A 115,343-nucleotide genomic window follows, 5' to 3' on the forward strand; every position below is an offset into this window, starting at 1 on the left:
TCTACAAATACGTCCTGCACTACATCCTCTGCTTCTTCTTCTCCTACCAGGCGGGTGGCATAGAAAATCAGGCTGGGGTAGTACCGGCGGAATAGTGCTTTATAGGTTATATCGAAGTTTTCGTTCATTCTCTCAGTTGGTTGTTCAGGTTTGGCTTATGGGTTATTTTCTTTGGATATAACTCCGATAGTTTTAGGTGTATTACTCATTTCAAATTCGACAGTCGCTCCACTCATGATTTGCTCGTGAGTAAGATACGTTTTGTCATACGGCTTTCCATCTATTTTGATGGATTGGATATAGATATTTTCTTTGTTCACTTTGGGGGCCAGTACGGTGAAAGTCTTTCCATTCGCCAGATGTAATTGCATTTCCGGGAATAGGGGAGTACCTATCTCGTATTTTCCACTGACGGGGTTAACAGGATAGAATCCCATCGCACTGAATACATACCATGCTGACATCTGCCCGCAATCTTCGTTGCCACAAAGACCGGCAGGCTCGTTCTTGTAGAGCTCGTTCATCACTTTGGCTACATATTCTTGTGTACGGCTTTCCTGTCCTATAGCATTGAACAGATAAATAACATGATGGCTCGGTTCATTGCCATGTGCATATTGTCCTATCATGCCCGTGCTGAAGATAGGCAGTTCGTCATCTGCTGCCGGATGATAGGTGAACATACTGTCCAGTTTTTCGGCAAAGCGGTTTTTACCTCCTGTGAGGTCGATCAATCCGTTGATGTCATGCTGAACAGACCAAAAGTATTGCCATCCGTTGCTTTCGCAGATGTGTGGCGTATAGTCATCGGCTTTGAAGTCCTTGATAAAGGTGCCTTTATCGTCACGTGGCTGCATGAAAGAAGTGGCGGGGTTATATACATTCTTGTAGTTTTGAGAGCGTTTGTAAAATTCGTCCGCAATGTCTTGTTTGCCCATCTTCTTCGCCATTTCGGCAATGCAGTAATCATCGAAAGCGTATTCCAGTGTTTTGGATAACGACCAGTTTTCTGCGTTGTAGTGGTCTGTTACGTTGTAAGGTATGTATCCTAATTCTTTATAGAGTCCAATGCCACGATAATTATCCAGATTAGCCGTTGCTATGCAAGCATCAAGGGCTTTTTTTGCGTCGAAGTCGCCGATTCCTTTCAGATAGGCGTCTACAATAACAGGGACAGCATGATAACCGATCATCATGTCTGTTTCACTTCCGTAGAAATTCCATACAGGTAAGCGGCCATTTTGTTCGTAGAAGGCGATGAAGGATTTCACCATGTCGTTGACACGCTCAGGTTCGGTATAAGTAAAGAGAGGGTGGGCAGCACGGTACGTATCCCATAGAGAGAAGGTGCTATAATTAACCCAGCCGTCAGCCTGGTGTACTTTCTTGTCGGGCCCATAGTAAGCTCCGTCTATATCACTGTAAATAGTAGGAGCAATCATCGAGTGATAGAGAGCAGTGTAGAAGTTTACTTTATCGTTCTCATTATCACTTTTTATTTCAATCTTTCCGAGCTGGCGGTTCCAGTTTGCTTTTGTTTCCGCCAAATATTTGTCGAAGTCATTTTCGGGGACTTCTGCTTGCAAGTTTTTAGCAGCTCCTTCCATGCTGACACCGGAAATGGCGGTGTTAACTAATATCTGTTCATCCTTTTGAGTATTGAAGTCGAAGCGGGCAATAACAGCTGTGCCGATACGTTTATTGTCTTTGATGATGGCAGTTGTGTCCAGTTTCATTTTCTCAAAAGGCTTGGAGAAGCGGGTGCGGAAATAGATGTGTTGATCGCGTGCCCAACCATCGGAGAAACGGTAACCTTGAATGGTGACGGAGTCTACGATTTCGATATGAGAATCGTTGGTAAAATCCCAGTTCATGGCTTTCTTCAGATTTAAGAAGATAGCAGATTGGGCTTCCGGAAAGGTATAACGTTGGATTCCACAACGCTCCGTGGCAGTCAGTTCGACGTTGATGTTGTAATCAGTCAGGCGTACTTGATAATAACCGGCATGAGCACTTTCATCCTTGTGGGAAAATTTAGAGTGGATGCCAAGTGGTGCTTCCGCTTCTTTGTAGGGAAGAGTGACAGGCATGAAAGAAATGTCATACAAATCTCCCGCTCCAGTGCCGGAAAGATGTGTGTGGCTGAAACCGGCAATCGTACTGTCCGGATAGAAATAACCGGAGATACGGTCCCATCCGGGGAGTCCGTTGTCCGGGCTAAGTTGCACCATGCCGAAAGGAGCTTGGGCACCAGGATAAGTGTTTCCAGTGAAGTCTGTTCCGATAAATGGATTTACATAAGATGTGTAATCTATTTCGTGTTTTTCTTGCGTAGGGGTACAAGAAATGAGCATGCAGGTTAACAGCAGGCATAGATAAGCAGGTGTTCTCATCATTCTTTAGGTATTAGTGATTACTTATTTTATTTATTTGAAGGATAAGAAAAATAATTAATCTGGTCACAAAGGTAGAAAAAAACTGTGACAAGCCTAAATTATAAGCTAATATTTTTAGAAAGAGACAAATAGACTTCTATTTCTTACCGGGTTTGTTTGGTTTTGGGGGAGGGTCGGAAGTATCCTTCCCCGATGCTTTTATAGGGGATTCAAAAGGGGATTCAAGCCGAAATTGTTGTTGGTGAATTCCCTTCTGTAAAATAGTGACGCTATCCGATGCAAATAGTGACGCTATATGCTAGCGATACCGTCACTATCCTGTGCATATACCGTCACTATTTTTTTCTACATTAATAGGGAGTTTCTTATGTATTTATTCAGACGCGTCTAATTTTAAGTCTTTACGTAAAAGGGGATGTCTATAAGTCTCTTTTTAACGATTTCACCCCTATCAGAACAAACTCTGACAGGGGTGATTTCTTTTTTTTCGGGGCTTGTTAGACAGCCTTTTTTATTTATTCTTAGATTCCTGCCAGCTCCAGTACTTTTTCAACTGCTGCCGGTAGCCCATCAGCATTTTTACCTCCTGCAGTAGCGAAGTGAGGTTGGCCACCGCCGCCACCTTGAATCAGTTTGGCAGCCTCTTTTACCAGATTACCAGCTTTCAGACCACCTGCAACCAAATTATCGCTAAGCATTACTGTCAGCATCGGTTTGCCATTGTCTGTACTTCCGGCTACGAAGAACAAGTTTTCTGTGATTTCACCCCGAAGTTGGAAAGCGATATTCTTCACTACTTCTGCCGGTAGTGGAGCACAGAACTTGATTACTTTGATACCGTGGATTTCTTGTACATTTTTCAGTAATCTTTCCTTCAGAGCTGCTTCTTTCTCTTTCATGAAGTCTTCCACCTGCTTTTTCAATCCTGCGTTTTCATCCAGATATTTACGGATTGCAATTCTTAAGTCAGGAGCATTGTTGAAGAGAGCCTTTAAGTCGCTGAGTGTATCTTGTATTGTATCCAGCATTTCTTCCACGCGTGCTCCGGTGTAAGCTTCAATACGGCGAACACCGGCAGCAACAGAACTTTCGGAGATGATTTTTACCATACCGATATTTCCGGTTGCAGCTACGTGTGTACCACCGCAGAACTCGATAGAAGTACCGAACTGGATCACACGAACTCTGTCGCCATACTTTTCACCAAAGAGAGCGATAGCTCCCAACTCCTTAGCTTCCTCGATAGGAATATTGCGATATTCTTTCAACGGAATATTAGCGCGGATTCTTGCATTGACGATATGTTCAACTTTACGGATTTCTTCATCGGTCACTTTCTGGAAATGAGAGAAGTCGAAACGCAATGAATCCGGTGTGACCAATGAACCTTTCTGTTCGATGTGTTCACCCAACACTTCACGCAAAGCAGCATCCAGCAAGTGAGTCGCTGAGTGATTAGCTGCGCAGGCAGCACGTTTGTCGGTATCCACACAAGCCATCATCGGAGCTTCCGGATGTTCGGGTAACTTTTTGGTAATATGTATCGGAAGATTATTTTCTTTCTTTGTATCGACCACTTCGATTGTCTCGAATTCGCTAACCAATACACCCGTATCACCTACCTGACCACCACTTTCCGCATAGAACGGAGTATAGTCAAGTACAATCTGATACAATGTCTGGTTCTTTTGTTTGATCTGACGATAGCGAAGGATAGAAGCTTCGTATTCAGTGTAATCATAACCAACAAACTCAGTAGTCCCTTCTTTAAGTACAATCCAGTCACCAGTTTCGATGGCGGCAGCATTACGTGCACGCTGTTTCTGTTGCTGCATTTCTTCATTGAACTCTTCAATGTTGACAGTCATTCCGTTTTCACGAAGAATCAACTCTGTCAAGTCGAGCGGGAAACCGAATGTATCATATAAAGTAAAGGCATCTTTACCGCTGATTTCTGTTTTTCCATTGGCTTTGGTATCTTCCATTGTCTTATCCAATAGACGGATACCTGTTTCCAAAGTGCGGAGGAATGATTCTTCTTCTTCCTTGATAACTTTTTCAATCAGTGTCTTTTGCGCAACCAGTTCAGGATAAGCCTCTCCCATATTATCAATCAATACAGGAAGCAACTTGTACATAAATGCCTGTTTCTGTCCGAGGAAAGTATATCCGTAACGAACAGCACGGCGAAGGATACGGCGGATCACGTAGCCAGCTTTAGCATTAGAAGGCAACTGACCATCTGTGATTGAGAATGCAATGGTGCGGATATGGTCGGCAATCACACGCATAGCGATATCTTGTTGTTTGTCTTTTCCGTATTCTGTACCCGACATTGCTGCAATAGCTTTCAGCATTGGCTGGAATACGTCTGTGTCGTAGTTGGATGTTTTGCCTTGCAAAGCCATACAAAGACGTTCGAATCCCATACCGGTGTCAATAACCTTGGCAGGAAGCGGCTCAAGACTGCCGTCTGCTTTGCGGTTGTATTGCATGAACACGAGGTTCCAGATTTCAATCACCTGTGGGTGATCGTGGTTCACGAGGTCGCGACCGGAGATCTTGGCACGTTCCTCAGCAGGACGAAGGTCGATATGGATTTCGGAACAAGGTCCGCAAGGTCCTGTATCACCCATTTCCCAGAAGTTATCGTGTTTGTTACCGTTGATAATATGATCTTTCGGAAGGAACTGTTCCCAATAGGAAGCAGCTTCGTCGTCACGGCTCAATCCTTCTTCAGGACTTCCTTCAAATACGGTTGCATAGAGATGTTCCGGATTCAGTTTCAAGACTTCTACCAGATATTCCCACGCCCAGTTGATGGCTTCTTTCTTGAAGTAATCGCCGAACGACCAGTTACCAAGCATTTCAAACATGGTGTGGTGGTACGTATCGTGCCCTACTTCTTCCAAGTCATTATGCTTTCCACTTACACGCAAACATTTTTGCGAGTCCGCGACTCTTTGGTATTTCGCTGGGTGGTTACCCAAAATAATATCTTTAAACTGGTTCATACCCGCGTTCGTAAACATCAGGGTAGGGTCATCTTTAATCACCATCGGAGCCGAGGGAACGATGTGGTGTCCTTTCGACTCAAAGAAATTCTTGAATGAATCTCTGATCTCTTTTGCAGTCAACATATAATGAAGAATTATGATTTATGAATTATGAATTATGGGCTGTGGGATATGAGAGAGGGGAGGAATCCCCAATAAATCATAAATCACAACTCATAAATTCGTAAAAACTGTGCAAAGATAGCTTGTTTTTATTACTTTTGCCGTATTAACAAGCGAAATATTTCCAAAAAGATGCGCAAAGTATACTACATCTATAATCCACAGACCCAGACTTATGATCGAATTTACCCTACCGTACGGCAGCGTGCGCTTAGTATCTTGCGTCGGCTTTTCTATGGAATGGGGTTGGGAGCTGGTTGCTTTATTGTATTGCTTTTGATTTTTGGCTCTCCGTCGGAGAAAGAATTAAGAATTGAAAACAGCCGTCTTTTGGCACAGTACAATGTGCTTTCCCGGCGTTTGGACGACGCCATGGGAGTGCTTCAGGATATCCAGCAACGTGACGATAATCTGTATCGGGTGATTTTGCAGGCAGATCCTGTTTCCCCGGCTATCCGTCAGGCAGGTTATGGCGGGACGAACCGTTACGAAGAACTAATGGATTTGGCAAATGCCAAGCTGGTGGTGAATACGACTCAAAAGTTGGACGTGCTTTCCAAAAGGCTTTATATCCAGTCGAAATCTTTCGATGATGTGATTGATATGTGCAAGAACCACGATGAGATGCTGAAATGTATTCCGGCTATCCAGCCAATTTCGAATAAAGATCTTCGTCAGACTGCATCCGGTTATGGTACACGTATCGACCCTATTTATGGTACGACAAAGTTCCATGCAGGTATGGACTTTTCTGCTCATCCGGGAACAGATGTTTATGCTACCGGAAACGGAACAGTGGTGAAAGTGGGATGGGAAACCGGATACGGTAATACTATCGAGATAGATCATGGTTTCGGGTATCTCACTCGGTATGCTCACTTGCAGGGATTTAATACGAAAGTCGGAAAGAAAGTGGTACGTGGTGAGATTATCGGAAAAGTGGGTAGTACAGGAAAAAGTACCGGTCCGCATCTGCATTATGAAGTGCATGTGAAAGGACAGGTAGTGAATCCGGTTAATTATTATTTCATGGATTTGAGTGCCGAAGATTATGAGAAGATGATTCAGCTGGCAGCCAATCATGGTAAAGTTTTCGATTAAAAATCTTAAAACAGGAGTGTTATGCTTAATACAGACAAAGAGTTGAAGCTATATTATTCAATAGGAGAGGTTGCCGACATGTTCGGAGTCAATCCGTCATTACTCCGTTTTTGGGAAAAGGAGTTTCCGCAAATATCTCCTAAGACAGCGGGAAGAGGAATACGTCAGTATCGCAAAGAAGACGTAGAAACGATTGGACTTATCTACCATTTGGTAAAAGAGAAAGGCATGACACTTCCCGGTGCCCGGCAACGTTTAAAGGATAATAAAGAAGCTACGGTTCGTAATTATGAGATCGTAAATAAGCTGAAAGCGATAAAAGAAGAGCTTTTGGCTATTAAGCGCGAATTGGATGGACGGGAGTAGAATAACGTTGACCGATAACGAATGTGTCGATCAACGTTATTCTTCTACGCGGCTCACCTGTTTGATATTCTGTATTTTCTTCAGATTGTTACAGATGGTTCTCACATCATCCACATCATGTACCCATAACTGAATTTTTCCCTCAAAGATACCATCTTCGGTTTCGATGGTCAGCTTACGGATATTTACATTGAGCTGTCTGGAGATAACTTGGGTGACTTCATTCAAAAGTCCCATGCTGTCTATACCTTTTATATATATATATACCAGGAAAGATAATTCTTTGTGTGTATCCCATTCTGTCGCTAATATACGGTTGCCATAACTGCTCTTCAGTTTGGCGGCAACAGGACATTGGCGTTTGTGAATAATGATCCGGTCGTTTTCATCCACATATCCCAATACGTCATCGCCGGGAATAGGATGGCAACATTCCGCCATGATATATTTTTTCTGCAAACTTTCTTCCGTCAGTTTGAGCACTTGCTTCGGATTGATCTTTTCTTTTTCTTGTGGCTCTTTTTCTTCCTGCTTCTCTTTGCTGTTGCCGAAAGAAAAAGTCAGATATTTCTTCCAGTTACTGGTTTGCTTTTCTCTCAATTCATTCTTATCCGCTTCTCCCAAGACGATTGCCTTACTGCCAATAGCAGCCAGTAGTTCTTCTTCATTCTTGGCATTATGCAGTTTGCGCAGCTTCTCAATAATTGCTTCTTCCGGACGGATTTCCTCTTTTTTCAGAAACTCATTAAGGATTTCTTCACCTATCTTCTGGTTTGCTTTGCGTTCTTTGCGGAGAATGGCTGCTATCTTGGCACGGGCACGGGCAGTAGTTGCAAAAACTTCCCATTGCGGTTGTACACGTTGCGATTTTGAAGTCAGAATTTCAACTTGGTCACCACTTTGCAATTTATGGCTCAATGGCACAAGTTTGTGGTTGACTTTGGCACCAATACAATGACTGCCAATATCCGTATGCAAAGAAAATGCGAAGTCGAGAGCCGTAGAATTCTGCGGCATAGTCTTCAACTCACCTTTGGGAGTGAACACGAATATTTCAGAAGCAAATAAATTAAGTTTGATGGTATCCAGAAAGTCAATGGCATCCGGTTGCGGATCATCCAATATCTCCTTAATGGTTTTCAACCATTTTTCCAACTCTCCTTCATCTTCGCTGCCTCCTCCTTCTTTGTATTTCCAGTGAGCGGCGAAACCTTGTTCGGCAACGTCATTCATTCGTTCACTACGAATCTGGACTTCAATCCATTGTCCGTTATTACCCATCAGGGTGACATGCAATGCCTGATAACCATTTGCTTTAGGATGGCTTACCCAGTCGCGCAGACGGTCCGGATGAGGCTTGTATATTTTGGAGATGGAAACGTAGATGTCGAAACAGTCGTTGAGTTCTTCTTCCTCATTGCGTGGTTCGAAAATGATTCGGACAGCCAGCAAGTCAAATATTTCTTCGAAAGGAACATGCTTGGTCTGCATCTTGTTCCAGATGGAATAGATTGATTTTACGCGGGCAAGTATCCGGTATTTCAGCCCCATCTTATCCAGCTGTGTACGGATAGGAGCAGTGAAGTCGTTGAAAACCTTGTCGCGTTCGGCGGCTGTGGCATTCAATTTCTCTTCTATTTCTGCATATTCTTCGGGGTGTTCATATTTAAAGCTTAGATTCTCAAGCTCTGTTTTTATCTTATAGAGTCCCAAACGGTTGGCGAGTGGAGCATAGATGTAGAGCGTTTCGCCTGCAATCTTGTATTGTTTGTTGGGTAACATAGAGCCGAGGGTACGCATGTTGTGCAAACGGTCGGCTATCTTGATAAGGATTACCCGGATGTCGTTCGACATGGTGAGCAGCAACTTCTTGAAGTTCTCTGCCTGTGCTGAAGCACGGTCGCCGAAGATTCCACCGGATATTTTGGTCAGTCCGTCCACAATCTGGGCAATCTTCGGACCAAAGATATTCTCAATGTCTTCCACTGTGTAATCAGTGTCTTCTACTACATCGTGCAGCAAGGCCGCACAGATAGAAGTCGAACCGAGGCCGATCTCATTACATACAATACTGGCAACAGCAATCGGGTGCATAATATAAGGTTCGCCCGAACGGCGTTTGATACCTTTATGCGCCTGATTGGCGAAGTTGAAAGCTTTCGTAATGATTTCAACTTTCTTGCGATGTTTAGTGTTGAGATAATCATTCAGTAGTTCGTGGAACGCCTGATTGATCATCTCTTCGTCACTTATTTCTTTGGGGGGTAGATTATCCATAATTGTTATCCTTTCACTTGCTTAGTTCTGCAAAAATAAGCAAATTTCCGAACGATGCAAGCAGGAAGCTGTTTATTTGTATATTTTCAATCGTTTTCCTGCTGCAATTTTGGTGTTGGACATTCCATTCCACCTTTGTATATCCTTAATCGTGACGCCATACTTTCCGGCGATGGTTGACAAAGTGTCTCCACTTTTTATTGTGTAGTAGGTCAGTTTGCCTTTACCGGCAACGGCTGTTGCCGTTTTGCGGGTTGAGGGTGTAATTTCCTTTACTGCAACGGTTTTCCGGTTGCGGAACAATTCGTCGGCACGATGTGCATAAATTGTATCTTGCTTATCTATAAAAGTACTGATAGCATCGATGGGGAGTCTTAAAGTATAAGGCTTGCTGTCACCCGGGATCATTTGCTTCTTATATTGAGGATTCAAACTCTTGATTTGATCCAAAGGTACATTGCAAAGATCAGCAATCTGTTCGAAGTGCAGATTCTTGTTCACTTGTACTGTGTCGGTACTTGCCGGAATATTTGTTTCCATCGGACAAATATTATGGTCGCAGTAGTAAGTCATCACATAGTTGGCGGCGATAAAAGCAGGCACATAGCCACGTGTCTCTTTAGGCAGGTAATTATAGATTTTCCAGTAATCCGTTTCGCCATTGGCACGGCGGATTGCCTTGTTGATAGTACCGGGGCCACAGTTATAAGCAGCAATCACAAGATTCCAGTCTCCATAGATATCGTACATTTCTTTGAGATAACGTGCGGCAGCCCAAGTAGCTTTAATCGGGTCGCGACGTTCATCCACCAGGCTGTTTGATTCCAAACCATAGATCTTACCTGTGCCAATCATGAATTGCCACAGACCGGAAGCACCTGCGCGTGACACGGCAGAGGGGTTCAATGCAGATTCGATAATCGGGAGATATCTAAGTTCCAGTGGAAGCCCATATGCATCCAATGCTTCTTCAAAAATCGGCATATAGAAGTTGCAGGCACTTAACATGAAAGAAACCTGATTGCGCAAGCGTCCTGCATACATATCGATGAATTTGCGGATAATATCATTATAAGGCATTTCCATGATAGCCGGAATGCGTGATAAGCGGTCGATATAGACAGAGTCGCTGAATAAAGGGTTGATTTCAGCCGTGCTGCAATCTTTGCCTAAGTCAATATAATTTTTGGCTTTCCAGTCGTTCAACAGACTGTCAAGTGGATATGTCATACTTTTAGGCAGGTCGATGCTTTCTTTGCGTTCAGTTCCATTTTCACGAATCACTACATCTACACTTTGCGCTTTTACCTGAGACGTTGCCACTAGTAAAAGAAAAATAATCGAACAATAGTTAACTAATTTCTTCATGCTTCAATAATAAGATCAATCTAAATTGTGTTTTTAAAATCGTAATACGCATTGCAGACCAACCGACTTGCTTTTTAAACTGTTGGAGCGGAACTGATTGTTATTGTCGATAACAGCCGGTTCTACTTTCATGCTCAAGTCGGGGGTTATATCGAAGTTGGACAACTCTGCATCAACATAAGCGTCGATGATAGAGATCAGATAAACTCCGATAAAAGCAAATATACTAAGGTCCCGATAACGACGGAACATATCTTTTCTTCGTTTTAGTGTGTTTTTCAACTGCTCCTCATTGTAAGTGGAGTTCGGGGGCAGCAAATCTTCGTAACTTTTCGTATTCGGATTGCTGTCCATAATATCCAGATAGGCTTGCGAATAGTCTTTGTACATCTTGCCGTTCCAGCTTAAGGCGTAAGCACAACCTGCAAACCCTCCATATATAATAGGTAACTTCCAGTATTTACGGTTGTAAATCTGTCCTCCACCGGGGAATACGACTGCCAGCCACGTTGCTTTGGTCGGATTCGGGATGAATATTTTCTTGTTTATATCTTGAGTAGGTGGCGGCACAGTGTCAGTCTTTACAACAATGGATGCCGGCTGCTCTATCTTTTTCAGCTCTTTCTTGTTGACCGCATCCAAGCTGTCCGCTATCTGTATTTTAGCAGCTGACAAACTGTCGATGGCCGGAAGCTCTTTGGATGGTGTTATCCGGATAGAATCTTTTTTTACAGAGTCCTGTGCGGCTGGTTCACGATGTCTTCGTGCACGGGCTTTCGGTGCTTCGCGCTGTATGATTGTTGTATCTTTCCGTACCGGAGTAACAGTGGATTGTGCATACACATCAATCCCTGCCACCTGTAAAAAACAGAGAAGCAGGGCGCTGACTAGTAACTGATATTTCTTACTTTTTCTTGTCATTTACTTCTTTAGCGTATCGAAGATTTCCATGATACGTTCCAGTTCCTCCTCGTTACCGAAAGGAATACTTATCTTTCCTTTTCCCTTTTCAGAGCAGGTGAGTTGTACCTTGGTGTTGAAAAAGCCGGAGAGTTGTTGCTTCAATAAGTTGAATTCTTCAGGAAGTTTACCACGTTTGGGTGTTATTTTCCGTGTGCCGCTTTTCACAGCTTCTCCTTCGCTTAATGATTTAACAATTTCTTCTACTTTGCGGACTGAATATCCGTGCTCTTGTATTTCTTCGAATATTTTAACTTGTAATTTAGGGTCGCCTAATGAAATCAGTGCACGGGCATGTCCCATGTCCAACTGCTTGTTTTGCAGGGCCATCTGTATAGGAGCCGGCAATTTCAGCAAGCGCAGGTAGTTGGCGATCGTCGTTCTTTTCTTTCCGATGCGTTCGCTAAGACGTTCCTGTGTCAGTTCGTATTGATCGAGCAGATGCTGGTAGGCAAGTGCGATTTCTACGGCATTCAGGTCTTCACGCTGGATATTTTCAATCAGCGCCATTTCCATCATGTTTTCGTCGTCGGCTGTGCGTATATAAGCAGGGATTGTTTTCAGTCCTGCTTTTTGTGACGCACGATAACGACGTTCTCCCGCGATGATCTGATACTCATCGTCCGAGAGTTTGCGTAAGGTAATAGGTTGGATGATACCGATTTCCGCAATGGAATCAGCCAGTTCCTGCAATGCTGTTTCGTCAAACTCACGGCGGGGCTGGTTAGGATTGACAGTAATCTTTGCCAGCTCTATTTCATTAATGGAAGAAGACCCTTCGGTTTTCACATCATCCATTGAGAGCAAGGCGTCTAGACCGCGTCCTAATGCATTCCTTTTTTGTGTTGCCATATCTTCTTCTTTATATTTATTTATTTCGGTTGATAATTTCTTTAGCAAGAGCCAGGTGGTTTTTGGCACCGGTAGATTCCGCATCGTATAGGATAGTCGGGACACCGTAGCTGGGAGCCTCGCTTAATTTCACATTTCGTTGAATAACGGTGTTGAATACCAGTTCTTGGAAATGACGTTTCACTTCGTCGTAAATCTGATTGGCCTGACGCAGACGAGAGTCATACATTGTCAGCAAGAAACCTTCGATTTCTAAGGCCGGATTCAGTTTTGACTTGATAATTTTGATGGTATTCAACAATTTGCTGATACCTTCAAGAGCAAAATATTCAGCTTGAACGGGGATAATCACAGAGTCGGCTGCCGTCAAAGCATTGATCGTGATTAGACCTAATGAAGGAGAGCAGTCTATCAGAATATAGTCATATTCTTTCTTCAAAGGTGTGAGTACTTCTTTTAGTATCTTTTCTCGGTTTGGGAGGTTTAGCATTTCAATCTCTGCCCCTACAAGATTGATATGCGAAGAGATCACTTTCAAAGAATCAATCTCCGTGTCAAGGATAGCGTCCTGTACGTTGGCTCTGTCAATAATACATTCATAGATAGTGCATTCCGACTGCTTGATGTCTACTCCCAGACCGGAAGAGGCATTAGCTTGCGGGTCGGCATCTACCACGAGTACCTTTTTTTCCAGTGTAGCAAGTGAAGCTGCGAGATTAATCGTAGTCGTTGTTTTCCCTACACCGCCTTTTTGATTGGCCAAAGCAATAATTTTTCCCATATTCTCTAAATTTATTGGCAGCGAAATAAGTGATAAATCCTTAGAGCGCCTACGAAAAAAGAGAAACTTTGCAATTTCTGTTGATAAGTCGCCTGTTTTGTTAATAACTGTCGGACGAAACGGTTACAAAACTTCGACAGGTTCATCATCTACTTTCTCTTTATGAGCTTGCAAATATACATATTTATATTGGATATTTATTTCTTTTTTTGCTCGCTTGCAGAAGATTAAGATTTGTAAACGGGTAGGAGTGGGGATGAAAGAGACTTTTCGATCTGATGTGGGGAGGTGTTTGGCGGTACGGCTTCTTTTTGTTACTTTTGTGCGAATATAAAAAAGGAAAGGATTGAATATATGGAAAAAGAGAAGCCGTTGATACTTGTTTCGAATGACGATGGCGTGATGGCTAAAGGTATTAATGAACTGGTGAAGTTTCTTCGCCCTTTGGGAGATATCATAGTGATGGCACCTGATGCCCCGCGTTCCGGTAGTGGTTGTGCGCTGACGGTGACGCAGCCGGTTCATTACCAGTTAGTAAAGAAAGAAGTGGGTTTGACTGTTTATAAATGTTCGGGAACACCGACTGATTGCATCAAATTGGCACGAAATACAGTGCTCGACCGGACTCCGGACCTGGTAGTCGGCGGTATCAATCATGGAGATAACTCTGCCACTAACGTACATTATTCCGGTACGATGGGAGTGGTGTTTGAGGGGTGTTTGAATGGAATTCCTTCTATTGGCTTCTCCTTGTGCAATCATGCACCCGATGCTGATTTTGAAGCTGCCGGACCTTATGTCCGCAGTATCGCTTCCATGGTCTTGGAAAAAGGACTTCCTCCTTTGACTTGTCTGAATGTAAACTTTCCCGATACAGCTGATATAAAAGGAGTGAAAATCTGTGAACAGGCGAAAGGAGGTTGGACGAATGAATGGGCAGCCTGTCCTCGTCTGAATGATCCCAACTATTTCTGGCTGACCGGTGAATTTACCGATCACGAACCTGAAAACGAGAAGAATGATCATTGGGCTTTGGCAAATGGCTATGTTGCTATCACCCCGACCACGGTTGACGTAACGGCTTATCACTTTATAGACGAACTTAATCAATGGTTTAATTAGTTGATAACTGTCAGTTATCAACTATCAGCTATCAACTATTATGAAGTATTATCTGATTGTCGGCGAAGCTTCCGGCGACTTGCACGCTTCCCATCTGATGGCTGCCTTAAAGGCAGAAGACCCGCAGGCTAATTTCCGTTTTTTCGGAGGTGACTTGATGGCGGCAGTCGGAGGAACGATGGTGAAGCATTATAAGGAGTTGGCATACATGGGATTTATCCCTGTATTACTTCATCTGCACACTATCTTTGCAAATATGAAGCGTTGCAAAGAAGACATTGTTTCTTGGAAGCCGGACGTTGTTATTCTGGTAGATTATCCGGGATTCAATCTTGATATTGCTAAGTTTGTCCATGCAAAGACACAGATACCGGTTTACTATTATATTTCTCCGAAGATATGGGCGTGGAAAGAATACCGTATCAAGAATATAAAACGAGATGTAGATGAGCTTTTCTCCATTCTTCCTTTTGAAGTGGAATTCTTCGAAGGAAAGCATCAATATCCTATTCACTATGTAGGGAACCCTACCGTGGATGAGGTGGCAGCTTATCAGGCGGCTCATCCGAAAAATAAGGAGCAGTTTATTGTCGAGAATCAATTGGAAGATAAGCCGATTATCGCTCTTCTTGCCGGTAGCCGGAAACAGGAAATCAAAGATAATCTGCCGGATATGTTGAAGGCTGCTTCCGCTTTTTCTGACTATCAGCTTGTCTTGGCCGGTGCGCCTGCCATTGCTCCCGAGTATTATAAACAATATGTAGGAGAAGCGAAAGTGAAAATCATTTTCGATCAGACTTATTGCCTGTTGCAGCATGCGGATGTAGCATTAGTTACTTCGGGGACAGCTACGCTTGAGACGGCATTGTTTCGTGTTCCTCAAGTGGTTTGTTATCACACACCGATCGGAAAAGTGGTTTCTTTCTTGCGGCGTCATATCCTGACAGTGAAATTTATTTCGTTGGTAAATTTGATTGCCGACCGTGAGGTGGTAAAGGAACTCGTTGCGGATACGATGACCGTGAAGAATATGCAGAGCGAATTGAAAAATATCATTGAAAATGAAGCATATAGAAATGAGATGCTTTTGGGGTATGAGTATGTAGCCAAGCGGTTGGGACCTGCCGGTGCTCCCCGTCATGCAGCGCGTGAAATGCTGCAATTGTTGAAAAAATAACTTTCTTTTTCTGAATAAACGTAAAGCCGATGCAGTAAATGCACGGCTTTTTTATTTATAAAGCAGAAGACTAAAATAAAGAAAGGAAAAAGATATGAAAAAATTTAAGTGGCTTTTAGGAATCTTATTATTGGCATTAGTACCAATGTTGCAATCATGTGATGATGATGGCTATTCTATTGGAGATTTCAGTTGGGACTGGGCGACCGTTCATACAACCGGTGGAGGAGGTTATTATTTGGAAGGTGACAGATGGGGAGTGATTGATCCGGTTGCTACTTCTATTCCTTGGTTTAAACCGGTGGACGGTGAGCGTGTTGTGGCTTTTTTCAATCCTTTGTATGATATGGAAGGAGGAAAAGGAGTTCAGGTGAAGATGGAAGGGATACAGGAGCTGTTGACAAAAGAAGTGGAAGATATGTCGACAGAGGAAGAAGCGGAAGAATTCGGAAATGATCCTATTTTGATTTATCAGGGTGATATGTGGTTGGGAGGAAGGTTTCTGAACATAATTTTCCGCCAGGAGTTGCCTCGTTCGGAGAAACATCGTATCAGTCTTGTACAAAATAAGATGGAACCGGGAGAGCCGGGCGAACCGTCAGAGCCGGGAACATTGAATGTGGATGAAGATGGTTACATACATTTGGAACTGCGTTATAATACGTATAAGGATGTGACTGACTACTGGGGATGGGGGCGAGTTTCTTATAACTTAGAAAAATTCTTCCCGACAGAGAAAGAGGCCGAATCAACAATAAAAGGTTTTAAAGTAACAATAAACTCAAGAGAACATGGAGAAGGAAGAGTGATCGTTCTTGATTTGAAGCACCCGGTCGGTGTACCGGAAGCAGCAAAGGATGTTCATTCCACTTCTTCGATCCGATAACCTAACTGTGATTTACTGTGTGTGAAAAAGGTCGGGATACTTTCGTATAAGTTCCCGACCTTTTGTATTTTGTTTCAGTTCTAATCGATTGAGAAAGAATCCCCCGTCAGAACCATGTTAATGCATATAGATAAACGACGGCTGCCGGTATAGCCATCAGAGAACTGTCAAAGCGATCGAGCATCCCACCGTGTCCCGGAAGAATGGTTCCCGAATCCTTAACGTGCAACTGGCGTTTCAATAACGACTCCGTCAGGTCGCCCCATGTGCCGAATATAACAACCACCAGTGCCAATCCTGCCCACTCAATCATTGACATAAGTGGGAAGTAGTGGGCGAGAATAAAAGATACTCCGATTGCTACCACTCCGCCACCGATGGAACCTTCCCACGATTTCTTGGGAGAAATACGTTCAAACAACCGGTGTTTGCCGATCAATGAACCGATGCAATAGGCTCCCGTGTCATTTAACCAAAGGAAAATAAAGATAGATAACGGTAGGATAGGATTGTAACTTACGCTACTGTATTCCGGATCGTTATGGAATGCCAATACATTCAGCAAAGCAAAAGGCAGACCGATATAAAGTTGGCTAAGCATAGAATAAGCCCAGTTAAGTACCGGGTTCTCCTTTTTCAGATACAACTCGCTAATCATCATGTAAAGCAATAAAAGCACATACGGGATGAATATCTTCGAATCGGCCGCATTAATGCAGAATCCCATGACTGCAAGGAATAAGTAAGCCCCGCCGAGCATATTAATGGTCTTGTTTATCTTCACTCCTTCTGCGCGCATATTTACCAGCTGTCCGAACTCATAAATGGTCAGTGCGCTGATAGCGGTGAACAGAATGCCAAAGCTGAATGCGTCATAAAGGATGCACCCCACCAAGATGGCAACGAAGAGTACACCCGTAATAGCTCGTTTTATGAAATTGTTAATCAAAATCTATTCGTTTTAATTAGTTGGACCCGTTAGCTTGTTCTTCTCCATTAGACTTACCCTCTACGGAAACTTTACCCTCCACAGTAACCTTTTTACCTTCTGCGGCAACTTTGGTGTCTATGGATGCTTGTTCTTCCTTTGCGGTATTTTCAGCTTCCTCTTCTTTGATCTCTCTTTCTTCTTCCTTCAACTTTTGGGCAAGTTCTCTTTCTGCTCTTGCGGCATCCTGGCTTTCTTTAGCGGCCATGATTTCTTCCGAGCGGGAAGCCCAAGGGCGTTTACCGAAGATACGTTCAACGTCTTCTGCGAAGATTACTTCTTTGTCAATCAGTAATTGCGTCAGTTCGTTGTGTCCTTCTTTATTCTCTGACAGAATTCTTTTGGCGCGGTCATACTGCTCGTTCACCATTCTCTTGACTTCTTCGTCAATCAATTCGGCTGTCTTTTCGCTGTATGGGCGGTTGAAAGAATATTCATCGTTGTTGTAATAGCATAAGTTCGGCAGTTTGTCGCTCATACCTAAATAGGCAATCATACCATATGCCTGCTTAGTCACCCTTTCCAAGTCGTTCATGGCGCCTGTCGAGATGCGGCCGAGGAATAAATCTTCAGCGGCGCGTCCTCCCAAAGTAGCACACATTTCGTCCAACATCTGCTCTTTGGTAGTGATTTGACGTTCTTCCGGCAGATACCAGGCAGCTCCCAATGCACGTCCGCGAGGAACGATAGTCACTTTAATCAGTGGGTTGGCATATTCCAGTAACCAAGAGATAGAAGCGTGTCCTGCTTCATGTAAAGCGATGGAACGTCTTTCAGCTTCTGTTGTAATTTTGGTTTTCTTTTCCAGACCACCGATGATACGGTCTACCGCATCCAAGAAGTCCTGCTTACCTACGAATTTCTTTCCGTGGCGGGCAGCGATCAGTGCAGCTTCGTTGCAGACATTGGCAATATCCGCACCCGAGAATCCCGGAGTCTGGCGTGCCAGCAAGTCTACATCTACACTATCGTCTATTTTAATCGGGCGCAAATGCACACCAAATACTTCTTTACGTTCGTTCAAGTCGGGCAGATCTACGTGTATCTGACGGTCAAAACGTCCTGCACGAAGCAATGCCTTGTCGAGTACGTCTACACGGTTGGTAGCAGCAAGGATAATCACACCACTGTTGGAACCGAAACCGTCCATTTCTGTCAATAACTGATTCAAAGTGTTTTCGCGTTCATCATTTCCTCCCATTGCAGGGTTCTTGCCACGAGCACGTCCTACGGCATCAATCTCATCAATAAAGACGATACAAGGAGCTTTCTCTTTAGCCTGTTTAAACAAGTCGCGAACACGGGACGCACCTACACCCACAAACATCTCCACGAAATCGGAACCTGCCAATGAGAAGAAAGGCACATTCGCTTCGCCGGCCACAGCTTTGGCAAGCAATGTTTTACCGGTTCCCGGAGGGCCTACCAGTAATGCTCCCTTGGGTATCTTACCTCCCAAATCCGTATATTTCTGCGGTTCCTTCAAGAACTCAACAATTTCCTCCACTTCTTGTTTCGCTTCAGCCAGGCCCGCTACATCCTTAAATGTAATCTTGATGGCTCCGCCTTTTTCAAAAAGCTGGGCTTTTGATTTTCCTACATTAAATACGCCACCGGGGCCACCACTGCCGCCTCCGCTCATACGGCGCATGAAGAATATCCATAACGCAACCAGCAACACAAGCGGGAGTATCTGAATCAGAATTGCGGGGAAAATATCCGATTTGGGCGGATAATCAGATGAACCGTCAAAATGACCGGCTTCCTTTTCTGCCTGCAAAAACTCTTCCAGTTTATCGGTAGATGGCGTTCTACTTGTAATGACAGGGTTGCGTCCCACTTTGGTAGAGTCGGCTCCAAAAACAGCCCCTACGGCGGTCGGTTTAAGGAAAGCTTCGATTGATTTATCTTCATAACCCAATACTTTGCTGACATAACCCTTTTTTACATAGTCCTGAAACTCGCTGTAAGTTACAGCTTTGCTTCCTGCTCCCTTTGAATCACTGCCCCACCAGAGGCCGAGAAGCATAAGGGCAATAATCATATACATCCAGTTCAGGTTGAACTTGGGCATATTAACCTTATTGCTAGGTTTATTGCTATTGTTATTATTACTATTATTATTGTCCATAATCATTAATTAGTCTAGATCGGGGATTTGAGTAAGTTTGGCATCTGCCCAGAGGTGCTCAAGATTATAAAAAGCTCTTGTCTCCGGCAAAAAGACGTGTACCAGTACATCGGCATAGTCCATTGCTACCCATTCTGCATTCCGGAGTCCGTCGATTGCATAAGGCTTGCTGTCCGCACCTTTGCGTGTAAATTCCTTGATTGAATCTACTATTGCACTCACTTGACTGGGAGAATTTCCCTGACAGATAACGAAATATTTACAGATGGTATCTTCTATGCTGGTTAAATCGGCAACGATTATCTTTTTACCTTTTTTTTCTTGAATTCCTTCTTTTATTTTTTCAATTAATACTTTAGTATCGTTCATTCCTGTAATTGGGATTAATAATTCATGTTCTCTATTTGTTTATAACAAAAAAAGGTGATCCTTTGTTTCTGATAATAAACGTGATATTTTTGACAAATATACGCTGATTTATTGGATACAAGAAAGTTATCCCTCAATTTTTGTGTTTTTTAGTGGAGATGCTTTTGTTTGGAAAGCTTATTTGGACATTTTTGCAAAAAAAATATCAGATTTGTTTTGAATTCCCAAAATATTTGTATCTTTGCACCCGCAAACGAAAATCATTGGGCTATGGTGTAATGGTAACACTACAGATTCTGGTCCTGTCATTCCTGGTTCGAATCCAGGTAGCCCAACAAAACACCAGCTTTTTACTGACAAAAACCCGCTAAAATTGCAATTTTAGCGGGTTTTTTGTGCTTTGACAAATGCCATTTGAAAAAAGTTGACGCTAATTCGGTGGCAAATTCGGTGACACGAATGCACGTTGATAGTCAAGAAAATACGAGTCTTATGTAAAAAGAAGCCGTGAGGCTGATTAATAAAGAATAAATCCTTAAACAGGTTATTGTCTTGTTTAGTAGAAATAAAAAACAGGTTTTATGGCTCAAGTGAGCATAAAACCTGTTTTTTATTTCTCTCAATTGGGCAGAAATCTTATTCTTCTGCTTTTATTGATTCATCGATTACTTTGATCTTTTGTAACACCAGTTCCAAGTCTGCTTTCAGTTTATCTACCTTGCGGTTCAATTCAGTCAGCAGGCTACTACCTTTCTTGGAAGTAGAAGTGAGGAAGCCCAAGTTGTTCTCATAAGTCTGAAGCTCATTCTTCATATTCTCATAAGTACGTACCAGTTTTTCGCGTTCTCTGTACAGAGATTGAGTGCCGCCTCCCTGGATATTGCTGATATTCGAACGGAAGTTGCTTAACTTCTTGTTGGAAGCATTGATGTTAAAGCGGTCGAATAGCTGATCGATAATTCCGTGATACTGCTTGTATAACTTATCTTTTTCTTTGAATGGCACATGACCGATAGAGTTCCACTCTTTCATTAAATCCCGAACCAAGGTATTTGCTTCTTCGGCATCCATGTTCTCATCAATTGCGGATAACTTCTCGATTAACGCTTTCTTCTTTTCCATATTCTCTGTTTCTACAGAGCGTTGTGAAGAAGTAGCTTTGTTCTTTTGTTCGAAGAAGTAGTCGCAAGCTGTGATGAACCGTTTCCAGATAGCATCCGAGTGTTTCTTAGCAACCGGTCCGATGGTCTTCCATTCTTTTTGAAGTTTGGTCAGCGTATCGGCAGTTACTTTCCAGTCTGTGCTGTCTTTCAAAGCTTCTGCTTTTTCACAGAGCGCTTTCTTCTTTTCCAGATTCTCGTTCATTCCTTCTTTCAGGCTTTTGAAGAATTCTCCTTTTTTCTTGAAGAAATCATCGCAGGCATGGCGGAAGCGTTCGAAGATCTTCACATTCATCTTCTGGGGAGCAAAACCGATGGTTTTCCATTTGTTTTGCAGGGCAATCACTTCCTGTGTCTTGTTTTCCCAGGCAGAGAATGTTTTCAGTTCATCATACTCAATCGCTTCAACGATTTCGCAGATTACGGTCTTTTGATCTAAATTATGCTGTTCAGCTTCTTTCAGCGATTCGAAATGCTGCTGATGGCGGCGGTTGACAGCGGTAGAAGCAGTTTTGAACCGGTTCCAGATCTCATCGCGCAGCTCTTTGGTTACCGGACCTGTATCTCGGAACTCCTGATGCAACTTTTGAAGTTGGTGGAAAGCGGAAACAACATCTTCTTCGTCAGCCAATTTTTCGGCCGCTTCGCAGAGATGCGTTTTGATTTCCAGATTCTTTTTGAAGTCATATTCGCGGAATTCATTGTTCAGTTTCAATAAATCGTAGAACTTCTCTACATATAATTGATAGTTTTTCCAAAGTTCATTCACTTTACCTTGCGGCACCAGTTTCGTCTCATTCCATTGCTGTTGCAGCTTCTTGAACTCCGTATAAGATTTGTTGGCGTCATCTCCGGATTCCACCAATTCTTTCAGCTCTTCAATAATGGAAAGTTTCACTTGCAGGTTTTCTTCTTTCTGGCGTTCCAGTTCGGCAATCTGTTTGCCACGTTTTTCCTTGATAACTCCCATCAGACGTTTGAATTCTTCTTCTGTCGGGTCCTCTTCGGCAACAAAATCTTCAATGTTTCCACCGTTGTCTGTAAACTGTACCTTAGCAGCTTCCAACTCGGCATTATGTAACTTGTAGAATGATTGTTTCAGATTGTCAATTTCCTGCTTGTTCGCATTCTCAGCGTCTTGCGCAAGCTCTTTTAGCTGGTTTAGTACATCTTCCTTAGTGGCAGGTTTAGGAGCTGCTTCAGGTTGAACTTCGGCAGTAACATCTTCAGTCGGAGTCTCTGTAATAGCTTCAGAAACCTCGACTGTTTTCTTTTCTTCTTCTAATTCCCCTTGGTTCAAGGGTTGATTAGTGTCTCGAGCGTCCATCATTGTATATTAGTTTTGGGTCACAAATTAATGAAATAAAACGATTACTTCATACTATTTTGCTTATTTTTTTTTATTTATCGTGTTTTTATGACAATAAAACGGTTATTCCCATGTACAACATCATTCCAATGATGTCATTTGTAATGGCTATAAACGGACCTGTTGCAATGGCTGGATCGATTTTGAACTTTTCCAGCGTCATCGGTACCAATGTTCCGAAAATAGAAGCGAACATTACCACGGCAAACAGGCTGATGGATACGGAATAAGTGACCGTAGCCGTTGCGCCAAACCGGATAAAGTTGTAGGTGTATACTAATAAGGAGATAATAGTGGCATTAATTAAAGCTACTACTGATTCCTTGGTTATCTGCTTGAACGTGTTCTTCGCATCCAGCGAACTGTTTGCCAAACCCTGTACGATGATTGCCGAGGATTGTGTTCCGACATTTCCTCCTGTACCACCGATCAGCGGAATGTATAGTGCCATTTCGGGATGAGCGGCAAAGGTAGCGTCGAAATTTCCCAATATCATAGAGTTGCCGATTCCGCCGATCATTCCGATTAATAACCAAGGAAGGCGGGCAGTGGTTTGTTTCAATACATTGTCGTCCGTTTCTACGTCCTGCGAAAGACCGGATGCCAACTGATAGTCACGTTCCGACTGTTCACGAACTTCATCCATGACGTCGTCGACGGTGATTTGCCCTACAAGTCGGCCGATACTGTCGATAACGGGGATAGCCACCAAGTCATACTTTTCAATCGCCTGTACCACCTCATCGATGGGAGTATCTACGTGCACCGAAATCGGATCTTTCTGCATCACGTGTTTCACTTTGGATACAGAAGGGGAAGTAATCATCTTCTTGAGCGGGAAGATACCTCGCAGACGTTCGTCGTCATCGATGACATATACGTAATAGATTTCGTCCAGCTCTTCCGCCTGTTGCCGCATCTCTTTCAGACATTCGGGCATACTCCAGTTTTCGTTGACGAGTACCATTTCCGTACCCATCAAACCACCGGCGGTATTTTCGTCATATTTCAACAAGTCGACGATGTCTCCTGCCTGTTCGATATCCTCGATGTGCGAAAGAACCTCTTCTTGCTTGTCTTCATCGAGTTCACGCATCAGGTCTACGGCATCATCCGTATCCATGTAGTCAACGAAGCGTTTGGCGATTGTTTCCGAAGGAAGCATTTCGAGCAGCTCTTTACGAGCATCTTCGTCCATTTCGACAAGCACGTCGGCAGCAATTTCGTTATCGAGCAGGCGATAGACGAACTTAGCCTCTTTCGAATTCAGGTCATTGCACAATTCGGCGATGTCGGCCGGATGGAGGTCGATGAGAAGACCTTTTACCTTGTCGGCGTCTTTTTGCTCAATAAGGTGTTTAACGTTGTCAATGTATTCCTCGTTCATCGTTGTCAATTACAAATTACGAATTACAAAATCCAGTTCTCTGCTCACTGTTGCCCGCCAACTATTGGGCGTTGTCGGCCGTCTTTAGTGCTTCTTCCACTTTATTGGTCAGATCGATAAATTCTGCTACCGATAGTTGTTCCGGGCGTTTATTAAATAATATGTCCTCTGTGAGTGGACAATCTTTACCTAAAATAGGTTTGATAGAGTTGCGCAATGTTTTGCGTCGTTGGTTGAAAGTCGTTTTCACTACTTGTTTGAACAATTTTTCGTCACATCCCAACTCTTTTGTCTCGTTGCGTGTCATGCGGATAACAGCGCTTTTCACTTTGGGAGGCGGATTGAACACGTGTTCGCTGACAGTGAATAAATATTCCACTTTATACCATGCCTGTATCAATACGCTGAGGATACCATAAGTCTTGCTGCCCGGTCCGGCTGCAATACGTTCGGCTACCTCTTTTTGAATCATTCCCGTGCAACAGGGGACGATATCTTTGTTGTCCAGCATCTTGAAAAAGATTTGGCTGGAAATATTATACGGGTAATTACCAGTCAGCACGAAAGGTTTCCCGTCGAACAACCGGTGAAGATTCATTTTCAAAAAGTCATCCTCGATGATGTGGTCTTCCAATGAAGGATAAGCTTCACGAAGATAAGCAACCGACTCATAGTCAACTTCTACGACCTTTACCAACCGGTCTTTCTTTACCAGAAACTGGGTCAATACTCCCATACCCGGCCCCACCTCCAAAATAGGCAGTTCGGGGAAGGTGTCGACAGTATCGGCAATATCTTGCGCAACTTTCAGATCTTTCAGAAAGTGTTGTCCGAGAAACTTTTTAGGCTTTACTAATTTCATTTACCAACTAAATAATTACTTTTGCAGCCGACAAAGGTAATTCTTTTAAATGAAGAACGTACCACTATCTATTAAAAAATAAATGATGTGTCAGCGAAGCTAACGAAGAATTAAGGATGAAGGAACTATTAAAAAAGACGCTGAAACTGATATTACCGGTTGTTTTAGGCGGCTTTATCTTATTCTGGGTATATCGCGACTTTGATTTTACAAAAGCGGGCGATGTGTTATTACACGGTACAAATTGGTGGTGGATGCTCTTCTCATTATTGTTTGGAGTATTTGCGCAAGTCTTTCGTGGTTGGCGGTGGAGGCAGACATTGGAGCCGTTGGACGCTTTCCCGAAAAAGAGCGATTGCGTGAATGCTATCTTCATTTCTTATGCTGCCAGTCTAGTGGTTCCCCGGATCGGGGAGGTGAGTCGTTGCGGAGTGTTGGCGAAGTATGATAATGTCTCGTTTGCCAAGTCGTTGGGAACAGTCGTTACGGAGCGGTTGGTTGATACGTTGACTATCCTTCTCATCACAGGCATCACTGTATTGCTCCAATTACCGATATTCGTCACTTTTCTTCAGCAGACCGGGACGAAAATCCCTTCGTTAGTCCACCTTCTGACTTCAGTATGGTTTTATATCATTCTGTTTTGTTTTATTGGCGTGGTGATACTTCTTTATTATTTAAGAAAAACGTTGTTCTTCTATGAACGGGTGAAAGGATTTGTATTGAATATATGGGAAGGGATTATGTCTTTAAAAGGCGTACGCAACATTCCTCTCTTTATTTTTTATACATTGGCCATTTGGGCTTGTTACTTTTTCCATTTCTATTTTACATTCTACTGTTTTGCCTTTACGGCACATTTGGGTATCCTTGCAGCATTGGTCATGTTTGTTGGCGGTACGTTTGCTGTGATTGTGCCTACTCCTAACGGGGCGGGACCCTGGCATTTTGCTATAATTTCTATGATGATGCTTTATGGAGTAAATGTGACGGACGCCGGAATATTTGCCCTGATTGTACACGGTATTCAAACCTTTTTAGTTGTTTTATTGGGTGTATATGGCTTGGCTGCTCTACCGTTTGCCAATAGACATCGAGCATAATTTTTCAGCTAAAAGAGTGTATTCTTAAATGTTCTTGCTAACCTCCTTTGTCATCTGAAAACTTTTCCATAACTTGGCACTGTTTAATTATCAGATTTAAAATAGTTTTAAAATATTTATTATGAGTACTATTCTTTCTTTAGCTCCACAAAATGTGTGGAAGCATTTTTATTCGTTGACACAGATTCCCCGTCCGTCAGGACACATGGAAAAGATTACAGCATTTCTTTTAGGTTTCGGAAAAGAGCTGGGGTTGGAGTCTTTTGTAGACGAAGCTGGTAATGTGATTATCCGTAAACCCGCCACTCCGGGTATGGAAAACCGGAAAGGTGTGATTCTTCAGGCGCACATGGATATGGTTCCGCAGAAGAACAACGATACTGTACACGATTTTGAAAAAGATCCGATTGAAACTTATATAGACGGTGACTGGGTAAAAGCAAAAGGCACTACTTTGGGCGCAGATAACGGACTGGGTGTAGCAGCTATTATGGCAGTGTTGGAATCGAAAGAGTTGAAACACGGTCCTTTGGAAGCTCTTATCACGAAAGATGAAGAAACCGGTATGTACGGTGCATTCGGCTTGAAACCGGGTACAGTGAACGGAGAGATTCTTTTGAATTTGGATTCTGAAGATGAAGGTGAGTTGTATATCGGTTGTGCCGGCGGTATGGATGTAACTGCAACTTTGGAATATAAAGAAGTAGCTCCTGAAGAAGGAGATGTGGCAGTGAAAGTTACATTGAAAGGATTGCGTGGCGGACATTCGGGGTTGGAAATCAATGAAGGACGTGCCAATGCTAATAAGTTGCTGGTTCGTTTTATCCGTGAAGCTGTTGCCAGTTATGAAGCCCGTCTGGCTAGCTGGGAAGGTGGTAATATGCGTAATGCCATTCCACGTGAGGCACATGCGGTAATTACGATTCCAGCTGAAAATGAAGAAGAACTGATGGGCTTGGTAAAATACTGCGAGGAGTTGTTCAATGAAGAATATTCGGCAATTGAAACACCGATCAGCTTTACGGCTGAACGTGTGGAACTTCCTGTAGGTGAAGTGCCTGAAGAGATTCAGGACAATCTGATTGATGCAATCTTTGCTTGTCAGAACGGCGTGACCCGTATGATTCCTACTGTTCCGGATACGGTAGAGACTTCTTCCAATCTTGCTATTATTACGATTGGTGGAGGAAAAGCTGCCATTAAGATTCTGGCTCGCAGCTCGAGCGATAGCATGAAGGAATATCTGACTACCAGCTTGGAGTCTTGTTTCTCTATGGCAGGTATGAAGGTGGAAATGACTGGGGGATATTCCGGTTGGCAGCCTGATGTTAATTCTCCGATTTTGCATGCGATGAAGGCATCTTATAAACAGCAGTTTGGGGTTGAACCTGCGGTGAAAGTAATTCATGCAGGTTTGGAATGTGGTATTATCGGTGCTATTATTCCGGGATTGGATATGATTTCTTTTGGCCCGACTTTGCGTTCGCCGCACTCACCAGACGAAAGAGCATTGATTCCTACTGTGCAGAAGTTCTATGACTTCCTGGTGGCTACTTTGGAACAAACTCCACTGAAATAAGCGTATTCTCTTTACGTAAATATTCTCCTATTTATATATAAATAGGTATTTATATTAAAGGCACGGATGAAATGTCATCCGTGCCTTTTTGCCATATTTGTTGCAGCATATATTGTTATTTTTTGTCTTATAACAAATAAATTAATTGATGCAAGTCAATAAATATGCTATAAAACACAGAAATCTTCTTTTTTAGGTGTAATGTATAAACAAAGGCAGTATTTTTGTGTTATAAAACATGTAATTAGGAGGATAACAAAATGAAAAGTTTAAAAAGATTGTTTAGAAAGATCGGCGAAGCCGATGTGCATGTTTGGGGATATTCAACAATTAATGCTAAACCAAACAAGTAAGTTTTATTTTTAGTTTTCAGGAATTAGTAATTTAAAAGTTTAAAGATTATGGCAAAGAAAATGGGTTCTTTAGTTAGAAAAATCCTTAGTGAAATCGGTCGTAATGAAATGCTTTCATGGGGGTACAGAATTGAGAAATGAGTACAAGTACATTAACTAGGTTTAGAGTGGGGATACGTTATTAAAGACGATATCCCCACTTTTCTATATATATAGAACTATATGGTGTGGGGCTGGGTATAAAGTGTATGGATTGGACTTAAATACTACATAGTGAAAAAAAAGATCTATCATACTTATACTGTGTTTATTTTAGTGTCGTATTAGATGGAAATATCCATTTAAGGGCATGAAGATGGATGTTTTATGGGATAATAACCTGTATTTGACAGCTTAATAATCTATTGGGAGCGGTAGTCTTTTTATAGTGCACATGTGCAGGCTGTACAGCCCACACCTGTAAACCATGTAGCCTACACATGCGGGCTATACAGCACACGTATGTGGGCTATAAATTTATCGCTGTTAAAATTGGATTATTGAGCCATGATAATCGGATTTATGCGGATTCATTGTAACAAAAACAAGTCATCTTATATTTATAGGACCTTTGTTTGGTTATTTATGTCAATGATAGATAACTTGTTTTTGCTGGTAAAAGTATGATAGATACACTTTTATAAAGTTATCTATCATGATTATTATATTGATAATGAGAAGACTATTAAAATGAATGATAGTATGATAGATGTTTTTTTCATTATGTAGAATTTAATTCAAAACCCAGACAAAATGAACTGTCCAACTAAATAACAAATCGAGTGATCGCTTTTTATCTTATTCTAGAGCGTATTTGTTAATGGGCTACTGTCTATAGGATACGGTACAGAGCTGATAGCTTGATAAAAGTTTTTTTTAAGCTAAAAAGTACAAATCTTTAAACTTTATTTCTTTACTTTGTTATTTATAGAGTGAGACGTATAGCGAACTTAAACTAGAAAGATTATGAAAGTAAAGCAGATTTGTATGATGGTGCTACTATGGTTGGGAGTGATTCCGGCGGCGCAGGCACAGACTTTCGACAAATTATGGAAAGAAGTGGAGCAAGCGGAGAAAAAGAGCTTGCCGAAGACAGTGATAAAACTGACTGATGAGATTTATCAGAAAGGGGAAAAAGAGAAAAACTCTCCGCAGATGCTCAAAGCATATACGTGGCGGATGAAATACCGGGAAATGTTGAATTCAGATAGTCTTTATGCCGGTCTGAACGGGCTGGAGCAGTGGGTGAAACAGGCCGACCAACCAAAGGATCGTGCTATTTTGCACTCTCTGATAGCCGAAATTTATGCAAATTATGCTGCCGACAATCAATGGCAACTTCGCCAACGGACAGAAATCGTAGGCCAAACGCCTTCCACGGATATACGCGAGTGGACTGCCAATATGTTTGTAGAGAAAGTGCGGACAAATGTAAAAGAAGCCTTGGCTGACTCTGTGTTACTGCTTAAAACTTCTTCAAGCGACTATATCCCTTTCGTAGAACTGGGGAAAACGAGTGAATATTATCACCATGATCTCTATCATTTATTAGCTTCCCGTGGCATTGACGCTCTATTACAAGTGGAAAGACTAAGTAGTGGGCATGCTGAAACGAACGCTGTAAATCCCGTGAAACAGGATATAATAGCTATTTATGGAAATATGCTTTCTGCTTATAAAGCAGCCGGATTGAAAGAGGGTTATGTATTGACTGCACTTAACTATTTGGAATGGCGACGGGGAGCGGAACGATATATCCGACCTCTCCAAGCAAAGGGAGAGTCTTCGGTATTGACGGATGACAATTACCTGAAAGCATTGAATACATTGAAAAGTGAATATGCTTCGGAACCGATATGTGCTGAAGTGTACTTGGTGCAAGCTCGTTATGCTATTGAAAGGCAACAGCAGGTTGATGCATTGCAGCTTTGCGATGAGGCGATTCGTCTTTATCCGGGGTATGACAGAATCAATGCTTTGAAAAATCTTCGGGAAGAGATATTGGCTCCTTATTTGAATGTTTATGCGGCAGATCAGGCTTTCCCGAATGAAGAGATAGAACTAAGAGCCTCACATAAAAATCTGGATGGTTTCACCGTCCGGATTTATCAGGCGAAGAAACTGATAAAAGAACAACATTACTCTGTAATTCGCCCGGAAGATTACCGGACACGGGACACGGTGTATACATTCAAAGTTCCCGAACTTGGAGCTTACGTAATGCGTATCATACCGGATATTCGTGCGAAGAGAGACAGTGAAAGCAAGTTTGATGTAACACGTTTCAAAGTGTTGACTTGTCGTTTGCCGGAAAAACAATATCAAGTGGTGACGCTGGACGGACAGACAGGACATCCTATTTCGAATGCGAAAGTTACGATGTATAGTAACGATGAAAAAGTATTGCAGGAGTTTACGACAGATAAAGATGGTAAGGTTGTCTTTCCCTGGAAATCTGAATACCGCTATCTGAAAGCTTCCAAGGGTACGGATACGGCGATGCCGAAGCAAGGTGTCTATGCAGGAAGTTACGGATACTACGGTGACGAAGATAAGGTGGCTGAAAATATGACTTTATTGACTGACCGTTCTTTGTATCGTCCCGGACAGACGGTGTATGTAAAGGGAATTGCATATTCTCAAAAATCAGACACGGCGAATGTGCTCCCGAACAAGGAATATACGGTGACTTTATTGGATGCGAATAATCAGGAAGTAGGGCAGAAGTCGGTACGCACCAACGAGTTCGGCTCGTTTGCCACTGATTTTGCGTTGCCTTCGGCTTGCCTGAACGGAATGTTCTCTTTGAAGGCAGGAAGAGGCCGTACAAGTATACGTGTGGAAGATTATAAGCGTCCGACATTTGACATCACTTTTGAAAAGCAACAGGGAAGTTACAAGTTGGGAGATGAAGTGCAGGTGAAAGGTAAGATAGAATCTTATAGCGGTGTATTGCTTCAGGATCTTCCGGTGAAATATAAGGTGACACGTTCTACATACAGCCTTTGGCGGTTTGCGGAATCGGTACAGATTGCTTCCGGTGAAGTGACGGCCAATGAGAACGGAGAATTTATGATACCGGTTCGCTTGCAGGAAAGTGACTCTTATAAGAATGATGATAAAGTGTATTACCGCTATTCCGTTGAAGCTACTGTTACCAATGTGGCGGGCGAAACACAATCTTCTACGGATGTGATTTCGGCTGGCAACCGTTCGTTGGTTTTGCAGGTGGAATTGCATGATAAGACTTGTAAGGATAAGCCATTCGACACGATGTTTAACGTGCGGAACCTGAATGGACAACCTGTGGAGGTGAAAGGAAATTATTACTTATATCCTGCCAAAGACAAGGATTTCAAACAACTGGAAGAGAAACCGGTTGCAACGGGAACTTTTACTTCTAACGAAAATATGACGCTCGACTGGAAGAATCTTCCGTCGGGACCTTATGTATTGAAAGCATCGGTGAAAGATAATCAGGGCAAGGAAGTGACTGTTGATACTAACACAATTCTTTTCTCTATTGAGGATAAGCGTCCGCCTGTAGAAACGATGGTATGGTTCTATGGAGAAAATATGGAATTTGATGCTGCCCATCCGGCTGTATTCTGTTTTGGTACGTCGAAAAAGGATGCTTATGTGATGATGAATGTATTCTCTGGTGATAAATTACTGGAAAGTAAGACGTTGAACCTATCTGATACGATTGTTCGCTTCGAATATCCATATCAGGAGAGTTATGGTGACGGGGTGTTTGTGAATTTCTGTATGGTGAGAGATGGGCAGGTTTATCAGGAACACGCACGACTGATCAGACGCGTGCCGGATAAGACATTGGCAATGAAGTGGGAAGTGTTCCGCGATAAGTTGCGTCCCGGACAGAAGGAAGAATGGAAACTGACGATTAAAACGCCACAGGGACAAGCCGCCAATGCGGAAATGCTGGCAACGATGTATGATGCTTCACTGGATAAGATATGGAACCGTCAGCCGAATTTCCAAATCTTCTATAGTCAGATTGTCCCGTATTCTAATTGGATGAGCGGATATTCCGGCAATAATTCATTTAATTACTGGTGGAATACGAAGAGTCTCAAAGTGCCGGGATTGGAATATGATCATTTTGTGATGCAGCCGAGGTATGGTGTCGGAATTGCTTTAGAAGGAAAACTGGCTGGAGTGATGGTGAGAGGATATGGATCGACAAGAAAGGCGACACTGACAGGCAGTGTTGCAACTTTGGGCAGTGCGCCGAAGATGAAATCGGCTATGGCTGCTGATGCCGTGAATAATGTAGAGTTTCAATCGGAATTAGTATTGACGGAAGGAAAAGCGGATGAATTGTCTGACGACGAAATGCTCCCCGAAGCTTCTGCTGACTTGCGTACGAATCTTGCAGAAACGGCCTTCTTCTACCCGCAACTTCGTACCAATGAACAGGGAGAAATCTCGTTCTCCTTCACAATGCCCGAAAGTCTGACACGTTGGAATTTCCGTGGATATTCTCATACGAAGGGGATGCTGATGGGAACACTGGACGGTGAAGCTACCACGAACAAAGAATTTATGCTGACTCCTAATCTTCCCCGTTTTGTACGTGTGGGAGATAAGACTTCTCTTGCAGCTTCTATCTCTAATATGACTGGTAAGCCACAAGCCGGAACGGTAAGTCTGATTCTTTTTGATCCGATGACGGAGAAAGTGATCAGTACACAAAAACAGAAATTCAGTCTTGCTGCCGGAAAGACGGTTGGCGTGAACTTTCAGTTTACCGTCGGTGATAAATACGAAATATTGGGATGCCGGATGATAGCCGACAGTGGTACTTTCAGCGATGGAGAACAACAGTTGCTTCCGGTGCTTAGTAATAAAGAGCATTTGGTAGAGACACTTCCAATGCCTGTACGTGGAGAAGAAACCCGTACTTTCTCGCTCGACCGCCTGTTCAACCAACAAAGTAAAACGGCAACTGACCGTAAACTGACTGTCGAGTTTACAGGAAATCCGGCTTGGTATGCTATTCAGGCATTGCCTTCCTTGAGTCTTCCTACAAGTAATAATGCAATCTCTTGGGCCACTGCATACTATGCAAATACCTTGGCTTCGTTCATTATGAACAGTCAGCCGAAGATTAAAGCGGTATTTGAAAGTTGGAAATTGCAAGGAGGTACGAAGGAAACCTTCTTGAGCAATCTGCAAAAGAATCAGGAAGTGAAGAATATTATTCTGTCCGAATCTCCTTGGGTGCTCGAAGCACAGACGGAAGAGCAACAGAAAGAACGTATCGCCACTTTGTTTGACTTGAATAATATCCGTAGCAATAATATTGCGGCCTTGACCCGGTTGCAGGAGTTGCAGAACTCAAACGGTGCATGGTCTTGGTATAAAGGAATGAACGGCAGCCGATTTGTTACTACCTATATCACCGAACTGAATGCCCGTCTGGCAATGTTGACAGGTGAGAAATTAACAGGTACTGCTCTCTCCTTGCAGCAGAATGCTTTCACTTACCTTCACCAATCGGCTTTAGACGAATATAAGGAAATCTTGAAAGCACAGAAAGAAGGAGCGAAGTTTACCGGTGTTTCGGGCAGTATTCTGCAATATTTGTATCTCATCGCTATTTCCGGAGAGCAGGTGCCCGCGACCAATAAAGCTGCTTATACCTATTACCTTTCTAAGGTAGGAGAGTTACTTTCTTCTTCTTCGATGGATACGAAAGCGATTGCCGCTATTGTACTTGATAAAGCCGGACGCAAGAAAGAAGCACTGGAATTTGTCGCTTCTCTGAAAGAATTCTTGACCAAGACGGATGAACAGGGAATGTTTTTTGCTTTCAACGAGAATCCGTATACATGGGGCGGAATGCAGATGCAGGCTCACGTAGATGTGATGGAAGCATTGGAGGCGATAGGTGGTAATAACGATACCGTGGAAGAAATGAAACTTTGGTTGTTGAAGCAAAAGCAAACACAACAATGGAATTCTCCGGTAGCTACTGCCGACGCAGTATTTGCGTTGCTGATGAAAGGTGTTAACTTGCTTGACAATCAGGGGGATGTACGGATTGTGATTGCTAATGAAGTGCTGGAAACGGTTGCTCCAAGTAAAACGACTGTTCCCGGACTGGGATATATCAAGCGTACTTTCACACAGAAGAATGTGGTGGATGCCCGTAAGATTGAAGTGGAAAAGAGAAATTCGGGTATCGCCTGGGGAGCTGTGTATGCAGAATTTGAATCCCCCATCAGTGGTGTGAAACAGCAGGGTGGTGAGTTGAATGTAGAGAAACAATTGTATGTGGAACGTATGGTAAATAACGTCCCTCAATTGCAGCCTATAACAGCGAAGACTGTTCTTCAGGTAGGTGACAAAGTTGTTTCCCGTTTGAGTATCCGTGCAGACCGTCCGATGGACTTTGTACAGTTGAAAGATCAGCGGGGAGCTTGCTTCGAACCGATCGGCAGCATTTCCGGTTATCGTTGGAATAGCGGACTTGGCTATTACGTAGACATCAAAGATGCGTCGACCAATTTCTTCTTCGATCATTTAGGAAAAGGAGTATATGTATTGGAATATAGTTACCGTGTCAGCCGTGCAGGAACTTACGAAACTGGCTTGGCAACTATGCAATGCGCTTATGCACCGGAGTATGCTTCACATTCAGCTTCGATGACGGTAGACGTTAAAGAGTAACGCAAGACATTTGTAAGAGAAATATTCAGGCACGGATTATGCCGATTTCACGGTGCATCAGATAAACTGAAACCGTAAAATAGGTGTAATTCGTGCCTGAATCTATTTGATACCTCTTGATGGAGAGAATAATCCTCTTTCGTCAATCTGTGTTAATCTGTGTAATCTGTGATGAAAAACTCATCTAAAACCCCTACATTTGTGCACCAAAATAAAAAATATCGCATGAAACGTAGTTTGCTATCTATATTATCTTTGCTTACTGTCGCTTTGGCAGCCGTTGCCCAACCTCGTATCTCTTCAAATAAAGAGACACATAACTTCGGACAAATTGAGTGGAAACGTCCGGTGACAGTGGAATATACCATCACCAACACAGGAAACCAGCCATTGGTACTGACCAATGTCACTACCTCTTGTGCCTGTGCCGTGGCCGACTGGACCAAAGAACCGATTGCCCCGGGAGGAAAAGGAGTCGTGAAAGCTTCTTTTGACGCAAAGGCATTAGGACATTTTGAAAAGTCGGTAGGAATATATAGCAATGCCAGTCCGAGTCTGGTGTATCTGAAGTTTACCGGTGAGGTAGTGGAGGAAATTAAAGATTATACAAAGATACTTCCTTATACAATCGGAAATATTCGTTTAGATCGTGACGAGTTTGCTTTCCCCGATGTTTATCGCGGACAGCAGCCTTCATTGACTTTCAATATCGCCAATCTTTCCGATCGTCCTTACGAACCGGTGTTGATGCATCTGCCTCCCTATCTGAAAATGGAAGCGGAGCCCAAGGTCTTGTTGAAAGGCAAGAAGGGAACTATCAAACTGACTCTGGATGCGAGCCAGCTAAAAGATTATGGATTGACGCAGACTTCTGTCTACCTTTCCCGTTTTTCGGGTGATAAGGTGAGCGAAGATAATGAAATACCGGTTTCGGCTATTCTTCTTCCCGACTTCTCACGTATGACGGAAAAAGATTCTTTGAATGCCCCTGCCATACATATTTCAGAAACGAATATAGATCTTAGTATACCGTTGATAAAGAAGAGCAAGGTAAGCCATGATATATTGATTGCTAATTCTGGAAAGACTCCGTTAGTCATCAGTAAGTTGCAGGTATTCAATTCGTCGGTAGGGGTGAGCCTGAAGAAGACGGTCCTTCCTCCGGATGGAATGACGAAGCTCAAAGTAACTATTCGTAAGCGTGACGTAGGTAATAAGAAGCATCATTTACGTATCCTGATGATAACGAATGATCCGTTACGCCCGAAAGTCGAAATCAATATCAAACGCTAATCCTGTGATTATGGAACATCCTGAAAATAGTGAAGAATATAAGGGGCTTGTTGTCAATAAAGGTATTGAACAACCCTCATCTGTGAATCCCTACTTAAAGCGGAAACCTAAGAAACGCCAACTTTCAGTAGCAGAGTTTGTAGAAGGTATCGTAAAAGGTGATGTCACTATATTGAGTCAGGCTGTGACATTGGTGGAAAGTGTAAAGCCTGAACATCAGGCTGTCTCACAGGAAATCATTGAGAAGTGTCTGCCATTTTCCGGTAATTCGATCCGGGTTGGTATCAGCGGCGTTCCCGGTGCAGGAAAGAGCACATCCATAGATGTATTCGGTCTGCACGTGCTCGAAAAGGGGGGCAAACTGGCGGTATTGGCCATCGACCCTAGCAGTGAGCGTAGTAAAGGCAGTATATTGGGGGATAAAACCCGTATGGAGCAGCTTTCCGTACATCCAAAATCATTCATCCGCCCTAGCCCGTCAGCTGGTTCTTTGGGAGGAGTGGCACGCAAAACACGTGAAACAATTATTCTTTGTGAAGCTGCCGGATTCGATAAGATTTTTGTGGAAACAGTAGGAGTAGGACAGAGCGAAACGGCTGTTCACTCGATGGTTGATTTCTTCCTGTTGATTCAGCTATCCGGTACGGGTGATGAACTGCAGGGGATTAAGCGTGGTATTATGGAGATGGCGGATGGTATTGTTATCAATAAGGCCGATGGAGATAATCTGGAACGTGCCAAGTTGGCTGCCACTCAATTCCGTAATGCATTGCATCTGTTTCCTGCGCCTGAATCCGGATGGATTCCCAAAGTGTTGACTTACTCCGGTTTTTATAACCTCGGGGTCAAGGAGGTATGGGATATGATTTATGAATATATTGACTTTGTCAAGGGTAACGGTTATTTTGAATATCGCCGTAACGAACAAAGTAAATATTGGATGTATGAAAGCATCAATGAACAACTTCGTGATAGTTTCTATCATAATCCAAAGATTGAAGCGATGCTTTTAGAAAAAGAACAGCAGGTATTGAAAGGCAACCTGACTTCATTTATAGCTGCAAGAAGTTTGCTCGATACTTATTTTGAAGATTTGAAATAAGACTTTAAATGATAATAAAATTTTGATTCTTAAAGAATACATTTAGTATAAGCGGGTAGAAAATGTTCAGTCTTTCTACCCGCTTATACTATTAATGAGGCTTTTCTGCTTTTTCAAGATCAGCTCTCGATTTACTTTGAGTCACAATATATACTCCCAGGAATACGAGTGCGACAGCAATTCCTTTTTCCCAGCCAAAGCTTCCGATACCCATCGCAATTGCCGCAATCGTAGCCACGATCGGTTGCATATAATTGTACATACTGACTACCGTAGGACGAAGCAGTCTCTGCGCAGTCATAATGCAGAGATACGCAAGGAAACTACCTCCTAATACGACATACAAAACCTGTATGATAGCAATTGTGGAAACAGAAGTCCATTGAATTGTAGAGATATCATAATAGGAGAACGGAATATAGCACATTGAAGCATATATGAACATCCATTTATTAATCGTTACTGCCGAATATCGTTGAGACAATCTCTTGAATACAGTCAGGTATATGGAAAAGCTGATTTGCGCAACGAGACAAAGCAAGTCGCCAATCAGGCTTCCGTTTCCGTTGCTTCCTGCCTGGCTACTCACAATGAGGATGAGCGCTCCCATAGCACCTACAAAAATTCCCAGTACTTTCTTATTGGTAATAGGTTCTTTCAAGTAAATGGCTGCTACAACCATTGTTACAATCGGTAGAGTGGTAGTTACGATAGAAGCGTCAATAGGAGAAGTCATAGAAAGCCCGAAAATAAACACTCCTTGATTGAACACTAGCGCAAACAGTGAAGCAAAGAAGATTTTCAGCATATCCTGATGATCCACATGTTCCTGTTTGCAAAACATGGAAAGTATCCAGAAAGCTGCTGCTGCCCCCACCATACGGAACGTGGTAACTGAAATTGCGGAAAACTCTTGAAGAGCTGACTTACCTATGGGAGACATCAATCCCCACATGATGTTTGCTGTAAGTGCAAAAAGATGACCATTCAGGTTCTTACTTTTGTTCATGTTGATATTAATTAATCTATTATCTTCTTATGTGAATAACAGTCAAACGAAGAAAACGGTTGCAAAGGTAGTCTTTTATTTTTATATTTTTCCAATCTGCAGGTAATGTGGATAAAATCTGAATCCACATTACCTGCGTCATTCTTTTTATTTGTTACCTTTATTGAAAACTGTTATGAACGTGATTCATTTATCGTATGATTTGTTTATATTTGCCTTGATTAAACTTGAATATTATGGAACAACAAGCTAATTATATCCGTCGTATCGAGATACACGGACTATGGGAACGCTTTAACATAGGATGGGACTTGCGTCCCGATGTGAACATCCTCTCCGGCATCAATGGAGTGGGGAAGACTACTATTCTGAACCGTTCGGTGGGATACCTCGAAGAACTTTCCGGTGAAATGAAAAGTGATGAGAAGAACGGAGTGCGTCTCTTTTTCGACAATCCTCAGGCAACCTATATTCCTTATGATGTAATCCGGAGCTACGACCGTCCTCTGATTATGGGTGACTTCACAGCCCGCATGGCAGACAAGAATGTAAAGTCTGAACTGGACTGGCAACTCTATTTGTTGCAACGCCGTTACCTCGATTATCAGGTCAACATTGGTAATAAGATGATTGAAATGCTTTCCAGCATTGATGAAGAAGAGCGTCGTAAGGCAGCTACATTGTCTGTAGCCAAACGTCGTTTTCAGGATATGATTGACGAACTGTTCAGCTATACACGTAAAAAGATAGACAGGAAACGGAACGATATCGCTTTCTATCAGGATGGTGAACTATTATTTCCTTATAAACTGTCGTCCGGTGAAAAGCAAATGCTGGTTATTCTGTTGACCGTACTCGTGCAGGACAACAGCCATTGTGTATTGTTTATGGATGAGCCGGAAGCCTCGCTTCATATAGAATGGCAGCAGAAACTGATTGCTATGATACGTGAACTGAATCCGAATGTGCAGATCATCCTGACTACCCATTCGCCTGCCGTCATTATGGAAGGCTGGCTGGATGCCGTGACAGAAGTAAGCGATATATCTACCACCGTAGGGTACAAGCTCGACAAGGATTCTTCCAACTGTAATTTGTAAATCGTAATCTGTAATAAAAACAAATGGCAACTTCACTACGAGATAATCTGACTTCTTCTTATTTCAATGCTGCCCATAAGCTTTATCCGAAGAAAGCCCGCCGCCGTATCATCGCTTACGTAGAAAGCTATGACGACATCGCTTTCTGGCGCACATTGCTTGAAGAGTTTGAAGACGACGAACACTATTTCCAGGTGATGCTTCCTTCGGCCACTTCTCTGGCAAAAGGAAAAAAGATGGTACTCATGAACACGCTGAATACTGCTGAATTGGGGAGAAGTCTGATTGCCTGTGTTGACAGTGACTATGATTTCCTGTTGCAGGGAGCTACCAATACCTCCCGTAAAATCAACCGGAACAGGTATATTTTTCAGACTTATACCTATGCCATTGAGAACTATCATTGTTTTGCCGAAAGCCTTCACGAAGTATGTGTGCAGGCTACGCTGAATGACCGTTCCATTTTAGATTTCAACTTCTACCTGAAGAAGTACTCCGAAATTGTATATCCGCTTTTTCTCTGGAACGTATGGTTTTATCGCCAACGGGATACTTACACCTTCCCCATGTACGATTTCCATACCTATACTTCTTTGCGCGAGATTAATCTCCGACATCCGGAAAAGAGTTTGGGATCCCTTCAACAACGGGTTAATCAGAAGTTGGCAGAGTTGGAAAAGAAATTCCCCCATAACATCAATCAGGTGAATGGATTGCGGACTGAATTTAAGGAGCTGGGCTTGGTGCCGGAAACTACTTACTTGTATATGCAGGGACACCATGTGATGGATAATGTGGTAATGAAATTACTGATTCCGGTCTGCACCGTGCTGCGCCGTGAGCGGGAACAGGAAATCAAGCGACTGGCCGAACACAATGAGCAATTCAGAAACGAACTGACTTGTTATCAGAATAGTCAGGTGAACGTAGAAATCATGCTCAAGAAGAATGTAGCCTACAAACGACTCTTCCATTATGATTGGCTACGGCAGGATATCAGTGAATATTTGGAAGAAGGAAAGAATAAAGAAGAAAAGAAACAGAGATCATAAATAAAGGAAAAACTAAAAAAGAGAGAGACGATTGCTTATGAAAGAAGTAAAAGAAGTGGTTGATACAGTGAGTGTTGCATTGGCAAACGGGCAACCGGAAGAGGCAGGTAATGTAGTGATGCAAGAAGTGAATCATGCTTTGCTCTCGATGGGAGTGGATGAAGCTATGGCTGATAAGATTGATAACTTTATCATCTTATTGTTTATTATTGGAATAGCATTACTGGCCAATCTGATTTGCCGCAAGATTATTCTGCGTACCGTAGCCAAATTGGTGAGACAGACAAAAGCTACTTGGGATGATATTGTATTTAATGATAAAGTAATGGTGAACATCAGCAGGATGGTGGCACCTATATTGATTTATATATCTATTCCTATTGCCTTCCCCGAACATGCAGACTCTGCTTTGCTTGATTTTCTTCGAAGACTTTGTATGATTTATATCCTTGCAGTCTTTCTTCGCTTCGTCAGTGCTTTGTTTACGGCTGTGTATCTGGTATATAGCGCGCGCGAGCAATATAAAGACAAACCATTGAAGGGACTTTTACAGACAGCGCAAGTCATTCTTTTCTTTATTGGGGCTATCGTCATTATCAGTATTCTGATAAAGCAAAGTCCGGTGGTGTTGCTGACCGGATTGGGAGCTTCCGCTGCGGTTCTGATGTTGGTTTTCAAGGACAGTATCATGGGATTTGTCTCCGGCATCCAACTTTCCGCCAATAATATGCTGAAGGTGGGCGATTGGATCACGATGCCGAAATATGGTGCGGACGGTACAGTGATAGAAGTAACATTGAATACCGTTAAAGTACGTAACTTCGATAATACCATCACCACCATTCCTCCTTATCTATTGATTAGTGATTCTTTCCAAAACTGGCAGGGAATGCAGGAATCCGGCGGACGTCGTGTGAAACGCTCTATCAATATAGATATGACTAGTGTGCATTTCTGTACGCCGGAAATGTTGGCAAAATACCGGAAGATACAACTGTTGAAAGACTATGTAGATGAAACGGAAAAGGTAGTGGAAGAGTATAATAAGGAACATCATATCGACAACTCCGTGTTAGTGAATGGACGCCGGCAAACAAACCTGGGAATTTTCCGGGCCTATCTGACTAATTATCTGAAGAATCTGCCTACCGTCAATCAAGACCTGACCTGCATGGTACGTCAGCTTCAGCCCACCGAAACAGGTATCCCGTTGGAACTTTACTTCTTTTCTGCCAATAAAGTGTGGGTTGCCTACGAAGGTATACAGGCAGATGTTTTCGATCATGTGCTTGCCATTATTCCCGAATTTGACTTGCGTGTCTTCCAAAACCCGTCGGGGGCAGACCTGCATCGGATAGGGGTAAAGATAGAAAACTAATCAAACGATAAAACGCTTATAAATTGCTATTACTATGACTACACCGTTATCCAACCAGATTATCCGTGAAATCACTCCTTTATCAGATAAGGATTGCTTTTACATTGCGGAGCGTTATAAAACGGAATTCACTTATCCTATACACAATCACTCCGAGTTTGAATTGAATTTTACCGAAAAAGCTGCCGGAGTGAGGCGGATTGTGGGAGATTCTTCCGAAGTGATAGGTGATTATGATTTGGTGTTGATAACAGGAAAAGACTTGGAGCACGTTTGGGAACAGAACGACTGCCATTCGAAAGAGATACGGGAGATTACGATTCAGTTTTCTTCCGACCTTTTCTTCAAGAGTTTTATCAATAAGAATCAGTTTGACTCTATCCGCCGAATGCTGGATAAAGCACAAAAAGGGCTTTGTTTCCCGATGTCTGCCATACTCAAAATATATCCGTTACTGGATACGCTTGCTTCCGAGAAACAAGGATTTTATGCGGTCATTAAGTTTATGACGATACTGTATGAACTTTCTCTCTTTGAAGAAGAAGCACGTACCTTGTCCAGCTCGTCTTTTGCCAAGATAGATATCCATTCGGACAGCCGGCGTGTGCAGAAAGTGCAGGAGTATATCAATACACATTATCAAGAAGAAATACGTCTGGGGCAGTTGGCCGATATGGTGGGGATGACGGATGTGTCATTCAGCCGCTTCTTCAAACTGCGTACCGGAAAGAACCTTTCTGATTATATCATTGATATTCGGCTGGGCTTTGCTTCCCGGTTACTGGTAGATTCTACGATGTCCATCGCCGAGATTTGTTATGAGTGCGGCTTTAATAACCTTTCCAATTTCAACCGGATCTTTAAGAAGAAAAAGAGTTGTTCACCTAAAGAATTCCGTGAAAACTACCGTAAAAAAAAGAAACTGATTTAGCGCATTCTTCCTGATGAACTAATTCATCGGATGCGGAGAATTAGGTTTCGTTATGCATGAAATTAATCGTAATGAGAGATAAATGTACGAAGTTGCGATTTTAAATCTGCCTGTAAAACGGGTTGTCCATATACTGTAACTGATTGATAATACGTTTGTAACATCTTGTCATCATCTTGCAATGACTCTTTCAATAGATTGTATTTTTTTCGTCTTACGGTTGTAATGCCCGCCCTCTATCTTTGCCAGCGTAATTAAAACGTAGAGCAAAGTTAGATGAAAAAACTATTTCTTATCCGATTTTCAGTGGCAGTCTTCTTTTGTCTGTTGTGTGTACTTCCCGCATTAGCTGCCAATATCAAGATTAAAGGAGCTGTAAAAGACAAACTATCCAAGGAACCTTTGATAGGAGCTACGATACGTTTGCTCGGAACTCAAGCGGGAGCAGTGACCGATATGGAGGGTAATTTCGAATTGAACAGCATGGGCGTTCTGGAAGGTATGTATGATATTGAGATTAAATATGTAGGCTACAAAACAGAAGTGCGCCGTAAAGTGCGTGTGGAGAATGGAAAACTGGTGATACTGAATTTGGAGCTGGAAACCGATGCGCAGGAACTTGCCGATGTGGTGGTTGTAGCTAAGAAGAATAGGGAAAATGAGAATATGCTGTTGCTCGAACAGCAAAAAGCAGTAATTGCCGTACAATCTGTTGGTGTCAGGGAGCTTTCCCGCAAGGGCGTTTCGGATGCAGAAGGTGCTGTGACGAAAGTTGCCGGAGTGTCTAAACAAGACGGAGTGAAAAATGTTTTTGTCCGTGGATTGGGAGACCGGTACAATGCAACTACTTTTAATGGATTTGCTCTTCCTTCCGAAGACCCGGAATATAAGAATATCTCTCTTGATTTTTTCGGTACAGACATTATTCAGTCTGTAGGTGTAAATAAAGCATTCAATGCGGGAGGCAGTAGCGATGTCGGAGGGGCAACTATTGATATCGTATCCAAAGAACTAATTGGCAGCGGTAACTTGGGATTCGGCATTTCCGGTGGTTTAAATACACAAACGGTAGCAGCCGATTTTCTGAAACAGGATGGAGTGAACTTCATGGGCTTTGCCAATCGCACCGAACCTGCCGATGAAAACTCATGGAACTTCCGAAATAAGTTAGATCCTTCCGCTCAACATTTTCAAATCAACCGGAGTTACAGTATTTCCGGAGGTAAACGATTCTATGTCGGAAAAGACAAAAATCCGCTTTCTTTCTTCCTGACCGCCGGACATACGACGGACTATCAGTATACGGATGAAATCATACGTAATACAACTACCAGTGGTACGGTCTACAAAGATATGAATGGTAAGAAGTATGCGGAGAATATCAGTCAACTGGCACTTGCCAATGTGGATTATGATATGCAGAACCGTCATCACATCAGTTATAATTTTATGATGATTCATGCCAATACTCAGTCGGTAGGTGATTACAATGGTAAGAACTCGATTTTTAGTGACGACTATGAAAACCTCGGATTCACCCGTCGTCAACAAACGAATGATAATATGCTGATCGTTAACCAACTGATGACTAACTGGGGATTGAGCAAATCATTAAGTCTCGATGCAGGTGCTTCCTATAATATGGTGAAAGGGTATGAACCGGATCGTCGTATCAATAACCTGACTAAAGCGGAAGATGGCTATACGTTGCTAAGGGGTAACTCACAACAGCGCTACTTCTCAACTTTAGATGAAGACGACTTGAATGTAAAAGCAGGTTTAGTCTATCGTCTGAAAGATAATATAGAAGAGATTTCGAATGTCCGTTTCGGATATACAGGCAGGTTCGTAGATGATAACTTCAAAGCTACGGAGTATAACCTGACTGTAGGACATGTTTCTACCATCCCTTCTTTGGATGACTTCTCGCTTGACGATTATTATAATCAGGAAAACTTTGCTTCCGACTGGTTCAAGATACAGAAGAATATAGATGAATATACCGTAAAAAAGAATATCCATTCTGCTTATGTCGAGGCTACCTACCAGTTTGCTCCCCGTTGGATTGTGAATCTGGGAATGAAATACGACAAGGTAGATATTGAAGTGGATTATAATGTGAATCGTGGAGGTTCTAAAGGGAACAATACCATTCAAAAAGATTATTTCCTGCCCAGCTTGAATCTCAAATACAATCTGAATGATAAAAACTCGCTTCGCTTGGGAGCTAGTAAAACATATACGCTTCCGCAGGCAAAGGAAATATCTCCTTATCGTTATGTCGGTGTGAACTTCAACAGTCAGGGTAACCCTAATCTGAAACCTTCGGATAATTATAACCTTGATCTGAAATGGGACTTTAATCCCACTCCGACCGAGTTGATTTCTCTCACGGCTTTCTATAAACTTACCAAGAATCCAATATCCCGCATAGAAGTGGCAAGCGCCGGAGGTTATCTTTCTTATGAGAATATAGCGGATAAGGCAACTGTAGCCGGAGTGGAAGTGGAAATACGTAAGAATCTGTTTGTCCGTCCGGTGAGTAATGCTGCGCACGGAATGAATAAACTCTCTTTGGGATTGAATGGCTCTTATATCTACACGAATGCAAAAATGCCTTTGGCAACGGTTACTACCGGTTCGCAACTGGAAGGAGCTGCACCGTGGATTGTCAATTTCGACCTCTCGCATAACTTCATGAAAGGAGAACGTAGTTTTGTCAATACATTGGTACTTAATTATGTGAGTGATAAGATATATACCATTGGTACACAGGGTTATCAGGATATGATGGAACAGGGAATCCTGACATTGGATTTTGTGTCTCAAGCCAAACTGAACAAGCATCTTTCACTTAACCTGAAAGCTCGTAACTTGTTGAATCCCTCTTATAAGTTAAGCCGCAAAGCGAACGAAAACGGAGAAAAGGTGATACTGAATGATTATAAGAAAGGAATAAATATAAGCCTGGGAGTGTCGTGTACATTCTAAGCCGGGTGATGAAATAAGATTATTAACTAATAATGAAAGCAAAATGAAAAGATTGTTTGTGAACTTTATGACGTTTGCCGTTATGGCAACAACACTTACATTGACTGCATGTAGCAGTGATAGTGACGGAGACGGTGATGGTAACGGAGATGGTGGAAACAACGGTGGGACCGGTAGCTCTATTGTTGTGGGTGAAAATATCCTGTCCGGCACGCTGACCGGAGAACAGACACTGGAAGCTAAGGAATATATTCTGAACGGAACGGTAGTAATTGAAAATGGAGGGCGTTTGAATATCCCTGCCGGAACAACGATTAAGGCTCGCGAAGGTTTCAGCAGTTATCTGCTGGTAGCACAAGGCGGTAAACTTTATGCTGACGGTACAGCTGATAAACCGATTGTTTTCACAGCCAATTCAACAACTCCTACATCCGGTTATTGGGGAGGAATTATTATCAATGGTAAAGCTCCGATTTCCGGTTCGAACGCTAATAAGAGTGATATAGGTCTGACGGAAATCGACAATAACTATAAATACGGTGGTAGTGTCGATAATGACAATTCCGGTTCACTGACTTATGTGAAAATCTGCTATGCCGGTGCCCGCTCTACTGCTGATATCGAACACAACGGATTGACACTGAATGGCGTTGGAAATGGTACCAGGATTGAGAATATCTACATTCTTGAGAGTGCGGATGATGCCATCGAATTCTTTGGCGGTACGGTGAATGTAACCAATCTGTTGGCTGTGAACCCGGATGATGATATGTTCGACTTCACTCAAGGATATTCCGGTAAATTGAAAAACTGCTATGGTGTTTGGGAAAGCGGTTATACCAGTACAGAAGCAGATCCACGCGGCATTGAAGCAGACGGTAACTTGGATGGCATTTATCCGGATCATTTACGCCAGTCGGACTTTACGGTTGAAAATATGACGATCGTAAATAATGCTGCAAATACAACGGATAATGTAGACCGTATGCAAGATGTGATTAAGATTCGTCGTGGAGCAAAGGCTACTATCACCAATGCCCTTGTCAAAGGTTCAGGTGGTACAATCGATTTGATTGATATGAGTGACAGTAAAGGTGCAGGAAATGCAGCTTCCAGCGTCAGTATCACCCACACGTTGAGTTTTAAGAATAAGCTGAACGGTATATTAAATACATTTACCGAGCCAACTACGAATACTGGTGCAGATGTATCCCTGTTCACTTGGAGCGGATATAATTTCTCTTCCTTATAAGCAAGATATAGAGTAGCAAAGTGTATCTTTTTCAATTAGGAGATATGGGAGAATTTGTAATAAACAGATTCTCCCATATTCTATTTATTTATTTACGTAATCTTCTTTTAGCTTTTTTATTTGCTCCTTTATGGTATGAGTGATTGCCTTTTTTGTATATTTGTCGACCTATTATCTTACAATGATACAAAATATGCAAACAGACAACGAACGATACAAAAAAATGGCTTCTCTTGCACAAATCGGGTGGTGGGAAGTAGATTTAACGGCAGGATATTATTTATGTTCCGATTATCTTTGTGACCTTTTGGGGTTGGATGGTAACACTATCTCTGTTTCGGATTTTTCGAATTTGATACGTGAAGATTACCGAAAACAGATTGCCAGGGAATTCCGGGCAAATACTTCTATTCATAAGGACTTTTACGAACAAACTTTCCCTATTCATTCAAAATATGGCGAGGTCTGGTTACATACCCGTCTGGCTTTTCGTGAGAAAGGTATAGGAGTTAATGGAGGTGATAAGTCTTTTGGAATAATCCAGCGTGTTGAGGCTCCTAAGGAAGAAGATCAAAGGGATGCATTGAGACGTGTGAATGACTTGCTTCGCCGTCAGAATTTTGTTTCACAGTCGTTGCTTCGTTTTCTCCGCGATGAAGAAGTTGATTCCTGTATAGCAGATATTTTAAAGGAAATTCTGAATCTTTATAATAGAAAAGGTCGTGTTTATATTTTTGAATATGATGAAAGTCATACTCATCATAGCTGCACTTATGAGGTTGTTTCCGAAGGAGTATCAGCAGAAAAAGAGACTCTGCAAGGCATACCTACCAGTCAATCGAGATGGTGGAGCGAACAGATATTAGCCGGCAAACCTATTGTCCTGGATACATTGGAACAGTTGCCTGAAGAAGCAGTCGATGAGTATCAGATACTTGCTGTCCAAGGGATTCGATCTTTGATGGTTACTCCTTTGATGGCAGGTGCCCATGTTTGGGGATATATGGGTATTGATTTAGTGAAAAATTACCATGACTGGACTAATGAAGATTTTCAATGGTTCTCCTCATTGGGAAATATCATAAGCATTTGTATTGAGTTGCGTAAGGCTAAAGACAAGGTAGTTCGTGAACAGACTTTCCTGAATAATCTGTTTCATTTTATGCCGATGGGATATATACGTATATCCATTATCCGTGACGGGAATAATGAACCTTGTGATTATCGGGTGACGGACGCGAATGAGGTTAGTTCAACCTTCTTTGGTCATCCTTTAGAATCCTACATTGGTGCTTTGGCATCTGAAAATCATCCTGACTATCTCCAAAAAGTTGATTTCCTGAAAGAAATTTTGGGAAGTAACTCTTATAGGGAGAAAGATGAGTATTTTTCTAGAACGGAACGATATACGCATTGGGTTATTTACTCTCCCGGAAAGGATGAAATAGTTGGTTTGTTCCTCGATTCTACGGGATCGGTGCAGGCTAACCGGGCATTGGACCGTAGCGAAAAGCTCTTTAAGAATATCTTTGCTAATATCCCGGCAGGGGTAGAAATCTACGATAAGGACGGCTATTTGATGGATCTGAATAATAAAGATCTGGAGATATTTGGTGTGGTGAATAAATCGGATGTGATAGGGGTTAATTTTTTTGAGAATCCGAATGTACCACAGAGCATCCGTGATCGTGTACGGAATGAAGATTTGGTAGATTTCAGGCTTAATTATTCTTTTGAACAGACGGAAGGGTATTATGAAACAAACCGTTCTAATGTGATAGAACTATATTCGAAGGTTAGTAAGTTATATGATAATGAGGGTAACTTCAGCGGATATATTTTAATAAGCATTGATAATACAGAACGGATTGATGCAATGAATCGTATCCGTGATTTTGAGAATTTCTTCCTGATGATATCCGATTATGCAAAAGTAGGTTATGCCAAGTTGAATCTTTTGAATCGTAAAGGGTATGCCATAAAACAATGGTATAAAAATCTAGGTGAGGAGGAAGATGCACTTTTGGATGAGGTTGTGGGTGTTTATACCAATATGCATCCTGAAGACCGTCAACGTTTCCTCGATTTTTATGATGAGGTCAGAGATGGAAAAAGAAGGCATTTTCAGGGTGAGATGCGTATCCGTCGTCCTGGAACAAAGAATGAATGGAATTGGGTGAGTAGTAATGTGATGGTCACTAACTATAAACCGGAGGAAAACGAAATAGAAATCATCGGTATCAACTATGACATTACAGAATTGAAAGAAACCGAAGCTGAACTGATTCAGGCACGCGATAAAGCGGAGATGATGGATCGCTTGAAAAGTGCTTTCCTTGCAAATATGAGTCATGAAATCCGTACACCGCTAAATGCTATTGTTGGCTTCTCCGACTTGCTGGTGGAAACTGCAGACCTGGCAGAACGTCAGGAGTATGTTAAGATTGTACGTGAGAATAATGATCTCTTGCTGCAACTTATTTCAGATATACTTGATTTATCAAAGATTGAAGCTGGTACGTTTGAATTTACCAATGGGGATGTAGATGTAAACTTGTTGTGTGAGGATATTGTCCGCTCTATGCGCATGAAAGCGAAAGAGGAGGTGGAGCTGGTATTTGATGATCATCTTCCGGTTTGTCATGTCATTAGTGACCGTAACCGTATACATCAAGTAATCTCTAACTTTGTTAATAATGCAATGAAATTTACCTCCGAAGGGAGTATTCATGTTGGATATAAACTAAAAGAAGGAGAACTGGAGTTTTATGTCGAAGATACGGGTATTGGTATTGATAAAGAGCAGTTACCGCATATTTTTGAACGCTTCGTGAAGCTTAATTCTTTTGTACACGGCACTGGATTGGGACTCTCTATCTGTCAGAGCATAGTTGAACAATTGGGAGGATGTATTGGCGTTGACTCTGAAAAAGGAAAAGGATCACGGTTCTGGTTTACTATTCCCGGAGTAATTGTGGTGGAAGAGATGTGTTGTGCCCAGTAAAGAAACTTTTATATAAAAGAAGCGGTCTTGGTTTTATGTCAGTCGACATCTAAACCAAGACCGTTTCTTTTATATAAAGGTAGTTCGTTTAAATTCCGAACGACAGTTTATCAATAGACTGATATACGATACTTGCGATACCTAGTCCGATAATACCCAGCGTGCAAAGTGCCAGTCCCCATTTTGTGCAACGGTCGCTGCGGAAAGTAGGAATCGGGTTGTCGGAAGGAGTGATATACATTGCTTTTACAATCAGCAGATAGTAATACAACGAAATCACTGTATTTACCAATGCGATGAATACCAGCAAGTGGAAACCTGCATCGAAAGCAGCCATGAAGATAAAGAACTTAGAGAAGAATCCGGCAAATGGAGGAATACCTGCCAATGAGAACAGAGACAAGGTCATCAGGAAAGCGATTTTCGGATTTGTTTTATAAAGTCCTGCGTAATCTTCAAGCGTGAATTTCTGACTGCGTAATGCCACGATGGTAATTACGGCAAATACTCCGAGGTTGGCAGCAGCGTACACTAGTACGTAATATACCAAAGCTGTCATGCCCTGTGCTGTACCTCCGATAACGCCCAACATAATGTATCCCGCTTGCGAAATACTGGAGAACGCCATCAAGCGTTTCAGATTTTGCTGACGGATAGCAAATATATTGGCAATAGTGATAGAAGCGATGGTTACCCAGTAAAGTACTTCCTGCCAGTCATTGATCATTGGAGCGAATACTTTGATAAGGACAGCCAATAATACAAATGCTGCCGATCCTTTTGATATAACACTCAAATAAGCGGTAACTGCACTCGGAGCGCCTTCGTAAACGTCTGCTGTCCATAAGTGGAACGGAACCAGTGATAACTTGAATGCCATTCCTGTGAAGAAGAATACAAATGCCATGATCTGTAACGGATTTCCGTCGATATGGGCAGGGAGGTCATCGAAATAAAGAGTTCCGGCAGAACCATAGAGCATTGACAGGCCAAACAACAGCAATGCACTGGAGAAAAGAGCTGTCAGAATGTATTTGGCACCTGCTTCGGCAGAGTTATGACGGTATTTATCGAAGGCTATTAATGCTGCCATTGGAATAGAAGCTGTTTCGAGTCCGATGAAGAACATCAGGAAATGTCCGGCGGAAATCATGAGGTACATACCAAACAAGGTAGAGAGTGTAAGTACATAGAATTCTCCTTGTTTGAATGAAGTATCTTCTCGTTTCATCCACTCGTGCGCCATCAGAAAAACAATCAGTGTACCGACGTTCAGGATTGATTTAACAACTGTGTGCATCGGTACATAGTGATACATACCGCCGAAGGCATCGGCAGCAGTCCCCGGGATCAAGTTGATAGCCGTATGGATAGCCATCAGAATAACGGGCAACATTGTGTTCAGGCGTGCTTTCCCACTATTTTTGTGTGCATCCGGACTCATGAAGAGGTCAGCTAGAAATAGCAGCAGTAAAACAGCTATGAGCGACAGCTCTTCTCGCATATATAGAAATTGTGAATAATCCATCTTGTTTATTTATGAATTAAGAATTATGATTTATGAGTTAGGGGATTAGTTGTGAGACAACTGGTAATACGCTTTCACCAATCATGTGGCTAACCCAGAATGGAGCCATACCTAGTCCGGCAACACAAACGATGAGGCAGATAACGGCTACACGTTCGTCCCAAGTTGCATCAGTCAGTTCGAGATGATGTTTGTTGGTGCAGGTTCCGTATAGAATCTTACCTACCAGACGCAGGATGTAGACTGCGGTAATCACAATCGAAGAACAGGCGATGATAGTCAGTACGCGGTGGAACTGGTCGTTATTTTGGAAAGAGCCGACGAAGATGGTCATTTCGGCAATGAAACCACTTAATCCTGGCAGACCGAGGTTGGCAAGACCGGCAATCACATAACATACACTAAGGAACGGCATGATTTTCATTAAACCGGCAAGTTCGCGAACGTCACGTGTGTGTGTACGTCCATATATCATACCGATCAGAGCAAAGAACAAGGCTGTCATCAATCCGTGTGAAAGCATCTGAAGAATTGCTCCTGTTGCTGCTGTCTGGTTCAGCATCAGAATGGCGAAAAGAACCAGTCCGCAGTGAGATACGGATGAATAAGCATTGATATATTTCAAGTCGGTCTGTACACAAGCGGAGAATGCACCGTAAACTACAGAGATACCTGTCAATATCAGGAATATCCATGAAAGTTCGTTGGCTGCTTCCGGCATCAGATACATGGCGATACGGAAACATCCGTAACCTCCCAGTTTCATCAATACTCCGGCATGAAGCATAGATACGGCAGTCGGGGCGGAAGCGTGACCGTCAGGACTCCATGTGTGGAACGGGAAAAGCGCGCCCAATACACCGAAGCCGAGGAAAGTCAGCGGGAACCAAATGCATTGCTGTGCAAAAGGTATGTTGTGCAACTGTGCAATTTCAAGAAGGTTCATGGTGGTTGCCCCCGAGCCGAAATAGATTCCGAGAATACCGATCAACAGGAAAGCGGAACCGCCCATCAACATAAGGGTCAGTTTCATCGCTGCATATTCTTTACGTCCTGATCCCCATACACCAATCAACAGGTACATCGGTATCAACGCAATTTCGTAGAACATGAACATGGTGAACAAATCAATGGATATAAAGAATCCGAATACTCCCATAGACAACAGGGTGAACCAGAGGAAATATTCTTTCGTCAGCGGTTGCAGACGCCAGGAAGCGAATGTACCGGTGAATACGATGACAGCAGACAATAACAACATGGCTACCGAAATTCCGTCAACACCTACTGAATAAGATATGTGAAGCGGGGCATACCAAAGCGTATCTGCACGGAAAAGCATTTCTGCCGTGTTTCCGGCGCTACGCTCTCCCAGATACAGGAATGTAAGTACGACGGAGGCAATCAGAAGTGCCGATGCGCCAGTAACCATAACCCCCCGGATGGCTTTGATTCCTCGTGCTGCCCAGAGTCCGGCCAGCATCAATAAGGGGATAAGTACGAATATTGATAAGAAATTCATATCGTTCTGTGCTTTATAAGATTAATAGTAGGATAAGTGCCAGTGCACCGCAAAGGAACACATACGCATATTGTTGTACCTGACCACTCTGCAAACCACGGATCTCGTCGCTTGTTGTGTTGGTGGCCCATGCCAGGAAGTCAAAGAATCCATCCACTACATGACGGTCGAACCATGCGATAGGAGTAGAGATGCAGCGGAAGATAATCTTATGCGTAATAAACTGGTAGATATCATCAATATAGAAGCGATTGTAGGCTGCGTTGTGTAGACCTTTGAATCGTTTTGCCAATGAATCGGCAACAGGCTGTTTCGCATTCCTGTACATCCATGTAGCGATCGCAATCGAAATAACCGCAATAACAACACTTGTAATAGCTACTGACAGATCAAGATGGATAGAGTAAGATTCACCATTCGAACTAATGAAATGTCCGAAAGGAATAAATCCTGCTCCACAAGTTACTACTGCCAGGAACATTAATGGGAAAGTCATAGCCAGCGGACTTTCATGTGGTGTGTGATGTGCATGGAGTTCTTTGTTTTCTTTTCCCCAAAAAATACCGTAGTAAAGACGGAACATATAGAAAGCAGTCATTGCAGCGATGACTGTCATCACCCATCCCATTACAGGGCTGTATTGGAAGCAAGCAGCCAGAATTTCATCTTTCGAGAAGAAGCCCGAGAATGGAGGAATACCGGCAATAGCAAGACAAGCAATCAGGAATGTCCAGTGGGTGATCGGCATATATTTGCGTAAACCTCCCATAGCGGACATTTCATTAGAATGTACGGCATGAATAATGCTACCTGCGCCGAGGAAGAGCAATGCCTTAAACATGGCATGTGTGAAAAGGTGGAACATGGAAGCCATGTAGCCCAAACCTCCTTCGTGCGGATTCATAGAAGTACAAACACCCAGGGCTACCATCATGAAACCAATCTGTGAAATGGTAGAGAAAGCCAGTACACGTTTGATGTCTGATTGTACGCAAGCCACACTTGCTGCATAAAATGCTGTAAATGCACCTACCCAGGCAACCATATGCAGCGTATTCGGTGCATATGCAATGAAAAGTGGGAACATACGTGCCACCAGATATACACCGGCAACTACCATGGTAGCCGCATGAATCAATGCGCTGACCGGAGTAGGACCTTCCATGGCATCCGGTAACCAGATATGCAATGGGAACATGGCACTTTTACCGGCACCGCCGACAAACATCAATCCGAGAGCCAGCGGAAGCATGGAAGCTCCACCGCTAATCAAGGATACCGTATCCGGGGTGAATCCGAATGTGCCGCCATAATATCCGTAAATCAGGATACCGATCAGGAAGCCCAAGTCAGCAAAGCGAGTAACAATAAACGCTTTTTTGGAAGCAGCGATGGCAGCCGGTTTTGTATAATAAAAACCGATTAACAGGTAAGAACTTACACCCACCAGCTCCCAGAAAAGGTACATCTGGAAGATGTTGGTTGCGACGACCAATCCCAGCATAGACATGGTAAACAGGGATAGGAAAGCGTAATAGCGTTGAAAACCGACTTCTCCTTTCATGTAACCGAAAGAGTAGATATGTACCATCAGTGACACTGTAGAGATGACGATCAACATCATTACTGATATAGGATCGAGCAAGATGCCCAAATCGAAGTGTAAGGTCTCTGTAAAAGGAAGCCACGTGAAGTTGTAAGGTATCAGTGTGGCGAATGTTCCGTCTTCCAGTCGTGGAGCGGAGAAATATTGGATAGCTGTAACGTAGGATAGTACTGCTACTGCTCCCAGTATCAGCGTACCGATTGTACCCGCTGTCCGGTGGGACATCCATTTACCTCCAATTCCCAATATGAGAAAGGAGAAGAAAGGAAGAAGGAGTATTAGAATTGTTAGTTCCATACAGTTTTATTTTTATTACTTGATTTATTATTATTTGCTCTTGGTCCCGTAATATTTCATTGCTATACTCGGACCATACGTTTTGTTTCCCGGTGTGGAACACCTTGTTCCAAGGCATGAAACAAATCACCACTTCAGCTCGTCCAAGTTGCGTACCTGGATGCTTCGGAGGTTACGATAAATGTTAATCATGATGGCAATGGCTACTGCTGTTTCCGCAGCCGAGATGGCGATGGAAAAGAGTGCAAAGAAGTAGCCTTCCATTCCTTCCGGAAAGAGAAAACGGTTGAACACGGCGAAGTTGATGTCCGTGGCATTCAGCATTAACTCTACAGAAATCAGGATGGCCAGCGTGTTGCGGCGGGTAAAGAATCCATAGATTCCTGCAAACATCATGATGGTAGAAACTACCAGATAATATTCCATGTGTATCATATTCGAACTCTATTTTGATAGTTAATACTTATTTATCTTTTACGTGCAATGATGATACCACCGATGATACAAGCCAGCAACAAGATACTGACAGCTTCAAAAGGCAATACATAGCCGTATTTGTCACTGCTAAGCAGGGCGTTCCCGATAGCATGAATGTTAATCTCATGCGGGGCAAGATTAGCTGTCTGCATGAAATTATGCTTCAACGTGATAAACAGGATAATTGCTAAACCGGCAATCATTGTGATGAGCCCGGACAGGAACTTACTTCGTTTCACTTTCTCGGCTCGGTCACCTTCTCCGCTGGTCAACAGGATGGAGAATACATAAAGAACGACGATACCACCGGCATAAACCATTATCTGAACGGAACCCAGAAAGGTGTAACCCAGCAAAAAATAGATGCCAGCCGTGCCGAAGAGCACGAAGAGCAGGTAGGTAGCCGAGCGTACGATACGTTGGGTAGTCACCGTCATGATGGACATAGCAATAATAAATGCTGCCAAAAAGTAGAATACTACTGTTTCAAGTGTTGATCCCATATCTAAACTTCTTTTTTCTTTTCTATTACTTTACTACCGTCGTGATTCAACTTCAGGACAAGTTTCGTCCGGTCGAAGACTGCATGCTCGAAGTTCTGATCGAACGTGATGGCATCGTGCGGACAAGCATTGACACAGAGCTGGCAGAACATACAGGCACCCAGATCATATTCATAGGTTGCCAGGATTTTCTTTTTCTTTCCATCTTCTGTTTCGACGGTTTCGCTGGTCACTTTGATTGTATCGTTCGGACAAGCCATTTGGCACAGTCCGCAAGCTACACAGCGATGTTCATTATTCTCATTGTGGGGCATATTCAGCGTACCACGGAAACGGTCGAACATTTTCAGCTCTTTCCGGTTTTCGGGATATTGCTCGGTCACTTTCTTACGGAAGTATACCTTGATGCTGGTTTTCATACCCGTTGCCAGTGTACTGATGCCATGCACCAGACCACCTAAGTACGTATATTTTTTATCTTTATATTCCATAATTTTCATTTATCAAAAGTGGAAGCCGAAAGCTACGCAGCATGCCATTAATAATAGATTTACCATAGAAATTGGGACCAGATATTTCCATTCCAGATTCAAGATCTGGTCGATACGCAAACGTGGGAAAGTCCATTTGAACCACATCAAAAGGAATACCACAAAGAATGCTTTGGCGAAGAACCAGATAAAGCCCGGAATATAATCCATTACAGTGTTAAATCCATCCAAACCAACGATGTGCAGCGGCATCCATCCTCCCAGGAAGATAGTGGTGGCAACACTGGCTACGATAAACAGATTCAAGTATTCTGCCAGATAGAAGAAACCGAAACCCATACCGGAGTATTCAGTATGATATCCGGCTGTCAGTTCACTTTCCGCTTCAGGAAGGTCGAACGGTCCGCGGTTACATTCTGCATTTCCGGCAATCAGATAGATGATGAAAGCAATGACTGCAGGAATATGTCCCTTGAAGATAAACCAGCCATCGGCTTGTCCTTCTACGATTTCAGAAAATTGCATTGTTCCCATCAGCACTACCATCGTCATGATACTCATGCCAACAGAAAGTTCGTAACTGATAATCTGTGCACCGCTTCGCATGGCACCGATCAAAGAGAATTTGTTGTTACTACCCCAACCGGCCAACAAAATACCGACAACTCCAATGCTGGAAGCTGCCAACAGGAAGAACACGCCCACATTAAAGTCCAGAATCGCCGCACCTTTATTAAAAGGAATACAAGCGAATGTCAGGAATGAAGCGATAATCACCATGAATGGAGCAAGATTGTAGAGGAAATGGTCGGCACCTTTCGGCATGAAAATTTCTTTGGTCATCATTTTGAGTACGTCGCAGACCACTTGGATAGAACCCCATTTACCAACACGGTTCGGGCCAAGACGACACTGGAAGAAACCGCAGACCTTACGCTCCATGTAGATCAATATGATAGCCAGGATGGCATACAGTGCTACGAGGCACACGCCGACAGCTACACATTCTATAAAGATGGCTAATCCCTCCGGCATAATGGAGAGCAGTAGCTCATGTATCCAGTTTGTTACTATACTAAAGTCGAACATATATTCTTAATAATTAAGTATTGGTTTTTTTAGTATTAAATATTAATTCCATGCGAAAAATGATCTCTTGCGTCATATTGTCGGTTACTACTTAATACTTGTTACTTAATACTTGTTTTTAATATTTGTTTTTTATCTATCAATATCCGGAACGACATAATCTATTGTTCCGCCAATAGCAATTAAGTCGGCAATCTTCGTTCCCCGGCAGATGGTGTCAATTGCAGCAACAAGCGGCAATCCCGTAGCACGGTAGTGCAGGCGGTAAGGCGTTTTGTCACCTTGACTTTCCAGGAAGACACCAAATTCACCACGACTTCCTTCTACTGCAGCATAGTAACTGCCTTCCGGAACACGGATGATAGGTTTCATCTTCTCCTGATAAGGTCCCTCGGGAATATTGTCTATTAATTGCTCGATGATGTTCAGACTTTCCATGATTTCATCCATACGCACCAGGTAACGGGCAAAGCAGTCACCTTCCGTATAAACGATTTCTTTGAAATCGACTTTGTCATATACACCGTATGGCATCCGTTTACGTACGTCACACGCCCATCCTGATGCACGGCCTGTACCTCCGGTACAACCGAAAGAGATGGCATCTTCACGGCTTAACACACCGACGCCTTTCATACGGCTCTGTGCGATGATATTACCTGTGAATATATCGTGATATTCGTGGATGATTCCTCTCATGTAAGGAATGAATTCTTTTACTCGTTTGACGAAGTTAGGGTGAAGATCAGCCTGTACACCGCCAATCGTATTGTAGTTCATGATCAGGCGTCCGCCGCAAGTTTCTTCAAAGATATCGAGAATCTTCTCACGGTCACGGAATCCATAGAAGAATGCTGTCAATGCTCCTAAGTCCATAGCAAGACAAGAGTAGAACAGCAAGTGAGAGTCGATACGTTGCAACTCATCCATAATGGTACGGATGTACTGCACACGTTCGCTGACCTCAACGCCCATGGCTTTTTCAATACACATACACAATGCGTGACGATTCTGATGTGCACCCAAATAGTCCAGACGGTCTGTTAATGCTAATGTTTGAGGATAAGTGAGGCTTTCATTCATTTTTTCGATACCCCGGTGGATATAACCGCAGTTTGCATCAATTTTACGAATGATTTCACCTTCCAGAGAAACACGGAAGCGCATTACACCATGAGTAGCCGGGTGTTGCGGACCGATGTTGACTACATATTCTTCTTCACCGAACAGCTTCATCTCTTTGTTCTTGATGGTTCCGTCCGGGTTCAGTTCTATTTCTTGAGTCGTGTCAAACGTCTCTTCATTGGTCATGCACAGTGGGTTATCCTTTTCCGGATCGTTATCCTTACGCATTGGATAACCTATCCAGTCGTTACGCAGATACAGCCGGCGCATGTCAGGATGACCAACAAAGGTGATACCATAATAATCGAAAACTTCACGTTCGTAGAAGTCGGCTATCTTCCAGATGTCGCTGACAGATGGAATTTCCGGTAGCTCGCGGTTGGTTGTCGCTGTTTTTAGTGCTATCCGTTCGCCTGTAATGGTAGATTCCAGATGGTAGACTACGCCTAAGCCGCGGAGTTTTTCCGGAGCGTCTTTCTCATCGGCTACTCCCCAGTCCATACCGGTGAGGCTTTCGAGAAAGTCCATCTGTTTTTCATTTCGCAAGCGCAGCATCTCGTCGTGTAACGCTGCAGGAGCTATAAATTGTATTTCTTGCATAAATCCTTTAAATTACAGAATGTAGAATCATTCTTCATTTTTTAAATAATCCGGTTTCTTCTCTTTTCTGTTTACTCCACCAAAGAACTTTTCTATTTTCACTTTGCGTTGCAATTGCATCATGCCATAATAGAATGCTTCAGGACGTGGCGGGCATCCGGGAATATATACATCTACCGGAAGAATCTTGTCCACTCCGTTTACTACGTGATAGGACTTCTTGAAAGGACCTCCGCTGACAGCGCATCCGCCTACGGCAACCACATACTTCGGGTCGGGCATCTGGTCATAGAGTCGTTTCAGTACCGGAGCCATTTTATTGGTGATTGTTCCGCATACCATAATCATATCAGCCTGGCGCGGACTGGCACGTGCTACTTCAAACCCAAAGCGGGCCATGTCATAACGCGCGGCACCCAGTGCCATAAATTCGATACCGCAGCAACTGGTTGCAAAGGTAAGCGGCCACAGTGAATTGCTGCGTCCCCAGTTGATAAAGTCGTCAAGTACTCCGAGGGCAACATTGGCTCCTCCTGCATTAAGTTCCTTGACCAACTTTTCCAATGATTCATTGTCGATAAACTCATCATACGGAATAGATTTTATTTTTGGCTTTTTGGTTATTTCCATTCCAAAGCTCCTTTCCTCCAGGCATAAGCAAGACCCAGAACTAAAATGATAAAGAAGAAGAGAACACTAATAAGTCCCTGTGGTCCCATGTCGCGCATAACTACCGCCCACGGAAACAGAAAAGCTGTTTCGACATCGAACATAAGGAATAGGATGGCAAACAAGTAGTAGCCTACACGGAACTGCATCCATGATTTGCCACGTGTCGGTATACCACATTCATAAGCCTCAAACTTTTGCAGATTGTATGAACGGGGAGAGATAGCACGCGAAAGGGCTATTACTACACCGACAAAAGCAAGCGCTGTCAGTAAAACAACAACTAAAAACGTAAAATTCATAATTCAATAGCTGTTTAGATTGAATATTATATAGAAATAAACAATTAGTCTATTCGTCCTATGGAGAATAAAACCAACTGTAATAGATGACGAGTAAAAGAGTCTACTGTACTGTAGGCTAAATAACAATTTTTCTCAACCCATATATATAATAGGAGATAGGATCGTAATAGTATGTAAGAGAATGGGACGAGACAGGGTGAGGCGGGCTTTGACGTTTGTAATGGTCGCAGAAATAAGCGATTAACAAAAGCATACTTTTATCTGTTGGAACATGTGCAACATCTGTATGGCTCATATCGCAGGATTGGGTCGTATAAAGATTGTAAAGACGTTCTAAAGCATTTTGAACCGGACGATCCTGCGATACATAGCATCTCTCCTGCCGATAAGTCGGGGAGGCAACTTTGCACATATCTTCCATTGTTCCGTTAGTTGCACAATGGATGAGCAAAGCCAATATTAACAGTAGTCCGAATTTTAAGCTTTGTTTCATCTTTCTCTTTTAACGGCTGCAAATATAGAACTAATATTTATACTTTTTGCAAAGTCCGTATGGCAAAAAAGCTTTTTTTAACTCCGCTTCTTTTAGATGCGTTTTTTAGCCCGCATAGTTTCACAGATATAGTTTTGGAATAAGGTAATCTTTTTACCATCATTTGTTAAAAGATGCAATAAAAAAGATGATTTACGTTCTTTTTTATGAATTACACAAAGAAAATACATTTTTTTGCAGATTAAGAAAGAATACACTATTATGAAACGCACACTTTGGTTTACATTTTTCCTTCTAAACTCTTTGTTTTATCTCTATGCAGATAGTGAGAATGATTCTTTGTTGAAGGTATTGGACAAAGTGATTTCTGAACGTTTGATATATACCCAGAAAAAAGAAGCGACCATAAAAGAATTAAAGAAAAAGAAGGTTGGCCTTGATTCGTTGGAGGATATATATAATTTAAATAAAGAGATTATCCACCAATATGAGACCTTTGTCTGCGATTCGGCAGAACAATATATTCATGAGAATATTGATATAGCAAAAACAATCGGTAATAAAGAATATCTTTTGGAAGAGCAACTCCGGTTGGCTTTTGTCTATTCCTTATCCGGTTTGTTTATTCAAGCTAATGATATTTTTAAGTCGATAAAATGTCCGGATTTACCCGATCATTTAAAAGCTTTGTATTGCTGGAATCGTATACGTTATTATGAAAATCTCATTAAATACACGGATGATGTACGATTTTCAAACGAGTATATATCGGAAAAAGAAGCTTATCGGGATACGGTGATGAGCATCTTATTTGACCAGTCGGATGAATATAGAAAAGAAAAAGCGGTGAAACTTCAAGATAAAGGGAGTACAAAAGAAGCTCTTCTGATTTTGACAGAGATATATGATAAGCAGGAGCCGTCCTCTCATGGATATGCTATGATGGCTATGGGACTTGCCAGGGCTTATCGGTTGATCGGAAATTATGCATTGGAAGAAAAGTTTTTAATGCTGGCTGCTATGACAGATACAAAACTGGCTGTAAAAGAGAATGAGGCATTATTGACATTGGCAGTTAATTTGTATCATAAAGGAGATATAGACAGGGCTTATAATTATATTAAGGTAGCGTTGGATGATGCCATCTTCTATAATTCCCGTTTTAAGAATACAGTAATTGCCCGTATCCATCCGATTATTGAAAATACGTACTTGATCCGGTTGGAAAAACAAAAGCAGAACCTTCGTTTTTATATATTTCTGACTAGCTTGTTTGTGGTAGCTCTTGCTATCACCCTGTATTTTACATATAAACAAACAAAAATTGTATCCCGGGCTAAGCGGCATCTGAAAGCTATGAATGAGGAATTGGTCGGGTTGAATAAGAATCTCGACGAAGCTAATTTGATTAAAGAAAAGTATGTGGGGTATTTTATGAATCAATGTGCTGTTTATATTAATAAACTCGATGAGTACAGGAAGAATGTGAACAGGAAAATCAAGACCGGACAGATTGATGATTTGTATAAATCATCTTCTCGTCCTTTTGAAAAGGAACTTGAAGGGCTTTATCAGAACTTTGATAAAGCGTTCCTTAAATTGTATCCTAACTTTGTGGAAGAGTTCAATTCTTTGTTGAAACCGGAGGAACGCTATAAATTGGAAAAAGACCAACTGAATACAGAATTACGCATATTTGCATTGATTCGATTAGGAATTACCGATGTTGGACAGATCGCTGTATTTTTACATTATTCTGTGCAGACAATTTATAATTATAAGAGTAAAGTGAAGAGAATGTCCACTCTTGATAGTAATATCTTTGAAGAAGAGGTAAAAAAACTTGGTTCTTTGTCTCAAAAATGATTCTATCCGGTTTACCAAAACTAAAAAATGGTATTGATTTAAAATGTTGATTATTAAATGTATATGTGAATAATAGTCTTTAAAATGTTTACTTTCCCGCCTACTTCCATTAAGAAGTAGGCTTTTTTCATCTCTATATTTGCATCACAAGATTTTTGATAACTGAATACTAATCTAAAGAAACACACAACTATGAGTTTTTCTGAATTGTATCTTATTTATTATCCCAAACTAGTTCGGTTTGCAAAAGAATTTGTGATGTCGGAAGAGGATGCTGAGAACATAACGCAAGATGTGTTTACAGACTTATGGGAAAAGAGAGAGTCAATGAATCATATTGAGAATATGAATGCTTATCTTTTCAGACTTGTGAGAAACAAATGTTTGGATTATTTAAAGCATAAAGTATTCGAGCAAAAGTATGTCGAGAATGTGAAGGCTTCTTTTGAAATTGAGTTGAATCTGAAATTGCAATCTTTGGATCGTTTTGATGTATATGATATATCAGAAAGAAATCAGATGGAGAACCTGATACGGGATGCTATCAATAGTTTGCCTAAAAGATGCCGTGACATATTTTTGTTAAGTCGCATGGAAGGATTGAAGTATAGGGAAATATCCGAACGTTTGGGCATTTCGGTAAATACAGTGGAATGTCAGATGGGAATAGCACTGAAAAAGTTGAGAGCAAAACTCAATGTAACATTGGCTGCATAACTTTTTAATGATTTTATCGGTATTTTTTAGGGGTATTTATTGAGATAATCGTTCTTTGATAAAAAAGGACTGTGTATATGGAGAATTGTCTGAATAAATATTTTGCGGATGAATTTACTTCTGATGAAAAAACAGAGTTTCTCATAGAAGTGGAAAACAACGAAAGGCTGAAGGAAGAATTTATAGAAAATCAGAATTTGCTGGCACTCGTTGATTGGATATCTCCGGAATATGAAAATAATAAAGAAGTTGTCCAACATAAATTATATGAATTTATGTGTAGAATGGAGCAACACAAAGATAAATAGGTTTAGGATACCATGAATAAAATTTATATCATATTACTGACTGTTTTCTTTTATGCAAATGTTTATTCTCAACAAGCTTATTTTGTTGATGGGTATCATGGCGGGATATATGGCCATTATCCGGTAAAGTGGAAAACTCAATTCATTGTGGATCAGCTGGCTATGCATCCGGACTGGCGGATTTGTATGGAGATAGAGCCTGAAACATGGGATACAGTCAGAGTGCAGACTCCGGAGGCTTATTTGCGTTTTAAAGAGATGGCTACTAGTAATCAGGTAGAGTTTACGAATCCTACTTATGCACAGCCTTATTGCTATAATATCTCGGGAGAGAGTATAATAAGACAGTTTCAATATGGTATTGCTAAAATAAACAAACATTTTCCGGGGGTGGATTTTGTAACCTATTCGGTAGAAGAACCTTGCTTCACAAGCTGCTTGCCACAAATCCTTAAACAATTCGGCTTTAAATATGCTGTATTAAAATGTCCCAACACCTGTTGGGGAGGGTATACTGCTGCTTATGGCGGAGAATTGGTTAATTGGGTGGGACCGGACGGGACTGCAATATTGACTGTTCCCAGATATGCTTGTGAAAAACTGGAGCCGGGATCAACTTGGCAGACAACTGCTTGGGGAAATTCGGATGCTTATTTAAAAGATTGCCGTAACGCAGGTATCAAACACCCTGTTGGTATGTGTTTTCAGGATGCGGGATGGAAGAACGGCCCATGGCTGGGAAGTGGAAAGAACACAAAAAATAACTCTATATATATGACATGGAGAGATTACATTGAGAATGTCTCCATCGGAAAAACGGATGATAACTGGAATTTTTCACAGGAAGATATACATGTGAATCTTATGTGGGGAAGTCAGGTTTTGCAAAAAATAGCGCAAGAAGTACGCGCTTCAGAAAATAGAATTGTCATGGCAGAGAAAATGTCTGTAATGGCTTATCTGGAGAATCAATATATTTGTCGACAGGCAGATATGGATGAGGCTTGGCGTACGCTGATGCTGGCACAACATCATGATTCGTGGATTGTGCCTTATAATGGACTGAATAGAAAAGGAACATGGGCTGATCAGATTAAGCGATGGACAGATAGTACCAATCATATTGCAGATGGAATTATTGAGGCATCTATGCGGAGCTTTAATGAAAAGTTTATTCCGCAAAATAATGCTCGACAGCAATATATACGTGTTTTTAATACATTAGGAATGAGAAGAAAGGAAATCGTAAGGGTTCTTCTGCCTACGGAATCTGAAAATGCGGATTTAAGTGTTTGTGACTGGAAAGGTAAAGATATAGGTTGTTTTGTAGAAAATGAAGGTAAAGAGATAAGATTATTTTTTGAGGCAGAGATTCCTCCCTTTGGTTATTCCACGTATTGTATAAAAAAGAAAGAAGCTGGTAAGAAAGAGGCTTCGGAGAGTAGATTCGTTTCGGAAAATAATAAGGTGAATAAACAGGAATACGTGGTTGAAAATGATATGTATAAAATTGTTTTTGACTTATCAAAGGGAGGAACCATAAAAAGCCTGATAGCTAAAAAAGAAGGGAATAAGGATTTTGCAGGTAAAATGGAGAAATATGCTTTAGGGGAGTTGCGAGGCTTTTTTTATGAAGAAGGCAAATTTCGTTCTTCTAGAGAAACTCCGGCTCGGCTGACAGTAGTGAGGGATAATGTATATGAGCAAAAAGTAAAGATAGAGGGTGAGATTGCTTCCCATCCGTTTACACAGGTAATCACTCTCACTAAAGGAACGAGACGAATTGATTTTGATTTGACAGTTGACTGGAAAAATAATGTAGGTATTGGTGAATATAAAGAGGAGCGTTGGCGTGATAATCGTCGGGCTTATTGTGACGATCGGTTTAAACTAAGTGTATTATTCCCGACTGATTTACATTCTCCCCGTGTTTATAAAAATGCACCGTTTGACGTATGCGAAAGCAAACTGACTGATACTTTCTTTGGTTCTTGGGATCAAATCAAACATAATATTATACTTCATTGGGTTGACTTGGCTGAACAAGAAGGTGACTATGCTTTGGCTTTATTATCAGACCATACTACTTCTTATTCTTATGGAGAGGACTATCCGCTAGGACTGACTGCTCAATATTCGGGTGGAGGACTTTGGGGACCTGATTATAAAATAACACACCCTTTGAGAATGAAGTATGCAATTATACCTCATCGTGGCAAATGGGACAAAGCATCAATCGCAGATGATAGCGATTGTTGGAATGAACCATTGTTGTATTCTTGCTATCCAGTGGCAAAACCGGAATCGAAATCATTTATTGATTTACAGAATACCGGTTATCAAGTGAGCGCTCTTCAAATGAAAGATGGAAAGGTACTATTGCGCCTGTTCAATTCCGAAGGGGACGAAAGATTACAAAAGGTTACTATTGATATGCCATTATCCGGTGTAGAGGAAGTTGATTTGAATGGACAATGTATCGAAAGAAAGAAGATAAAAACACGTGCCGGCAAATCGGAAATAGTGATTTCAATGCCTCGTTTTGGTATTAAGACTTTCATTCTTAGTTTGATTAAAAATAATTAGATTATTATTATGTATAAAGCGACTGCTAATCTTTTAATTGTTTGCTTTTTGGGTTGGATGACAGGGTGCTCATCAACCAATACTGTATCGGAAGATTTAGTTCCGACTGATTATGTAAACCCGTTTATTGGTGCCAGTACTAGTGTAGGGGCTGCCGGAGTTTACCATGGATTAGGTAAAACTTTTCCCGGAGCCACAACTCCTTATGGTATGGTACAGGTTAGTCCTAATACAATAACGGGAGGCGATAATGGTTCCGGATACAGTGATGAACATAAGACAATCGAAGGATTTGCCTTTACTCAGATGAGTGGTGTGGGATGGTTTGGTGATTTGGGGAATTTTCTTGTGATGCCTACAACTGGTGAATTATATAAAGTCGCAGGTAAAGAGAATAATGATAGTATAAAAGGATATCGTTCGGCTTATAACAAAGCTACAGAAACGGCTAAGGCAGGATATTATTCGGTAGAATTGACTGATTATCATATAAAAGTAGAAAGTAGCGCGACACCGCATTGTGGAATTTTACATTTTACTTATCCTTCTAGTGATCAATCGCGTATTCAGATTGATTTAGCCCGTAGAGTAGGGGGAACATCTACTTCCCAGTATATTAAAGTTGTAGATGATTACACCATTCAAGGATGGATGAAGTGTACGCCCGATGGCGGTGGATGGGGTAATGGTGAAGGTAAAGCCGATTATACCGTTTATTATTATGCACAATTTAGTAAACCTTTGACAGACTATGGTTTTTGGAGTGCAGATATTCCCGAACATTGGATTCGGAAACGTGATGAAGTAGTGAGTATTCCTTATTTGACTCATGTATCACAAGCTCCGGTTATAAAAGACAAGAAAGAACTGACGGGTAAACATCTGGGCTTTTTTACAGAATTTCCAACGAAGGAGGGAGAGACTGTAGAGATGAAAGTTGGTATCTCTTTTGTTGATATGGAGGGTGCCGCAAATAACTTTGAACAAGAAATAGCCTCTAAAAGCTTTGAACAAGTAAAACAGGAAGCCACTGAATTGTGGAATAAAGAACTTAGTCGTATCCGGATATCCGGTGGTACAGATGATGAAAAAACGATATTCTACACTGCCATGTATCATACGATGATTGATCCTCGTATCTATACAGATGTCGACGGGCGTTATGTCGGTGGTGATTATAAAATACATACGGCTGACAGCACCTTTACAAAACGTACTATATTCAGTGGATGGGATGTATTTCGTAGTCAGTTTCCTTTGCAGGTTATAATTAATCCGCGTTTAGTAAGTGATGAACTGAACTCATTGATTACTATGGCAGATCAGAGTGGGCGCGAATACTATGAGCGTTGGGAATTGCTGAATTCCTATTCCGGTTGTATGTTGGGAAATCCTGCTTTGTCTGTTTTGGCAGATGCTTATATCAAAGGGATTCGTACGTATGATGCAGAGAAAGCATATCGTTATGCCGTTAACACATCACGTCGTTTTGGTAATGATTCATTGGGGTATGCTCCGGAACCATTGAGTATTTCAACAACTTTGGAGTATGCTTATACTGATTGGTGTGTATCTCAATTAGCGAAGGCTATGGGAAAAGAAGACGATGCCAAATGTTTCTATGAAAAGGGACAGGCATATCATCATATTTTTGATAAAGAAAAGGGGTGGTTCCGTCCTCGCAAAGCAGATGGTACATGGGTAGAATGGCCGGAGAATGCACGTCTTAAAGAATGGTATGGGTGTATAGAAGCAAACTCTTATCAGCAAGGTTGGTTCGTGCCTCATGATGTTCCGGGAATGGTGGATTTGATGGGTGGCAAGGAGAGAGTTATTGAGGATTTAACAGATTTCTTTAATAAAACTCCTTCTAATATGTTGTGGAATGAATATTATAACCATGCGAATGAACCAGTACACTTCGTTCCTTTTTTGTTCAATCAACTTTCAGTTCCCTGGTATACTCAAAAATGGACACGCTATACCTGTGAAAAGGCTTATGCAAATAAAGTAGAGGGGATCGTTGGCAATGAAGATGTAGGCCAAATGTCGGCATGGTATGTGTTGGCAGCTTCCGGCATTCATCCTTCCTGCCCGGGGAATACACGTATGGAGATTACAAGCCCGGTCTTTGATAAAGTAGAGTTCAATCTCGATCCTAACTATTATACAGGGAAGAAATTCACGGTGATAGCTCATAATAATAGTATAAATAACGTCTATATACAAAAGGCCTTGTTGAACGGTCAGGAATACAATAAATGTTATCTTGATTTTGTGGACATTGCAGCCGGAGGTACATTGGAGTTGTTTATGGGTGATAAACCTAATATTGAGTGGGGAATTTGATTGAATAACATACTCTAAAACAAATTGTTACTTTAAAATCTTGATAGTATGATGAATAAACTTGGGCTTATCATTGTATCGGTTATATTTGCTCTAATCCAGACAGGGTGTGTAGAGCAGAGTACGTGGATGTCTTTGAACAGCTCTAATCCTCGGATTATCTGGGAAGTGAAACCCCAGGCAGATTTAGAGAACATAACCGGAGAGCAGATTTCTACTCTGGGATTTAAAATGTCTGATTACGTTAAAGGTGTGGTTCCTGGAACAGTTTTTACTGCTTATGTTGAAGCAGGAATCGTTCCTGATCCTAATTATGCCGATAATATTTATAAAGTAGACGAAACGTTTTATAACCGCCCGTTTTGGTATCGTACAGAATTCGAACTCCCGTCTTCTTATTCGAAGGGGAAGCGGGTATGGCTTCATTTCGACAATACGAACCGCTTTGCCGATTTTTATTTTAATGGCGAGAAGATATCAGGAACAAAAACATCGACTAAAGATGTAAGCGGTCACATGTTACGTTCGAAGTTTGATGTGACCAATCTGATAAAGAAATCCGGTAAGAATGTGATTGCTGTTCTGATTACCGATCCCGACCAGAAAAAGACCCGTAAGGCTAAAGATCCGTATGGAGTTGCATGTAGTCCCAGTTATCTGGCTGGTGCGGGATGGGACTGGATGCCATACGTACCGGGGCGTCTGGCTGGTATCACAGGGAATGCTTATCTTGTGGTAACAGGAGATGTAGTGATGGAAGATCCTTGGGTACGTTCAGAGTTACCGACCTTGCAGAAAGCAGAGCTCTCTGTCTCAACGGATATTAAGAATGTTTCTTCTTCCCCCAAAGAAGTCGTTGTGTCTGGAGTGATTCAACCGGGGAACATATCTTTCTCTAAAGACATTCGGGTAGAAGGAGGAACAACAGCCAAATTATCTATAAACAAAGATGACATAGCGCAATTGGTCGTTGACCATCCGAAACTTTGGTGGCCGAATGGTTATGGTGATCCCAATCTTTATACTTGTAAGCTGACTTGTTCTGTAGATGGAAAAGTGTCAGATGTAAAAGATCTGACATTCGGTATCAAGAAGTATGAGTATAAAATGGTAGATAATGTAGTGGGATATCCTGTTCTTACATTCTTTATCAACGGACAGAAAATTTATCTGAAAGGTGGTAACTGGGGAATGAGCGAGTATCTGCTTCGTTGTCAGGGTAAGGAGTATGAAACGAAAATCAGACTTCATAAGGAGATGAATTATAATATGATCCGTCTATGGACAGGTTGTGTTACTGATGATGAGTTTTATGATTATTGTGATAAATATGGAATTATGGTATGGAATGATTTCTGGTTATATGTAGCATACAATGACGTGGCGCAACCGGAAGCATTTAAGGCGAATGCCCTTGATAAAGTCAGACGCCTCAGAAACCATCCTTCCATTGCTATTTGGTGTGGAGCTAATGAAACGCATCCGGCACCTGATTTGGATAATTACCTGCGTGAAATGATTGCGAAGGAGGACAATAATGACCGTATGTATAAATCTTGCTCCAATCAGGATGGATTGTCCGGAAGTGGTTGGTGGGGAAATCAACCTCCAAGACATCATTTTGAAACTTCAGGCAGTAATCTGGCATTTAATACACCGGCTTATCCATACGGCATTGATCACGGTTACGGTATGCGTACAGAAATAGGAACTGCCACTTTCCCGACATTTGAAAGCATCAAAGAGTTTATTCCAGAAAAAGACTGGTGGCCTCTGCCTACTGATGAGCAGTTGAAAAATGATGATGATAATGTATGGAACAAACATTTCTTCGGTAAGGAAGCATCTAATGCCAACCCGGTTAATTACAAGAATTCAGTGAACACACAGTACGGAGAATCATCCGGACTGGAAGAATTTTGCGAAAAAGCGCAAATGTTGAATCTTGAAGTGATGAAAGGTATGTATGAGGCTTGGAACGATAAGATGTGGAATGATGCTGCCGGACTTCTGATCTGGATGAGTCATCCTGCTTATCCTTCGTTTGTATGGCAAACTTATGACTATTATTACGATCCTACAGGCGCTTATTGGGGAGCAAAAAAGGCTTGTGAACCTTTACATATCCAATGGAATGCTTCCAATAACAACATAAAAGTAATAAATACTACAGCAAAGGACTTGAAGGGTGCAATAGCTAATGCTACAATTTACGACTTGAATGGAAAAGAAATATCGGCCTACGGACAGACAAAGCAGGTCGATGTGGCAGCCAGCAACATTGCAGAAGCATTCTCTTTGAACTTTAACCCTTTCAATCTGGCTTATGGAAAGAAGGCCGTAGCTTCTTCTTCAACGGGTGCCTCTAAAAGTGCTTCAATGATTACTGATGGGGGAGCGGGAAGTCGTTGGGAAAGTGCATACAGTGATCCTCAATGGATATACATAGATCTTGGTAAAGAAGAAAAGATAGAAAAGGTTATTTTGAAATGGGAGGCAGCTTGTGCTAAGAAATACGAACTGCAAGTATCGAATGATGCGCAAGAGTGGAAAACCGTTTATGCCAACAAAGATGGAAGAGGTGGTACTGAACAGATTGAATTGGAACCAGTTACAGCACGTTATGTGAAACTGGAAGGCATCAGTCGTGCTACACAGTTCGGATATTCATTGTTCGAATTCGAAATTTATGGTGAGAAATCAAAAGAGATAGAAGAACTGACTCCGCTTCATTTTATCAAACTGGAACTGACAGATGCCAAAGGTAATCTAATCTCTGAAAACTTTTATTGGCGGAATGGTGTGAGAGATCTTGACTATACATTACTGAATACACTTCCGGAAGCCGCTTTATCTTGCCGATTGGTGGATAAATCGATGTCTGATGGGACGATGAAGATAGCTGTAAAGAATAATTCCGGGACTGTGGCTTTTGCTAATCGGGTGAGGCTTGTTAATAAGGCTACGCAGAAAAGAATACTTCCAATTATTATGTCCGATAATTATGTGACATTGATGCCGGGCGAAGAAAAGGTTATCACTATGGAGGCGGCTCCCGAACTGTTGAAAGGAGGCGTAAGTGTATTGGTGAAACAGTATGGAAAAGCAGAGAAGAATAAGCTGGATATAGCAGATTGATTGTTGTACGGTTATCTTTATGGTTTGATTAAAAGAATTAAGAAAATGGCTAATAGACTAAAAATGAGGATACTCTTGTTGTTATCTTTAGTTTGTATAAATTGTGATTGCTTACAGGCACAAACAACAATACCCCGGTTTGAGGAAGGGGAACGTGTGGTATTTGTAGGAAACAGCATTACTCACGGCGGACATTATCATTCATTTATCTGGTTGTATTACATGACTCGTTTTCCGGATAAACCGATTACTATCATGAATGCCGGAATTGGTGGAGAGAGTGCGTGGGATATGAAGGATCGCTTGGACTATGATGTTTTCAACAGGAAACCAACTTATGTGACTCTGACTTTCGGTATGAATGATACCGGTTATGATATTTACATGAAAGACAATGCAAAAGAACTGTCGGAACAACGGATTGCAAAGTCATTGGAAAGCTATCGGGAAATAGAAGAACGCTTACTGGCTAAAAATAAAATAAAGAAAGTATTGATTGGTAGTTCTCCTTATGATGAGACTTCCAAGTTTAATAATTTTATATTGCGTAATAAGAATGACGCCATTTTAAAAATAATAGATGCCCAACGTACATCGGCTAAAAAGAATGACTGGGGTTTTGTTGATTTTAACCAACCGATGCGTGAGATAAGCAGAAAAGAGCAGGAGGCAGATTCTACATTTACTTTCTGCAGGATAGATAGAATTCATCCGGATAATGACGGACAGATGGTCATGGCCTATTTGTTTCTGAAAGCACAGGGACTGGCTGGGGATGAAGTGTCATCAGTATCTATTGATGCATATCATTCATCTGTAATAACCCATAAGAACTGTAAGATTTCAAAACTAAAAAAGAGCGGAGCTGATCTGACTTTTGATTATCTGGCGTATGCTCTTCCTTATCCGCTGGACTCTATTTCTAGAAGTGGCTGGGGAAATAAAAGGTCACAACGTGATGCAATGCAGTTGGTTCCATTTATGGAAGAGTTTAATCAGGAATGTTTTCAGGTAACAAATTTAGAGAAAGGAATGTATCGGTTAACTATAGACAATCAGTTTATAGACAATCTCTCATCCGAAAAGTTGGCGAATGGAGTGAATTTGGCAGATTACCCGAATACTCCCCAATATCAACAAGCTGCGAAAATCATGTATCTGAATGAAGAACGGTTTGAAGTGGAGAAACGTTTTAGAGAATACTTGTGGACCGAATATTCATTCCTGAAAAAAGAAGGATTGCTGTTTGCTGATGATCAGAAGGCTATCGATAAGCTAAAAGAATATTTACCTAAAGACGGGTTTCTTAGGATGAGCTACGACTGGTATATAAAAGCGATGAATCCCGAAATACGGGAGGTTTGGAGCAATTATATGAAGAGTCTCGTTGAAACAATTTATAAAATCAATAAACCTGTCACTCATAAAGTGAGGCTGACAAGAGTTGAATAATAATAGAAGATGAATAGAATGAAACGATTGTTATGTTTAGGTTTGATTTGTTATTTCTGTTGTCTGTCGATGATAGTATATGGAAATGAGAATTTCTATTTGGCGGAATTAAAATGTGAGAATCTTATTGATCCTTTGGGGATTGATAATGTGACTCCTCACTTCAGTTGGAAGTTAAAGGGGGACGGCTGGAAAGGCGGGCAAACTTATTATGAAATACAGGTAGCTTCGGATAGTATTCTGTTGGTGCAGGATAAAGCTGATTTATGGAATACCGGAAAATTGAAATCCAAAACTTCGGTTATGGTACCTTATCAAGGGAAGACTTTAACTTCTCGTTCTTTGTGTTATTGGCGGGTACGTGTTTGGGATGTTAAAAAACAAGCTTCATCATGGAGTCCTGTTGCCCGTTTTGGAGTTGGCATCTTGGATCAGTCACAGATGAAAGGAGAATATATAGGGGCTTCTGTTGAAGGTGGTAAGATTTGTGCTCCTATTCTTCGCAAAAAAGTGAAATTGACTCAGGGCGAGACTTCTTTCCTACATGTAAATACGTTAGGTTATCACGAAATTTATGTCAATGGAAAAAAGGTGGGGGAAGATGTTCTGACCCCTGCTGTATCACATTTATCTAAACGTTCACTAATTGTTACTTATGATATTACTCCTTATTTAAGAGAAGGAGAAAATGATTTGCTTATCTGGCTAGGACAAGGTTGGTATAAAACGACGACTTTCGGAGCAGCTTATGAAGGTCCGCTGGTAAAAGCAGAATTGGATGTGTTGAAAAATGGTAAATGGGAAGTGGGAACGAAGACAGACGGATCATGGAACGGGCGTGAAAGTGGCTATTCGGATACAGGTACTTGGCGTGCTTTGCAGTTTGGAGGTGAGAGGGTGGATGGAAGGATTCTTCCGCGAGATCTTTCAACACAGGCTTTAGATAAAATGAAATGGACTCCTGTTGTGAAAGTGAATGTTCCCGATCATATCACTTCCCCTCAAATGTGTGAGGTAAACAAGATACATCAGATTTTGCAGGCTGTTTCTGTAAAGAAGCTAGGTGAAAGTCTCTGGCTGGTAGATATGGGGAAGGTTCAGACCGGATGGTTTGAGATGCAAATGCCTATATTGCCGGCAGGTCATGAAGTTATTATGGAATATAGTGATAATTTGACGAAAGACGGTGAATTTGACAAGCAAGGTGAAAGTGATATTTATATATCTGGTGGTAAGCAAGGAGAATACTTCAGAAATAAATTCAATCATCACGCTTTTCGATATGTGCGCATCTCCAATCTTCCTCAGAAACCGGAAACAGGTGCTATGAAATCTCTGCAGATTTATGGAGATTATAAACAGACCGCAACTTTTGAATGTTCGGATGCCGACTTGAATGCTATTCATCAAATGATTCAGTATACGATGAAATGTCTGACTTTTAGTGGATATATGGTAGACTGTCCGCATTTGGAACGTGCTGGATATGGTGGTGATGGAAACTCCTCAACGATGTCTTTGCAAACGATGTACGATGTAGCTCCTACTTTTGAAAACTGGGTACAAACATGGGGAGACTCTATGCGTGAAGGAGGAAGTTTGCCGCATGTTGGTCCTAATCCGGGTGCCGGTGGCGGCGGTCCGTATTGGTGCGGATTCTTTGTACAAGCTCCATGGAGAACGTATGTCAACTATAGTGATCCCCGACTGATTAAGAAATATTATTCTCAGATGAAAGAGTGGTTTAAGTATGTTGATAAATATACAGTAGATGGTTTGCTGAAACGTTGGCCCGATACCAAATACCGTGACTGGTATTTGGGTGATTGGCTGGCACCCATGGGAGTAGATGCAGGTAATCAGGCTTCAGTGGATTTGGTAAGTAACTGTTTTATCAGCGAATGCTTGAGCACTATGTATAAGACAGCCTTAACATTAGGAAACAAAGAAGAGGCGGAAGAGTTTGCTATTCGTAGAGAAAAACTCAACAAGTTGATTCATCAGACGTTCTACCGTGCGGATGAAGGAATCTATTCTACCGGTTCACAATTGGATATGTGCTATCCTATGTTGGTAGGTGTTGTACCTGATTCTTTGTACAATAAAGTGAAAGAGAATGTCGTTACGATGACCGAAGAAAAATATAAAGGACATATTGCTGTTGGTCTGGTTGGAGTGCCTATTTTGACTGAATGGGCTGTTCGGAATAAACAAGTGGATTTCTTCTATCAAATGATGAAGAAACGTGATTATCCCGGTTATCTGTATATGATTGATCATGGTGCGACAGCGACTTGGGAATATTGGAGCGGAGAACGAAGTCGTGTGCACAATTGTTACAATGGAATTGGTACTTGGTTTTATCAGGCTGTAGGAGGAATACGTCTTGACGAGGCTGAACCTGGATATCGTCACTTCTATGTCGATCCTCAAATACCAAACGGTGTGACCTGGGCAAAAGTAACGAAAGAATCACCTTATGGCACAATTGCTGTTAATTGGAAGTTGAAAGATGATAATCAGTTGAATCTTCAATTGACAGTTCCTGCCGGAACAACGGCTACAGTTTGCATCCCCAATAATGCTGTCTCATATAAAATGAATGAAAAGAAAGTGAGTGTTAAAAAGCAGACTGTTGATGTAGAAGCAGGGCATTATGATTTTCTATTTAATTTGAAATAGATACGCGCCCCCTACTAGAGTGTATTTATGATTTTCATTTCTCATATTCTCATTCATTAATCATAAATGGCAGAAAACTAATAGGATAGACTATGAGAAATGATTTATAAGACGGCATTTCTCATAGTTTTTCCGTTAAATACCCCATATTTTACCTTGTTTCTCATACTTGTTGGATTCATTTCTCATAGTGTTTTTCCAATCAACCTATACAAGAATAAAGAAGCAACTAGTCAACGATTATCAGGGAAGTACATATTCTTCTTGTCCCATATATTGTGGGAAGGTATTCCCTATTAACAGGGAAAAGATTCTCTTATTTTGTGGGAATAAATTCTCATAATATTAGGGAACATTTTCCCATAATATATGGGACAATCGGAACTACAGTTTATCTTCAACCAGAAAAAAAGGAGAAGTATAGTATTTAACTATGAGAAATACTCTGAAATGCTATGAGAATAAGGTGAATTTTAAGCTAAAATAGAAGGTGTATTATGAGAAATGCCGTCTTAGAAAGTATTTCTCATAAGCTATTTATTTGATTATTTGCTGTTTATCAGTCACCTATGAGAATATGAGAAATGAAAATGAAAAATCTTCTCTAGAGGCGGCTGAATTTTTTATTGATACATTTAAAAACGGGGTTGTGTCAAAATGCTGGCACAACCTTTTTTTATACGCAAAGCCCAGACTTTCTCAAGCCCGGGCTTTGTTATTACCCAAAGTTTTAGTATCTTTAGGCATAAGTTTTCGTTATGGCAAAGTTACATTTTCGTCCTTACATTCCCAACCAAACAGTTCTTTTTCCTCAAAGAATTGATGAAAATATTGCGGCGAACGATCCGGTCCGCATAGTCAACACTGTCGTTGATAATCTCAATCTTGATACCTTCAAGAAGCTGTATAAGGACAACGGGCGTTGTCCTTATCATCCTAAGATGATGCTTAAGGTGATTATCTATGCCTACATGAACAATATCTATTCTTGCCGTAAAATAGAGAAGCTTCTTCTTCGTGACATTCATTATATTTGGCTTTCCGGTAATGAGCATCCGGATTTTATCACGATCAACCGTTTTCGTAACCGTGTAAAGGAGGAGATAAATCATGTATTCACCCAGTTGGTTCTTGTTCTTGCCGACAAAGGTTTCATCAGTCTTGACGTGGAGTATATCGACGGCACTAAGATTGAGTCCAAAGCCAACAAATATACTTTTGTCTGGCGCAAGAGTGTTGAAAAGCACCGTGCGAAGTTGCTGGACAAGATTCGCATCCTTTTGAAACAGGTGGATGAAACTATCGCACAAGAGAACTCGGTAAAAGACACCTCAGTTGAATTTACTCCCGCCATGCTCTCTGATATAGTGAATGAACTTAAAGAAGTCCTGGAACGCCAGCCTGCAACAAAGGATAAGGAGCAGAAGAAAGCCCTTCGTGAAAAGAAGAAACAACTCAGGGAACTTGAAGGGTATCGTGACAAGCTTATGGAATACGACAGCCACCTTGATACCCTTGGAGAACGTAACTCCTATTCCAAGACCGATCCTGATGCCACATTCATGCGCATGAAAGAAGACGCCATGAAGAACGGGCAGACCAAGCCCGGATATAATTTGCAAATAGGTACTGAAAACCAATTTATTATAGACTTCAGCCTGTTTCCTAACCCTACCGATACACTGACCCTCATCCCTTTCTTCCACTCCTTCCAAAATCGCTATAACCGCTTGCCCAACATCGGTGTGGCAGACTCCGGTTACGGTTCGGAAGAAAATTACCGGTTCATGCAGGAGAACGGGATAGAAGCTTTTGTTAAGTACAACTTCTTCCATAAAGAACAGCGTCCCCGTTATACTCCCAACCCGTTCCATGCGGAAAGTCTCTATTACAATGCAGAAGAGGATTATTACGTTTGCCCTATGGGGCAGCATATGAACCGTATAGGGACCAAACATGACAAAACGGCAAGCGGATACATCACCGAAAGCGGCCGGTATAAAGCACAAAGATGTCAAGGATGTCCTTTGCGCGGTAGTTGCTTTAAAGCACGGGGGAATCGTATTATAGAAGTCAACTACAGATTAAACCAATATAAACAGCAGGCACGGGAAAGATTGCTCTCAGAAGAAGGTCTCAAGCATAGAGGCAGGAGGTGCATAGAGCCCGAAGCTGTGTTTGGACAAATGAAATACAACATGGCATACCGCCGGTTCCGGCATATTGGAGAAGAAATGGTTACGATGGACTTTGCATTCTTTGCTATAGCTTTTAATATCAAAAAGATGTGTGCTAAACTGATAAAAGAAGGAAAGCGGCTCATCAAAGCTGTTAAATTTATGTTTATTGGGCTATTTGTAACAAAGGACAATTGGAATATAGCAACTTGTTACCAAATGAATCAAAAAAACGCGGCATAGAAAAAAGAGAATATACCAGGACTATAAAATATGAAAAAGAGGGTGTGTCAGCATTTTGACACAACCTCAGAAACAAAATTAACTTTAGGAAAATTGTCCTGTGAATGGACTTAAAGTTAATCGCTTTGATTATTATTTTTATATGATTCTTTTTAAATTTCTCTTTAGTGGTTTCTCAAATTTCAAGCGTTCATAGTATAAAGTTCAATAGATATAGGTAAAAAGTTAGGATTGGTGTTTGAAATTCCACAATATTCCTCCGGTCTGTTTATTCTTCTTTTATGAGTGACCGGAGGAGTTGCTGGAAATCCTGTTTGACCAGAATGAAAATATGATATCATGAGGACTGTTTTCCAAGCTTTTGATAATGAAATTGCCTGACTAAAATCCGTTGGTGGAACTAATAACTAAAATAATATTTAAATGAGAAAAAGAATATCGTTATTGCAAATGGCTGTTTTCTTCTTTACGGCTCAGGTAGCTTGGGCAGGTAATATAAAAACAGAAAAAGTAACACTGGTAGGAAATGGAATTGTAGAATTTATCCCCGTAGGGTATGATGTTTCCCGTACGCCTTCATTAATTCTCTCCCATGAACCGGAAAAGAAAGGTGAAGTACCGGAAAACTGGAAATTAGTTCCTCAATTTACGATGACTGATGGCAAGGCAAATGCCTCATTGGATGTTCCAGCCGGAACAAGTCTGTATGGAGGTGGTGAAGTGACCGGTCCGTTGCTGCGTAATGGGCAAAAGATTAAAATGTGGAATACGGATAATGGTATGTATCGGGTTGATGGTGGCTCACGTCTGTATCAAACGCATCCGTGGGTGTTAGGTGTTCGTTCGGACGGGACAGCGTTTGGCGTATTGTTTGATAGTTTTTGGAAGGCTGAATTGATTACTAATTCAGATAAAATTGAATTTAATACTGAAGGAGCACCTTTTCGTACTTATATCATAGATCGTGAATCTCCGCAAGCTGTATTAAAAGGACTTGCCGAATTGACCGGTACTATAAGTATGCCTCCTAGATGGGCAATCGGTTATCATCAGTCTCGTTTTTCTTACGTGCCGGAAGCTAGAGTGAAAGAAGTTGCCAATACTTTTCGTGAAAAGAAGATACCGTGCGATGTAATATGGTTTGATATCAACTATATGGATGAATTCCGTGTATTCACGATCAATAACAGGGATTTTCCCGATCCGAAGCGCATGAATAAGTATCTGCATGATAATGGATTCCATTCCGTGTATATGATAGATCCGGGTGTAAAAGTGGATGATAACTATTTTGTGTATAAAACCGGAAAAGAGCAGAATGCTTTTGTTTGTGATATCTATCGTAATGAGTTTCACGGGAAAGTATGGCCGGGTGCTTGCGCATTTCCTGACTTTACCCGTCCGGAGACGCGCACTTGGTGGTCCGGACTTTATAAAGACTTTATGGCTAATGGAATAGATGGCATTTGGAATGATATGAATGAACCGTCTGTATTTGATGGTCCTGGGGGAACGATGCCGGAGAACAATATTCATTTAGGAGGAGGCAACTTACCTATTGGTAGCCATTTAATGTATCATAACGCTTATGGTCGTCTGATGGTCGAAGCTTCTTATAATGGCATGATGGCTGCTAATCCAGGCAAACGTCCATTTCTTCTTTCCCGCTCCAATATTATTGGCGGACAGCGTTATGCAGCCATGTGGACGGGCGATAACGAAGCTACTTATGAACAGATGAAACTTTCTGTACCGATGTCTATTACATTGGGGTTGTCCGGTCAGCCTTTCAATGGTCCGGATATAGGTGGATTTGCTGGGAATACGACTCCCGATTTGTGGGGAAACTGGTTAGGCTTCGGTGCATTTTTCCCTTTTTCCAGAGGACATGCTTCCTGTGATACAAATAACAAGGAACCGTGGGCATTTACTAAAGATATAGAAAAGGAATCACGCATGGCATTAGAACGTCGTTACCGTTTGCTGCCTTATCTTTACACTGCTTTTCATGTGGCTCATAAAGATGGACAGCCTGTGATGGCTCCGGTTTTCTTTGCCGATCCGAAAGATGAAAGTTTGCGTGCTGAAGAGCAAGCTTTCATGTTGGGGACAGACCTGTTGATAATTCCTGCATTTGCAAAGAATCCTTCTCTACCCAGAGGAATTTGGGAAAATTTATCTTTGGTTAAAGGAGATACAAAAGGTAAATATCAGGCTAAATTAAAAGTGAGAGGTGGCTCTATTATTCCAGTAGGCAAAATAATTCAGAATGTGAATGAAAATTCATTCGACCCATTGACTTTAGTTGTTTGCCCGGATGAGGATGGCAGAGCGGAAGGCTCTCTGTATTGGGACAAAGGAGATGGATGGGGATTTCAGAAAGGAGATTATAAACAGCTAACTTTTAAAGCAGAGTTAGTAGACGGGCATCATCTTATTGTAAAAGTGACAGACGATAAAGGGGAAGACCAAATTGATTTTGGAATGATAAAGGTAGAAGTATTGCATGCTGGTCATACTTATAAATCTTCTGGTGATATAGCTATAGCTAAAGGCATTACAGTGAAATTGTAAAGGAGAATACAATAAATGAGGAGTTCGTTTATTTAATCATCTTCTTTTTGTACTGTTTAGAACTAAACTTCATCCTTATAATCTAAATGTGATTACTAAAAATAGCTTCCAGTCAAAAACATCAGTAAAAAAGGTTGTTGACTGAAAGCGAACCGAAAGCAAAAAAGAGAGATGAGTTCGGTCTCTTTTTTAGAGCCTCTATATTCGTTCAATAGAGCCTCTGTTTAAGTGAAATGCAGGCTTCGTATCACTTAAACAGAGGCTCTGTTTTATTCACCTGACGCGTTCTTTGACTTGTTGTAAACGAAAACCATTCATAAATAATGTGTTAGGGATTGAAGGGAAAAGTGTACCTTTGCCCATCGTTTAACCGGAGAAGACAAGATGACCAAAATAACAGTATTGACTACAGACATCAATGTAGTGTCTATTAATAACGAAGATTATATCTGCATTACTGACATGCTAAAAGCCAAAGATGGCGATTTCTTCATACCAGACTGGCTGAGAAACAGGAATACACTGGAATACCTCGGTATATGGGAGCGGTTGTATAACCCAGGATTTAATTATGGCGAATTCGCCACAATTAGAAATCAGTCGGGGTTGAACAGTTTCAAAATCAGCGTGAAAGAATACGTGGAGAAGACCCATGCTATCGGTATTTAAGCGAAAGCCGGAAGATATGGAGGCACCTATGCATACAAGGACATCGCATTTGAATTTGGAATGTGGATTAGTGCTGAATTTAAAATCTATTTAGTCCGCGAGTTCCAGCGCCTTAAGGAGCAGGAACTCGCGCAACTGGGCTGGAGTGCCAAGCGAGAACTGTCGAAAATAAATTACCGCATCCACACCGATGCTATCAAACAAAACCTTATCCCGGCAGAAGTCACACCACAACAAGCCTCCCGCATCTACGCCAGCGAAGCCGATGTGCTGAACGTTGCCATGTTCGGCCCACTGCCCTCGAATGGCGCGATGCGCATCCCGACCTGAAAGGAAACGTCCGCGACTATGCCACGGTGAACGAATTGATTTGCCTCTCGAACATGGAGAATCTGAATGCCGTATTCATAGGAGAAGGACTTCCTCAGCACGAAAGGCTTGTCCGACTGAACCGGATAGCTATCCAGCAGATGCAGATACTGGAAGATGTAAACAAGAAGTACCTCAAGTAGCTGCTTTTACCAGAATGAACCGATAGATTTTTAGCACGGCAACTATAATAGTTTTCGTCCCGCCCCGCACACCGACTTGTGTGTGGAGTGGGACGTTTTCGTTTACGGCAAGCCATGTACCCCTACATGTACGGATTCGGCTTCCTACCAAATAACAATGCTTGATTTACAATGTGTTATCAATGAAAAAAGGGATGCATCTATGAAGACGCATCCCTTTTTTCATTAATACTACTATGAGTATTTATCAGTTTATTAGAATGTAAGTTGTACTCCTAAGTTAAACACGCGCTGGTTCATGTATGCATCACCGGCGGAGTTGGACTTGATTTCCGGGTCTTGTTGATACTTATCAAAACTTGTCCATGTAAACATGTTGTAAGCATTGAGATAGACACGGAGGTTTGTAAGCCATGAAGGCAACACTTTTGTGGGCACTTGATAGGAGACGTCGATGGTTTTCAAGCGGATGTACCAAGCATCAATCAACCAAAAGTCGGACATATACGCTGCTGCGCTGTTTACAGTTGACGGATTGCTTGTTAAGCGCGGAAATTCGATGGCTTCACCGTTCAGGTAGCGTTCCAATGTCCAGCGTTTCTGGTGTAGAGGTTGGAATTGACTCTTGAAAGGTTCGATACCTGTGCCGTTTACCGAGAAACTGTAGTTGAACGAACCTTGGAAGAGTACGCTCACTGACAATCCTTTCCACGAACCACCGATTGTCCATCCCAGTGTGGTGTTGGGTAAGTTTGGCTTACCAATAGCTCCCTTGTCGAAGTCGTTGATAACACCGTCTCCGTTCAAATCTTTGTATTTCAAGTCGCCGGCTTGGATAGGCACGTCGGTATTGGGCACAGCCGGTGCATTTGCGGCTCCTGCATGAATCAAGTCCACTTCTTCAGGTGTATAATAACCTATCCAAGTGTAACCGAATGGTTGGCCGATAGGACGACCTGTTGCCGACAACCAATCGTATCTTTGTTGTGCTTCGGCATTAAATTCTACCTTATTCTTAGCATACGAGAATACGAAGTTGGTATTGAAGTTGAACTCACCGAAACGGTCTTGATAACCAATCTGTCCGTCGAAACCCATATTGCTGGTGCGTGCCACGTTGATAGGTGAAGTACCCACACCTAAGATCTGCGGTATGTCATTGCGTTTCACAAGCTGATTATATCGTCTATCGTAGAACCAGTCGAAAGTGAATGAGAAGCGATCGAATGCATTGAAGTCGAGACCTATGTCAAACTTCTTGGCTTCTTCCCATGTCACACTGCTATTACCAAGGTCACCTTCCGTAATAGCAGTGGAAGTGACATCGCTTTGTCCGAAATTATAAGCATTATCAGTTGCTGTATATATCTGGTTGTAAAGGTAGCGGTTACCCATAGCTACGTCCGAACCAACAATACCATACGAAGCTCTGATTTTCAATAGTTGGATGAAAGAAATGTTATCCTTGAAGAACGATTCTTCGGAGATACGCCAACCCACGCCAATAGCAGGGAATATTCCGTAGCGGTGTCCTTCGGCGAAACGGTCGGTACCGTTGTATGCAACATTGAAGTCGACCAGATATTTATCTTTATATTTGTAACCTACGGTAGCGGTAAGGCCCTGAAAGTTTTCGGGAATCTTTTCTCCTGTATCGTTTGGATTTTTTTCTACGGTACGGCTTTGGCGGCTATACAGTAACGTGGCACTAACGTCGTGTATTCCATTGAATACGCGTGCATAGTTGATGGAGGCCTGAACATCCAGATTTTTCACAGCCTGGTTGGTTCCGGCCGTCAGAGCATACTGTGAATAAGCATATTGACGGTTGGGATTGATGTTGTACTGATCCGTAGTAGGATCGTAGTGGTAGGTAGGGTACGCATCTTTTCCCCGGTTCACCTTGCGGAAGACTTCGTCGATAGTAGAATAAGCTATGCGTGCATTGGCCGACAATCCTTTGGTGAGCCAATCCATCTTCCAGTTCACACCGTAGAGAATGTTGTTATCGTTACGGCGTGTACGCGTGTAACCTTCGTTAGCCAAACGTGCATTCAATGTAGGTCCGTAACCGTCCACATCTGAAAGGTAAGCATACGATCCGTCCGGATTGAGTACCGGTGCCGAGTAGGGGTGCATAGCGGTGAAATTGTAAATCTCGCCTGTAGCATTCAGACTACTCGGTTCGTTGATATTCATGAAGCGTGAACTGAAGTCCAGGCGCATAGTCAGATTATCAGTAACTGTAAAGTCCAAGTTGGTACGGTAGTCAAAACGGCGGTAAAAATAGCCGGTATTCACATCGTCATCCGCTTTAGCAAAGTTACGAACCAAACCACCTTGTGAGAAATAACCGCCGGAAACAAAGTATTTCAAACGTTTGGTACCGCCCGATACGTCGACATTGATGTTCGACTGCATAGCCGATTTTTTGAACACTTCATCGTACCAGTTTACATTAGGATGCCCGTATGGGTCGGAACCGTCTTTAAACAGTTCCAAATCATGTTGTGTAAACATTTTAGTCAAACCATCGTTAGTACGTGCCTCGTTGACTAACAGGGCGGTGTTGTATGAGTCTAAGAAGTTGGGTTTACGGACAGGTATCTGACCGCCGGCTTCTGCACGCACATGGATCACTGGTTTTCCTTCTTCACCGCGACGTGTCTTGACTACCAACACACCGTTAGCGCCCTTGATACCATAAATAGCAGTAGTGGATGCATCTTTCAATATAGATATGCTTTCAATCTCATTGACATTGATTTGCGACAGCTGTTCGTAACTGTATTCCACATCATCAACCATAATAAGCGGTTTGTTACCGTCCTCATTCAAGGAGCTGACACCACGGATGAAGAAATCGGAAGCATCTTTTCCCGGCTGACCGGAACGTTGCTGACTGAAGAAGCCGGGCAGTTTACCCGATAATGTATTCTGCAAGCTACTTGTAGGAACTCTACGCAATTCGTTGGCTTGAATACCGCTCACGGCACCGGTCAGAGTGATACGTTTCGCGCTACCGCGACCTGTGATAACAACTTCGTTCAGGTTGTTGGCTTCGGAAACCCTCAATGCGATATTCAGTGTGCGCTGATTCGTTATTGCGACTTCCTGATTTTGATAGCCTACAAACGAAAATACCAATGTTTCGCCGCGTTTCACTTCCAGCGAATATTTTCCATCTATATCGGTGATGGTACCCCTTCCGGCTCCCTTTACCAGAATACCCGCCCCGATAAGCGGTTCGTTGCTTTCCCCATCAATAATGGTACCGCTTATCGTAAACGATTGGGAGTATGCCTGTACAATGCAGAGGAGGCACAAGAATGTTATAATTACTCTTTTCATAAGATATTACCAATTAGGGTTTTGAACCATATTCTTATTTTTTATTACTTCCGAATAAGGAATCGGATAGAAATAACGTTTATTGTCCCATTGTACATTGAGCACAGCTTGCGGAACGTAGGTCGTGGAAGTCTGTGATTTAGTGATGTACATTCCTTGAATAGGCTGTGCATAGACCTGTTCGGCAAGTCGCCAACGACGAATGTCCCAATAGCGATGCTCTTCAAAAGCCAATTCAATGCGGCGTTCATTCTGAATCACTTTGCGCATTTCGGCTTGCGTCAAATTATGTGTCAGCCCATTGGTTGTTAGTCCATACAAATTCTTTTCACCAGGTTCGATACCTGCACGTCGACGCAGGGCGATGATAGCATCATATACTGCTTGTGAAGGAGTAGACAAATATTCGTTTTCGGCTTCGGCAAAATTCAGAAGTATTTCGGCGTAACGGAACATCACCCAGTTGTGTTGTGTGTCTTGATATTCGTTGGCTGCTTCGAAATCACCCATAAACTTACGCATGTAATAACTCGTGAGCGAGTATGACGAACCAAGAGGATTATTGGCTCCACCCTGCCATGTTTCCATCGTAGAGTTCACCCATGACGAACCATTGTGTATAATGGTATATTCCAAACGTGGATCACGTTGTGCGTAAGGAAGCTGTTCATCGTACTTATATTTACCTTCTTTGATGAAGTGACCGTCTTTCATAAGGAACGCATCGACTAAATTCTGTGTGGGATTGGTGCGGCCGTTTCCTTGTTTGGCACCGCTAAGTCCCAACGGACCGTTAGCTGTTTCCACCGTCTTATCCATTGCGTTTTCACGGAAGAAGATAACTTCTTTATGTTCGTTTGAATACCAATTGGTAAATACATTCTTGAAATTATCGTCAAGTCCCATGATAGCTCCGTCACCTGTTCCGTACGTGTTAATAAAGTTGCGGGCGGCATCGGCGGCTATTTTCCAACGTTCGCGATCATAAGAGGCATATCCTATCAACTCATTACCAGATTCAATGGGCTTTTCGTTGAATAACGGACTTGCTGCATAGAGCAATACACGAATCTTCAGTGCCTGGGCAGCCTGTGTGTTTACTACGTGTGCGCTAGCGGCGGCGTCAGGTAGTGGCAGCGAACGAAGGTCATCTTTGATATCGTCAAGCTCACTTACAATATACTTGATACATTGCTCGAACGTGCTACGTGGCAATTCGATGTTTTCGTTCAATTCGTACACTTTATCACCGATAATGGGCACTCCACCGTAGCGCTTTACCAATTCAAAATAGAAGTAAGCACGCAGGAACCGGGCTTCGGCTTTCATAGAATCATTGAGCCTGCGTGTATTACCGAGTGCATCAGTGTAAGTAGTGTTGAAAGGTACTACGTCAATGCCACTCAACAGAATGTTTACGCGGCGAATCACCAAATAAGGGTCGCTCCAAATCATATCCGAGTTAATAAGATTGGAGGCACTGTAACGTCCGATGGCCAGTTTGTATACATCAGACTCGGACGAATAGACAGAGAGCGCATCATCGGAAGCGGCATCCAGATAGTCACCATTTACACCGTTGTGTCCATTGCGCATGTAATAGTAAATGCGGTTGAGATACTTACGTACGACAGTTCCGTTGGAGTCGGTCCTCGAGAAGAGGTAATCTTCTGTAAACATATCTACAGGCGTACTCTCATAACTGTCTGTACATGCGGCAGCACTCAATAACAGCATAAATGCTCCTACTGCCCATGTGCCATATTTATTTTGTTTCATATCCATCGTTTTTTATTAGAAGTTAAGATTGATTCCAGTCGTAATGGTGCGCTGTAACGGATAGCTGGTGAAGGTAACTTCAGGGTCTTGCAAGCGGGTACGTGACCATGTGAGTAAATTTTGTCCCTGTACAAATATCTTCACGCGCAGTCCGCCTAAGTAATTACGGCAGAAGTTTTCGGGTAGTTTGTACGATACGGTAGCGTTCTTGAGACGAATATAGTTGCCGTTCTGTACAAAGAGTGAAGAGTTCCAGTTGTTTCCGTAGTTGTACATATTGCCTCCGGCAGTCAGTCTCGGATACGTAGCTGTTTCAGCTGTTTCGGGTGTCCAACGATTCAGAAGATTGGTGTAAGCTTGTCCGTAGCTTTGTCCGATCACTTGGAATCCTTCGAGCAACGTGCGGTCGCTATTATATAAGTCGCGGTTGTAAGCACCTTGGATAAGTGCTGTAACTTCCAACCCTTTCCATTCAAAGCCTAAATCAATACCAAAATAGCAAGTCGGTTTGTCGCCACCAATCACAGTACGGTCGAATTCGTTGATTTCGCCGTCACCGTTCATGTCTTTGTATTTCACGTCACCCGCTTGAATATTGTTGAAGCCGTTCATTACGGGATATCCATCGGCTATATCTTTAGCTGTGAGGAATCCGGTAGCTACCAATCCGTAGATGGCACCGGTGGGTTGACCTGTCATTTTCAGATAGTCGTAAGGTACATATTGCTCGTCCATGAACAACCGTTTGTTCTGTTCCATACTCCAGTTGGCTGATACATAATAGTTCACCTTACCGATGTGATCTTGCCAGCTAAGTTGTGTTTCCAATCCGTAGTAACGTGTTTTTCCGATATTTTCTGTCGGATAAGCAATACCTAATAATTGGATGCTCTTACCACGTGATTGCAATATATCGTAGTAGTAGTCATTGTAATAGTCAGCCGAGAAAGTCAACCGGTTCTTTAATAAGGTTAAATCTAAACCTACATTGACTTTCCTTCCTTTTTCCCATGTCAGGAGGGTATTTGCCAATGGGGATATTTCCGACACTGAACCTCCGTTGCTCATGGATGTACCGTTGCTATACCAGAATCCGCCATCTTCATTGTATCTCTTTAAGTAGCTGAAGTATCCGGCATTGTCGATTCCGTTTCCTGTATGACCGTAGGTGGCACGTAACTTGAGTTGGTCTATCTTTGATGCTTCCATAAACTTCTCTTTGCTGATATCCCAACCCAGACCTACTGCCCAGAATGTTCCCCAGCGACGTCCATTGTCATAGCGGTTGTAATAGCTTTCCGTTACGGCTGCTTGCGCGAAGTATTTGTTATCGTAATTGTATTCAACTTTCTGTCCGATGTTCGACGGAATCATAGGCAGGTCGTAGTTGTTGAGTATGGTACGTGTATCGCCCCAAAGTGAAGCTTTCACACCATGCATACCGAATTGGCGTTCCCAGTCTACATACATTTTGCCATACATATATTGGTACGTTGATACTGAACGGTAACTATTGGTTTGTGAACTTACATCTCCATACTTGTCATAAGCCTCGTTGCCTTGTTGGGTTATGCTGTATTGAAATACTTGTGCCTGTTTGGTACGAACGATAGCGTTGCGCACTTGCGATGAGATGTTTCCCGTTGCACCAACTGAAAGTCCTCTCACCAATTTGTCGAAGTCATATTTCAAATTAATGGTTCCTACGACGTCGCGGGTATTGCTTGAGATATATCCCGAACCAGTGGTCTGTGCATAGAGGTTTTGGGTATACGAAGCGTTACCACCATACGTACCGTTGGGATTTAAGACGGGATAAGCATTGTTGGGAGTCTGCCATACGTTGCTCAAAAGGTCGCTGTATCCTGTCCCCGAAATACCTCCAGGTTGGTTTCCTTCTTCTATACGTCCCATTAAGGACATGCTTACCTTAAATTCATCTGTCACGTTGATGTTAACCTTCGATGTGATGAGATACCGGTTGTACTTGAAATTGGTGTTGTAGCTATTAGCATCGCTCGTCTTGAACAATCCGTTTTCGCTGTAATATCCCAAACTTACAAAGTATTGAGCCACCCGTCCGCCACCTGTTACATTCAGGTTATAGGCTTGCGACGTAGTAGAATTATTCATAATAGCATCTTTCCAATTTACGTCGGGATGCAGATAAGGGGAAGTTCCATTGCGATAGGCTTCGAAATCATCATACGTATAGAGTGGTGATTTGCCATCATTGAGCAATGCTTCGTTGAGCAGATAAGCATATTGATAAGCCGAAAGTGGATTTGGGCCGGATTTCAATGCACTGGATATACCAAACTTTCCGGTGAGTGAGAGATGGAAACCACCTTTTGCATCAGGATTTTTGGTAGTAATAATCAATGCACCACGTGAACTGCGCATTCCTAAAAACATATTGGAAAGGGCATCCTTTTGAATGGTAACCGATTCAATGGCTTCGGGATCTATGGAATACAGGTCACGTTCTACACCGTCGACAATGGCTACAGGCGATTGTCCGCGTGCTGAAATGAGAAACTCCGAATTATCTCCGTAGATACCTCCACCTACATTAGGAATAGCTCCCACTATATCGGATTTAGTATTGGCATCAGTCCGTAACAGTTGCATGCCACGGAAAGGTGATACATTAAGACCTTTCAATCGTCCTTGCAATCCGGTAAGGATGGTAGCTGACTGATATTTTATCAAGTCGTTGGTATAAACCGTCGAAGATGCTCCTAGGGTATTACTTTTAGTGTGATCCACACTGTCTATCGGTGCATCTTGTGCCTTTAGTGCGACGGCAGCTATACATAGTAGTCCCGTCGTTATCATTTTATACATATTCTGTTTCATTATCAGTAGAATATAAGGTTATCACTCGCAATAGAACGTATATATGAATGGTTCCTTCTGCGGAGGAAGAGGTATATTTAACATTACGAAGTCATCATCAGACTGTGTAACGGAGATAGATCCATCGGCATTAGTGAAGGCATATTCAATACTTACAAGCTCTGTTCCTTCAGGTACATTGAAGAACCCTTCCGGCCAGAATGTGATATTGTATGTTTTGGTATACTGATTCTCTCGTTTCATCAGGGTCTTGTCACTCTTCTCATTTACGGTATAACGGTGTCCGTCGCTAGCTACCGCCGTTCCTTCAAAATAGATCTTATCGGCCTTGACAAGTGCATTATCCTCGTCCATGCCTCCTATAAAGCTAAAGGTAACAAAGTCGTTTTGCAATGATGTCAATGGAGTGGTTTTGTTGAAGTGTTCGCTACAGAAGTCAGTAACAAGTCCTTCACCTTCTACTACCTCAAAACATCCGGCTTCCTCACATTTCTTTGCATCCGCGCTTGTACTGAAGTTATCGTCAGTACTGTTAATAAAGAATGATGGTTTGAAACGCAGATTTTTGTTTCCTACCGGTACACGGACATAGATTGTAAAATGAATCTCCCCTGCAACGCCGTTATAGGGTTTTGTCCAATAGGCTGCCCATTCCATATCTTCCAGAATATTGGTACCGACACCGTATTCTTGCATGAGAGCAGCCGACCATGATAATCCTGGTTTATTGCTAGGTTGTTCGGTCGATGGGATAAGCGTCATGTTTTGCTCACCTATATTCGGATCAAATGTATCCTCTGTGTATGAAACTCTGGCATTTTGTGCCAAATTCCAACTCTTAGGAGCCAAAAAACCGAAAACAAGTCGTTTGTCATTGCGCGGGTCTCCTTCAACCTTAATATGTCCATGCATTTTGAAAGTAGCAGTCATCCCGGCCTTTGCATAGTTTACGGCTTTTCCGTCTATCATTTGGGTTATATCGACAGAATCGATAAAGAGGCAACTCATAACGACGAAAGTCATAAGTATAGTTGATAACGCTACGATGTGCCGTTTGCGTTGAAGCAAGCTGATTAATTTCTTTTTCATAAAGCGTTATGATTTTTAGTTTTCTGATATTTTCTTGAATACATAAGTGTAGGTATTCGAACCACACCCGGGGCTATGAGTAATCACGATGTTACGTTCGCCATTGGTAATGGGGAATAGGATATCGGTACTGGCCTGCTCTGTGGCTCCATCCTCTGTGAAATAGAGGCGAAAAGGATAATAGATATCGTCAACTTTCCACGTGCCATTGTGGCGTACCACAAAAGGTAAATAGTTTTCAATTGTGTACTTACCATCTTTCTTCAGGTCAATTTGGAACTGGCTGAAGTCCATGGTTTCGGTAATATCATTACTGTTGCGGCTCACTGTGGTGAGTTGCCACGTGCCTGATATGTCTTTGACCTGCTCCGTGTTTTTGTCAGGATCAGCAGGAGCAGAGAACGTATCACACGATGTCACAAGCAGAGTAGTCAGCAAGGCTATTGCCGCCAAATGTATGCTATGTTTCATATTTTGGGTATTTTATTAATTATAATAGGGATTCTGTAGCAAATCTTTCGACTTCACCGTCTCATTGTAAGGAATTGGGAAAAAGTACATAGCCGGACGCCATACATGCGTGCGTACATCAAATTCTTTCCAAGTCTTTGTTCCGTCAGTGGCGCGAGTGATTTCAATGCCATGCATGGTTTTGCTTTCGGTTTGCGGAGCAATCATCCATCGGCGTACATCAAAGAAGCGATGCCCTTCAAAAGCAAATTCAAGGCGGCGCTCTTCCTGAATGGCTTGGCGCATCTGTTTTTGTGTCATATCCTTTTCAAGTCCGTACATACCATCTGCACCGGGCTCGATGCCGGCACGCTTGCGAATGAGTTTTAATATGGGATAACAACCGAGTTGTTGTCCGCCTAGCGTTTCTTCGAAATCGGGACCATGATATTCATTGGCTGCTTCAGCATACATCAGTAAGATGTCGGCGTAACGTATCAGTGGATCGTTGTGACGGCTTGGATTCCATGTACTACCTTTACATAAGCGATCACATCCCTTGCGTACATAGAAACCGGTGGCAGTGCCTTGGTATACGGCATCGCTTGTCTGCCCTACGCCAATCCATGTGTTAACAACTGTGGTAGCACTGTAAGTATCGTCGGCAGGGACCAACGCACCATCATAAATCACAGTGTTGTTGAAACGGGGATCGCGACTTTTGGCGGGATTCAAAGGATCGAATGTGTATTGGCTATTGTTAATAGGTTTACCGTCAATCATAGGGAAAGCATCTGCCAATTCTTTGTATATGTATCCGCCGTGGCGTGTTCCGGAGTGACTGCCACTAGGTGGATAGTAAGCAGCCTCATGTCCGGACTCACGTTGATACTTACGGTCGAGGATATTGCCGGCAAAGGCTCCGTTATTGTTTTTACCATCATCATCGGTCAAATTGGCATTTCGTGTATCGCCAGCTTGGAATATGACGTAGAATCCGAAACCTGGTTCGGCTTTGCCGTTCAAATCTTTACTTCTAATAAAGAGATTATAGGTTCCTAGATTGATTACCGCACGGGCAGCATCCATTGCCGTTTTCCAACGTTCTTTATCATAAGAGGGATAGCCTACTAATTCTTTGGTATCGGTAGGAGCGAAATCACTTCCATTGAATAATGGACTAGCTGCATAGAGGCAGACACGGGCTTTAAGACCCAGGGCGGCTGCCGATGAGGCACGGCCGTTTTCTTGTCCTGTTCGTCTTATGGGAAGTACATTGAGTTGGACGATAGAGTCACATTGATGGGTCACATACTCTACACATTCCGCCCATGTATTACGTGAGGTTTTCATAGTCGAAGTAGCATCATATACATTATTCCCAATAATTGGTACACCACCGTAGTGTTTCATCAGAATGAAGTAGTACCAGGCACGCAAGAAAAGTGCTTCGGATATGTATTGAGCTTTTCGGCTCTGTACCATCGGTGATCGGTCTATGTTGGCGAGGAATACGTTGCATCGACGAATGTTGGTGTAGCATTTCGACCATGCGTCATCACTTACCGTAACCGGATTAACTGTACCGGTAGCAAACATCATGTTTGTCCAGATGGTAGACGAAGGATAAAATTCAGCTTCGTCACAAGCGCTTTGCAGCCCACCACCATTAGCCAAAAGGTACGTCCATCGGTTGTAGTTGATATCAAACCCGATATCGGTATAAATTCCGGTCAGGAAGTTGGCGGTATACGTACTATCTGCAAAAACGGTCTCACGATTTAAATCCGAAGTTTGGGTTTGATCGAGGAAACTGTCATTACAGGACGCAACTGTTCCTAAAAATAGGAGTAGCATTAATGATTTCATGTACAATTTCATAGTAAAACTTATAAAATTAAAATTAAACAATTTAAAGCCAATAAGCCGAGACTAATTCACGACTTGAATTTGTATTAAGACGATTGACAAGATATACACCACTAAACACAATATTTTTTTTCACGTATTATTATTCAATAAAAAGGTCATTGTATTATTCGAGCAATGATAGTAGATCAAATACATCTAAAGAAAGAGTTATCCGAATTAGTGGTTTTTCATTCCTGAATCGTCTTTACCCTAAATTCTAATAGTGTAACATTATGAGACGCATCTTTTTGTCAACCTTTATGGCTTGTATTATCGGCTTTACAGGTGCAGAAACAAATTAAATAATCTTAAATATCTTATTAAACATGAAACCAATTCATCTTATCCTAAGTATCGCACTCCTCGCTGGAGGAGCATGTGGTGACCAGCAAGAACCTTATTACGGCAATTCAGAAGTGAAGATGCCTCAAATTGATTCCGAATGGAATCTCGAACTAATGCCAAATCGATCAGGACAATATTGGAAAGTGTTCGTCTACAAAGACTTGAAATACAATACCCTTTTCACTCGGTCGTTGGGCTGGAATGGAGGAGACGGTGTGTTCACCACTGGTTTGCCTGACGGGAATATATTTTGGTCGTTCAATGATAGCTTCTATGGCGTAATCAATGAAAATCGTTCACGAGGTAATTGTAGTTTCCCGCGTAATAGTATTATGGTACAAACACCTGGTGAGAAGGATGAAAATCTTGTTTGGTTAGCTGATTACGTACAAACCAACGATCCTAATGCGGATAGATACTATCAGGTACGCACTCACATTCGTCATCCGAAAGCTACACTCTCGGAAGAAAAAATACAAGCTGGAGAAATCGATCAGGATTATCTTTATTGGGCAGGAGATGCTACGATATATAACAATCAGATGCAAATGTTGTGGGGAGCCGTTGATAATACCGATCCGAACAACCTGATGCGCCGCTTCGGTACTTGCTTGGCTACTTATAGCTTGGAAGGAAAGCCGGGCGATGCTACTTACATGAAACTTATCAGTCGTAATGATAACTTTAACGACCACACTTTAGGTTATGGCGACACTATGTGGGAAGACGAAGACGGACATATCTATCTTTACACAACTTCCAATTATAAGGTGGCTGTGGCACGTACCGCTACACGCGACCTTGGCAGCCAGTGGGAATATTATGTGGCCGATCCGCAAGGACATTTCTCGTGGACAACGCAGTACCCCTCAATCCAAGATGCTGAAAACTCTACAATTATCCCTTTGGAAAGTGCGTGCTCTATGCCTTGGGTATTTAAAAAAGGTGATACCTATTACATGATTGGACAATCCATGTGGTTCGGGAGAGACGTGCTGATGTTCCGTAGTAAGCATCCTTATGGGCCGTTTGTTGATCAAAAGACTCTCTTTACATTACCCGAATTTCTTGATAAGATTGGTGAGCAACGTTATCAACATGTTTATATGGTAAATATTCATCCGGCTTTATCACGTACCGGTGAATTGGTGATCTCTACCAATACAGACTGTTCCAACTTTTGGGATAATTTCAATGCACCGGGTAGTGCCGACTTTTATCGTCCTTATTTCTACCGTGTATTTAATTGGGAATCATTGTACGATAACGATGCTCCACTTGAGTAAAAGGATTTACTATCTCTGGCGTTGATTATAAGTTTCACTGGGCTGATGCTGTGATTGATGGTAATTCCATCGTCGTCTCATCTCCTGAAGTTGCTTTCCCAATAGCAGTGCGTTATGCTTGGGCAGATAATCCAATTTGTAATTTATACAATGGAGTTAACCTTCCGGCATCCCCTTTCCGTACGGATGGCTGGCAGGGTATTACTTATGGTAATAAATAAATATAGTTGTTTCGATTTGCCAAGTGAAATAGATGTAACACATAAAAAAAGAACCATGAACAAACTCATTTATTTAGTAATCTTCTCTTTTTTTTCAACAGGTATCTATGCCCAAATGAAAGACCTTGTGCAATATGTCAATACACTGCAAGGTACCGACTCTCATTTCGGATTAAGTTATGGAAATACATATCCTACTACCGGTATGCCTTATGCCATGCATACGTGGTCTGCCCAAACAGGGAAAAATGGAGAAGGCTGGAAATATCAATATGCGGTAGATAATATCAGAGGATTCTGCCAGTCTCACCAATGTAGTCCGTGGATGAGTGATTATGCTGTGTATTCTTTTATGCCGATGGTGGGGAAATTAGTTGTTAATCAGGAGATGCGGGCAACAAAGTTCAGCCACGACAATGAAATAGCCAAGCCGCATTATTATAAAGTGACACTGGATAATGGTATTACTACCGAGATGGCTCCAACTACCCGTGGTGTACATTTGCGCTTTTCTTATCCCTCCACCGAGGACGCCTATCTGGTGATTGACGGATATACGGATATGAGTGAAATCAAGATTGATCCGGCAAAGAGACAAATCTCCGGTTGGGTGAATAACCAACGTTTTGTAAACAACTCTAAGACATTCCGTAGCTACTTTGTGGTGCAGTTCGACAAAGCATTTGAAGATTACGGTATGTGGGAAAATCAGAAAGATGAGATTTTTCCTAAAAAGTTGGAAGGAGAAGGCAAAGGCTATGGCGCTTATATCAAATTTAAAAAAGGAACGAAAGTACAGGCAAAGGCTGCCTCTTCTTACATCAGCGCAGAGCAGGCTGTGATTACACTAAATGACGAACTAGGTAAAGATAAGAATTTGGAGGCCACTAAAATACGCGGACAGAAAACATGGAATGAATTATTGAACAGAATCCAGGTAGAAGGCGGAACGGACGAGCAAATGAAAACTTTCTACTCCTGCCTGTTCCGTGCCAATCTCTTCTCACGCAAATTCTATGAACGTAAAGCTAACGGAGAACCTTATTACTATAGTCCCTATGACGGCAAAGTGTATGACGGGTATATGTATACGGATAATGGTTTCTGGGACACCTTCCGTTCTCAATTTCCACTGACCAACATTCTTCATCCTACCATGCAGGGACGTTATATGAATGCCTTGCTTGCCGCACAAGAACAATGCGGATGGTTACCTTCCTGGTCAGCTCCCGGAGAAACAGGAGGAATGTTAGGTAATCATTCTATTTCGTTGCTGGCAGATGCGTGGGCAAAAGGAATTCGGACTTTTGATCCGGAGAAAGCCCTGAAAGCCTATGCACACGAAGCCATGAATAAAGGTCCTTGGGGAGGTGCCAACGGACGTGGTTTCTGGAAAGAATATTTTGAACTGGGATATGTTCCTTATCCGGAATCAATGGGATCGAGTGCACAGACAATGGAATATGCATACGATGATTTTTGTGGCTACCAACTGGCTAAAATGACCGGAAACAAACATTATCAGGAAGTCTTTGCCCGTCAGATGTATAATTATAAAAACGTATTCGATCCGTCTATCGGTTTTATGCGTGGAAAAAGCGTTGATGGTAAATGGCAGGAACCGTTTGATCCTCTGGAGTGGGGCGGACCTTTCTGCGAAGGTAACGCCTGGCATTATACGTGGTCTGTATTCCATGATGTAGAAGGATTAATAGACTTGTTCGGAAGTGATGAGAAGTTTACCACCAAGATGGATTCGGTATTTACCCTTCCCAACACTATTAAACCGGGAACTTACGGAGGAGTGATCCATGAAATGAAAGAAATGGAACTGGCAGGTATGGGACAATATGCACATGGCAATCAGCCGATTCAGCACATGCCTTATCTGTATAGCTATGCCGGTCAGCCATGGAAAACACAGTATTGGGTACGTCAGATTGTTGAAAGACTCTATAATTCAACAGAAAGAGGATATCCGGGTGACGAAGATCAAGGCGGTATGTCATCTTGGTATATATTAAGCTCATTAGGCATCTATGCCGTTTGTCCGGGTACGGATGAGTATGTGATTGGCAGTCCACTATTTAAGAAGGCTACCATAACGCTGGAAAACGGCAATAAATTCGTGATTGAAGCGAACAACAACAATAAAGAGAATGTCTATATCCAGTCTGCTACTTTGAATGGACGTGTATTGGATAAGAATTTTATAAAATATGACGACATAGCAGACGGTGGTATGCTTCGTTTTGAAATGGGAAGTCTGCCGAATAAAGAACGATGTACATCGAAATATGCCGCTCCTTTCTCTTTGTCGAAAGAATAAGAAACTAAAAAAGTGTAACGAGAATACAGTATGAAAAATAAAGTTTTAACAGGTTTATTATTGGTTTTGATTGGAGGGTGGGGGAGTCTCTCGGCGCAGAGCGCCGGGAGTAATTATGCCCGTCAGGTAAATACCCTGATAGGAACGAAGGGCGTGGGCTTGACTTCGGGATATCTTTATCCCGGAGCTACCTATCCTTATGGAATGGTGCAGTTCACCCCCTCTTATTTTTCCAAACGTTCCGGGTTCGTCATCAATCAGTTGAGTGGTGGCGGTTGTGAGCACATGGGTAACTTTCCTACTTTTCCGGTAAAAGGTAAACTGAAGATGTCTCCGGACAATATTCTCAACTACCGCATCAATATTTCTGAAGAAAAAGGACACGCCGGTTATTATGAAGCAAAGGTACAGGAAGATATCCATGCAAAACTGACAGTAACCGAAAGAACCGGTATGGCGAGTTATGAATATCCGGCCGATCAGCAATATGGTACGGTAATTATCGGTGGAGGTATTTCCGCAACTCCGATAGAGCAGGCCGCCATCGTCATTACTGCGCCGAACAAGTGTGAAGGATATGCGGAAGGTGGCAATTTCTGTGGCCTCCGTACACCGTATAAGGTCTATTTTGTAGCAGAGTTTGATACGGATGCGTTGGAATCGGGAACATGGAAAAGAAATGAGCTGAAACCGAACGCGACTTTTGCCGAAGGAGAATATTCCGGAGTCTATTTTACTTTTGATGTGAATAAGAAGAAAAATATCCAATATAAGATTGGAGTTTCTTACGTCTCGGTAGAGAATGCACGCGAGAATCTGAAAGCGGAGAATACCGGATGGGATTTCCTTCAGATTCAGAATCAGGCAGAATCCAAATGGAATCATTACTTGGGTAAGATCGAAGTAGAAGGAACTAATCCGGATCGTACCACTCAATTTTATACCCATCTGTATCGTTCATTCATTCACCCGAACGTATGCAGCGATGTGAATGGAGAATACATGGGAGCTGACTTCAAAGTGCATAAATCCCGTTCCAAACACTATACTTCTTTTAGCAACTGGGACACCTATCGTACACAGATTCAGCTATTGTCAATCCTTGATCCTGAAGTAGCCTCTGATATTGTTATTTCTCACCAATTGTTTGCCGAAGAAGCTGGTGGTGCTTTTCCGCGTTGGGTGATGGCTAATATAGAAACCGGAGTAATGCAAGGAGATCCAACTCCTATCTTGATATCCAATGCTTACGCTTTTGGTGCCCGTAATTATGACCCGAAACCGATTTTCAAAACCATGAGAAAAGGAGCGGAAGAACCGGGAGCAATGTCACAGGAGGTTGAGGCTCGTCCGGGACTGAAACAGTATTTGGATAAAGGATATTACAACGCTTCTATACAACTGGAATATACTTCCGCTGATTTTGCAATCGCCCAATTTGCCTTACATGCTGTAGGAGATGAGTTTGCAAGCTGGCGTTATTTCCATTTCGCACGTTCATGGAAGAATCTGTATAACCCGGAAACCGGATGGTTGCAATCACGCAATCCGGATGGTTCGTGGAAACCACTGACTGAAGATTTCCGTGAATCGACCTATAAGAATTATTTCTGGATGGTGCCATACGATATTGCCGGTCTGATAGAAATCATCGGAGGCAAAGCAGCCGCAGAAAAACGCCTGGATGAATTCTTTACCCGCCTGGATGCCGGTTACAATGATGCTTGGTTCGCTTCCGGCAATGAACCGAGCTTCCATATTCCTTGGATATACAACTGGGTAGGAACTCCCTATAAAGCACAGGAGATTATTAACCGTGTATTGAATGAACAGTATTCAAGTAAAATTGATGGTCTGCCGGGCAATGATGATTTAGGAACGATGGGTGCCTGGTATGTATTCGCTTGCATCGGACTTTATCCCGAAATACCGGGAGTGGGAGGCTTTACGGTGAACACTCCGATATTCTCATCTGTAAAAGTTCATTTGAAGAAAGGGGATATGGTGATAAAAGGCGGTTCGGAAAAGAATATTTATATCAAGTCCATGAAGCTAAACGGTAAACCGTATGACAGTACATGGATCGATTGGGACCAACTGAATAATGGGGCTACAATAGAATATACTACCTCGGCTAAGCCGGACGTGAAGTGGGGAACTAAAGTGACTCCTCCCTCTTTCCCTTAAAGCAAACCAACGAGGTATATAAGTTTATATCATAAATTTAGGCACGGATTACATAGATTAACGCTTAAAATTATTTTGCAAGAGTACTTATTTATAATATCAAACGTAAGAATGAAAAGAAAACTACAAAACATAGCTTATTTACTGATGGCTGCCGCATTAGTCACTTCATGTGGCGAGAAGAAGCAGACATCTGGATTCCCGGATTGGGCGTGGGCAGATTTCCAGCGTCCGGAAGGTGTTAATCCGATTATCTCTCCTGACACTACGACCCTTTTCTATTGTCCGATGCGACGAGACTCAGTAGCATGGGAAGCGAGTGATACATTTAATCCGGCTGCTACTGTTTATAATGGGAAAGTAGTAGTCCTCTACCGGGCTGAAGATAACTCGGCAACCGGTATCGGATCACGTACCTCCCGTTTGGGATATGCCTATTCTGACGACGGACTACACTTCAAACGAATGTCCCTACCCGTATTTTATCCGGCAGACGACAGCCAGAAAGAGCTGGAAAATCCCGGCGGTTGCGAAGACCCCCGTGTTGCCGTAACAGAAGACGGACTTTACGTAATGCATTACACACAATGGAACCGCAAACAGGCGCGTTTGGCAGTAGCTACCTCGCGCGATCTTCAAACGTGGGAAAAACATGGACCGGCTTTCGCAAAAGCATACAACGGAAGATTCATAGATGAATTTTCCAAATCTGCCTCTATCGTAACCAAATTAATCGACGGCAAACAAGTGATTGCCAAGATTGACGGCAAATACAGGATGTATTGGGGAGAAAAGTTTGTGAATGTAGCCACTTCCACAGACTTGGTCAACTGGGAACCAATGTTGGATGAAAATGGAAAATTCCTGAAAGTGATGGCTCCCCGCGCAGGTAAGTTCGATAGTGACCTGACCGAATGTGGTCCTCCTGCCATTCTTACAGAGAAGGGAATCCTGCTACTTTATAACGGCAAAAATAAGTCGGGCGCCGAAGGAGATACACTGTATACTGCCAACTCTTATTGCGCAGGACAAGCCTTATTTGATGCCAAAGATCCTACTAAACTAATCGATCGCTTGGATAAACCTTTCTATATTCCCGAATCAGATTTCGAAAAGAGCGGACAATATCCAGCCGGAACCGTATTTATAGAAGGGCTTGTATTCCACAATCAGAAATGGTTCTTATATTATGGCTGTGCCGATTCACGTGTGGCAGTTGCCGTATATGACCCTCTCAAAAAATAAAGAAAACGTTCATGAAGAAGATAACAATTTGTAAAATATAGATTAAGACATGAAAAAATTATTTGTATTGATTGCTGCGGCTTGTATGACATGTACTGCTGCGTTTGCACAAACTGTGAAACCTTTTAAGGAAGGTGAGAGAGCAGTGTTTTTAGGAAATAGTATAACAGATGGCGGTCATTACCATTCATACATCTGGTTGTATTATATGACTCGTTTTCCGGATATGCCTATCCGTGTGTTCAATGGTGGCATTGGTGGAGATACGGCGTATGATATGAACAAACGCCTGGATGGTGATATCTTTGCGATGAAACCTTCCGTGTTGATGGTTACTTTTGGTATGAATGATTCCGGATATTTTGAATACAACGGCGATAAACCTAAAGAATTCGGAGAGCAGAAATATCAGGAGAGCATAAAAAATTATCGGCAGATGGAGAAACGTTTTCAGGAGCTTCCTGATACCCGTATCGTGATGGTTGGAACTTCTCCATACGATGAAACTGTACAACTGAAAGAGAATATGCCATTCAAGACAAAGAATGAAACCATCAAACGGCTCGTTGAATATCAGAAAGAATCGGCAGCTAAAAATAATTGGGAATTTACTGATTTAAATGCTCCTATGGTTGCTTTGAATCAGCAATACCAACAGAAAGATCCTACATTTACTCTTTGTGGAAGCGACCGTATTCACCCCGACAACGACGGACACATGGTGATGGCCTATCTTTTTCTGAAAGCCCAGGGATTTGCAGGTAAGGAGGTAGCGGATGTGGAGATTAATGCTAATAATAAACAAGCCGTTAAGTCGGAGAACTGTACCGTTTCCAATATAAAGAAGAACGGAAAAGACTTGAGCTTTGACTATCTGGCAGGTGCTCTTCCTTATCCGTTGGATACTATTGCCCGTGGTTGGGGACAGAAAAAGAGCCAGGCAGAAGTGTTGAAGGTTGTTCCTTTTATGGAAGAGATGAACCGTGAAACGTTGAAAGTAACAGGGCTGAAAGGCAATTATAAATTGTTGATAGACGATGAAGAAATAGGAACCTGGAGTGGAAATGAACTGGCAAAGGGGATTAATCTTGCGGCTGAATCCAAAACTCCCCAATACCAGCAGGCATTAACGGTTATGCACCTGAATGAATATCGTTGGGAGATTGAAAGAACATTCAGAGAATATGCGTGGTGCGAATTCGGCTTTTTCCAGCAAAAGGGATTGTTGTATGCTGATGACAGAAAAGCGATCGAGGTGATGGATGAAAACTTGGATAAAAACGTTTGGTTGAAGGGACGTCGTGATATGTATTCAAAGATGATGTTTGAAGCTGTCCGTGATGCTCGTCAACAGGAAATGGATGTTCTTATCAATAAGATTTATGAAATAAATAAGCCTGTTGTAAGAAAGGTTTTACTTAGAAAGATATGATGTGATAGCAACGTAGAAATACGATAGAATTCTCACCGTAATGAGAAAAAATACTCATACCTATGGAAATATATTCTCATAGGCATGAGTATTTTTTCTCATAGGGATAAGTATGGTTGAGAATTGAATTTTAATTTTTTTTCCAAAAGTCGGAAGTAAAAAGTAGTAATACTGTAAATAACTCCAAACGTCCCAAGAGCATTAAAAAAGAGAGCAGCCATTTGGCAGCATCCGGCAGTTCACTCCATGAAAAGGCCGGACCACATGTGCCGAGTCCCGGTCCCATATTGCCTATACTTGAGATTACTGTTCCGATTGATTCCAAAAAGCCTACTCCTAGGCCCATCATGACAAGTACACTGATAATAACAATGACCGCATACAAGAAAGTGAAAGCTAGTACGGTAGACTGTATAGAAGGGGAAATGACTTGCTTGTTTATTCGTACCGGGAGCACGGCATTAGGGTGAAGAATATGCTTGAATTCGTTTTTTGCAACCTGAAGCAAAATAACCATACGAATACATTTGATACCTCCGGTTGTACTGCCGGCACAAGCTCCGATGATCATTACTATTACAAGACATCCCCAAAGGATAGAAGGCCATAGCATATAATCGGCTGTGGCAAATCCCGTAGAAGTTTGCAAGGAAATCACTTGGAATAGTGATTTACGGAACGCTTCTTCTATGGAGATAGAAGAAGTCTGATGGAGCCAGACTGCAATAAATATAGTAAAAAAGGAAACACACAAGAAATAGAATTTCAGTTCTGCGTCATGAATGAACTTTTTTATTTTTCCATTGAACATCAACAGTAATAGCGTGAAGTTGATACCCGAAAGAAACATGAAAGTAGAGATTACATAATCGATATAGGGTGAGTGATAATATTCAATACTCGCTTGTTTGGTAGAAAATCCGCCAGTGCTGGTAGTTGTGAAAGCATGGCATATACTATCGAATACGCTCATACCACCAAATGCTAATAGGACAATTAATGTTCCCGTCATTCCGGCGTAAATCCCCCAAATCCATTTGGCAGTGATACCAATACGGGGATGTACTTTGTCATGAGTAGGGCCGCTGGCTTCTGCTGCAAACACCTGAATTCCACCCACACCGAAAATCGGTAGAACGGCGATGGTGAAGAATACAATACCCAAACCACCTATCCATTGCGTCATAGCCCGCCAGAAAAGTATTCCATGAGGCATTGACTCTATATTATTTAAAATAGTGGCACCCGTGCTGCTGAACCCGGACATCGTTTCAAAGAATGCATCCGTGATACTTGGGATATATCCTCCTATATAATAAGGTAGCATTCCGAAAAGAGAAAAGGTAACCCATGCTGCACTGACTATGACATATCCGTCACGGCGATTCAGGGATTTCACTGCATCTTTCCCGATAGCGAGCAACAAAACCCCGATGCAGGCGGTGATGGCTGATGAAATCAGGAAGCTCTGCAAGTCGTTCTCTTTATAGAAAAGAGAGACCCCTCCACAACATAACAGCATGGCTGTTTCTATCAGAAGCAGAAAACCCAGAATCCGGAATATCATCTTCGAGTTAATCATAGACAAGTAATTTATTTAATAATACTTGATACTTACTTAGTTAAAGAACTTCTCAATCTTTTTAATCATCATGCTTAGGCAGAATACGACTACATGGTCGCCGGGACGGATTTGCGTATCACCTGTCACCAGGATACCTTCTCCGTTACGGATCATTCCTCCGATGGTGGTGCCTTTGGGAAGTCCCAGGTCTTTAATCAGGTGTTTGGTTATTTTAGCCCCTTCCGGTACAGTGAATTCGGCAACGTCCGCATTGGCAAAAGTCAGGCATTTCACGTTAGACACGTCGGCATCCAGCATCATTTGGTAGATGTGGCTGGCAGCAATCATTTTTTTATTGATAACCGTGCCGATGTCGAGACTCTCTGCCATACCGATATAGTCGATATTCTCCACTTCTGCCACCGTCTTTTCCACTCCCATACGTTTGGCGGCGAGACAGGCCAGAATATTCGTTTCCGAGTTGCCGGTCAAGGCTACAAATGCTTCGGTATTCTTTAGACCTTCTTCGATAAGCAGGTCCATGTCGCGACCGTCTCCGTTGATAATCATTGTCTTATCATCCAGTAGTTCTGTCAGGCGGTTGCAACGGTTCAGGTCATTATCCACTATTTTCACCTGCATATAGTCCGGCACATATTGTGCGGTACGGACTGCGATACGGCTACCTCCCATAATCATTACATTGCGTACGTCGGCATAGTCTTCTTTGCCGGCTATCTTACGTATATAAGGAATGTATTTGCGGGTAGTGGTGAAATAAACAATGTCATGCAATTTAATAACATCGTCTCCGCGAGGGATAATCGTTTCCGTTCCGCGTTTGATAGCTACTACGTGGTAAGGAATGTTGGGGCCGCCTAGCTGATGCAGCGGTATATTCAGGATTTCAGCCTTTTCGCGCATCTTCGTACCAATCAGGATCAGCGAACCTCCACAGAACTCCCACCATTGGCGTACCCAGCTCATGCGCATGGAAGATACGATTTCTTTAGCAGCCAGCATTTCCGGGTAAATCAGAGAATCTACTCCCAGTTTCTGGAAAAACTCTTTATTTTTAGGCAGAAGATATTCATAGTTGTCGATACGCGCCACTGTCTTTTTAGCTCCCAGGTTGGTGGCCAGCATACAGGCAGTCATGTTGCGGCTTTCGTCCGGTGTGACTGCGATAAACAGGTCGGCTTCTTTGACGCCTACTTCTTTCAATCCGGAGATGGAAGAAGGAGAAGCGGCAACAGTCAGCAAGTCAAAGTTGGCGCTAAGAGCACTTAGTTTCTCTTCGTCATCATCCATCAAGATAATATCTTGCTTCTCGCGCGATAACAGCTTGGCCAAATGGGTGCCTACGTTGCCGGCACCGGCAATAATAATCTTCATGTCAATTGATAAATTCTTTTATTTTAGTCAGAATTCCTTCTTCATCCATGCCGCACAGTTGGTACAGTTCGGCAACTGAACCATGTTCTACAAATATGTTAGGGATACCGATACGCTTCACGGTCGGTTTGTATTCGTTGTCTGCCATAAATTCGAGGACAGCGCTACCCATACCGCCTCTGATAATTCCATCTTCGATGGTCAGGATACGTTGGAATTTACGTCCTGCCTCGTGCAACAGCTCTTCATCCAGTGGTTTCAGGAATCGTAAATCGTAATGAGCGATGGACAGTCCTAAATCAGCTTCTGCCCGGGTGATGGCACGGGCGGCTATGTTTCCTATCGGTCCGATAGTAATCACTGCAAGGTCGCTACCCTCTTTCAGTTTTCGTCCTTTTCCTACCGGAATTTCTTCCAGCGGACATTTCCAGTCCACCAGTACGCCGCGTCCACGGGGATAACGGATCACGAACGGTCCCTTGTCCGGCAATTGTGCCGTATACATCAGACGACGTAATTCGTGTTCATCCATGGGGGAACTGATAGTCAGATTAGGGATCGGACGTAAACATGCCATATCAAAAGCCCCGTGATGAGTGGGACCGTCTTCGCCAACCAGTCCGGCGCGGTCGAGACACAAAACAACAGGAAGATTCTGAATCGCTACGTCGTGGATGATATTATCATGCGCCCGTTGCATAAAAGAAGAATAGATATTGCAGAATGGTTGCAGTCCGTCTTTTGCCATTCCTCCGGAGAAGGTAACTGCATGTCCTTCGGCAATACCGACATCGAAAGCGCGTTTTGGCATTTTCTCCATCAATATATTCATCGAACAGCCGCTGGGCATGGCGGGAGTGACACCGACAATCTTCGGGTTGGCTTCGGCAAGCTCCACCAGTGTATTTCCGAATACGTCCTGGAAAAGCGGGGGCATTCCTTCGGTGTTGACAATGAAACGTTCGCCGGTGACGGGATCGAATTTGCCGGGAGCATGCCATTCGGTGGCGTGTTTCTCTGCCGGTCCGAATCCTTTACCTTTGATAGTATGCAGATGCAGGATTTTAGGTCCTTGCATATCTTTGATATCACGTAATACTCTTGCCAGGTTCTTTACGTCGTGTCCGTCTATCGGGCCGAAGTAACGGATATTCATCCCTTCAAAAATATTCTGTTGCTGTGCAGCCATCGATTTCAGGCTATTTCCGAAACGGATGAGCGCTTTGCGGCGTTCTTCGTTTAAAATGCCAAGCTTGAACAGCATGCGCGAGAGCTTGAAACGTAACTGATTATAGCGGTTGGAAGTTGTCAGGTTGAAAAGATACTGTTTCATGCCTCCTACGCTGCGGTCGATTGCCATATCATTGTCATTCAGGATAATGAGCAGGTTGTTCGACGTGGCAGATGCATTGTTCAGTCCTTCAAAAGCCAGTCCGCCACTCATTGATCCGTCGCCGATAATGGCTACTACATGGCGTTTGGCGTCTCCTTTCCGGGCGGCTGCGACAGCCATACCGAGAGCGGCAGAAATAGAATTGGAAGCGTGTCCGCACGTGAAAGTATCATATTCACTTTCTTCCGGAGACGGGAAAGGGCGGATTCCTCCGAGTTTCCTGTTTGTAGAAAATGCTTCACGGCGCCCTGTAAGAATTTTGTGGCCGTATGCCTGATGTCCCACGTCCCATACAATACGGTCATAAGGTGTATTATAGACGTAGTGCAGAGCTACGGTCAGTTCTACGGTCCCCAGGCTGGCTGCGAAATGTCCGGGGTTGCAGCAGAGTTCTTTAATAATGTCTTGCCTTAGTTCACCACATACTTCCGGCAGTTGCTCCACGTTTAGTTTTCGCAGGTCTTCAGGATAGTTGATCGTATTTAGCAAGTTATATATCGGTTCATTCTTCATGATTCGAGGAAATTTAGTGCAAAAATACGAAAAGAAAGTATATTCGGCCTCCTTTTTTTATAAAATCTTATCCGGCATAGAGACGTATCTGTTTTTCCATACTCCCTAAGATCATTGAATCGTGAGGAAAAAGAGGGCGGAAATAGTTTTTTGATTACTTTTGCACATGAAACGTAATGAAATGATGGAAAATCGTATGAACTTTCAAACATCTGTAGAATTACCTGCCGGGATGCCATCTGTCAGTCATGCAGACCATATTCTTCTGATGGGGTCCTGTTTTGCGGAAAATATCGGACGGCAATTGATGGATGCCGGATTTCAACTGGACCTGAATCCTTTTGGTATTCTTTATAATCCTTTATCCGTCTCATCTGCTTTGAGGGAGATTATAAGGAATAAGGAATACAACGAACAAGATTTGTTTGCCTACAAAGATTTATGGCATAGCCCGATGCATCATGGCTCTTTTTCGGCTTTTACGCCCGAAGAGACATTGCATACAATAAATTCACGCCTTCACCATGCTTATAAGAAACTGCCGGAGTTGAACTGGCTGATGGTGACAATGGGGACTGCCTATGTTTATAAACAAAAGGAGAGTGGACAAGTGGTAGCCAATTGCCATCAGTTGCCGGAAAGTCATTTCTTGCGTTACCGGCTAACTGTTGAAGAAATTGTAGAAGATTATACAGCACTCATCACCGAAATGGCCGCCCGGAATCCGAAACTAAAATGGCTGTTTACAGTCAGCCCGATCCGTCATATACGCGACGGGATGCATGCCAACCAATTAAGCAAATCGACTCTGCTGCTCGCCATCGACCGATTGCAACAACTGTTCCCGGAGCGAGTGTTCTATTTCCCCTCTTATGAAATCATATTAGACGAATTACGTGATTATCGTTTCTATGCCGACGACATGTTGCATCCGTCTCCTTTGGCGATTCGTTACCTCTGGGAACGCTTCTCCGAAACCTTCTTTTCTGCTGAAACAAAGAAGGTTATCGTAGCTGTGCAAGACATCCGCCGGGACTTGGCGCACAAGCCTTTTCATCCCGAGTCAGAGGCGTATCAACGCTTTTTAGGACAAATAGTGTTAAAAATAGAACGACTTATCGGAAAATACCCGTACTTAGATTTTCAAAAAGAAACAGAACTATGTCATATGCGATTGAATCCATAGCCAAAAGTATCGGTGCCCGCCGTGTGGGCAAACATAAAGCGACTATTGATTGGCTGTTAACAGACAGCCGCTCTTTGAGTTTTCCGGAAGAAACTCTTTTTTTTGCTTTAACTACCAAACGAAACAGCGGAGCCCGTTATATTCCCGATTTATACGACCGGGGCGTGCGTAATTTTGTAATTACGGAAGAAGACTTTAAATTAATTGAGAATGGAGAGTTGAGAATGGAGAGCTCTATGCAGCATGATGGTGCGCAGCCAACTATCAATTCTCAACTATCGACTATCAATTTTCTTATCGTTCCCAATCCTCTGAAAGCTTTGCAGAAGCTTGCCGAAGCACATCGTGATAAATTTAAAATCCCTGTGATCGGTATCACCGGCAGCAATGGAAAAACCATTGTGAAAGAGTGGTTGCATCAGTTACTTAGCCCGGATCGTTGCATCGTTCGTTCTCCACGCAGCTATAATTCGCAGATCGGAGTCCCACTTTCTGTGTGGCAACTTTCTGAAGAAGCCGAACTGGGTATTTTCGAAGCCGGCATTTCCGAGATGGGAGAGATGGGAGCTTTGAAACGAATGATTAAGCCTTCCATTGGTATTCTGACCAATATCGGTGGTGCTCATCAGGAAAACTTCTTCTCCTTGCAAGAGAAATGTATGGAAAAGCTGACGCTTTTCAAAGACTGTGATGTCGTGATTTACAACGGCGATAACGAGTTAATCAGCAATTGTGTCGCAAAATCAATGCTGACGGCGCGTGAGATTGCCTGGAGCCGTACCGACATTGAACGTCCGTTGTATATCAGCCGTGTGACCAAGAAAGAAGATCATACCGTCATATCCTATCGTTATCTGGAGATGGATAATACTTTCTGTATCCCTTTCATTGATGACGCTTCTATTGAGAATGTACTGAATTGCCTGGCAGCTTGTCTTTACCTGATGACACCTGCCGACCAGATAACCGAGCGGATGGCCCGTCTCGAACCGATTGCTATGCGTCTGGAAGTGAAAGAAGGAAAGAATAACTGTGTATTGATTAATGATAGCTATAATTCAGACTTGGCATCATTGGATATTGCTCTCGATTTCCTTGTACGCCGCTCGGAAAAGAAAGGCTTGAAACGGACGCTTATCCTGTCGGATATACTGGAAACCGGACAAAGTACCGCTACGCTTTATCGACGTGTGTCGCAATTGGTACAGAGCAAAGGTATCAATAAACTGATTGGCGTAGGGCAGGAGATATCTTCTTGTTCCGCCCGTTTTGATGATGATCTCGAACGCTACTTCTTCCCTAATACAGAAGCACTCCTTGCATCCGATATATTCAAGTCACTTCATTCGGAAGTAATCTTGGTGAAAGGTTCCCGTGTGTTCAACTTTGATTTGGTATCCGAAGCCCTCGAATTGAAGGTACATGAAACCATTCTCGAAGTAAATCTCGGAGCGATGGTAGCCAATCTAAACCATTACCGTTCTATGCTCCGTCATCCGGAGACAAAGGTGATCTGTATGGTGAAAGCATCAGCTTACGGAGCCGGTTCATATGAAATAGCCAAGAGTTTACAGGAACACCATGTCGATTATCTGGCCGTAGCCGTTGCCGACGAAGGTTCCGAACTCCGCAAGGCAGGTATTACCGCTTCTATTATCATTATGGACCCGGAACTTACTGCATTTAAAACCATGTTTGATTATAAGCTGGAACCGGAAGTTTATAATTTCCATCTGCTCGACGCACTTATCAAAGCTGCGGAAAAAGAAGGAATCACCAACTTCCCCATTCACGTGAAACTCGATACGGGTATGCACCGACTCGGCTTTGCGGTGGAGGATATTCCATTGCTTATCCGTCGACTGAAGAATCAGAGCGCGGTGATTCCCCGTTCAGTATTCTCTCATTTTGTGGGAAGTGATTCGTCGCAGTTCGACGGTTTCACCCGCGGACAGATTGAATTGTTCGAGAAAGGCTCGCAAGAATTACAGGCCGCTTTCTCTCATAAGATTCTCCGTCATATCTGTAATACGGCAGGAATCGAGCGTTTTCCCGAAGCACAGTTCGATATGGTGCGCTTGGGAATCGGACTTTATGGAGTTAGCCCGATAGACAATTCGATTATACACAATGTAAGTACGCTCAAAACCACCATCCTTCAGATTCGGGATGTTCCTCAAGATGACACAGTAGGATATAGCCGGATGGGACATTTGGTACGCCCTTCCCGCATTGCTGCTATTCCTATCGGTTATGCGGATGGACTGAACCGTCACTTGGGACGCGGCAACGCCTATTGCCTGGTGAACGGAAAGAAAGCTCCTTATGTCGGGAATATCTGTATGGACGTCTGCATGATCGATGTGACGGATATTGATTGTCGGGAAGGCGATCAGGCTATCATCTTCGGCGATGATCTGCCGATTACGGTGTTGTCCGATAAGCTGGATACGATCCCTTATGAAGTGCTGACAAGTATATCGACACGGGTGAAGCGGGTATATTATCAGGATTAGAACTTTCTAATAACCCTGTGTTGTCATAAAAAACAGGGTTAATCCATGTAACCTGTGGTGAAAATGATTATATTTGCAGCAACTATTAAAAACCTCTTATATCAAATAAACTTATGACAAACTTATTATTGTTAGGCTTTTTGCCTAGTGGTTCCGAATGGATTATTATTGCTTTGGTTATCCTTCTTCTTTTTGGTGGAAAGAAAATTCCTGAACTGATGCGCGGATTAGGCAAAGGCGTAAAGAGCTTCAAAGACGGTGTGAATGAAGCGAAAGATGAAATAAACAAGGCAAAAGACGAGTTGGACAAACCTGTAGATCCTTCTAAGAACTAAAAGAGTACAACATACGGATGGCAGAAATGACCTTTTGGGATCATTTGGACGAATTGCGTAAGGTACTTTTTCGAGTAGTTGGAGCTTGGTTTGTATTGGCGATAGGCTATTTTATTGCTATGCCCTACCTCTTCGACCATGTAATACTTGCGCCTTGCCACAATGATTTCATATTCTACGATTTATTACGGCATATCGGTAAAACATTTGATTTGACTGATGACTTCTTCACGCAACAATTTTATGTGAAGCTGGTCAATATCAACTTGGCTGCTCCTTTCTTTATTCACATGTCGACTGCATTTTGGATGTCGGTAGTGACGGCTATGCCTTATATCTTTTTTGAAATATGGCGTTTCATCAATCCCGCCCTCTATCCGAATGAGAGAAAGGGCGTGCGTAAAGCATTGACTATCGGAACATTGATGTTCTTCATCGGTGTACTGCTAGGTTACTTTATGGTTTATCCGCTGACTCTCCGTTTCCTTTCTACTTATCAGTTGAGTTCGGAAGTGGAGAATATCCTGTCGCTCAATTCTTATATCGACAATTTTATGATGCTGATTCTCTGCATGGGATTGGCTTTTGAACTTCCATTGGTTACATGGCTGCTTTCTTTAATGGGAGTGGTCAACAAGTCCTTCCTGCGGAAATACCGCCGTCATGCGGTTGTCATTATAGTGATAGCAGCTGCTATTATTACTCCGACAGGAGACCCGTTCACCTTGAGTGTTGTAGCTATTCCACTTTATCTGTTGTACGAGATGAGTATTTTGATGATAAAGGACAAGAAGAAAACAGAAGAGGAAGTTGAAGATGAAGCTGGAGATGAAGTTGCCCTGTCCGAAGAGTGAAGCGATAGAATCTTATGAAATCCTTTTAGCAGTTTGCCGGGCGGAAGATACTTATCTTGCCGTAGGATATAAGCAAATGCGCGACTTGCTGGAGCGTATTTGTCGTGCGCAAATGCAAAACGAAAGTTTACAGATGACCGACCTTTCCGCACGAATCAGTTTCGTGGCGGCTAAGGTCGGTCTCTCTGTTGCAGAGCAGAACCGGCTGCATACTTTCCGGCTCACTTCGAATGCTATTCTGAACCGCCAGCAGGAGCCCAACCGGGAACAACTCTTGCGCGATGCGAAAACGTTAGCTTTCTTTATTCGTAAACTCCTGGAAGAGGATATTCCCTTGGAGCTATACCGGTTACTTCCGCGTGCGGATGCCACCTACCTGGTTGCGCCCCCTGCCCGCGAACGGGTGCAGCGGATGCGTGTCTGCTTCCAGTATGCTGATGAGCAATATTTGTATGTGACTCCCTTGGATGAAGTCTCGGAGAAACCATATCTGGTTCGTTATAATATTCCTCAAATGAATGAAGAGTTTGCAGAAACGTGCAAACTGCTTTGGCGACATGCCCAAGTCAATTTATTGGATGTTGCAGTGGATGAGACAGGAATCCTGACTCCTTCTTTCATTGTACTCGAACCGGATTATTTACTTGATATCAGTTCTCTGGCAGAGTGTTTCCGTGATTACGGGCATCATCCGGCCAATTATTTTCTTTCCCGTCTTCAACCGATCGAAAATGCCCGACCTCTGTTACTGGGAAATATAGCCAATCTTTTCCTGGACGAATGGATTCATGCGAAGAGTGAAGATATAGATTATCGTACCTGTATGCAGAAAGCTTTCCGGCGTTATCCTATTGAATTGGCTGCCTGTTCCGATTTGCGTGACAAAGAGAAAGAACGCCAGTTCTTTGAGGACTGTAAACTGCACTTCGATCATATTCGTGAAACGGTCAATGATACCTTTCATGCAGCCGGTTATGAACTGGACAAGACAGATGCCGTGCTCGAACCGTCTTATATCTGTGAAGCACTTGGACTTCAGGGACGTCTTGACTATATGCAGCGGGATATGTCTTCTTTCATAGAAATGAAATCCGGTAAAGCGGATGAATACGCTATCCGGGGGAAGGTAGAACCGAAGGAGAATAATAAAGTACAGATGTTGCTTTATCAGGCAGTCTTGCAATATTCAATGGGAATGGATCACCGGAAAGTGAAAGCCTATTTGCTTTATACCCGTTATCCGCTTCTTTATCCTTCCCGTCCTTCGTGGGCAATGGTACGTCGGGTGATTGATTTGCGTAATCGCATTGTAGCCGATGAATATGGCGTCCAATTGCGGAACAGCCTGGAATATACGGCACAAAAACTGGAAGAAATCAATGCTTCCACCTTGAATGAACGAGGATTGAAAGGACGTTTTTGGGAAACATACCTGCGTCCCTCTATTGATAACTTTCAATCGAAACTAAAAGCTCTTTCCCCACTGGAAAAGAATTACTTCTATGCGGTTTACAACTTCATTACAAAGGAACTTTATACCTCAAAATCCGGTGATGTGGATTATGAAGGACGTACAGGGGCAGCTTCTTTATGGCTTTCTACATTAGCGGAGAAATGCGAGGCAGGAGAAATTATTTATGATTTGAAAATAAAGGAGAATCATGCTGCCGATGAACATAAAGCCGGACTTACTTTTTCTTTCTTTAAAAAGGAAAAGGCTGGGAAAACTTTGTTGAATGAAGCTGCCGTAAATGATATTACTGGGGATAAAGCTATTGGAGATGATATTACTGGAGATGAAACCTCTGAAAGTAAGACTGTCAGAAGTGAAGCTCTTGAAACAGAGACTTTTCTCCCTAATTTCCGTCAAGGCGATGCCATTATTCTTTATGAACGAAACTGCGATACAGATAACGTCACCAATAAAATGGTTTTCAAAGGCAATATCGAGTACTTGACAGAAAATGAAATAGGTATTCGCTTGCGTGCCACCCAGCAGAATTCATCCGTACTTCCTGCCGAAAGCCTTTATGCGATAGAACATGATACAATGGATACAACATTCCGCTCGATGTATCAGGGCTTATATGCTTACCTTTCTGCAAAGAAGGAGCGTCGTGACTTATTGCTGTCACAACGTCCTCCGCGGTTTGATGAATCATTGGATTCCATGATTTCCCGTTCGGAAGACGATTTTACGCGAGTTGCTCTGAAAGCAAAAGCCGCACAGGATTATTTCCTTCTTATCGGACCTCCGGGAACGGGTAAGACTTCGTGTGCCCTGAAGAAAATGGTGGAGACTTTTCATGCAGATAAAGATGCGCAGATTCTTTTGCTTTCATATACCAACCGGGCTGTTGATGAAATCTGTAAGTCGTTGGCTTCTATTGCTCCGGCAGTTGATTTTATCCGTGTGGGAAGTGAATTATCATGTGATGAAGCCTACCGCGGACATCTGATTGAAAATGAATTATCCTCTTGTAACCGTCGTTCGGAAGTTTACGAACGCATCCGGAATTGTCGGATTATGGTGGGAACGGTAGCGGCTATTTCCGGTAAACCGGAACTATTTCGTCTGAAACATTTTGATGTAGCCATTATTGATGAGGCTACCCAAATTTTGGAACCGCAGTTGTTAGGCATCCTCTGTGCACGTGGAGAAGACGAAAAGGATGCGATAGATAAGTTTGTGTTGATCGGAGATCATAAACAACTGCCTGCTGTAGTGCAGCAAAAGACGGAGCAATCGGTCATTTATGATGAATCTTTACTGTCTATCGGGTTGACCAATCTTAAAGATTCCTTGTTTGAACGCCTCTACCGGAACTGTACTGCAACGGTTCAACATATATTGTCTTCATCGGAGCAGTCGTCTCCATTGGAACAATCATATCCATCATTCGCAGCTCAGCGCTCCTGCGATATGCTGTGTCGCCAAGGGCGAATGCATCCGGAAGTTGCTTTGTTTGCTAATCGTGCTTTTTATGGAGGGCGTCTGATCCCTGTCGGCCTGCCTCACCAAACAGAATCATCCGATACTATTTGTCGTTTGGCTTTTTATCCCTCTGTACCCGAAAAGGTGGGAGCATCTGCAAAGATCAACTATTCGGAGGCGCGCATTGTTGCCGACTTAGCTGTTCGCATTTATGAAGATCATCAGACAGATTTTGACGAATCCCGTACTTTAGGAATCATTACCCCTTACCGGAGTCAGATAGCACTGATTAAAAAAGAAATAGAATCATTAGGTATTCCGGTTCTGAACCGAATCTTGGTTGACACGGTAGAACGGTTCCAGGGAAGCGAACGTGATGTAATAATCTATTCCTTCTGTGTCAACTACCCTTACCAACTAAAATTTCTATCCAATTTGACGGAAGAAGAGGGTGTCTTGATCGATCGGAAACTGAATGTAGCCTTGACCCGTGCAAGAAAACAGATGTTCATCACGGGAGTCCCCGAGCTACTCGAACGCAACCCACTCTACAAAAGTTTATTAAAATTAATAGAAG

The 115,343-nt window shown here is 42.4% G+C and carries 72 protein-coding genes, 1 tRNA gene and 2 pseudogenes (2 of these 75 cut by a window edge); 40 read left to right on the forward strand and 35 right to left on the reverse strand.

Annotated features, from left to right (window positions below):
* The 3 genes from GD631_RS08955 to alaS all read right to left on the reverse strand — a co-directional run.
* Positions 1 to 128 carry the 5' end (the start) of an RNA polymerase sigma-70 factor gene (locus tag GD631_RS08955; protein ID WP_143259119.1) on the reverse strand. 430 nt of this gene lie to the left of the window's left edge, so only the first 128 of its 558 coding nucleotides appear in the window; the start codon lies at positions 126 to 128; its stop codon lies beyond the left edge, outside the window.
* Between the two features lie 27 nt (positions 129 to 155).
* Entirely contained in the window at positions 156 to 2,393 is a 2,238-nt protein-coding gene (locus tag GD631_RS08960; protein WP_143259159.1) for a GH92 family glycosyl hydrolase, read from the reverse strand.
* A gap of 524 nt (positions 2,394 to 2,917) precedes the next feature.
* Positions 2,918 to 5,536 (reverse strand): alanine--tRNA ligase, encoded by a 2,619-nt coding sequence (gene alaS / locus GD631_RS08965; protein ID WP_009039028.1) that lies wholly within the window; start codon positions 5,534 to 5,536, stop codon positions 2,918 to 2,920.
* A gap of 171 nt (positions 5,537 to 5,707) precedes the next feature.
* Between alaS and GD631_RS08970 the strand changes: the two genes are divergently transcribed.
* Together GD631_RS08970 and GD631_RS08975 are read left to right on the forward strand one after the other, a co-directional pair.
* Complete coding sequence (locus tag GD631_RS08970) at positions 5,708 to 6,676, forward strand: M23 family metallopeptidase (protein ID WP_004305395.1); 969 nt, start codon at positions 5,708 to 5,710, stop codon at positions 6,674 to 6,676.
* Positions 6,677 to 6,697: 21 nt separating this feature from the next.
* A complete protein-coding gene (locus tag GD631_RS08975; RefSeq protein WP_004301384.1) occupies positions 6,698 to 7,042 on the forward strand; it encodes a MerR family transcriptional regulator in 345 nt (114 codons plus the stop codon).
* Positions 7,043 to 7,078: 36 nt separating this feature from the next.
* On the opposite strand, the gene GD631_RS08980 is transcribed toward GD631_RS08975, so the two are convergent.
* From GD631_RS08980 to GD631_RS09000, 5 genes are all read right to left on the reverse strand, one after another.
* Positions 7,079 to 9,319 carry a RelA/SpoT family protein gene (locus GD631_RS08980; protein ID WP_143259120.1) on the reverse strand — a complete coding sequence of 747 codons (2,241 nt, stop codon included), beginning with the start codon at positions 9,317 to 9,319 and terminating at the stop codon, positions 7,079 to 7,081.
* A gap of 72 nt (positions 9,320 to 9,391) precedes the next feature.
* Positions 9,392 to 10,687 (reverse strand): lytic transglycosylase domain-containing protein, encoded by a 1,296-nt coding sequence (locus GD631_RS08985; protein WP_143259121.1) that lies wholly within the window; start codon positions 10,685 to 10,687, stop codon positions 9,392 to 9,394.
* Between the two features lie 33 nt (positions 10,688 to 10,720).
* The gene (locus GD631_RS08990; RefSeq protein ID WP_143259122.1) at positions 10,721 to 11,608 is read right to left on the reverse strand and encodes a DUF5683 domain-containing protein; all 888 of its coding nucleotides are present in this window, start codon (positions 11,606 to 11,608) and stop codon (positions 10,721 to 10,723) included.
* Positions 11,609 to 12,499 (reverse strand): ParB/RepB/Spo0J family partition protein, encoded by an 891-nt coding sequence (locus tag GD631_RS08995; protein ID WP_120144460.1) that lies wholly within the window; start codon positions 12,497 to 12,499, stop codon positions 11,609 to 11,611.
* Positions 12,500 to 12,515: 16 nt separating this feature from the next.
* Positions 12,516 to 13,280, reverse strand: a complete 765-nt coding sequence (locus GD631_RS09000; RefSeq protein ID WP_004301394.1) for a ParA family protein — start codon at positions 13,278 to 13,280, stop codon at positions 12,516 to 12,518.
* A 354-nt stretch (positions 13,281 to 13,634) separates the two neighbouring features.
* Between GD631_RS09000 and surE the strand changes: the two genes are divergently transcribed.
* The 3 genes from surE to GD631_RS09015 all read left to right on the forward strand — a co-directional run bounded on the left by surE (position 13,635) and on the right by GD631_RS09015 (position 16,465).
* The gene (gene surE / locus GD631_RS09005; protein WP_143259123.1) at positions 13,635 to 14,402 is read left to right on the forward strand and encodes a 5'/3'-nucleotidase SurE; all 768 of its coding nucleotides are present in this window, start codon (positions 13,635 to 13,637) and stop codon (positions 14,400 to 14,402) included.
* Positions 14,403 to 14,442: 40 nt separating this feature from the next.
* Complete coding sequence (gene lpxB / locus GD631_RS09010; protein WP_143259124.1) at positions 14,443 to 15,579, forward strand: lipid-A-disaccharide synthase; 1,137 nt, start codon at positions 14,443 to 14,445, stop codon at positions 15,577 to 15,579.
* A 94-nt stretch (positions 15,580 to 15,673) separates the two neighbouring features.
* Positions 15,674 to 16,465, forward strand: a complete 792-nt coding sequence (locus tag GD631_RS09015) for a NigD1/NigD2 family lipoprotein (RefSeq protein ID WP_143259125.1) — start codon at positions 15,674 to 15,676, stop codon at positions 16,463 to 16,465.
* A gap of 106 nt (positions 16,466 to 16,571) precedes the next feature.
* Here GD631_RS09015 and GD631_RS09020 read toward each other — a convergent pair whose 3' ends face one another.
* From GD631_RS09020 to rsfS, 3 genes are read right to left on the reverse strand one after another with little or no spacing between them, the layout of a single operon-like run.
* Positions 16,572 to 17,414, reverse strand: a complete 843-nt coding sequence (locus GD631_RS09020) for a phosphatidate cytidylyltransferase (protein ID WP_143259126.1) — start codon at positions 17,412 to 17,414, stop codon at positions 16,572 to 16,574.
* 16 nt (positions 17,415 to 17,430) lie between these two features.
* On the reverse strand, positions 17,431 to 19,584 hold the full coding sequence (gene ftsH / locus GD631_RS09025) for an ATP-dependent zinc metalloprotease FtsH (RefSeq protein ID WP_143259127.1): 2,154 nt from the start codon (positions 19,582 to 19,584) through the stop codon (positions 17,431 to 17,433).
* Between the two features lie 9 nt (positions 19,585 to 19,593).
* Positions 19,594 to 19,953: a ribosome silencing factor gene (rsfS, locus tag GD631_RS09030; protein ID WP_143259128.1), complete on the reverse strand. Its 360-nt coding sequence runs from the start codon at positions 19,951 to 19,953 to the stop codon at positions 19,594 to 19,596.
* Positions 19,954 to 20,217: 264 nt separating this feature from the next.
* Between rsfS and GD631_RS09035 the strand changes: the two genes are divergently transcribed.
* Positions 20,218 to 20,288, forward strand: a tRNA-Gln gene (locus GD631_RS09035).
* Positions 20,289 to 20,589: 301 nt separating this feature from the next.
* On the opposite strand, the gene GD631_RS09040 is transcribed toward GD631_RS09035, so the two are convergent.
* From GD631_RS09040 to rsmA, 3 genes are all read right to left on the reverse strand, one after another.
* On the reverse strand, positions 20,590 to 22,443 hold the full coding sequence (locus GD631_RS09040) for a DUF349 domain-containing protein (protein WP_143259129.1): 1,854 nt from the start codon (positions 22,441 to 22,443) through the stop codon (positions 20,590 to 20,592).
* An 85-nt stretch (positions 22,444 to 22,528) separates the two neighbouring features.
* A complete protein-coding gene (gene mgtE / locus GD631_RS09045; RefSeq protein ID WP_143259130.1) occupies positions 22,529 to 23,869 on the reverse strand; it encodes a magnesium transporter in 1,341 nt (446 codons plus the stop codon).
* Between the two features lie 61 nt (positions 23,870 to 23,930).
* Positions 23,931 to 24,731 (reverse strand): 16S rRNA (adenine(1518)-N(6)/adenine(1519)-N(6))-dimethyltransferase RsmA, encoded by an 801-nt coding sequence (gene rsmA / locus GD631_RS09050; protein WP_143259131.1) that lies wholly within the window; start codon positions 24,729 to 24,731, stop codon positions 23,931 to 23,933.
* Between the two features lie 116 nt (positions 24,732 to 24,847).
* Here rsmA and GD631_RS09055 point away from each other — a divergent pair, with 116 nt between their 5' ends.
* The 5 genes from GD631_RS09055 (at position 24,848) to meaB (ending at position 36,896) form a co-directional block, all read left to right on the forward strand.
* Positions 24,848 to 25,834, forward strand: coding sequence for a lysylphosphatidylglycerol synthase transmembrane domain-containing protein (locus GD631_RS09055; protein WP_143259132.1), 987 nt, complete (start codon positions 24,848 to 24,850; stop codon positions 25,832 to 25,834).
* Positions 25,835 to 25,955: 121 nt separating this feature from the next.
* Complete coding sequence (locus GD631_RS09060) at positions 25,956 to 27,413, forward strand: aminoacyl-histidine dipeptidase (protein WP_143259133.1); 1,458 nt, start codon at positions 25,956 to 25,958, stop codon at positions 27,411 to 27,413.
* A gap of 1,358 nt (positions 27,414 to 28,771) precedes the next feature.
* Positions 28,772 to 34,501 carry an alpha-2-macroglobulin family protein gene (locus GD631_RS09065; RefSeq protein WP_185911609.1) on the forward strand — a complete coding sequence of 1,910 codons (5,730 nt, stop codon included), beginning with the start codon at positions 28,772 to 28,774 and terminating at the stop codon, positions 34,499 to 34,501.
* A 225-nt stretch (positions 34,502 to 34,726) separates the two neighbouring features.
* Positions 34,727 to 35,794: a DUF1573 domain-containing protein gene (locus tag GD631_RS09070; RefSeq protein ID WP_074556836.1), complete on the forward strand. Its 1,068-nt coding sequence runs from the start codon at positions 34,727 to 34,729 to the stop codon at positions 35,792 to 35,794.
* Positions 35,795 to 35,804: 10 nt separating this feature from the next.
* Positions 35,805 to 36,896: a methylmalonyl Co-A mutase-associated GTPase MeaB gene (gene meaB / locus GD631_RS09075; protein WP_074556835.1), complete on the forward strand. Its 1,092-nt coding sequence runs from the start codon at positions 35,805 to 35,807 to the stop codon at positions 36,894 to 36,896.
* Positions 36,897 to 36,987: 91 nt separating this feature from the next.
* Here meaB and GD631_RS09080 read toward each other — a convergent pair whose 3' ends face one another.
* Positions 36,988 to 37,905 carry a DMT family transporter gene (locus GD631_RS09080; RefSeq protein WP_074556834.1) on the reverse strand — a complete coding sequence of 306 codons (918 nt, stop codon included), beginning with the start codon at positions 37,903 to 37,905 and terminating at the stop codon, positions 36,988 to 36,990.
* Between the two features lie 236 nt (positions 37,906 to 38,141).
* Here GD631_RS09080 and GD631_RS09085 point away from each other — a divergent pair, with 236 nt between their 5' ends.
* The 7 genes from GD631_RS09085 (at position 38,142) to GD631_RS09115 (ending at position 49,613) form a co-directional block, all read left to right on the forward strand.
* Complete coding sequence (locus tag GD631_RS09085) at positions 38,142 to 39,005, forward strand: AAA family ATPase (RefSeq protein ID WP_074556833.1); 864 nt, start codon at positions 38,142 to 38,144, stop codon at positions 39,003 to 39,005.
* Positions 39,006 to 39,028: 23 nt separating this feature from the next.
* Positions 39,029 to 40,057, forward strand: a complete 1,029-nt coding sequence (locus GD631_RS09090) for a DUF4435 domain-containing protein (RefSeq protein ID WP_143259134.1) — start codon at positions 39,029 to 39,031, stop codon at positions 40,055 to 40,057.
* 37 nt (positions 40,058 to 40,094) lie between these two features.
* Positions 40,095 to 41,435 carry a mechanosensitive ion channel family protein gene (locus GD631_RS09095; protein WP_143259135.1) on the forward strand — a complete coding sequence of 447 codons (1,341 nt, stop codon included), beginning with the start codon at positions 40,095 to 40,097 and terminating at the stop codon, positions 41,433 to 41,435.
* A gap of 34 nt (positions 41,436 to 41,469) precedes the next feature.
* Positions 41,470 to 42,366 carry an AraC family transcriptional regulator gene (locus GD631_RS09100; RefSeq protein WP_004315639.1) on the forward strand — a complete coding sequence of 299 codons (897 nt, stop codon included), beginning with the start codon at positions 41,470 to 41,472 and terminating at the stop codon, positions 42,364 to 42,366.
* Positions 42,367 to 42,642: 276 nt separating this feature from the next.
* Positions 42,643 to 45,357: a TonB-dependent receptor gene (locus GD631_RS09105; RefSeq protein WP_143259136.1), complete on the forward strand. Its 2,715-nt coding sequence runs from the start codon at positions 42,643 to 42,645 to the stop codon at positions 45,355 to 45,357.
* 43 nt (positions 45,358 to 45,400) lie between these two features.
* Positions 45,401 to 46,609 (forward strand): beta-helix domain-containing protein, encoded by a 1,209-nt coding sequence (locus GD631_RS09110; protein WP_143259137.1) that lies wholly within the window; start codon positions 45,401 to 45,403, stop codon positions 46,607 to 46,609.
* 193 nt (positions 46,610 to 46,802) lie between these two features.
* Positions 46,803 to 49,613: a sensor histidine kinase gene (locus GD631_RS09115; RefSeq protein WP_143259138.1), complete on the forward strand. Its 2,811-nt coding sequence runs from the start codon at positions 46,803 to 46,805 to the stop codon at positions 49,611 to 49,613.
* 88 nt (positions 49,614 to 49,701) lie between these two features.
* On the opposite strand, the gene GD631_RS09120 is transcribed toward GD631_RS09115, so the two are convergent.
* From GD631_RS09120 to GD631_RS09170, 11 genes are all read right to left on the reverse strand, one after another.
* A complete protein-coding gene (locus GD631_RS09120; RefSeq protein ID WP_143259139.1) occupies positions 49,702 to 51,141 on the reverse strand; it encodes an NADH-quinone oxidoreductase subunit N in 1,440 nt (479 codons plus the stop codon).
* Between the two features lie 37 nt (positions 51,142 to 51,178).
* A complete protein-coding gene (locus GD631_RS09125) occupies positions 51,179 to 52,663 on the reverse strand; it encodes a complex I subunit 4 family protein (RefSeq protein WP_143259140.1) in 1,485 nt (494 codons plus the stop codon).
* Between the two features lie 13 nt (positions 52,664 to 52,676).
* The gene (gene nuoL, locus GD631_RS09130; RefSeq protein WP_143259141.1) at positions 52,677 to 54,566 is read right to left on the reverse strand and encodes an NADH-quinone oxidoreductase subunit L; all 1,890 of its coding nucleotides are present in this window, start codon (positions 54,564 to 54,566) and stop codon (positions 52,677 to 52,679) included.
* Between the two features lie 126 nt (positions 54,567 to 54,692).
* Entirely contained in the window at positions 54,693 to 55,001 is a 309-nt protein-coding gene (gene nuoK, locus GD631_RS09135; protein ID WP_004301460.1) for an NADH-quinone oxidoreductase subunit NuoK, read from the reverse strand.
* Between the two features lie 32 nt (positions 55,002 to 55,033).
* Positions 55,034 to 55,546 (reverse strand): NADH-quinone oxidoreductase subunit J family protein, encoded by a 513-nt coding sequence (locus GD631_RS09140; protein WP_143259142.1) that lies wholly within the window; start codon positions 55,544 to 55,546, stop codon positions 55,034 to 55,036.
* A 2-nt stretch (positions 55,547 to 55,548) separates the two neighbouring features.
* Entirely contained in the window at positions 55,549 to 56,037 is a 489-nt protein-coding gene (locus GD631_RS09145) for a 4Fe-4S binding protein (protein ID WP_004305338.1), read from the reverse strand.
* A gap of 12 nt (positions 56,038 to 56,049) precedes the next feature.
* Positions 56,050 to 57,126: an NADH-quinone oxidoreductase subunit NuoH gene (gene nuoH, locus GD631_RS09150; protein WP_143259143.1), complete on the reverse strand. Its 1,077-nt coding sequence runs from the start codon at positions 57,124 to 57,126 to the stop codon at positions 56,050 to 56,052.
* A 132-nt stretch (positions 57,127 to 57,258) separates the two neighbouring features.
* Positions 57,259 to 58,851 (reverse strand): NADH-quinone oxidoreductase subunit D, encoded by a 1,593-nt coding sequence (locus tag GD631_RS09155; protein WP_143259144.1) that lies wholly within the window; start codon positions 58,849 to 58,851, stop codon positions 57,259 to 57,261.
* Positions 58,852 to 58,878: 27 nt separating this feature from the next.
* Positions 58,879 to 59,481 carry an NADH-quinone oxidoreductase subunit B gene (locus tag GD631_RS09160; protein WP_004301465.1) on the reverse strand — a complete coding sequence of 201 codons (603 nt, stop codon included), beginning with the start codon at positions 59,479 to 59,481 and terminating at the stop codon, positions 58,879 to 58,881.
* Positions 59,472 to 59,822, reverse strand: coding sequence for an NADH-quinone oxidoreductase subunit A (locus GD631_RS09165; RefSeq protein ID WP_004312114.1), 351 nt, complete (start codon positions 59,820 to 59,822; stop codon positions 59,472 to 59,474). The genes GD631_RS09160 and GD631_RS09165 overlap by 10 nt, the downstream gene beginning before the upstream one ends.
* 118 nt (positions 59,823 to 59,940) lie before the next feature.
* Entirely contained in the window at positions 59,941 to 60,318 is a 378-nt protein-coding gene (locus GD631_RS09170) for a hypothetical protein (protein ID WP_143259145.1), read from the reverse strand.
* 261 nt (positions 60,319 to 60,579) lie between these two features.
* Here GD631_RS09170 and GD631_RS09175 point away from each other — a divergent pair, with 261 nt between their 5' ends.
* The 11 genes and pseudogenes from GD631_RS09175 to GD631_RS09225 all read left to right on the forward strand — a co-directional run bounded on the left by GD631_RS09175 (position 60,580) and on the right by GD631_RS09225 (position 81,591).
* A complete protein-coding gene (locus GD631_RS09175; protein WP_143259146.1) occupies positions 60,580 to 62,184 on the forward strand; it encodes a SusR family glycan utilization regulator in 1,605 nt (534 codons plus the stop codon).
* 192 nt (positions 62,185 to 62,376) lie between these two features.
* On the forward strand, positions 62,377 to 62,901 hold the full coding sequence (locus GD631_RS09180) for an RNA polymerase sigma-70 factor (RefSeq protein ID WP_004312117.1): 525 nt from the start codon (positions 62,377 to 62,379) through the stop codon (positions 62,899 to 62,901).
* A 77-nt stretch (positions 62,902 to 62,978) separates the two neighbouring features.
* Entirely contained in the window at positions 62,979 to 63,209 is a 231-nt protein-coding gene (locus tag GD631_RS09185) for a hypothetical protein (protein WP_008650696.1), read from the forward strand.
* Between the two features lie 12 nt (positions 63,210 to 63,221).
* Positions 63,222 to 65,795, forward strand: a complete 2,574-nt coding sequence (locus tag GD631_RS09190; protein ID WP_143259147.1) for a glycoside hydrolase family 38 C-terminal domain-containing protein — start codon at positions 63,222 to 63,224, stop codon at positions 65,793 to 65,795.
* A 9-nt stretch (positions 65,796 to 65,804) separates the two neighbouring features.
* Positions 65,805 to 68,144, forward strand: coding sequence for a GH92 family glycosyl hydrolase (locus GD631_RS09195; protein WP_143259148.1), 2,340 nt, complete (start codon positions 65,805 to 65,807; stop codon positions 68,142 to 68,144).
* A gap of 48 nt (positions 68,145 to 68,192) precedes the next feature.
* Complete coding sequence (locus GD631_RS09200) at positions 68,193 to 71,282, forward strand: discoidin domain-containing protein (protein WP_143259149.1); 3,090 nt, start codon at positions 68,193 to 68,195, stop codon at positions 71,280 to 71,282.
* A 45-nt stretch (positions 71,283 to 71,327) separates the two neighbouring features.
* Complete coding sequence (locus GD631_RS09205; RefSeq protein WP_143259150.1) at positions 71,328 to 72,734, forward strand: SGNH/GDSL hydrolase family protein; 1,407 nt, start codon at positions 71,328 to 71,330, stop codon at positions 72,732 to 72,734.
* A 9-nt stretch (positions 72,735 to 72,743) separates the two neighbouring features.
* Complete coding sequence (locus tag GD631_RS09210; protein ID WP_143259151.1) at positions 72,744 to 75,416, forward strand: family 78 glycoside hydrolase catalytic domain; 2,673 nt, start codon at positions 72,744 to 72,746, stop codon at positions 75,414 to 75,416.
* 758 nt (positions 75,417 to 76,174) lie between these two features.
* Entirely contained in the window at positions 76,175 to 77,836 is a 1,662-nt protein-coding gene (locus GD631_RS09215; protein ID WP_185911610.1) for an IS1182 family transposase, read from the forward strand.
* A gap of 423 nt (positions 77,837 to 78,259) precedes the next feature.
* On the forward strand, positions 78,260 to 80,410 hold the full coding sequence (locus GD631_RS09220) for a TIM-barrel domain-containing protein (RefSeq protein WP_143260398.1): 2,151 nt from the start codon (positions 78,260 to 78,262) through the stop codon (positions 80,408 to 80,410).
* Between the two features lie 384 nt (positions 80,411 to 80,794).
* Positions 80,795 to 81,591: pseudogene (locus GD631_RS09225) on the forward strand (KilA-N domain-containing protein).
* 255 nt (positions 81,592 to 81,846) lie between these two features.
* Here the strand turns inward: GD631_RS09225 and GD631_RS09230 are convergent.
* The 6 genes from GD631_RS09230 to GD631_RS09255 are packed head-to-tail and all read right to left on the reverse strand — an operon-like array spanning position 81,847 to position 93,000.
* The gene (locus tag GD631_RS09230; RefSeq protein ID WP_143260399.1) at positions 81,847 to 84,942 is read right to left on the reverse strand and encodes a SusC/RagA family TonB-linked outer membrane protein; all 3,096 of its coding nucleotides are present in this window, start codon (positions 84,940 to 84,942) and stop codon (positions 81,847 to 81,849) included.
* A 6-nt stretch (positions 84,943 to 84,948) separates the two neighbouring features.
* On the reverse strand, positions 84,949 to 86,721 hold the full coding sequence (locus tag GD631_RS09235) for a RagB/SusD family nutrient uptake outer membrane protein (RefSeq protein WP_143260400.1): 1,773 nt from the start codon (positions 86,719 to 86,721) through the stop codon (positions 84,949 to 84,951).
* A gap of 15 nt (positions 86,722 to 86,736) precedes the next feature.
* Positions 86,737 to 89,568, reverse strand: coding sequence for a SusC/RagA family TonB-linked outer membrane protein (locus GD631_RS09240; protein WP_143260430.1), 2,832 nt, complete (start codon positions 89,566 to 89,568; stop codon positions 86,737 to 86,739).
* 33 nt (positions 89,569 to 89,601) lie between these two features.
* Complete coding sequence (locus tag GD631_RS09245; protein WP_143260401.1) at positions 89,602 to 90,669, reverse strand: DUF4961 domain-containing protein; 1,068 nt, start codon at positions 90,667 to 90,669, stop codon at positions 89,602 to 89,604.
* Positions 90,670 to 90,684: 15 nt separating this feature from the next.
* Positions 90,685 to 91,140, reverse strand: a complete 456-nt coding sequence (locus tag GD631_RS09250; RefSeq protein WP_004301484.1) for a DUF5004 domain-containing protein — start codon at positions 91,138 to 91,140, stop codon at positions 90,685 to 90,687.
* A gap of 15 nt (positions 91,141 to 91,155) precedes the next feature.
* Positions 91,156 to 93,000 (reverse strand): RagB/SusD family nutrient uptake outer membrane protein, encoded by a 1,845-nt coding sequence (locus GD631_RS09255; protein WP_143260402.1) that lies wholly within the window; start codon positions 92,998 to 93,000, stop codon positions 91,156 to 91,158.
* A 356-nt stretch (positions 93,001 to 93,356) separates the two neighbouring features.
* Between GD631_RS09255 and GD631_RS09260 the strand changes: the two genes are divergently transcribed.
* The 6 genes and pseudogenes from GD631_RS09260 (at position 93,357) to GD631_RS09285 (ending at position 102,075) form a co-directional block, all read left to right on the forward strand.
* Positions 93,357 to 94,661 carry a DUF5005 domain-containing protein gene (locus GD631_RS09260; RefSeq protein WP_143260403.1) on the forward strand — a complete coding sequence of 435 codons (1,305 nt, stop codon included), beginning with the start codon at positions 93,357 to 93,359 and terminating at the stop codon, positions 94,659 to 94,661.
* A pseudogene (locus tag GD631_RS09265) lies at positions 94,658 to 94,882 on the forward strand (sialate O-acetylesterase); the annotation flags it as partial. The gene GD631_RS09260 and the pseudogene GD631_RS09265, both read left to right, overlap by 4 nt.
* 55 nt (positions 94,883 to 94,937) lie before the next feature.
* Entirely contained in the window at positions 94,938 to 97,211 is a 2,274-nt protein-coding gene (locus GD631_RS09270; protein ID WP_143260404.1) for a GH92 family glycosyl hydrolase, read from the forward strand.
* 30 nt (positions 97,212 to 97,241) lie between these two features.
* Positions 97,242 to 99,398, forward strand: a complete 2,157-nt coding sequence (locus GD631_RS09275) for a GH92 family glycosyl hydrolase (RefSeq protein WP_143260405.1) — start codon at positions 97,242 to 97,244, stop codon at positions 99,396 to 99,398.
* Positions 99,399 to 99,509: 111 nt separating this feature from the next.
* Positions 99,510 to 100,643, forward strand: a complete 1,134-nt coding sequence (locus GD631_RS09280) for a beta-1,2-mannosidase (RefSeq protein ID WP_143260406.1) — start codon at positions 99,510 to 99,512, stop codon at positions 100,641 to 100,643.
* A 49-nt stretch (positions 100,644 to 100,692) separates the two neighbouring features.
* A complete protein-coding gene (locus GD631_RS09285; RefSeq protein WP_143260407.1) occupies positions 100,693 to 102,075 on the forward strand; it encodes an SGNH/GDSL hydrolase family protein in 1,383 nt (460 codons plus the stop codon).
* A gap of 130 nt (positions 102,076 to 102,205) precedes the next feature.
* Here GD631_RS09285 and GD631_RS09290 read toward each other — a convergent pair whose 3' ends face one another.
* Genes GD631_RS09290 through dxs form a run of 3 tightly spaced genes read right to left on the reverse strand, consistent with a single transcriptional unit; the run spans position 102,206 to position 106,940 of the window.
* Positions 102,206 to 103,657, reverse strand: a complete 1,452-nt coding sequence (locus GD631_RS09290; protein ID WP_143260408.1) for a TrkH family potassium uptake protein — start codon at positions 103,655 to 103,657, stop codon at positions 102,206 to 102,208.
* A gap of 36 nt (positions 103,658 to 103,693) precedes the next feature.
* Positions 103,694 to 105,034 (reverse strand): Trk system potassium transporter TrkA, encoded by a 1,341-nt coding sequence (trkA, locus tag GD631_RS09295; protein ID WP_143260409.1) that lies wholly within the window; start codon positions 105,032 to 105,034, stop codon positions 103,694 to 103,696.
* A 1-nt stretch (position 105,035) separates the two neighbouring features.
* The gene (gene dxs / locus GD631_RS09300) at positions 105,036 to 106,940 is read right to left on the reverse strand and encodes a 1-deoxy-D-xylulose-5-phosphate synthase (protein ID WP_143260410.1); all 1,905 of its coding nucleotides are present in this window, start codon (positions 106,938 to 106,940) and stop codon (positions 105,036 to 105,038) included.
* Positions 106,941 to 107,106: 166 nt separating this feature from the next.
* Here dxs and GD631_RS09305 point away from each other — a divergent pair, with 166 nt between their 5' ends.
* The 5 genes from GD631_RS09305 to GD631_RS09325 form a co-directional block, all read left to right on the forward strand.
* Positions 107,107 to 108,126 carry a GSCFA domain-containing protein gene (locus GD631_RS09305; RefSeq protein ID WP_223225941.1) on the forward strand — a complete coding sequence of 340 codons (1,020 nt, stop codon included), beginning with the start codon at positions 107,107 to 107,109 and terminating at the stop codon, positions 108,124 to 108,126.
* Positions 108,102 to 110,642 carry a bifunctional UDP-N-acetylmuramoyl-tripeptide:D-alanyl-D-alanine ligase/alanine racemase gene (locus GD631_RS09310; protein WP_143260411.1) on the forward strand — a complete coding sequence of 847 codons (2,541 nt, stop codon included), beginning with the start codon at positions 108,102 to 108,104 and terminating at the stop codon, positions 110,640 to 110,642. The genes GD631_RS09305 and GD631_RS09310 overlap by 25 nt, the downstream gene beginning before the upstream one ends.
* 113 nt (positions 110,643 to 110,755) lie before the next feature.
* Positions 110,756 to 110,977, forward strand: a complete 222-nt coding sequence (tatA, locus tag GD631_RS09315; protein ID WP_004301497.1) for a twin-arginine translocase TatA/TatE family subunit — start codon at positions 110,756 to 110,758, stop codon at positions 110,975 to 110,977.
* Between the two features lie 17 nt (positions 110,978 to 110,994).
* The gene (gene tatC, locus GD631_RS09320; RefSeq protein WP_185911611.1) at positions 110,995 to 111,831 is read left to right on the forward strand and encodes a twin-arginine translocase subunit TatC; all 837 of its coding nucleotides are present in this window, start codon (positions 110,995 to 110,997) and stop codon (positions 111,829 to 111,831) included.
* Positions 111,794 to 115,343, forward strand: partial view of a DEAD/DEAH box helicase family protein gene (locus GD631_RS09325; RefSeq protein ID WP_143260432.1) — the 5' portion only. Its footprint extends 8 nt past the window's final position; the window shows 3,550 of its 3,558 coding nt (coding positions 1-3,550); it begins with the start codon at positions 111,794 to 111,796; the stop codon falls past the right edge of the window. Before tatC ends, GD631_RS09325 begins: the two co-directional genes overlap by 38 nt.

Origin of the sequence: Bacteroides luhongzhouii, from assembly GCF_009193295.2 — a bacterium.
GTDB classification, from domain to species: Bacteria; Bacteroidota; Bacteroidia; order Bacteroidales; family Bacteroidaceae; genus Bacteroides; species Bacteroides luhongzhouii.

What these genes read in the sequence shown, in the direction of transcription:
- GD631_RS09085 (WP_074556833.1), top strand. Translation starts at nt 38,142, where the DNA reads ATGGAACAACAAGCTAATTATATCCGTCGTATCGAGATACACGGACTA.
- GD631_RS09275 (WP_143260405.1), top strand. Translation starts at nt 97,242, where the DNA reads ATGAAAAATAAAGTTTTAACAGGTTTATTATTGGTTTTGATTGGAGGG.
- meaB (WP_074556835.1), top strand. Translation starts at nt 35,805, where the DNA reads ATGGAACATCCTGAAAATAGTGAAGAATATAAGGGGCTTGTTGTCAAT.
- GD631_RS09160 (WP_004301465.1), bottom strand. Translation starts at nt 59,481, where the DNA reads ATGGAAATAACCAAAAAGCCAAAAATAAAATCTATTCCGTATGATGAG.
- GD631_RS09015 (WP_143259125.1), top strand. Translation starts at nt 15,674, where the DNA reads ATGAAAAAATTTAAGTGGCTTTTAGGAATCTTATTATTGGCATTAGTA.
- GD631_RS08980 (WP_143259120.1), bottom strand. Translation starts at nt 9,319, where the DNA reads ATGGATAATCTACCCCCCAAAGAAATAAGTGACGAAGAGATGATCAAT.
- GD631_RS08970 (WP_004305395.1), top strand. Translation starts at nt 5,708, where the DNA reads ATGCGCAAAGTATACTACATCTATAATCCACAGACCCAGACTTATGAT.
- surE (WP_143259123.1), top strand. Translation starts at nt 13,635, where the DNA reads ATGGAAAAAGAGAAGCCGTTGATACTTGTTTCGAATGACGATGGCGTG.
- GD631_RS09105 (WP_143259136.1), top strand. Translation starts at nt 42,643, where the DNA reads ATGAAAAAACTATTTCTTATCCGATTTTCAGTGGCAGTCTTCTTTTGT.
- GD631_RS09245 (WP_143260401.1), bottom strand. Translation starts at nt 90,669, where the DNA reads ATGAAAAAGAAATTAATCAGCTTGCTTCAACGCAAACGGCACATCGTA.
- GD631_RS09120 (WP_143259139.1), bottom strand. Translation starts at nt 51,141, where the DNA reads ATGGATTATTCACAATTTCTATATATGCGAGAAGAGCTGTCGCTCATA.
- GD631_RS09145 (WP_004305338.1), bottom strand. Translation starts at nt 56,037, where the DNA reads ATGGAATATAAAGATAAAAAATATACGTACTTAGGTGGTCTGGTGCAT.
- GD631_RS09220 (WP_143260398.1), top strand. Translation starts at nt 78,260, where the DNA reads ATGAGAAAAAGAATATCGTTATTGCAAATGGCTGTTTTCTTCTTTACG.
- rsfS (WP_143259128.1), bottom strand. Translation starts at nt 19,953, where the DNA reads ATGAACGATACTAAAGTATTAATTGAAAAAATAAAAGAAGGAATTCAA.
- GD631_RS09310 (WP_143260411.1), top strand. Translation starts at nt 108,102, where the DNA reads ATGTCATATGCGATTGAATCCATAGCCAAAAGTATCGGTGCCCGCCGT.
- GD631_RS09095 (WP_143259135.1), top strand. Translation starts at nt 40,095, where the DNA reads ATGAAAGAAGTAAAAGAAGTGGTTGATACAGTGAGTGTTGCATTGGCA.
- mgtE (WP_143259130.1), bottom strand. Translation starts at nt 23,869, where the DNA reads ATGAACGAGGAATACATTGACAACGTTAAACACCTTATTGAGCAAAAA.
- GD631_RS09065 (WP_185911609.1), top strand. Translation starts at nt 28,772, where the DNA reads ATGAAAGTAAAGCAGATTTGTATGATGGTGCTACTATGGTTGGGAGTG.
- lpxB (WP_143259124.1), top strand. Translation starts at nt 14,443, where the DNA reads ATGAAGTATTATCTGATTGTCGGCGAAGCTTCCGGCGACTTGCACGCT.
- GD631_RS09140 (WP_143259142.1), bottom strand. Translation starts at nt 55,546, where the DNA reads ATGGGATCAACACTTGAAACAGTAGTATTCTACTTTTTGGCAGCATTT.
- GD631_RS08975 (WP_004301384.1), top strand. Translation starts at nt 6,698, where the DNA reads ATGCTTAATACAGACAAAGAGTTGAAGCTATATTATTCAATAGGAGAG.
- GD631_RS09280 (WP_143260406.1), top strand. Translation starts at nt 99,510, where the DNA reads ATGAAAAGAAAACTACAAAACATAGCTTATTTACTGATGGCTGCCGCA.
- nuoL (WP_143259141.1), bottom strand. Translation starts at nt 54,566, where the DNA reads ATGGAACTAACAATTCTAATACTCCTTCTTCCTTTCTTCTCCTTTCTC.
- GD631_RS09115 (WP_143259138.1), top strand. Translation starts at nt 46,803, where the DNA reads ATGCAAACAGACAACGAACGATACAAAAAAATGGCTTCTCTTGCACAA.
- GD631_RS09170 (WP_143259145.1), bottom strand. Translation starts at nt 60,318, where the DNA reads ATGAAACAAAGCTTAAAATTCGGACTACTGTTAATATTGGCTTTGCTC.
- GD631_RS09200 (WP_143259149.1), top strand. Translation starts at nt 68,193, where the DNA reads ATGATGAATAAACTTGGGCTTATCATTGTATCGGTTATATTTGCTCTA.
- GD631_RS09305 (WP_223225941.1), top strand. Translation starts at nt 107,107, where the DNA reads ATGAAACGTAATGAAATGATGGAAAATCGTATGAACTTTCAAACATCT.
- GD631_RS09205 (WP_143259150.1), top strand. Translation starts at nt 71,328, where the DNA reads ATGGCTAATAGACTAAAAATGAGGATACTCTTGTTGTTATCTTTAGTT.
- GD631_RS09270 (WP_143260404.1), top strand. Translation starts at nt 94,938, where the DNA reads ATGAACAAACTCATTTATTTAGTAATCTTCTCTTTTTTTTCAACAGGT.
- GD631_RS08995 (WP_120144460.1), bottom strand. Translation starts at nt 12,499, where the DNA reads ATGGCAACACAAAAAAGGAATGCATTAGGACGCGGTCTAGACGCCTTG.
- GD631_RS09230 (WP_143260399.1), bottom strand. Translation starts at nt 84,942, where the DNA reads ATGAAAAGAGTAATTATAACATTCTTGTGCCTCCTCTGCATTGTACAG.
- GD631_RS09055 (WP_143259132.1), top strand. Translation starts at nt 24,848, where the DNA reads ATGAAGGAACTATTAAAAAAGACGCTGAAACTGATATTACCGGTTGTT.
- GD631_RS09000 (WP_004301394.1), bottom strand. Translation starts at nt 13,280, where the DNA reads ATGGGAAAAATTATTGCTTTGGCCAATCAAAAAGGCGGTGTAGGGAAA.
- GD631_RS09185 (WP_008650696.1), top strand. Translation starts at nt 62,979, where the DNA reads ATGGAGAATTGTCTGAATAAATATTTTGCGGATGAATTTACTTCTGAT.
- dxs (WP_143260410.1), bottom strand. Translation starts at nt 106,940, where the DNA reads ATGAAGAATGAACCGATATATAACTTGCTAAATACGATCAACTATCCT.
- tatC (WP_185911611.1), top strand. Translation starts at nt 110,995, where the DNA reads ATGGCAGAAATGACCTTTTGGGATCATTTGGACGAATTGCGTAAGGTA.
- GD631_RS09180 (WP_004312117.1), top strand. Translation starts at nt 62,377, where the DNA reads ATGAGTTTTTCTGAATTGTATCTTATTTATTATCCCAAACTAGTTCGG.
- GD631_RS09285 (WP_143260407.1), top strand. Translation starts at nt 100,693, where the DNA reads ATGAAAAAATTATTTGTATTGATTGCTGCGGCTTGTATGACATGTACT.
- GD631_RS09125 (WP_143259140.1), bottom strand. Translation starts at nt 52,663, where the DNA reads ATGAATTTCTTATCAATATTCGTACTTATCCCCTTATTGATGCTGGCC.
- GD631_RS08960 (WP_143259159.1), bottom strand. Translation starts at nt 2,393, where the DNA reads ATGAGAACACCTGCTTATCTATGCCTGCTGTTAACCTGCATGCTCATT.
- nuoK (WP_004301460.1), bottom strand. Translation starts at nt 55,001, where the DNA reads ATGATACACATGGAATATTATCTGGTAGTTTCTACCATCATGATGTTT.
- GD631_RS08985 (WP_143259121.1), bottom strand. Translation starts at nt 10,687, where the DNA reads ATGAAGAAATTAGTTAACTATTGTTCGATTATTTTTCTTTTACTAGTG.
- GD631_RS09260 (WP_143260403.1), top strand. Translation starts at nt 93,357, where the DNA reads ATGAAACCAATTCATCTTATCCTAAGTATCGCACTCCTCGCTGGAGGA.
- rsmA (WP_143259131.1), bottom strand. Translation starts at nt 24,731, where the DNA reads ATGAAATTAGTAAAGCCTAAAAAGTTTCTCGGACAACACTTTCTGAAA.
- GD631_RS08990 (WP_143259122.1), bottom strand. Translation starts at nt 11,608, where the DNA reads ATGACAAGAAAAAGTAAGAAATATCAGTTACTAGTCAGCGCCCTGCTT.
- GD631_RS09110 (WP_143259137.1), top strand. Translation starts at nt 45,401, where the DNA reads ATGAAAAGATTGTTTGTGAACTTTATGACGTTTGCCGTTATGGCAACA.
- GD631_RS09290 (WP_143260408.1), bottom strand. Translation starts at nt 103,657, where the DNA reads ATGATTAACTCGAAGATGATATTCCGGATTCTGGGTTTTCTGCTTCTG.
- GD631_RS09090 (WP_143259134.1), top strand. Translation starts at nt 39,029, where the DNA reads ATGGCAACTTCACTACGAGATAATCTGACTTCTTCTTATTTCAATGCT.
- tatA (WP_004301497.1), top strand. Translation starts at nt 110,756, where the DNA reads ATGACAAACTTATTATTGTTAGGCTTTTTGCCTAGTGGTTCCGAATGG.
- GD631_RS09040 (WP_143259129.1), bottom strand. Translation starts at nt 22,443, where the DNA reads ATGATGGACGCTCGAGACACTAATCAACCCTTGAACCAAGGGGAATTA.
- GD631_RS09240 (WP_143260430.1), bottom strand. Translation starts at nt 89,568, where the DNA reads ATGTATAAAATGATAACGACGGGACTACTATGTATAGCTGCCGTCGCA.
- GD631_RS09250 (WP_004301484.1), bottom strand. Translation starts at nt 91,140, where the DNA reads ATGAAACATAGCATACATTTGGCGGCAATAGCCTTGCTGACTACTCTG.
- GD631_RS09215 (WP_185911610.1), top strand. Translation starts at nt 76,175, where the DNA reads ATGGCAAAGTTACATTTTCGTCCTTACATTCCCAACCAAACAGTTCTT.
- ftsH (WP_143259127.1), bottom strand. Translation starts at nt 19,584, where the DNA reads ATGGACAATAATAATAGTAATAATAACAATAGCAATAAACCTAGCAAT.
- GD631_RS09175 (WP_143259146.1), top strand. Translation starts at nt 60,580, where the DNA reads ATGAAACGCACACTTTGGTTTACATTTTTCCTTCTAAACTCTTTGTTT.
- GD631_RS09195 (WP_143259148.1), top strand. Translation starts at nt 65,805, where the DNA reads ATGTATAAAGCGACTGCTAATCTTTTAATTGTTTGCTTTTTGGGTTGG.
- GD631_RS09060 (WP_143259133.1), top strand. Translation starts at nt 25,956, where the DNA reads ATGAGTACTATTCTTTCTTTAGCTCCACAAAATGTGTGGAAGCATTTT.
- GD631_RS09155 (WP_143259144.1), bottom strand. Translation starts at nt 58,851, where the DNA reads ATGCAAGAAATACAATTTATAGCTCCTGCAGCGTTACACGACGAGATG.
- GD631_RS09235 (WP_143260400.1), bottom strand. Translation starts at nt 86,721, where the DNA reads ATGAAACAAAATAAATATGGCACATGGGCAGTAGGAGCATTTATGCTG.
- GD631_RS09190 (WP_143259147.1), top strand. Translation starts at nt 63,222, where the DNA reads ATGAATAAAATTTATATCATATTACTGACTGTTTTCTTTTATGCAAAT.
- GD631_RS09080 (WP_074556834.1), bottom strand. Translation starts at nt 37,905, where the DNA reads ATGAACAAAAGTAAGAACCTGAATGGTCATCTTTTTGCACTTACAGCA.
- GD631_RS09165 (WP_004312114.1), bottom strand. Translation starts at nt 59,822, where the DNA reads ATGAATTTTACGTTTTTAGTTGTTGTTTTACTGACAGCGCTTGCTTTT.
- nuoH (WP_143259143.1), bottom strand. Translation starts at nt 57,126, where the DNA reads ATGTTCGACTTTAGTATAGTAACAAACTGGATACATGAGCTACTGCTC.
- trkA (WP_143260409.1), bottom strand. Translation starts at nt 105,034, where the DNA reads ATGAAGATTATTATTGCCGGTGCCGGCAACGTAGGCACCCATTTGGCC.
- GD631_RS09070 (WP_074556836.1), top strand. Translation starts at nt 34,727, where the DNA reads ATGAAACGTAGTTTGCTATCTATATTATCTTTGCTTACTGTCGCTTTG.
- alaS (WP_009039028.1), bottom strand. Translation starts at nt 5,536, where the DNA reads ATGTTGACTGCAAAAGAGATCAGAGATTCATTCAAGAATTTCTTTGAG.
- GD631_RS09210 (WP_143259151.1), top strand. Translation starts at nt 72,744, where the DNA reads ATGAATAGAATGAAACGATTGTTATGTTTAGGTTTGATTTGTTATTTC.
- GD631_RS09255 (WP_143260402.1), bottom strand. Translation starts at nt 93,000, where the DNA reads ATGAAATTGTACATGAAATCATTAATGCTACTCCTATTTTTAGGAACA.
- GD631_RS09100 (WP_004315639.1), top strand. Translation starts at nt 41,470, where the DNA reads ATGACTACACCGTTATCCAACCAGATTATCCGTGAAATCACTCCTTTA.